Here is a 113625-nt window from a genome sequence, read left to right as displayed (position 1 = left end):
TCCTCGCTGAAGATCTCGGCATTCCGGCTGAAAGTGGCGACACTGCCCAGGGCCACCAGAAGGTCTGCGGAATGGACAGAGCCATTCTCCTCGACCCATGTGCCGGCGGGCACGGGGTGTCCGAACATTTTCGGGCTGATGGCGACGGCTGTGCTGGGCATCGGGCGACCCTTCCGGACAAGTGTTGTCCTTTCATAGGGCGTCAGGGTACCAGCTAGGAATTCGTTCCGAACACTTAAGTCATAGTCCTTAAGTATATTTACGGAGCTCGCCGGGCCGCGTAATGAGAGAACATGATCGCTCGAAAAACAGATGCACAGAATGAAGTGAAAGCACATTGCGCCAGCGCAAGTCTGCCGCGCGTTCTGCCACGTCTGGCACTGGATGGCTTTTATGGCCTCGTGGCCGCGTTGTGCGCATTGCTGGCATGCGTCGTCATCGATGCCCCCCCGCCGGAGACCAATGGCGTCATCGTGCTGCTGCTGGGAATCGTTGCGGCCAGCGCCGGAGGGCTGTTCTCCGGCCTTACCGCAACCCTGTGCGGGCTGGCGGGCGGGCTGACCCTGTATGCCTTCTTTCCCGATCTGGGCTCCGAACAGGCCCCCCGCTCCGCGCTGGACCATGCCGATACGCTCGTCCTGTTCCTGATTGCCGGAGCCAGCATCGCCACCATCGGCGAGCGCCTGCGCGACAGCCGCAAGGCCGCCGCCGCCCGCACCCGCGAGCTTGTCGCGCGTGAGGCGCATCTGCGCTCCATCCTCAATACCGTGCCGGATGCAATGGTCGTGATTGATGAGCACGGCATCATGACCTCCTTCTCCACCACCGCGGAGCGTCTGTTCGGCTATCAGGAGGCCGATGTCCTGGGCTCCAACGTTTCCATGCTCATGCCCTCCCCGCACCGGGAGAACCATGACCAGTACATCTCACGCTATCTCCAGACGGGTGAGCGGCGCATCATCGGCATTGGCCGCGTGGTGGTGGGAGAGCGCAAGGATGGCTCCACCTTTCCCATGGAGCTTTCGGTCGGCGAGATGCACTCCGGCTCGGAACGCTATTTCACCGGCTTCATCCGCGACCTGACGGAACGGCAGAAGACCGAGGCGCGCCTCCAGGAGCTGCAGGCCGAGCTGGTGCACATCTCCCGCCTCACCGCCATGGGCGAGATGGCCTCCGCGCTGGCGCATGAGCTGAACCAGCCCCTGTCCGCCATCGCCAATTACATGAAGGGCTCCCGCCGGCTGCTGGAGACCCAGCCCCCGCGCATGGAGATGCTGCAGGGCGCACTGGAAAAGGCCGGCGACCAGGCGCTGCGGGCGGGGCAGATCATTCGCCGCATCCGCGATTTCGTCTCGCGCGGGGAGAGCGAGCGGCGGGTGGAGCACCTGCCCAAGCTGATCGAGGAAGCCAGCGCCCTGGCGCTGGTGGGCGCGAAGGAGCATGGCATTCAGGTCCGCTTCTACTATGATCCGCGCTGTCAGCTGGTTCTGGCCGACAAGGTGCAGGTGCAACAGGTGCTGCTCAACCTGATACGCAATGCCATCGAGGCCATGATGGGCGCACCGAACCGTCACCTTCTGGTACAGACCGAACCGGTGGAGGACGAGATGGTCATGGTCTCGGTCAGCGATACCGGGCAGGGCATTTCGGAAACTGTCGCCCGCCAGCTTTTCACCCCCTTCATCACCACCAAGAAGCAGGGCATGGGCGTGGGGCTGTCCATCTCACGGACCATCATCGAGGCCCATGGGGGCCATATCTGGGCAGAACCCAACCCGGAAGGCGGCACCATCTTCCGGTTTACATTGCGCGGCATAGAGGAGGAGCTCCCGGCCCATGACTGATAATGAAGCCATCATTGATGTCATCGACGATGACGAGGCCGTGCGCGAATCCCTGTCCTTCCTCCTGATGACGGCAGGATACACGGTGCGCACCCATGCCTCCGCCCATGCCTTCCTTGAGGAGAACACGGATGGGGATGCCCCCGTCTCCTGCATCATCACGGATGTGCGCATGCCCGGCATGAGCGGCATTGAGCTGCTGCGGCTGCTGAAGGAGAAAACCTCCTGCGTTCCGGTGATCGTCGTCACCGGCCATGGCGATGTGCCGCTGGCCGTGGAGGCGATGAAGCTGGGGGCGACGGACTTTCTGGAAAAGCCCTTCGATGATGTCGCCATTCTGGATACGGTGCGCGCCGCGCTCAACCGCCGTCGCAAGTCCCATCAGCAGGACACGCTGCGCGACGAGGTGGCCGAGCGCATCGCCACCCTCTCCCAGCGCGAGCGGCAGGTGCTGGAATGCCTTGTGGCCGGGCAGGCCAACAAGATGATCGCCGGGGATCTCGGCATCAGTCCGCGCACGGTTGAGGTCTATCGCGCCAATGTGATGACCAAGATGAAGGCCCAGAGCCTTTCCGAACTGGTGCGCATGGCCCTTCTGGCGGGCATCACACCCCAGAGCGCATGAGGGGCCGCCACACTCTTCCCCCATGAGTGCTTCCCCCATGAGTGCCCCCCAAGCCCCTTGATCTGTCTCAAGGCCCTGAGGCCCGTTCTGCGCTTAATCTGGTGCAAGTCACCATATGGTCATCATATGCAGCCGCGCCTCGTGGGCCCGTGCCCGTGTCGTGGGAGGTTTCAATGGGTCTGGAGCACCGCGCACCTCAGCCTTGGGTCATCCATGTGGTGGATGATGACCAGGCGGTCTGCTGCTCCCTGAAGTTCACGTTCGAGCTGGATGGCTTTTCCGTGAAAACCTATGCCAGCTCGGGCGAGTTTCTCGCCTCCGAGCGGCCGGAACACGGCTGCATGGTGGTGGACTACAACCTGCCGGACATCAACGGGCTGGACCTGCTGCGGGAACTGGACCAGCGCGATATCCGCCTGCCGGCCTTCCTCATCACCTCCAATCCCTCCCACTCCCTGCGCAACCGCGCCGATGCGCAAGGTGTCGCCATCATCGAGAAGCCCCTGCTCAGCGACCAGCTCAGCGAGGCGGTGCATGAAAGCTTCACCCGGCGCATGACCTGCTGAAGCCGCACGGGTGGAGCCCGCGGGCCATCCCGCCATGGCCCCTTTTCATCCCTTCCTGCCAATGCCACACTGCATCCGTCGGCAATTGCGGTGTGGAGTGCGCAGCCTGCCGCTTTTCTCCCGGTCGGGTATCCGTCGCATTCTTCGGCCATCCTCCCGTTACGTTGATCCCTGTCGGCATTGCCGCTCCGACACGAACGACCCGAGGCCCACATGAGCACCCGCAATCTTGACGCCCTGTTCCACCCCGGCGCCATTGCCCTTGTGGGCGCCAGCAACCAGCCTGGCACCATTGGCGCCGTGCTGGCCCGCAACTTGTTCGAGGCCGGCTTCCAGGGCCCGATCCTGACCGTGAACCCGAAGGAACGGGCCATCCGCTCCTCGCTCAATTATGCGGCGGTGAAGGATCTGCCGATCCCGGTGGATCTGGCTGTCATCGCCACCCCGCCGGACGAGATCCCGCAGGCGCTGGCGGATCTGGGGGCCAAGGGCTGCCGGGCTGCCATCGTCGCCACCAGCCTCACGGCGCGGGGCGACACGCAGACCAATGCCGCCCTGCGCCAGCGCATGCTGGATGCGGCCCGCCCCTATCTGCTGCGGATTCTGGGGCCGGATTCCATCGGCTTCATCTCCACCCGCGCCCAGATCAATGCCAGCTTCGCCCCGCACATGCCGGCAAAGGGCGATGTCGCCTTTCTCAGCCAGTCCCGCACCATGGCGACCGCCGTTCTGGACTGGGCACGCGGGCAGGGCTTCGGCTTCTCCCACGTTCTTTCGCTGGGCGAGAAGCTTGACGTCGATTTCGGCGATCTGCTGGATTATCTCGCGCTGGAGAACACCACCCGCGCCATACTGCTCTATATCGAGAACATCACCGATGCCCGCAAGTTCATGTCCGCCGGGCGGATCGCCGCGCGTTCCAAGCCGGTGATCGTGGTCCGGTCCGGGCGTTCGGAAGCGGGGGCGGAGGCCGCGCGCTCCCATACCGGGGCGCTGGCGGGCGAGGATCTGGTCTATGACGCCGCCTTCCGGCGCGCCGGCATGCTGCGCGTGCAGGAGCTGCGCGAGCTGTTCGAGGCGGTCACCACCCTGTCCTGTGGCATACGCCTGAATGGCGAGCGTCTGGCCATCGTCACCAATAGTGGTGGTGCCGGCGTTCTGGCGGTGGATGCGCTTGACGAGATTGCCGGCCATCTGGGCGCGCTGACCGCCGAAACGGCGGAAAAGCTGAAATCGCTCATACCGAATGGCTGCGGCAGCGCCAATCCGGTGCGTCTGGGTTCGGACGCCACGCCCAAGCTGTATGGCGAGAGCCTTCCCCTTCTTCTGGCCGACAAGGGCTCGGATGCGGTTCTTGTGCTGAACTCCCCCTCCGCTGTCAGCGACAGTTCCGCGGCGGCGGATGCGGTGATCGGCGCGCTGGAAAGCCGCCCGCGCGCGCCGGTGCTGACCTGCTGGCTGGGCGAGGCGAGCGCGGATGCGGTGCGCAAGCGCTTCGCCGCCCGCCGCATTCCCACCTATGAAACGCCGAGCGAGGCGGTGCGCGCCTTTGGCCATCTGGTCTCCTACCAGCGCAACCAGACCCTGCTGATGGAAACCCCGCCCGCCCGCACCTTCGATGAGCCGGACCGGGACAAGGCCCGCACCATCGTGGAACAGGCACTCGCCTCCGGCCGCACCTCGCTGGGCGAGTTCGAGGCCAAGGCGGTGCTGGCGGCCTATGACATTCCGGTCGTCGAGACCCGCATCGCCGCCACCCCGGAAGAGGCCGGGCAGATTGCCGCGCGGATGAATGTGCCGGTGGTGGTGAAGGTGCTCTCGCACGACATCACCCACAAGTCCGATGTCGGCGGGGTCCGGCTGGACCTGCATACCCCCGAGGCCGTGGAATATGCCTGCCGCGACATCATCCGCTCCGTGGGTGAGAAGATGCCCCGGGCCCGCATTGACGGCTTCACCGTCCAGGCCATGATCCGCCGTGCCCATGGGCAGGAGCTGATTGCCGGCATCGCCAATGACGCCACCTTCGGCCCGGTGGTGCTGTTCGGCCAGGGCGGCACGGCGGTCGAGGTGATCGGAGATCGCGCCGTCGCCCTGCCGCCGCTCAATGGCGTACTGGCGCGCGAGATGATCTCGCGCACCCGCATCTCCCGCCTGCTCGCCGGCTATCGCGACCACCCCCCGGCAGATATCGGCGCGATTTCGGACACGCTCATCAAGCTGGGCGAACTGCTGGCGGACCTGCCCCAGATCGCCGAGCTCGACATCAACCCTCTCATTGCCGACGAGAACGGTGTGCTGGCGCTGGACGCCCGCATCGTGGTGCACGATACGCAGGAAACCGGCTCCAAACGCTTCGCCATCCGCCCCTATCCGCCGGAATTCGTGAAGGAGCTGATCCTGACCGATGGCTCGGCCGTCACGCTGCGTCCCATCCGCCCCGAGGATGAGCCCGGACTGGTGGACATGGTGCACCGCTCCGATGCGCAGGATGTGCGCCTGCGCTTCCTCGGCTCGGTGAAGGACTTCCCGCACCTCATGGCCGCCCGCCTCTCGCAGATCGACTATGACCGCGAGATGGCGCTGGTCGCCGAGAGCAATAGCGGGGAGATCACCGGCGTGGTGCGCATCATTGCCGATCCGGACAATGAGGAGGCCGAATATGCCATCATGGTCCGCTCGGACATGAAGGGGCGCGGTCTGGGCTACCGGCTGATGAACGAGATTCTCGACCATGCCCAGCAGCGCGGCCTCAAGCGGGTGTTCGGGGATGTGATGCGCGAGAACGGCCCCATGCTCCATATGGCCGAGGATCTCGGTTTCAGGATCTTCCCCGGCGAGGATGGCCCGACCGTGATGAAGGTCGTCATCGACCTCGCCACCCGCCAGAAGGGCTGACCCCCGCCAACCGGCAAAGAGCCGACATGTATACACCGGGCATCACGCCCGGTGTTTTCGTTTGCGCCGCCCGGTGGCGCGCCCGCACCGGCGGCCTTCTCCCCGGCCCGCTCCCCCGCCTTTCTCACATGTCATGCGCGGCCATGGCCGCATCGCCGATGGGCCTTGTTCACCCCGCCAATAAAGATATATTGTATCGTATACCTCCCCCCTTCATGGGGAGCCGGGTCCGCCCTGCTCCCGCTGAGCGGAACAGATGATGGCTGCGGCGGTTCATCATGCGGCAAGCGAAGGGGCGGCAGATGAACAGGCGACCGGCCATCGCCCCGTCCGTGCCCGCTCCACTCCCGGAGCGCCGCGCACATCTGCGGCGCATCCCGCGCCCGCAGATTTCAATGGAGAAGCATGACATGTCGGACTGCAAACTCCCCCATCATGAAAACCACGACCACAAGCACGGGCCTGATTGCGGGCACACGGCTGTGCGCCATGGCGATCATGTCGACTATCTGCATGACGGACACCTGCATCACCCGCACGGCGACCATGTGGATGAGCATGTGATCGAGGTCAGCGCGACCAATCCGGACCACTGCGCCCCTGTGCAGGATGAAGGGCATGCGCACGGCCACGTCCATGGCCCCGGCTGCGGACATGAGGCCGTGCCGCATGGCGACCATGTGGACTATCTGGTCAATGGCCGCCTCCACCATCCCCATGGTGACCACTGTGATGACCATGGGCCGCTGGAGGTGGTGAAGCCCTGATCACCGGGCCAGAAAGAAGGAAGCCGGCATCCGTGCCGGCTTCCGCTTTGCCCATTCGTGTCCGCTCAGGATACAATCTCCAGCGGGGCCTTCGGATCGCGATTGGCGAGGAAGGCCGGGCGCGGACGCGGCGCGGCATAGGGCGCACCTACGCGGTTCGACCAGGCATTGTAGACAAAGAAGGCGTTCGATCGCGGGAATGGCGTGATATTGCCATTGGAGCCATGCATGGTGTTGCAGTCGAACAGCACCACAGTGCCCGCCTTGCCCGCGGCATAGGTCAGGCCGAAACGCTGCACCAGCCGCATCAGCGTATCATGGCCGGGCACTCCCACCTCCTGCCGGCGCAGCGAGGTCAGGTGATTGTTCTCCGGCGTTTCCCCCGCACAGGCAATGAAGATGCGATGTGAACCGGGCATCAGCATGAGCGGCCCGTTCAGGGCATCATTGTCAGTCAGCAGGATCGACGCGGAAATGGCGCGCATGCGGGGCATGCCATCCTCCGCGTGCCAGGTTTCAAAATCCGAGTGCCAGTAGAACTCCTTGCCGGTGAAGCCCGGCTTGTCATTCAGCCGGCTCTGGTGAAGATAAAGATCATCATCCAGCAGAAAACGGGCCCGGCCGGCGATGCGCACATCGCGCGAGAGGCGATGGAACACCGCGCTTTCCTCATCCAGCCGGAACACGGTGCGCACGGCCTCGCTGTCCGGCTCACGCACCACATTGTCGGCCTGAAGCGTGACATCGCCCCTGCACAGACGCCGCGCTTCCTGCTGGAAGGCGGCCACCTCATCGGCAGAGAACAGATTTTCCAGAATGAGGAAGCCATTCTTCTCGAAACTGTCTGTCTGGGCACGGGTCAGGGGCGCCTGCGGGCTCCATTTGCCCCACACCACCGGATCGCGGCGCTCCATCCATGTCTCGTGCGCAATGCGGGTGGGATAGAGATCGGTTCGGCCTGCATGTCCATCCTGCGGGATCGTTGCAGAGAGCATCATGGCGGTTCTCCCTGTGCTGATGCTGTGTGAAGGGGCCCTATGCGCCCTGGGCATGCGCCGGGGCGGGCGCATAGGAGCCATCGGCCCGGTGCACTTCCGCGCCGGTCACGGGCGGATTGAAGCAGCAGGCCAGCACCAGTTCGCCCCGGGCGCTGAGGCGGTGATGATCATGCTGGTCCAGCGCATACATCACGCCGGGGCGGATCTGGTGGACCTGCCCTGTGGCCAGATCGGTGATCTCGCCCTCACCCGAGATGCAATACACGCTCTCGAAATGGTGCCGATAGTGGAACTCGTGCGAGGTGCCGGCGGCAATGCGGGTAATATGGAACGAGAACCCCATATTGTCGCCCGCCAGCAGCAGGCGGGTGGAATCCCACCCATCCGCCACCACCAGCCGCTCGCCCTTGCGGGCCTCATCCAGATTCCGAACGATCATGATGTCTGGTCCTGTCCTGTCGGTTTCAGCGCCATGCGCTGTTCATTCGGCCGCGGCGCGGGAGAGATGACGGGTGAAGACCGCCTCGAAGGCCGCGCTCATGATGTCCAGCCCGGCATCAAGCTCCGCCTTCTCGATGGTGAGCGGGCACAGCACCTTCACCACCTCATCCTGCCCGCCCGAGGTCTCGATGATGAGACCGGCCTCGAAGCACTGGCGGCAGATTTCAGCGGCCAGCGCGCCATCTTCCGTATTGATGCCCACCATCATGCCCCGCCCCCGCACGGTCAGGTCATAGCGCCCGGCAATGGCCGAGAGGCGCTCTGCAAGATGCTCCGCCTTCTGCTGCACCGCCCGGGCGAAGGCGTCATCACGCCAGAACTTCTCCAGCGCCACGCGCGCCGTCACAAAGGCCAGATTGTTGCCGCGGAAGGTGCCGTTATGTTCGCCCGGGCTCCAGATGTCGTGCTCCGGCCGCAGCAGCAGCAGGGCGAAGGGCAGACCGATGCCGGAGAGGGATTTCGCCTGTGTGATCATGTCCGGGCTGAGACCATGGTCCTCGAAGGAGAAGAAGCTGCCCGTGCGGCCGCAGCCGGCCTGAATGTCATCAATGATGAACAGCGCGCCCTGCTTGCGGGCGATGGCCTCGATCTTCCGCAACCATTCAGGCGAGGCGACATTCAGTCCGCCCTCGCCCTGAACCGTTTCCACCAGAATGGCAGCGGGAGCATCGATACCGCCGGAGGGATCATCCAGCATCCGGTCCAGCAGATCGGCCGTATCCACGTCCGGCCCGAAATAGCCATCATAGGCGGCGCGGTGCACATCATTGAGCGCAACGCCCGCACCACCGCGCTTGCCGGAATTGCCAGTGGTGGCCAGCGCCCCGAGGGACATGCCATGGAAGCCATTGGTGAAGGCGATGACATTGGTGCGGCCCGTCACCTTGCGCGCCAGCTTCAGCGCCGCTTCCACCGCATTGGTGCCGGTGGGGCCGGTGAACATCAGGCGATAGTCCATGTCACGCGGGCTGAGGATGATGTCCTCATAGGCCTGAATGAAACGGGCCTTGGCAGCGGTATACATGTCGAGGCCATGGGTGATGCCGTCACCGGCCACATAGTCCACCATGGCGCGCTTCATGTCCGGGTCATTGTGCCCGTAATTGAGCGAGGAGCAGCCGGAGAGAAAATCGATATAGGCACGACCGTCCCGCCCATGAAGGGTGGCCCCGCGGGCCTTGTCGAACACCACAGGAAAGCTGCGGGAATAGGACCGCACCCGGCTTTCATGGCGCTCGAAGGTTTTCTCGCTGATGCGGGTGGCCAGGGGCGTCACGGTTTTGGGAAGGGGCATGGTGGGGGTCGTCATGGGGCTGTGCCTCCTGTGGGGCGGCAGACCGGGCAAGGCCGGACAAGCCGGAACCTGCACGCCAGATGTGTGGGGATAAGGTGCGACGGGCTCAGGCCACGCGCCGCACGGGCAGAATGGTCCGCCGGAATGGACCGATGGACACCATGTGCTCGGTCTCGTGCCGACCGGCGAAATGGGAATCTCTCTCGAAATGCGGGGCGCGCGCCAGCGTGCTGTCGAGGCTGGCGGCCAGCGCATTGAACAGGGCCCAGGAGGGCGCGTTCTTTTCGGTGATGGTGGATTTCAGCCGGGTCACGCCATCACATGCGGACCGGGTGAGAACAGAGATGATGAGCCGCCGTGCGAGCCCCTGTCCGCGCACCCTTTCGGCGGTGCAGACCTGCCAGACGAAATAGGTATCCGGCTCCTCGGGCGGAATATAGCCGGACACCCAGCCGACAATTTCGCCTTCGTGCTCAGCCAGCGCACATGTGGCTGAAAAGTGCGTGCATTGCAGAAGGTTGCAATAGATCGAGTTGGTGTCGAGGGTCGCGCTGTCCGCGACAAGTTGCCAGACCGCAGCGCCATCTTCCCGCTCCGGCCTGCGAATCGTGACCGGTGGGGGCGTCCCAGCACTGCGGTCATTCGGGCCTGCTGTTGCAAGTCTCATCGAATGCCTCCGCTGCTGCGTCATATTTATTTAGATCATACGAACTAAATGTCAAACGATTCGATCTGAGGAAATCCCATCGAAATCCGGAACAAATCCGATTTTCATTGCCGATTCAGTGTCATATAATAATTTGACACACCTTCCAATATGCCGTGCTTTTTGATTATTCAGATAAATTGATTAATGTTGGCTAACAATATTCCAGCCATGCCTCAACATCGGATTTGAGGTCTGGAAAGGAGGGGGGATAAGACAGGTGAAGGACATGCTTCCAGACACACCCCCCGAACCGAGCCGAGACGTGCAAGCCCCCACCAAGACCGCGCTCTCCGCCCTGCGCAAGATCCTGCGCAAGACCGAAATGAACGCCAAGGCGCTGATGCGTGAAACGGGCCTCACGCCCTCCCAGCTCATCTTCATGCAGATGCTGGATGACGGGGCGGAGCATACCGCAGGCGCTGTCGCCACGCGCATGGGCATCACCCAGGCCACCACCACCGCTCTCATTCACAAGCTGGAAGCCGTGGGCATGGTGGCGCGCCGCAAGGGGGAGACGGACCGGCGCCAGGTGTGGCTCAGCCTGACGGAGAAGGGCCGCAAGGTTCTGGATATCGCTCCGGACGGGGCGCATGCCCGCTTCCATGCCGCTTTCACCAATCTTGCCGAATGGGAGCAGCTCATGCTCATTTCGGCGCTGGAGCGGGTCGCCGCCATGCTGGGCGCGGATGACGATGCCGCCCCGGTACTGACCGCCGATCCGGTGCTTGCCCCCCAGGGCGAAAATCCCCCCGCACCGGCACCGACCCGCGTCCCCTGACACCCCTGCCGGGGACACTGAGACTCCGCCGCGATGATGCCCGACCGACACCGGCCAGACCGGTACCGGTGTCCGGACGGGGCTATATATTACCTCTCCGGAGACGAGCCTGCTCATGGGTCAGCACACCATGATGCCGGATCGCGACATTGCGGCACGAACCTTGCCTGATACCCATTCGCCCCAGCGCGACACATTTATGAGGTGGCAGGCATGTTATTGTAATTACGGTTTCATTTTGGTCAGATTTCTAGATATATCTTGATCATCTCCTCGCCCACTCATGCATCATTGCGCTGGTTGAGTGCTCCATTCTGACGACCATCCGGGCCGCCTGAACGCAAAATGATTCAGATCGACAGAATAAATATTGATTCAAACCGTACTGTGCTTGGAAACAGCGCCCGCCCGGGGGTGGCCGGGTGCGTTCCGGTGCGCAGAATCATGCGACAGGCCCTTTTCGGGCAAGAAGAACTCGGGACCGGCGCACGAAACCTTTTGATGCGGAAGAACGCGAGCGCTCAACGCCTGTGCAGATGCCGTGCGGCACATGCACCAAGACTTGCAAGAACATCATCCAGCCCCCGCCTGCCTGCCGGGTTCCGGCGCGGGTCCTGCCCCTCATCCCGCGTGGAGCATGATCGCCCATGATGCTGTGGCTCATCCCCCTGCTCCCCATGATCGGCGCCATCCTGCCGCCGATGCTCATCCGTTCCGGTCGCGGAAGCTGCGCCATCTCGGCGGCCTTCGTCTCCGTGGTGACGCTGGGTCTGCTGCTCTCGCGCGGCAAGACGGTTTTCCTCGGCGGGGTGGAGCTGTTCTCCGTGCCCTGGGTGCATCAGATCGGGCTGAACTTCTCCTTCCGCCTTGATGCGCTGAGCCTGTTTTTCGCGGCGATGATCCTCATCATCGGCATTCTGGTCATCATCTATGCGCGCTATTATCTCAGCCGCGAAGATCCGATGGGCCGCTTCTACACCTATCTGCTCCTGTTCCAGGGGGCGATGCTGGGTGTGGTGCTTTCAGACAATCTCATCCTGCTGCTGGTCTTCTGGGAGATGACCAGCCTCACCTCCTTCCTGCTCATCGGTTTCTGGCGCAAGAAGAAGGATGCCCGGCGCGGCGCGCGCATGGCGCTGGTGGTCACCGGCGGCGGCGGGCTTGCGCTCATCGGCGGGCTGCTGATGCTGGGGCAGATTGCCGGAACCTATGAAATCTCGCAGATCATGGATCGCGCCGAGATCATCAAGGCCTCTCCCTATTATGTGCCGATGCTGCTGCTGGTGCTGCTTGGCGCCTTCACCAAATCGGCCCAGTTTCCCTTCCATTTCTGGCTGCCGCACGCCATGGCGGCGCCCACCCCGGTTTCTGCCTATCTGCACTCCGCCACCATGGTGAAGGCCGGCATCTTTCTTCTGGCGCGGCTGTGGCCGGCGCTTGCCGGCACCGAGGTCTGGTTCCTCATCGTCGCCCCCGTGGGCCTCGTCACCATGGCGATGGGCGCATGGATCGCGCTGTTCAAGGATGACCTGAAGGCCCTGCTGGCCTATTCCACCATCAGCCATCTCGGCCTTGTCACCATGCTGCTGGGCTTCGGCACGCCCATGGCGGCGGTGGTCGCGGTGTTCCACATTCTCAACCACGCCACCTTCAAGGCCGCCCTGTTCATGAGCGCGGGCATTGTCGACCATGAGGCCGGCACCCGGAACATGAGCCGCCTTGGCGGTCTGCTCAGGCTGATGCCGATCACCGGCACCTTTTCCCTGATTGCCGCGGCCGCAATGGCGGGTGTGCCCTTCTTCAACGGCTTCCTCTCCAAGGAAATGATGCTGGAAGAGGCCGCGCACACGGTCTATCCCGGCCTGCCCTGGCTGTTCCCGGTCTGCGTGACGCTGGCGGCCCTGTTCTCCGTGACCTATGCGGCGCGCTTTGCCATCCTCACCTTCCTCGGCCCGAAGAAGAAGGATTATCCGCGCTCCCGGCCGCATGACCCGCCTGTCGGCATGTGGCTGCCCATGGCGCTGCTGGTGATCCCGGTGGTGGCCATCGGCATCATGCCGCAGGATGTGGTGGGCCGCACGCTCGCCCATATTTCCGGCGCGGTCATCAATGGCCCGCTGCCGGACTATCATCTGGCGCTCTGGCATGGCCTGACCCCCGCCCTCTTCATGAGCCTTGTCGCCTTTGCCGGCGGTGCGGCGCTGTATCCCTATCTCAGGCGGCTGAAGGCGCGCCTGCGGGGCGTGCCCCGGCTGGATGGCCGCGACATCTTCGAGACCACGCTGGATATCAGCGTCAAGACATCCCGCCGCATCATCGGCGTGCTGCATGCCGGCTCGCTCACCCGCTATCTGCGCATCACCTTCGTGGCCATCCTGCTGTTCGGCATCTATGCCATCTGGAGCACGCCGGCCTATGAGCATGAGCGGGCGATGCTGCCGGTCAATGCCCCGGCCCTGACAGCCTGGTTCCTGCTTGCTGTCGTCAGCATCATGGTGGTGATCCGACACAATGAGCGGCTGCTGGCGCTGATCCTCACCAGCGTCATCGGCGTTGTGGTGGCGCTGGCCTTCATCCAGTTCTCCGCACCGGACCTCGCCCTCACCCAGATCAGCGTGGACGTGGTGACCACCATTCTCATGCTGCTGGCGCTCAACCTGCTGCCCAAGCATACCCCGCATGAGGACAGCACCTTCGCCCGCTGGCGCGATGGCATCGTGGCGGTGGCCTGCGGCTTCGGCGTGGCCGCCCTCTCCTATGGCATCATGACCCGCAACGGCGTGACCGACATCGCCCAGTATTACATCGCCACGGCCAAGCCCGGCGGTGGCGGCACCAATGTGGTGAACGTCATCCTCGTGGATTTCCGCGGCTTCGATACCTTCTCCGAGATCATCGTGCTCGGCATCGCCGCGATTTCGATCTTCGCCCTGCTGGACATCAAGCTGAAGGAAGCGGCCGTGCGCCGCCTGCGCGCCCTGCTGCCCAAGGAGGAGGCGAGCGACGCCCATCCCCTGATCCTGGTGGTGGTGACGCGCGTGCTGCTGCCGCTGTCCATGGTGGTGGGCGTCTATATCTTCCTGCGCGGGCATAACGAGCCGGGAGGCGGCTTCGTCGCCGGGCTCGTGGTCGCCATCGCCCTCATCATGCAATATATCGCCTCGGGCTATGCCTGGGGCGCGAACCGCCTGCATCTGAACCCGCAGACGGCCATTGGCGCGGGTGTCGGCATTGCCGGCATCGCCGGGCTCATCCCCATGCTGTTCGATGAACCCTTCCTCACCAGCAACTACACCTATGTGGAACTGCCCATTGTCGGCGAGTTCGAGCTGGCCTCGGCCATGGTGTTCGATCTGGGGGTCTTCCTCACGGTTGTCGGCGTGATGGTGCTCACCCTCGCCCGTCTGGCGCGTGTGGAGCAGCGGGTCGATCCGGCGCTGGAGAGCGGGCAGCCCATGGATATTCCCCTGGAAAAACCAGCATCGCCAGCGGAAGCGGCCCTGGCCGCAACCCCGGCCGGGAAGGAGTGAGCCGATGGAACTTCTCGTTGCAAGCGCCATTGGCATCCTCACCGCTGTCGGCATCTATCTGATGCTGCGCGGGCGCAGTTTCCCGATCATCCTGGGCATCACCTTCCTGTCCTATGCGGTGAACCTGTTCCTGTTCTCCATGGGCCGGCTGGCCATCAACAGCCCCGCCGTCTACAGCCCGGATGCCAATGGCTATGCGGACCCGGTGCCGCAGGCGCTGGTGCTCACCGCCATCGTCATCTCGTTCGGCATGTCGGCCCTGATCGTGGTCATGGCCCTGCGCGGCTATCTGGAAACCGGATCGGACCACACCCGCCTGTCCGCCATGGAAGACGATACCGGCCAGTCCACCAGCCCGGCAGACACGCCCCCGAACCCGCGTGACGGAGAGCGGGCATGAACCATCTGATCATCGCGCCCATCATCCTGCCGGCGCTCACCGCTGCCTTTCTCATTCTGGCGCTGCGCGGCCATGTACGCAGCCAGCGCACGGTCTCCATCGTCGCCACCGTGGTGCTGCTGGCCTTCGATATCGGCCTGCTGGTGCTCACCGCCACCGAGGGGCCGCAGGTCTACCGGCTGGGAGACTGGCCGGTGCCCTATGGCATCGTTCTGGTGCTGGACCAGCTCTCCGCCACCATGCTGGTGCTGACAGGGGCGCTGGCCCTTGCGGTGGTGATCTATGCCTCCGCGGGATCAGACCGGCGCGGGCGCCTGTTCCATCCGCTGTTCCAGTTCCAGCTGCTCGGCATCAATGGCTCCTTCCTCACCGGCGACATCTTCAACCTGTTCGTCTTCTTCGAGGTGATGCTCATCGCCTCCTACGGGCTGATGGTGCATGGCGGCGGGGCGGGACGGCTGAAGGCCGGCTTCCACTATGTGGCGATCAACCTTGTCGCCTCCACCATGTTCCTGATTGCGGTGGGCCTGATCTACGGCTCCACCGGCACGCTGAACATGGCGGATCTGGCGGTGCGGGTGCAGCAGATCGGCTCCACTGATCCGGGCTTCCTGAAGGCCGGCGCGCTGCTGCTGTTCGCGGTGTTCGCCACCAAGGCGGCGCTGGTGCCGCTGCACTGGTGGCTGCCGGCAACCTATGCCTCCACCTCGGCCCCGGCCGCCGCCATCTTCATGATGCTGACCAAGGTGGGCGCCTACGCCATATTGCGCGTCTATGGCATGATCTTCGGCGCGGATGCCGGGGCGCTGGCGCTGGTGGCCTCTCCCTATGTGCTGCCTGCCGCTGTCGTCACGGTGCTGTTCGGCACGCTCGGCGTCATCGGCAGCCGCACGCTGAAGGCCGTGGCCGCCTTTGCGGTGGTGGCGTCCATGGGCACGCTGCTGATCGCGCTTGGCCTGTTCGACAATGTGGGCGTGGCCGCCGCACTCTACTACATGGTGCACAGCACGCTGGCGGGCGCCGCCCTGTTCCTCATCGCCGGCATGGTGGTGGAAGGCCGGCCCCATACGCTGGACCGGCTTGAACCGGACATGGCGATGCGGGCGGAAAAGCTTGTCGCCTCGCTGTTCTTCATCGCCGCGCTGGCCATGGTTGGCCTGCCCCCGCTCTCCGGCTTCATCGGCAAGGTGATGATTCTGGATGCGACCCGCGGCGTGCCGAGCTGGGCTTTGTTGTGGACCGTCATCCTGTGCACCAGCCTCGTGCTGACCTATGGGCTGACACGCGCCGGCACCACGCTGTTCTGGTCCAGCGCCCCGCCGCCCGACAAATGGCCGGAACCGCGCCCCAAGCTGTTCCAGCCGGTTCTGGCGGTCAGCCTGCTTGTCTCGATGATGGTGGCCTGGACACTGGCGGCAGGCCCTGCCACGGCCTGGCTGGAAAGCACCGCGCATCAGGCGCTGGACCGTTCGGGCTATGTGGAAACCGTTCTGGGCCAGAAGCCGATCCGGCCGGCGAAGGAGGACTGAGCCCATGTCGCGCCTCTTTCCCCACCCCCTGCTGAGCATCTGCCTCACCCTTGTCTGGGTGATGCTGACCAATTCCATCAGCCCCGGCCAGATCGTGCTGGGGCTGCTTCTGGGCTTTCTCATCCCGCTCTATGTGGCCAATTTCTGGCCCGGCCGGCCGCGCATCAAGGCGCCGCTCACCATCATCACCTATGTGCTGATCCTGCTCTGGGATGTCATCGTCTCGAACATTCATGTGGCCAAGCTCATCCTGTTCCGGCGGGGGGACAGCCTGCGCTCGGTCTATGTCACCATGCCGCTGGAACTGGAAACGCCGGAAGCCATCGCCGCGCTCACCGGCACCATCGCGCTCACCCCCGGCACGGTGTGCGTGGACATCAGCGCGGACGGCAAGGTCCTGCTCATTCACTGCCTTGATTTCGATGATCCCAACGAGATCATCACCCAGATCAAGGAACGATATGAATGCCGGCTGAAGAGGATATTCGAATGATCACCATCGCCTGCATCATTGCCGGAGTGGCTGTCAGCTGCGCGCTTCTGCTCACCCTCTACCGTCTGGCCGTGGGGCCGGATGCGGTGGACCGGGTGATCGCGCTCGACACGCTGGTCGTCAACACCATCGCCCTCATCGTTCTGGTGGGCATCGTCTATGGCAGCGCCATCTCGTTCGAGGCCGCCCTGCTGTTCGCCATGGTGGGCTTCGTGACCACCGTGTCCTTCTGCAAATATCTGCTGCGCGGCAACGTGATCGAGTGAGGATGTGATGGCACTCTTCTGGGAAATCCTGACATCCGCGCTGATTCTCATCAGCGCCTTCTTTCTGGTGGTCGGCTCGCTCGGGCTTGCCAAGCTGCCGGGCACCATGCGCCGCCTGCACGGCCCCACCAAGGCGACGACGCTGGGCATCGGCGCCATGCTCATCGCCTCCATGGTCTATGCCATCGGCGTGCGCGGGGAATGGTCGGTGCATGAACTGCTCATCACCTTCTTCCTTGTGCTCACCGCGCCGGTGAGCGCCCATATGGTGGCCAAGGCGCATATTCTGCGCGCCAAGGAAGAGCGTGCGGACCTGCCGCCAACCGGCCGCCCCGTGGGCTGGGCCACCATTTCCGGCCTGCGCAAGAGCCAGTGGCGCTAGCGCCGAACATCCTGCCTTCCGGTGGTGGCCCGCCTCACCGGAAGCGCCTCCTGGCGTGGAGGTCAGGACCGGGCGGGGTCGGCCACCTCTTCCCCCAGCATATCGCGCAGCACGGGTGCAACACCGATGCGGAAGCTGCGCACGGCATCGCCAACGATGAGCGTCAGGTCATCGGGGGTCTGCGTGGCATAGACATAGCGGCGGATGGCCAGATAGAAGATGCGCCCGTGAAGCCCCCAGAACAGCTCGGCCTCACGCTCTGAAACCGGCACGTCCTCCGGAGATGGCAGGCCCAGTTCGTGGCGCAGCTCGCCGCAGGCCGGCAGGATGATCCGGTCACGGATGATGGTGAGATAGCGGCTGGTGATGTCGAAGGATTTCAGGCCCGAAAAGGCGAAGATCCGCACCCAGTGATAATCGAACACCCGCTCCACATATTCCAGATAGAACCGGTTGAGCCGCTCTTCCAGCGGCCTTGAGCGATCGATCACCAGGCTGGCCCAGTTGGGATTCCAGCGGCTCAGATACACATGCTCATAGACCCGCTCGATCAGCACTTCCTTGCTGGGAATGTGCCGGTAGATGGCCGAATGGGTGATGCCCATGCGCTTGGCCAGTTCACGGGTCTGCCCCTCAAACCCGTGCTCGGCGAAGAAACGCACCGCTTCCTCGATAATCGCCTGTTCGCGCTCGGCGGCCCGCATGTGCTGGCGGCGGGGGCGCGGAGCATCACCGGTGATGGCGGATGCCGCTTTCCGTCTCCCGGATGAACCGGGCACAGCCTCCGCCCTGCCCCTGTCCGCAGCCCGGCGCGGCGTGGGGTCTTTTTCCGGCGTACCGGCCTGCCCGGCCTTTTCCTCGTCAGAATCCTTCATCGCAAACCTCCCCCCTGATGGCGGCTTTTGGGGTGCGATAGCGCAATCACCGCACATGACCAAGCCAAAAGCCTTTCCGCCTCGCCGGCAACCCTGTCCACCCCAAACGGCGGGACGATTTGTAATGGCTATTGACAGATAGAAAACATCTGTCAATCTTTGTGACCAAGTGGTCACAAAGTCCACATCAAAGACCGGGGAGGATGCCGTGAAGGCGCGCGCTTTTGCTTATGCACGGCCGCAGACCCTTGCGGAGGCACATGCCGCATTTGCGGAGGCCGATGGGGATGCGAGCTATATTTCAGGCGGCCAGAGCCTGGTGCCTGCGCTGGCGATGCGCCTGCAGGCCCCCCGGCAGATCATCGATCTTGCCGGCATCGCGCAGATGCGTGGCATCGGCGTGGAAGACGGGGTGCTGCGCCTTGGGGCGCTGACGCGCCATGTGGATGCGCTGCGCCATCCGCTCATCGCCACCCATGCGCCCCTGCTGGCGCAGGCCGCCCCCTTTGTCGCCCATCCCGCCATCCGCAATCGCGGCACATTGGGGGGCAGCGTCTCTCTGGCCGATCCGGCCTCCGAGTTTCCCGCCATGATGCTCGCCATGGGGGCGAGCATGGAAATCTCCTCGCCCGAGGGGCTGCGCCTCGTGCCCGCGGATGACTATTTCCAGGACCTGTACCAGACGGCGCTGGAGCCGGGCGACATTCTGGTGGCGCTGCACATTCCCTGCGCGCAACCCGGCCATCGCTGCGCCTTTGATGAACTGGCCCGCCGCCGGGGTGATTACGCCATGGTGGGCGCCGGCATCATGGCGCTGATGGATGGCGACATGGTCGCCGACATGCGCATCGCCTGCTTCTCGGTTGCCGCCACCCCGGTGCGGGCGCGGAATGCCGAAGGGGCCCTCATCGGGCAACGGCTGGAGGCGGAGAGCATCGCTGCCGCCCAGCGCGCGCTGGATGAGGATCTGGACCCGCCGGATGACGCCCAGATCTCCCCCTCCATGCGCCGTCATCTGGCGCGTGTCCTGCTCGGCCGCCTGCTGCAGCGTCTGGAGGCCACCCCATGAGCGAGGCCCTGATGCCAAAGCCCCTGCCGCTCACCCTCACGGTGAATGACATCGCCATCAGCCGCATGGTCACGCCACGCACCACGCTGGCCGATTTCCTGCGCACCGACCTTCAGCTCACCGGCACCCATACCGGCTGCGAGATGGGTGCCTGCGGAGCCTGCCTCGTCATGATGGATGGCGCGCCGGTGCATGCCTGCCTCGTCCTTGCCGTGCAGGCTGAAGGCGCGAGCGTGGAAACGGTGGAGGGACTGGCCGAAAGCGGCGCCATCCGCGAGCTGCAACGCGCCTTCCATGAACGCAATGCCCTCCAATGCGGCTTCTGCACCCCCGGCATGCTGGTCACGGCCCATGCCCTTGTCGAGAGCGGCGGCGTGCCGGACAGGGAGGAGATCCGCGATGCGCTGTCCGGCAATTACTGCCGCTGCACCGGATATGAGGCCATTGTCGATGCCATAGAGAAGGTGATGCGCGCCCGCGCCGGCCTGCCGCAGATCTCGCGGGAGATTCATCCATGAATGCCCCCCTGCCCCCGCGCGGCCTGAAGGACAGCCCGCAACCCCATGTCGGCCGGCCCATGTCCCGCCCCAATGCCCTGCGCCTGCTGGCCGGGCGCGGACGTTATGTGACCGACCTTGCCCTGCCGCGCATGCTGCATGCCGCCTTTGTGCGTTCGCCCTATGCCCATGCCCGCATCCTCTCGCTGGATGTGGAGGCCGCGCGCACCGCGCCGGGCGTGCGCCTTGTGGCCACCGGGCAGGATCTGGCCCGGCTCTGCACCCCCTGGGTGGGGACGCTGGCGCATTTCCAGGGCATGACATCCGCCCCCCAGCTTCCTCTGCCTCTGGAAGAGGTGCTGTGGAGCGGGCAGGCCATTGTCGCCATTGTCGCCGACAGCCGGGCCGAGGCGGAAGATGCCGCCGAACTGGTAGAGATGGAGCTTGAGGAGCTGCCCGTCCTCGCCGATCTCGACACCGCGCTGGCCGGGGACGCGCCCCCCGCAACGGCGGACTACAAGGACAATCTGTGCTTCCGCGCCGTGATAGACACCGGCCGGGTGGATGACATCTTCGCGGCCGCCGCCCATGTGGTGGAGCGTGAATTCCGCTTTGGCCGCCATACCGGCGTGACGCTGGAGCCGCGCGCCATCGTCGCCGACTATGATGCCAGCGAGCAGCGCCTCACCGTGCATCACGGCACGCAGACCCCGTTCCAGTTTCAGGACCTGTATGCCCGCCATTATGGCATTCCGGAATCCCGTGTGCGGGTCATCGCCCCGGATGTCGGCGGCTCCTTCGGCGTGAAGCTGCATGTCTATCATGAGGATATGGCGGTTGTCGGCCTGTCCATCCTCACCGGGCGGCCGGTGAAGTTCGTCGCCGACCGCCTTGAGGCTTTCGTTTCCGACATCCATGCCCGCGACCATCGCGTGCGCGCCCGTGCCGCCTTTGATGCGGAAGGGCGGGTGCTGGCCATGGATGTGGAGGATGAAACCGGCATCGGCGCCTTTTCAACCTATCCCCGCACCAGCGTGGTGGAAGGCAACCAGGTCATCCGCCTCATCGGCACGCCTTACGATCTGGAGGCGTATCGCGCCGGGCTGAAGGTGGTGTTCCAGCACAAGACGCAGACCAGCCAGTATCGCGCCGTGGGCCACCCCATTGCCGCCGCCGTCACCGAGCATCTGATGGACGAGGGCGCCCATGCGACGGGGCTTGACCCCTTCGCCATCCGCGCCCTGAACATGCTGCGCGATGATTCCTACCCCCGCACGGCGCTCACCGGCTACAAGTTCGAGGGGCTCTCGCATCAGGCCTGCCTCACCAGGCTGCACCGGCTGATGGATTACGAGCGGTTACGCAGGGAGCAGGCCGAGCTGCGCGAACGCGGCATTCATCGCGGCATCGGCATCGCCACCTATGTCGAGATCACCAACCCCACGCCCGCCTTCTATGGGGTGGGCGGGGCGCGCATCTCGGCGCAGGATGCCGCCGTCATCACCATCACCCCGTCCGGGGAGGTGCGCTGCACCATCTCCGTCACCGAACAGGGACAGGGGACGGAAACCATCATCGGCCAGATCGTCGCCGATCATCTGGGTGTTTCGCGCGAGATCGTGCGGGTGCTCACCGGCGATACCGAGGTGACGCCGCATGGCGGGGCCACATGGGCCTGCCGCGGGGCGGGCATTGGCGGTGAAACGGCGCTTCAGGCCGCCCGCCGGCTCAAGCAGAATGTGCTGTCCCTCGCCGCCACCATCCTGCAGGCGCGCCCCGATGATCTGGATCTCGTCAATGGCGAGGTCATCAATCGCGATGGCGGGGCGGTGCGCATGTCTCTGGCGGAGGTCGCGCGGATTGCCTTTTTCCGCTCCGATACCCTGCCGCCGGACGCAAATGCCCAGCTCACCGTGGCCCACCATTATGCGCCACAGGGTTACCCCTTCGCCTTCACCAATGGCATCCATGGCTGCCATGTGGAGGTGGATACCCAGACCGGCCTCGTGAAGATCCTCAAGCATTTCGTGGTGGAGGACTGCGGGCGCGTCATCAATCCCCTGCTGGTGGAAGAGCAGGTGCGCGGAGGCGTGGTGCAGGGGCTGGGCGCGGCCTTCTTCGAGGAGTGCCTCTATGACGAGAACGGCCAGCTCACCAATGGATCGCTGGCCGACTATCTGGTGCCGATGTCCTGCGAGATGCCGGACATCCTGATCGATCACGTGGAAACGCCAACCCGTGACACGGAACTGGGCGCGAAAGGATGCGGGGAAGCCGGTACGGCCGCCTCGTCCGCCGCCGCGCTCAACGCCGTCAATGATGCCCTGCGCCCCTTCGGCACGCGGCTCACACAAATCCCCATGACCCCGGCCCGCATCCTGCGCGCCCTGGGCGTGGACTGAAAAGACAATAAATCACAACAACATACAGAACACAATCATTCGGGAGGAATGACATGTCCGAGAATACAAGGAAGCCACCACTGGTGATGTCACGCCGCACGCTTCTGGCCGGCATGGGCGCAAGCCTGGGTATCGGGCTGGGGGCGGGATCCCTCGGCATGGTGGCCGCCCCCTCCATCGCCCGCGCGCAGACATCAAGCATCCGCATCGGCTTTCCGGTGCCCCTCACGGGTCCGTTCGCGGCCGAGGCGAAGGATCAGGTGAAAAGCGCCGAACTGGCGGTGAAGCTCTTCAATGACAAGGGCGGCATTGCCGGGCGCAAGGTCGAGCTTCTGGTGCGCGATGACAAGCTCAATGCCGGCGAGGCCGCCACCCGCACGCTCGAACTGATCGAGAAGGACAAGGCGCATGCCATTGTCGGCGCGCTCTCAAGCGCCGTGCAACTGGCCGTGAATGAGGTGACGCGCGCCCGCGGCGTGGTCTATGTGTCCATCAGCCAGTCCGATACCATCAATGAGATCAAGGACTTCTCACGATACACCTTTCATGAGGCGCTCAACCCGCACATGACCACGGCCGCCGTGGCCCGCGCCACCTTCAGGAAAGGCACGCGCGTGGCCTTCCTTGTGGCCGATTATGCCTATGGCCATGAGATGCTGCGCGGCTTCAAGCGCGCCGCCGCCGAGATCGGCGCCGAGGTGGTGGGCGAGATCATGCATCCCTTCGGCACGCCCGATTACTCCACCCTGATGCCGCGCCTGCGCGCCATGAAGCCGGACATTCTCGCCATCTGCAATTTCGGTCGCGATCAGGCCAACGCCATCAAGCAGGCCAATGATTTCGGCATGAAGAAGCAGATGCAGATCGTGGTGCCCGTCCTGCTGCACAACCAGCGTATCGCCGTGGCCCCGGATGTGTTCGAGGGCGTGATCGGCGGCGCCAACTATTACTGGCAACTGCAGGATACCGTGCCCAGCGCCCGCGTCTTCAATGATGCCTACAAGGCCGCCTATGGCAGCCTGCCGACGGATTACGGCGCCTATGGCTTCACCGGCGTCTATTCCACGCTCCTCGCCATAGAGAAGGCCGGCGGAACGGAAACGGACAGGATCGTCAACGCCTTGCAGGAGCTGAAATATGACGTGGCCAAGGGGCCGCAATATTACCGGGCCTGCGATCATCAGTCGGTCCAGTCGGTTCTTGTGCTGCGCTCCAAGGGCAAGGCCGAGATGAAGAGCCCGGATGACCTGTTTGACATCGTCGCCGTTGAACCACCCTCAGAGCTGATGCTGCGCAGCTGCGCGGAACTCGGCTTCCCGACCTGACATCTCAGTGGGCCGGAGGCTCATCATGGACCTTGAACTCATTCTCATGCAGCTCTTTTCCGGCCTGGCGCTGGGGGCGATCCTCGTCATGGTGGCGCTCGGGCTCACCATCATTTTCGGCATGCTCGGCATCGTGAACTTCGCCCATGGCGCACTGTTCATGGTGGGAGCCTATGCCGGGCTGTGGGTCGCTTCGCTGACAGACAGCTTCTGGTGGGCGCTTCTGGTTGCGCCCATCGCCATCGGCGTGTTCGGAATGGCCATAGAGCGCTTCCTCATCCGCCCGCTCTATGGCCGCTCGGTCGATGATCCGCTGCTGCTCACCTTCGGCCTCGGCTATGTGCTGGTGGAAGGCGTGCGCATCACATTCGGCACCGATGGCATTCCCTTCTCGGCCCCCGAGGCGCTCCAGGGCGTGGTGGATCTGGGCATCGGCTATTTCCCCATCTACCGCATGTTCGTCATTCTCGTGGTGGCGCTGGTGCTGGTGGCGCTGTGGCTGGCGCTGGAAAAGACCCGCTTTGGCCTGATCGTGCGGGCCGGTGCGCGTGATCCGCTGATCATGCGCGTGCTCGGGGTCGATATCAGCAAGGTCTGGCTGCTGGTGTTCGGCCTTGGCATCGGCCTCACCGCCCTTGGCGGCGTGCTGGCCGCGCCGATGCGCAATGTGAGCCCGGAAATGGGCACACTGGTTCTGGCAGAGGCGTTCGTTGTCACCGTCATTGGCGGCATGGGCTCGCTGCTGGGGGCTGTCGTCGCCGGGCTTCTGGTGGGCATCGCCATCAGCATGACCGCGCTGTTCGCACCCGAAATGGCCACCATCGTCATGTTCGCCCTGATGGCGCTGGTTCTCCTGCTGCGCCCGCAAGGCCTGTTCGGACGCGCGGCGGCATGAACGGAGATCGCATCATGACCTCATCCACTCCTGCCGCCGGCACCCTGCCCGCGCGTGCATCCGTTCCCTTCAGCCGGCTGGCCGCCCAATGGCGCGTGCCGTTCACCATTGTCGTGCTGTGCCTGCTGCCCTGGATTCTCCCCTCCCAGGCCCTGGCCGTGAATGTGCTGATCTATGGCCTGTTCACGGTCGGCTTCAACCTGCTGTTTGGCTATACGGGCCTGCTCTCTTTCGGCCATGCCGCCTTCTTTGGCGGCGGGGCCTATCTCACCGGCATGGCCATCGCCCATTTCGGGCTGGGATGGTTTCCCGCCATGCTGGTGGGCGTGAGCGGGGCCGGCCTGCTGGCGGCGGTGATCGGCGCCCTCTCCATCCGCACCCGCGGCATCTATTTCTGCATGGTCACGCTGGCCCTCTCGCAGCTTGTCTTCTATGTCGCCCTTCAGGCCTATGGCTGGACCGGCGGAGAAAATGGCCTGCGCGGATTTACTGTTGCACAGGCGGATATACTCGGCCTGTTCACGGTGAACATGCTGGACCCGACCCAGAAATATTACTTCCTCATGGCCTTTACAGCCATCGCCCTGTGGTTCGTCTCCCGCGTGCTGAACTCCCCCTTTGGCGCGGCGATCGAGGCGGTGCGGGAAAATGAGGTGCGCGCCCGCGCCTGCGGCTTCAATGTGGAACGCACCAAGCTGCTCGCCTTCATCCTTTCGGGGGCTGTTTCCGGGCTGGCGGGTACCCTGTCGGCGCTCCATCTGGCCATCGTGCCGCTGGATGCGCTGGGCTATCACACCTCCAGCCTGGTGGTGATGATGACCATGCTGGGTGGCGCGGGCTCCTTCTTCGGGCCGTTCGTGGGTGCGCTGGTGTTCCTGCTGATCGAGGATGTGTTCTCGCTCTGGACATCCCACTGGCAGCTCATTGTCGGCATCATCTTCATCCTCTTCGTTCTGTACATGCCCAAGGGCCTGTGGGGCACGCTGATGGCACGCCTCTCGCGCACGGAAAGGGATGCGCCATGACTGCACTGATGACGGTTGAGAATGTCGGGCGCTCCTTTGGCGGATTTGTCGCCCTGTCGGGGATTTCCACCTCGTTCGAGCGCAACAAGGTCACGGCGGTGATTGGCCCCAACGGCGCCGGAAAGAGCACCTTCTTCAATGTGCTTTCCGGTGCGCTGGCCCCCTCCAGCGGGGCGATCCGCTTCAAGGGGCGCGATGTCACCGGCATGAAGCAGCACCGCTTCGTGCATCTGGGCATCGCGCGTTCCTACCAGATCACCAATCTGTTCTCCTCGCTCTCGGTGGAGGAGAATGTGCGGGTTGCCGCACAGGCGCTCACCACGCGGTATGACCTGTTCTCGCATCGCGCCCGCTATGGGCAGTTGCTGGAAAAGGCCCATGCGGCGCTGGCGCAGGTGGGGCTGTTTGCCAAGCGTAACCGGGTGTCCCGCGAACTCTCGCATGGTGAACAGCGGGCGCTGGAAATCGCCATTTCCCTTGTGGCCGATCCCGAACTGCTGCTGCTGGATGAGCCAACGGCCGGCATGGGCCCGCAGGAAACCAAGGACATGGTGGAGCTGATCGAACGCCTGGCGGGAGATCGCACCATTCTTCTTGTCGAGCACAAGATGAAGATGATCCTGGGTCTGTCAAACCGCATTCTGGTGCTGCATCACGGCCGCCTTCTGGCCGATGGAACACCTGACGAGGTGCGATCGGACCCTGAAGTGCGGCGCGTTTATCTGGGGCAGAACGATGGCTATTCTTGAAGTCGAAAACCTCAATGCCTGGTATGGCGCGAGCCATGTGGTGCACGGCCTGTCCTTCAGGGTGGAGCCGGGCGAGATCGTCGCTCTGGTGGGGCGCAACGGGGCCGGCAAGACCTCGACCCTGCGCGCCATCATGGGGCTGATGCCCCGGGCCGAGGGCCGGCTGAGCTTTGACGGCAAAAACATGCAGGGCCTTGGCGCGCACGCGCGCTACGGCATGGGCCTCGCCTATGTGCCGGAAGAGCGGCGCATCGTCCCCGGCCTCACCGTGCGGGAAAATCTCGAAATCGGGCTGGTCGCAGCCGGCCGGACCAATGTGAACGCCGCCATTGACGAGATCGCGGAAAGTTTTCCGCGCCTCAAGGAAAGGCTGCACCAGCAGGGCACCACCATGTCCGGCGGCGAGCAGCAGATGCTGGCCATTGCCCGCGCCATCATCTCGCGGCCCAAGATGGTGCTTCTGGATGAACCTTCCGAAGGCATCATGCCCGTTCTGGTGGAGGAAATGGGCGTTCTGTTCCGCCGCCTGCGGGATCAGGGCATGACCCTGCTGCTGGTGGAACAGAATGTGGAATGGGCACTCAATCTCGCCAGCCGCGCCATCATCATCGATGAGGGTGAGGTCGTCCATGAATCCAGCGCGGAAGCACTGTTGGCAGACAAGGATATACAGGACCGATATTGCGCCGTTTAGGCCGGAATATCTGTCGGACACCCGCAAAATCCGCCTCTGAACGAAACTGGTGCGGCTGGACCTGACCAGCCTCCACCCACATCGGCCCGCTCAGGCCATCACCCCATCTGCGTCCCGTGCGGCGCGGACATGATGACCTGCGCCCTTTTCAAGCATCACGACAAGCAGAACATCACCACAGGGAGAGAAACCATGGAACTGACAGGCGAATACCGCATCGCCGCGCCGCGCGAAACCGTGTGGGCCGCCATTCTGGACCCGGACATGCTGCGCCAGTGCATTCCCGGCTGCAAGGAACTGGAGAAAAATGAGGACAACAGTTTCGCCGCCAAGGTGCAGCTGAAGATCGGCCCAGTCTCCGCCAATTTCAGCGGAACCGTGGAACTGCTGGACATGAATGCCCCCGAAAGCTGCCGTCTCACTGGCCAGGGCAATGGCGGCATTGCCGGTTTTGCCAAGGGCGAGGCCAGGGTGACCCTTGCCGAGGATAATGGCGAGACGGTCCTGTCCTATGTGGCGGATGCGCAGATTGGCGGAAAGCTCGCGGCCCTTGGCAACCGGCTCCTGCAATCCAGCGCACGCAAGCTGGCGGACCAGTTCTTCTCGGCCCTCGCCACCCGGGTTGGACAGCCGGAGGAGGCGGTTGCGGAAGCCGCCTCCTGAAACCTCAGACCCGACCCATGCGGGCCTGAGGGTCATTTTCCAGAGCATGAAGTGGGCCGGATCAGCGAATGCGGCCCACTCCTCCAGACTTCAGTTGCGTCCCTCATTTGCGATACGGATGAGATACTGCCCGTAATCGCTTTTACCGAGTTTCTGGCCGAGCCCGAGCAGGGCATCGGCATCGATCAGCCCCCTGTTGAAGGCGATCTCCTCCGGAGAGGCGATGCGTAGGCCCTGACGCTTCTCGATGGTGCGCACGAAGGTCGCCGCATCCACAAGGCTGTCATGGGTGCCGGTGTCGAGCCAGGCATAGCCGCGACCCATCATCTCCACATGCAGCTGTCCGCGCTTCAGATAGGCCTTGTTCACATCCGTGATTTCAAGCTCCCCGCGGGCGGAGGGCTTCAGGTTGGCGGCAATGTCCACCACCTGATGGTCATAGAAATACAGCCCCGTCACCGCCCAGTTGGAGCGCGGCGCCTTCGGCTTTTCCTCGATCGAGAGCGCATTGCGGTCCTTGTCGAACTCCACGATGCCGTAACGCTCGGGGTCATTCACATAATATGCGAAGACCGTTGCGCCATCGGTGCGCGCGCGGGCGGCATCCAGAAGCTTGGGCAGGCCGTGGCCGTGATAGATATTGTCCCCCAGAATGAGCGCCGAGGGGCCGCCGGCCACGAAATCCGCGCCGATATGGTAGGCCTGCGCCAGACCATCGGGGCTTGGCTGTTCGGCATAGGAGAACTCAAGCCCCCACTGGCTGCCATCGCCCAGCAGGCGCTGGAACTGCGGCAGGTCATGCGGGGTGGAGATGATGAGGATCTCGGTGATGCCCGCCAGCATCAGCACGCTGAGCGGATAGTAGATCATCGGCTTGTCATAGACCGGCATGAGCTGCTTGGAGGTGACAAGCGTGAGCGGGTGAAGGCGCGTGCCGCTGCCACCCGCCAGAATGATGCCCTTCATTGGTCTTTTCTCCTGCCCCAGCATTTTCAAGTGATGCTGATGATGCCGATACCCGAGCGCGGCCCGCCAGCCGGAAGGCGCGCCGATGCCTCACGCACCCTTTCTGTCCTCAACCAGGCCGAGGCGCTCACCGCCATAGACCTTCGAGCGCAGCGGGCCCCACCACCACTCATTGTCCAGATACCACTGCACCGTCTTCTCAAGGCCGGTATCGAAATTCTCCTGCGCCTTCCAGCCCAGTTCCGTTTCCAGCTTTGTCGCGTCGATGGCGTAGCGGTGGTCATGGCCGGGCCGGTCGGTCACGAAGGTGATGAGCTCGCGCCGGGGCTTTTGCGCCGGGCGCAGCCGGTCCAGCGTATCGCAGATGGTGTGGACCACCTGAAGGTTCGAGCGCTCATTGCGCCCGCCCACATTATAGGTCTCGCCCAGCCGCCCTGTGGTGAGGATGGTGAGCAGCGCGCGGGCGTGGTCTTCCACGAACAGCCAGTCACGCACATTGGAGCCGTCCCCATAGACCGGCAGCGGCTTGCCATCCAGTGCGTTCAGGATCACCAGCGGGATCAGCTTTTCCGGGAAGTGATACGGCCCGTAATTGTTGGAGCAGTTGGAGACCACCACCGGCAGCCCATAGGTGCGGTGCCACGCCACGGCCAGATGATCGGACGCCGCCTTGGAGGCCGAATAGGGCGAGGAGGGATCATAGGGCGTGGTCTCGGTGAACAGCCCATCCGCGCCCAGCGAGCCATAGACCTCATCGGTGGAGACATGGAGGAAGCGGAAACTGTCCTTCGCCGCCCCTTCCAGCGCGTTCCAGCGCGCACGCGCGGCCTCCAGCATCACATGGGTGCCGAGCACATTGGTCTCGATAAAGGCGCGCGAGCCGGAGATGGAGCGGTCCACATGGCTTTCGGCCGCCAGATGCATCACCGCATCCGGCTGCGTTTCCTCGAAGATGGCGCGGATGGCCTCCGCATCGCAGATATCCGCCCTGAAGAAGCGATAGCGCGGATCGTTGTCGATCGCCTTCAGCGAGGCAAGATTGCCCGCATAGGTGAGCTTGTCGACATTGATGACCTCATGGACCGTGTCCCGGATCAGATGCCGGCATACGGCCGAACCGATGAAGCCGGCCCCGCCGGTCACAAGAATACGCATATGGCCTCACATTTCGCAGGAAGGGGCAGCAGAGGAGCCCGCGCCCATGATCAGTCGAACCGGAACAGCACGGGCAGGTCGCGCAAGCGCGGCAGCTCGGCATCCTTGGCCGAAAGCACCGGGCCGTCCGCGCCCACCGGCCATTCAATGCCCAGATCGGGGTCATTCCAGATGACGCCGCCATCATCCTGCGGGCTGTAATAGCCGGTCACCTTGTACAGGAACTCCACATTCTCGGTGAGAGTGCAGAAGCCGTGGAGAAAGCCCTCGGGAATCCAGAGCTGCGCGCCATTGTCCGCGCTCAGCTCCACCGCCACATGCTGGCCGAAGGTGGGGGAGCCGTGGCGGATATCCACCGCCACATCCAGCACCGCGCCGCGCGTCACCCGCACCAGCTTGCCCTGCCCCGATGGCGGCTTCTGGAAATGGAGCCCCCGCAATGTGCCCTTCGCCGCCGACAGGGAGTGATTGTCCTGCACAAAGGTCACATCCGCCACCTGCTCGCGGAAGAGCCGGTCATTCCAGGTCTCGCTGAAAAAGCCGCGATGATCCCCGAAACGCTTCGGCGTCACCAGCTTCACCCCGGGAATCGCAAAGGCATGAACTTCCACGATGAAACTCCAAAATCAAACAGCGGACATGCTCGGAAAATCCGCCTGCGCTTATCCCATTACACCGTATGCGGGGCAACAAGCCATCGGCAAAAGATACATCCTCATATCCTGTCCGCACCATGGCCTGCATCGCCCGCCCAGGGGGCAAGCCTCAAGACCAGTTATACGCCGCCATCTTCCGGAAGAATCCCCCAGGCGGATGCATCCGGCAGGTTTCGGCCAGTATCGGCCTGTTGTCTTTTCCCCTTTCTCAACAGGGCGGACCTGCGTCGAAGGCAGTGCTTGCCGAATTCTGTTGTTCTGCAGCAAAATGGCATGAGACAATCACCCTGACGTAAAATCAGGGTGATATTTGGGACATGTATCCGGTATGATGACAGGACGCCCAGACGCAGGGACCAGGCTCTGGAAGCCGGAGGCGCTGGCCCTTCATGATCCGTTGACAGGTTTGCCCAACCACCTGTTGATGCGGGAGTTCCTGTCTGGCGCACTGGGTGCGGCGCGTCACGGGCTGGGTTCCGTTGCGGTTTGCACGCTCGATATCGATGATTTCAGCAGGCTGAATGACACCTATGGCTTCGCGCTGGGTGACCGGTTGCTGGTGGACATCACCCGCCGCCTGCGCCAGTGCCTGCGCGGCCATGATTTTCTGGCGCGGGTGGGCGTGGATGAATTCGTCATCGTGGCACCCGGCATTGAGGATGGCCTTGTTCTGGAGCGTCTGTGCGCGCGGATTCAGGATGCGATAACCGAACCCTTCGCCAGCACGGCTGAAATCACCCTGCCCGGCGGCGTGCATGGGCACAGCCAGATTTATCCCCAGGCAGCCATGGGCGTGGCCATGTCGCCACGGGATGCCATCGAGGTGGAGGGTCTGCTGGACTGCTCCCGGCTGGCGCTGGCCCAGGCCCGGCACCGGGGGCCCGGCACCCTGTGCTTCTTCGCATCGGACATGGAGCGCGCCCCCGAAAGCTCTTCGCTGGAAGGGGACCTGCGGCATGCCATCCTCTCCGGCCAGTTCATCCTCATGTATCAGCCGCGCTGGGGCACGCAGAACTGCGAGCTGCGCGGCGTGGAAGCGCTGATCCGCTGGAACCACCCCAAACTGGGACGCCTGAGCCCGGATGACTTCATTCCGCTGGCGGAACAGAGCGGCCTGATCATCCCCATCGGCTCATGGGTGCTGCGACAGGCCTGCGAAACCATTGCCCGCCTGCCCGGCCTGAATGTTTCGGTCAATGTTTCCGCGGTTCAGTTCCGCAATGACGATCTGGTCCGGGAAGTGGAAGAGGCCCTCGCCGATAGCGGCCTGCCCCCGCATCGCCTGGAACTGGAGATCACTGAAAGCGTGCTGATCGAGAATATCGAGAAGGCGCGGGACGTGATGGCCCGGCTGAAGAAGCTGGGCGTGCGCCTGGCCATGGATGATTTCGGCTCGGGCTACTCCTCGCTCGGATATCTGCGCCACTTTCCCTTTGATGCCCTGAAGATCGACTATCGTTTCATCGATGATCTGGACCGCACGCCCAACGGACTGGCCATTGTCGAGGCCATTCTGGGGCTGGGCCGGGCGCTGGGCATGCAGGTTGTGGCAGAGGGCGTGGGCAGCGCATCCCAGCTCGAACTGCTGCGCCGGGCCGATTGCGATGAAGTGCAGGGCTTCTACCTCGCCCCGCCCATGCTGATCGGGGAACTGCAAAGCTTCATGTCCCGTGACGATACCCCGCCCGTCCGGCCTGAAGCCTCATGACAGGCCGGCCCGCGGTCAATCCGCTGGGGCCGGGCTGCCTTGTCCTTGCGCTGACCTGCTCCCTCAGAGCCAGGGTGCGGTGCGATCGAGGCCAATGAGCGCATCCACCTCCACACGCGGGCGCACCACCGCCATCTGGTCACCACGCACCAGAACCTCGGGAATGAGCGGGCGGGTATTATAGGTGGAGGCCTGCACCGCGCCATAGGCTCCGGCGGTCATCACGGCGATGAGATCGCCGGCCTTCACCTCCGCCATGGGGCGGGCGAGGGCAAGGAAATCACCCGTTTCACAGACCGGGCCCACCACATCCGCCACCACCACCTGCGCCCCTTCAGGCGCCTGCCGCACGGGCAGAAGATCATGATGGGCTTCATACAGGGTGGGGCGGATCAGGTCATTCATGGCCGCATCGACGATCACGAATGTCTTGCCCTCTCCACGCTTCACATACAGCACCCGGGTGACGAGGATGCCGGCATTGGCCACGATCATCCGGCCCATCTCGAACACCAGCGGCAGCTTCAGGTCTCCCAGCGCCTTGAGCACGACCTGGGCATAGACATCCGGAGCGGGGGGAACGGGGTCACTGGCGGCATAGGGCACGCCCAGCCCGCCACCCAGATCCAGATGATGCAGCCTGTGCCCTGCCCCCGTCAGATCCCGCGCCAGCTGGGCCAGCAGGGTCACCGCATTCTCGAACGGCGCCATGTCGGTGATCTGGCTGCCGATATGCATGTCCACGCCGGTGATGGCGATGCCCGGCAGACGGGCGGCGGCATCATACACCTCCCGCGCACGGGAAATGGGAATGCCGAACTTGGTGGCGGAACGGCCGGTGGAAATCTTCTGGTGGGTGCGCGCATCCACATCCGGGTTCACCCGGACAGAGACAGGGGCGGTGCGCCCCAGGGCGCTGGCCACCTGCGAGAGGGCTTCCAGCTCCGGTTCGCTTTCCACATTGAAGCACAAGATGCCGGCGTTCAGGGCCTCGGCCATCTCGTCACGCGTCTTGCCGACGCCGGAGAACACGATGCGCTCGCCCGGAATGCCGGCAGCCAGAGCGCGGCGCAGCTCACCGGCCGAAACGATATCCGCCCCCGCGCCCATGCGGGCCAGCGTGGCGATGACGGACTGGTTGGAATTCGCCTTCAGCGCATAGCACAGCAATGCCTCGCGGCCGCGAAAGGCCTCCATGAACACCTGATAATGCCGCTCCAGCGTGGCGGAGGAGTAGCAGTAGAAAGGCGTGTGCACAGCCGCGGCCATGGCGGAAAGGTCCACACCTTCCGCATGCAGGCGGCCATCACGATAGCTGAAGTGATGCATGGCGAACTGAATCTCGAACAGTGGGGCGGGCGGATCTGGCGGAAGGGAACAGGCCCGGATCCGCTCACCGGCCCTGATGGGGGAGCGTTCCCGAAACCTGTCTGGACGGGTCTTTCCGGCCCGGCCGTACATGGCCGGACAGATCAGGCCCGCATGGCGGATCGCTCAGAGCAGCCCGTCAAGAATGAAGGGGCGGTCGGGAGAATAGGCACCACGCAGATGGTCCTTCTCCGCTTCACGATCAGACCCGCCCCAGCCGAATGTGGTGCCCGGCGTATTGTTGCCGCTGGGCATGCGCTCCAGAGACTTGGCCTGGTCATTCCAGTTGCTGACACTGGCGCTGCCGGCCTGTGCATTCTGGCCCTGACGGGCATTTGACGACGCATCCGGCGCACCCGGAGGCGGCTCAAGCGGCCCCTTCACACCGCACGCTGCAAGCGTGAGAGCGGAAAGAAGCACCAGGGGAAGAGTAAGGCGGCCCATGGGTATCCGAACTGTCGGGAATGAATTTGGGGGCCAATATAACCTGCATCGCGCCAAAGGCGAGCCCCTCCTGCATGACTCCTTTCGACAGCTTCTGGAGAAAACGGGCAAGCCCTTGTTTTGCATGGGATCTGATCGCCACAGATGCCAAAAGCCATGCCATTTTCACGTGTCTCCCCATCGGAATAATCATTATTCCAGCCTGCTGGCGCGCTATAGCCTGTCACAATTGCCGGGTACGGCCGGACTTCTCTCCCTTTTCTGGTTCTGCCCCATGCTCCACGCCTTGAGCGCCCTGCTCTCCCCTTCCCGCCTGTCCGCGGGCACAGCAATCAGGCTGGCCCTGCTGGCTCTGGCTGTCGCCTCCTTTGGAATTGGCACCACGGAGTTCGTGATTGTCGGCCTGCTGCCGAGCGTGGCGGCGGATCTGGGGGTGAGCATTCCCCGCGCCGGGCTTCTGGTCAGCGGCTATGCGCTGGGCGTGACGTTCGGCTCGCCCTTTCTGGCCATCGCCACGGCGCGGATGGACCGTCGGCAGGCACTGCTGCTGCTGATGGGAGTGTTCATCATCGGCAATCTGGCCTGCGCCATCGCGCCCGATTTCTGGCTGCTGATGGCGGCACGGGTGCTGACCTCCCTGTGCCACGGGGCCTTTTTCGGCCTTGGGGCGGTGGTCGCGGCGCAGATGGTGCAGCCGGGGCGCAAGGCGCAGGCCATCGCCATGATGTTTGCCGGCCTGACCCTGGCAAATGTTCTCGGCGTGCCTCTGGGCACCATGATCGGCGAGACATGGCACTGGCGCACGACCTTTCTGGCCGTGGTGCTGATTGGCCTTCTGGCGGCGCTGGCCCTGTTCCTGTGGCTGCCGCGCGGCCTGCCCATCGCGCCCATGCGCCTCTCCCAGGAGGTGAAGGCGGTGGCCAGGACACAGGTGATTCTGGCCATGAGCATTTCCATTCTGGTCTCGGCCAGCCTGTTCACGGTGTTCACCTATATCACGCCGCTGCTCACCACCCGGATCGGCATTTCCGCCCATGGGGTGACGGTGATGCTGCTGATTTTCGGGGCGGGCCTCACTGTCGGCAATTTTGCCGGGGGCTGGCTGGCGGATCGCCGGCTGATGCTCTCCCTCATCGGCATCATCTGTGTGCTGACCACGCTGCTCCTCCTGCTGCCGGCCACCACCACCGCCATGGTGCCGGCCGCCATCAGCCTGTTCATCTGGGGCGTGCTTGCATTCGCCGTGGTCGCCCCGCTCCAGACCCGTGTGGTGAATGAGGCCACACAGGCGCCCAATCTGGCTTCCACGCTCAATCAGGGCGCTTTCAATCTGGGCAATGCGGCCGGGGCCGGCCTTGGCGGGGCCGCGCTTACCGCCGGCTTCCAGTATGGAGAACTGCCCTGGCTGGCCGCGGGCCTGTGCGTCTTGGCCCTCATGCTCACCCTGTTCTCATGGCTGCTGGAACGCAAGACGGCACACAAGACCGCGGCACATGGCGGCGCCTCGTCCTGAAGTTCGGGAAAAGATGATCCATCACTGCGGTGGTGCCGGTGCGCCCGGCGCACTACACTGATGGCGCACATCCCCGCCCGCCCCGGACACCGGCCTTTCCTTCAGGATCATTTTCATGTCTGACACCGTGACCATCTGGCATAATCCGGCCTGCGGCACATCGCGCAAGACACTGGCGCTGCTGCGCGAGCATGGCATTGAGCCGCATATTGTCGAATATCTGAAGACCCCGCCCGGCCGCGATGAACTCGCCCGCGCCATTGTACAGGCCGGCCTGAAGGTGCGCGATGTGGTGCGGCGCAAGGGTGAGCTTTACGGCAAGCTCGGGCTTGATGACCCCGCCCTTTCGGATGATGCGCTGCTGGATGCGCTCGTCGCCCACCCGGCCCTGATCGAACGCCCTTTCGTGTTCACCGCCAGGGGCGTGCGCCTGTGCCGGCCGATGGAGCGTGTGCAGGAGATCCTTCCCTGACGGGTTTTCCCGACAGGCAACCTTCAGAAGAAACAGGCGAAGCGGCAGGGCCCCCGCCCTGCGCTGGGGACGGGATATGACAGACATCCGCCGGCCACATATCCGCTTTTGAAAATTATATTTCCCTATATAGTTCAAGCAAATTCAACATAAACAGAATATCTTCGCAACAGGAGCCCCATGACCAGCACCCAGCGGCCCGCCCCGTCCATTGCCGTGGATCTCATTGCAGTTCTTGCAGCGGTGACGGATGGCGCGCCACGGGTGATGACGCTGAAATCCGGCTCTGCCCTGCCCAGCGGCCCGTTCGAGCTGGAGCACCGCTCCCTGCAATCGGGCCTGCGTGCGTGGGTGGAGCAGAAAACCCAGCATCCGCTGGGCTATGTGGAGCAGCTCTACACCTTTGCCGACAAGGACCGGACCGGGCTGGAAAGCACCCAGCGCACCATCTCCATCAGCTATCTGGGCCTGACCCGGGCGCTGGATGATGCCGAGGCGGGCTGGCGCAGCTGGTATGAGTATTTCCCCTGGGAAGACCATCGCGAGGGTATGCCGGCGATCATCGGGGCCACCATCGCCCCGGCGCTGGAAGCCTGGGTGAGCGCCACGCGCAGCCCGGCGCAGAGACAGGCGCGGCGGCAGCGGGCGGATGTCACCTTCGGGCTCAATGACCATGCCTGGAACGAGGAGCTGACCCTCCAGCGCTATGAGCTGCTCTATGAGGCGATGCTGGTGCCGGAAAGCCGGCGCGAGATCATCGAGGCGGGGGAGGGCGCTTCATCTCGCACCCGCAACAAGATGCCCGAAGACTGTATCGCCGGACAGGACATGTTTGCCGATCACCGGCGCATTCTGGCCACCGCGATCGCCCGCCTGCGCGCCAAGATCAAGTATCGCCCGGTGGTGTTCGAGCTGATGCCGCCCACCTTCACCCTGCTTCAATTGCAGCGTTGCGTGGAGGCTCTGGCCGGCAGAACGGTCCATAAGCAAAATTTTCGTCGGCTGATGGAGGCCCAGGAACTGGTGGAGGAAACCGGCGAGACCACCTCCGAAACCATTGGCAGGCCAGCAAAACTTTTCCGCTTCCGCCATGCCGTTCTGGCCGAGCGGGCGATGGTGGGTTCAAAATTGCCGCTCGCACGCACTTGACAGATGGAATGCTCAAAATGAGTATATAAAAAAGATATGCTCAATGTGAGTATAAAGATATGTCTGTTGATCTTGCTGAACGACCCTCCGCCGCGTGCACGCCAACACGCCTGCCCGCCTCCCCCTCGGGCCGCACGGGTGATGCTGCACCTGCACACAGCCCGGCGCTGCCGGAAGCCTTTTTCCGCACGGCGGATCTGTATGAGCGGGTACGCCGTGTGGTGCCCGCCGCAGACTGGGCGCTGTTCGCCGATGATGTGGAAGCCATTCTGCGGCTGAAGCGCGAGCGCAATGCCGTTATCCTCGCCCACAATTACCAGACCCCGGAAATCTTCCACTGCGTCTCCGATATTGTCGGGGACAGCCTGGCGCTGGCGCGTGAGACGATGACGGTGGATGCCGATGTCATCGTGCTGGCCGGGGTCTATTTCATGGCCGAAACCGCCAAGCTGCTGAACCCCGGCAAGACGGTGCTCATCCCCGATGCCGCCGCCGGCTGCTCGCTCGCCGATTCCATCACGGCGGCAGATGTGCGCCTCATGCGCGCCGCCAATCCCGGCGTGCCGGTCATCGCCTATGTGAACACCTCGGCGGATGTGAAGGCGGAAGTCGATATCTGCTGCACCTCCGGCAATGCCGTGAAGGTGGTCAACTCCCTCAATGTGCCCAAGGTCATCATGCTGCCGGACCAGTATCTGGCGAAGAATGTGGCCGCAGAAACCGATGTGGAGATTCTGAGCTGGGCCGGCCAGTGCGAGGTGCACGAGCTGTTCACCCCGCAGGATGTGCGGGATCTGCGCGAGGCGCATCCGGGGGTCACCGTTCTGGCGCATCCCGAATGCACGCCGGAAGTGGTGGCGGAAGCGGACTTTTCCGGTTCCACCGCCGCCATCGCCACCTATGTGGGAGAAAAGCGGCCCGCCCGCGTGGTTCTGCTCACCGAATGCTCGATGAGCGACAATATCGCCGTGAAGTATCCTGATCTCGATTTTGTGCGCCCGTGCAATCTGTGCCCGCACATGAAGAAGATCACCCTCGCCAATATTCGCGCCGCGCTGGAAAACAACACCCATGAAGTGGTGCTGGACCCGAACACGGCGGAAAAGGCGCGTCTCTCCGTTGAGCGGATGCTGGCGGTATGAGCCCGGCCCTCGCCGCCCTTCATGGTCAGCCGGTCATCATCGGGGCCGGGCTGGCGGGGCTTTCCGCGGCGCTGTTTCTGGCGCCGCGCCCGGTGGTGCTCATCTCCCGCGCGGCGTTGGAGCTGGATGGCTCCAGCCCGCTGGCGCAGGGCGGCATGGCCGCGGCCCTTGATGACGAGGACAGCGTGGAGCTGCATCTGGCAGACACGCTGAAAGCCGGGGCGGGCCTGTGCGATGCCGACATGGCCCGGCGGATTCTGGCGGCGGCCCCGCAGGCGATCGAGGCCCTGCTGCGGATCGGCACGGCGTTCGATCGTGATGCGACAGGCGCGCTGGCGCTGGGGCTGGAGGCGGCGCACAGCCGCCACCGCATTGCCCATGCCCAGGGTGATGGCACGGGGCGAGAGGCAGTGCGGGCGCTCACCGCTGCGGTGCGGGCGCAGCCTTCCATCACTGTTCTGGAGCATGTGGATGTGCGCCGCCTGCTGGTGGAGGATGGCGCGATCAGCGGCATCATGCTGGCCGGCCATGTGGAAGGCGCGATCCTGCGCACCCGGCAGGTGGTTCTGGCCACGGGCGGGGCAGGGGCGCTGTTTGCCCACACCACCAACCCTCCCGGTTCCTTCGGGGCAGGGCTAGCGCTGGCCGCCCGCGCCGGGGCCGAGCTTGCAGATCTCGAATTCGTGCAGTTCCACCCCACCGCCCTGGCCCTTCCCGGGCGGGAAGGGGGCCGCACGCCCCTCATCAGCGAGGCGGTGCGGGGGGAGGGCGCCATTCTGGTGAATGGGACAGGCACACGCTTCATGGCTGACGTGCCGGGGGCGGAACTCGCGCCGCGTGATGTGGTGGCGCGGGCTGTCTGGGCGCAGATCCAGCAGGGGGAAAGCGTGTTTCTGGATGCGCGCGCCTGTCTTGGGCCGCGCTTTGCCACCCGCTTTCCCACCATTGCGGCGGCCTGCGCGGCGGCGGGCATTGACCCGGCACAGGCTCTCATCCCCATCCGGCCCGCCGCGCATTATCACATGGGCGGCATTGCGGTGGATCCGCATGGGCGCAGCACCGTGCCGGGGCTCTGGGCCTGTGGCGAGGTTGCCTCCACCGGCCTGCACGGGGCAAACCGGCTGGCCAGCAACTCGCTGGTGGAGGCTGTGGTGTGCGGCCGCTGGGTGGCGGAGGATATTGCCGGGCATGAGGCGCCTTCTCCGGCCCGGCGCGTTCTGGGAGAAATGCCGCCCGGAGCCGATGCCGCATTCGCCCGCGCCATTCTGTCCCGCCATCTGGGCGTTCTGCGGGATGGGGCGGGCCTGCATGAGGCCATCTGCGCCCTGCTGCCACGGGCTGAAACGCCCGGCCCGGCCAGTGACCCGGCCCTTGTGGGCCTGATGATGGCCATCAGCGCCCTGCGGCGCGAGGAAAGCCGGGGCGGGCACTGGCGTACGGATTTTCCGGCTCCCGCCCCACCACGGCGCTCACGCCTCAACCTGCAGGCCGCCCTTTCGGCGGCGCGCGCCATTGCCGCCCATGCGGCCCCTCTTGGACACACCAACTGACGGAACCCCGTGCGATGGACCCTTGCCCGCTGCCTGACCTGATGATCGAGCCCATCATCCGTGCCGCCCTGCTGGAAGATCTCGGCCGGGCAGGGGATATCACCTCTGATGCCATCATCCCGCAGGATTACCGGACCCATATGGTCATCACCGCCCGCCAGCATGGCGTGGTGGCGGGGCTGGATTGTGCCCGGCTGGCCTTCCGCCTGATGGACCCCGCCATCCAGTTCCGTCCTGCGGCACGCGATGGGGCCAAGGTGGGGCCGGGTGACATCATCGCCCATGTGGAGGGCCCGGGGCGCGGGGTGCTGACAGGGGAGCGCACGGCGCTGAACCTGCTCTGCCGTCTCTCCGGCATCGCCTCGGCCACGGCCGGGCTGGTGGAGGCCGTCAGCGGCCACAAGGCGCAGATTGTCTGCACCCGCAAGACCACTCCCGGCCTGCGCGCGCTGGAGAAATATGCCGTGCGGGCAGGGGGCGGCTCCAATCACCGCTTCGGGCTGGATGATGCCGTTCTGGTGAAGGACAACCACATCGCCATTGCCGGCTCGGTGCGCGAAGCGGTGGCGCGGGTGCGCAGGCATGCCGGCCATATGGTGAAAATCGAGGTGGAGGTGGACACCCTGACCCAGCTTGAGGAATTGCTGGCGCTGGGCGTGGATGCCGTTCTGCTGGACAATATGTCGCCTGAAACGCTCAAGACCGCTGTAGGAATGGTGGGCGGGCGGATGATCACCGAAGCCTCGGGCCGGGTCACCCGTGAGAGCGCACCGGCCATTGCCGCCGCGGGGGTGGATCTGATCTCGGTCGGCTGGCTCACCCATTCCGCCCCGATCCTCGATCTGGGGCTGGACACGCACTGACGCCCCGCCCGAAAAAGCGAGGCGAAACCTACATCTGGGTGCGGGCGCGTATGGCTGCCGAAAGCGTGCCCTCATCCAGATAATCCAGCTCCCCGCCGACAGGCACGCCCTGCGCCAGACGGGTCACGCGCACATCAAGCTCGCGCAGCAGGTCTGTAATATAGTGCGCGGTGGTCTGACCATCGACTGTCGCGCCCAGGGCAAGCACCACCTCCCGCACGTCCTCGCGCACCACACGCCCTGTCAGGCTGGCGAGATTGAGGTCATCCGGCCCCACGCCATCCAGCGGCGAAAGGACGCCCCCCAGCACATGGTAACGGGCATTCAGCACGCTGGCCCGCTCCAGCGCCCATAGATCCCCCACATCGGCCACCACAACCAGCACGCCCTTTTCGCGCGTGGCGTCCGTGCACACGGTGCAGGGGTTGCAGACATCCACATTGCCGCAGATCTCGCATTCCACGATCTTTTCCAGCGCATCGGCCATGGCGCGGGACAGCGGATCCATCAGCCCCTCGCGCCGCTTGATGAGATGCAAGGCGGCGCGGCGCGCGGAACGCGGCCCAAGGCCCGGCAGGCGGGCAAGCAACTGGATGAGCCGTTCAATCTCCGGCCCGGCAATGGCACGAGGCATGAATGATAAGACCGTTTCCCTGGGGCCGAACAGCCCTGTTGTCTTCCTGTAGCCTGTGCAGGTGGCAACGCCAAGGCGGGAGGTTCCAGATCCTGCCCGCACCTTCCGGCCAACACCGCAGCATGCATGTCATATCGTGTTTAGGAGCCCGGATCACAAAGCTTTGAGATGTGTCATCAGCCGCTGAAACTTGGAAAATGCTTGGATGTGGGCCACAATGGTAACAGAAAACTCCAGGCACCCGGCATGTGTCGCATATCGCGAGAAATATCGCCCTATGGTTGCATGACGAGGCCACCTATATCAGTAAAACGCTAATTTTCAGGCCGCCACAGCTCCGATTATGTCCTTCAGGGCGATATATGAAAGCGCCTGTCCTTGCTGTTCGGCCTTCTAGAGAACAAAGCTTGCTCTGATTACGCCTGCTGTTTTTCATCATTGTGGATTGTCAGCTGAATCTGTTCTGCTATAGGACGGTATTAAGGCCTTGAATGCTTTACACCGAAGTCAAGCTTCAATGCTGGTCCGTCAATCGCGGTAACAATCAAGCGAAAGGATTTTCCGTGAGCGAATCCGCATCCAGCACGCCGCAGTCAAGCCATATTGACTTCACTGCGGATATTGTCGCGGCTTATGTCAGCAACAATAGTGTGGCAGCAAATGATCTGCCTGCACTGATCGAATCCGTCCATCGCGCTCTTGGCCAGCTCGGCACGCCCGCATCCGCCCCGGTGGAAGAGCTCAAGCCCGCCGTTCCGGTCAAGAAGTCGGTGACCCCTGACTTCATCATCTGCCTGGAAGACGGGAAGAAGTTCAAATCGCTGAAGCGCCATTTGCGCACCAGCTATGGCATGACCCCGGAAGCCTATCGCGAGAAGTGGGGCCTGCCGAAGGACTACCCCATGGTTGCCCCGGCCTATGCCGCCGCCCGCTCCGAACTGGCCAAGAATATGGGCCTTGGACAGAGCCGCAAGAAGGCCGCCGCCACTCCGGCGCGCAAGCCGGCCGCACCCCGCCGCAAGGCGCCGACAACTCCGGCATCCTGATCCCGGAGCTGGAATTTCCTTTCCGCCGGCCCGTCCTCCCGGATGAGCCGGATCGCGTGATTGCACGCCGGTCTCGTTACGCTTTCAGATCATCCGCGTAATGAGACCGGTGCAGCCCGCCTGACAGGAGCCGGATGCAAGGCTGCCCCCAGCGTCCAGGCCCCGGGCTCTTTCCATGCCGGCGCTCCGGAAGAACGGTGCGCGCACCGCCCGGCTCAATCAACGCCAAGACGGCGCAATATATCGTCCAGCTGCTCAAGCGAGGCATAGCGCAGGCGCACCTCGCCCGCTTCGCCCCGGCTTTCAATGGACGCATCCACGCCTACAATCTCCGCCAGCCGCCGTTCAAGAGCGAGAATATCGGCGGATTTCGCCACCGGCGTCCTGACCGGACGGGCAGGGGCGGGCGCGCCAGTCACCGGTGCCTTTGCCAGCGCCTCGACATCGCGCACATTCAGCCCCTTCTCGACAACCTCACGGGCCATCTTTTCCGGGTCGTCATGAGCCAGAAGGGCGCGGGCGTGACCGGCCGTGAGGCGACCATCCTCCACATAGGCCTTCACACTGGCTGGCAGCTTCAGCAGACGCAGCGTATTGGCGATATGACTGCGGCTCTTGCCGATCACCTTGGCCAGATCCGCCTGCGTATAGGCGAACTCTTCCATCAGGGCCTCATAGCCCTGCGCTTCCTCAACCGCGTTCAGATCCGAGCGCTGGACATTCTCGATGATGGCGATTTCCAGCGCCTCACGGTCTGTCAGCTCCAGCACCACGACAGGCACATCATGCAGGGCCGCGCGCTGCGCCGCACGCCAGCGCCGTTCACCTGCCACGATCTCGAACATATCCGGCTCCGGCAGGGCGCGGACCACGATGGGCTGGATGATGCCCTTCTCGCGGATGGAAGCCGTCAGATCCTCCAGCCCTTCCTCAACGAAGGCCCGACGCGGATTGCGCGGGCTGGGGCGGACATGCTCGATGGGCAAACGGCGCGGCGCGCCACTGCCCGCCTGCCCGGGGCGCACGGCCGGCTCCGGTGTCTCGCTGATTTCGCCGATCAGTGCGGCAAGGCCCCGGCCGAGCCGGGAACGCGGTTCTTCCGCCATGATACTTCTGTCCTGTTCACGCATCTCGTCAGGTTGCGGCAACCGCGCCGCACGGCTTCAGGCCGGGGCCAGATTTCAGGCCGCGGCGCTGGCCCGCATCGCCCGCTCACGCTGGATGATTTCGGAGGCAAGCCGCAGATATGCCTGTGAGCCGGCGCATTTCAGATCATAAAGAAGAGCTGGCTTACCATAGGATGGGGCCTCGGACACACGCACATTGCGCGGAATCACCGTTTCATACACCTTGGCCCCAAAATGATTGCGCACATCCTGCTCCACCTGCGTGGAGAGATTGTTGCGCCCATCATACATGGTGAGCACGATGCCCTGTATATCCAGAGCCGGATTGAGGCTGGCCTTTACCTGATTGACCGTGCTGATGAGCTGGGAAAGCCCTTCCAGCGCAAAGAACTCGCACTGAAGCGGCACCAGTATGGCATCGGCCGCCACCATCGCATTCAGCGTCAGCAGCGAGAGGGAGGGCGGGCAATCCACCAGCACATAGGAATAGCGTTCGCCTGACTGATCAGGGTTCAGTGAATCGATCGCCTGCCGGAGCCGGAAATTCCTGTCCTTTTCGGCGGCGATCTGCAGCTCGAAACTGGCGAGATCCTGTGTCGCCGGCAGAAGGTTCAGGCGCGGCACGCAGCTCTTGATGATGGCCTCCCGCAGCGGCACATCTCCCATGAGCACATCATAGGAGGTGAGCTTGCGGGCAGGGGGCGGCACGCCCAGACCCGTGGAGGCATTGCCCTGGGGGTCCAGATCGAGCACCAGCACATCCTCACCGATGGCGGCAAGAGCGGTGCCCAGATTGATGGCCGTTGTGGTCTTGCCCACGCCGCCCTTCTGATTCGCCAGAGCCAGAATGCGCGGACGCACCGGCGCACCCGGTTCGCGGGCAGAAGAGGTGGAAGCGGTGTTCGTCATGGTCATGATCCTCGACGCATCGGTTCCCGACCCGTCTCAGCCTGCGGCGACAGACATTCGGCCGCCGGAAAGGTGAACCCCAAGCCTTTGAAAAAGCTGGGAAAGGCCGATGAGGAACATCATCGGCCCCTATATTAAGATGCTCCAGGCCACATCTCAACCTGATCCGAGCGGTCTTGCCTCCCGGATGATCAGGATTCGACCCTCCGGGTCACTCAGGCTGGTGGCTTCATTCACATCCAGTGTCCAGCCTTTGCGGGCCTCGGTCAATTCCCGCGCCGCATCACGCCCCTTGGGAAAAAGAGCCAGAGCCCCCGCCGCAAGGAAAGGCCCGGCCAGATCCAGCAGTCGGGGCAGGGGGGCCAGGGCACGGGCTGAAACCACATCCGTACCCGGGGCAAGGGCCGGCGCAACCGCCTCGATCCGCTGGGGATGGACCTGCACGGGAAGGTTCGCGACACGCCCGGCTTCCCGCAGGAAGGCCGCCTTGCGGGTATCGCTTTCCACAAGATGCATCTGCGCGCCCTCCCGCTCCGCCAGAACGGCAGCCACCACAAGGCCGGGAAACCCGCCGCCCGAACCAAGATCCACCCAGCGCCGGGCATCCTTCGGTGCATGCTCCAGCAGCTGGAGGGAATCGGCGATATGGCGCTGCCACAGATCCGGCAGGCTGGAGGGAGCCACCAGATTGATGGTCTTTTGCCATTTCACCAAAAGCGCGGCGATGGTTTCCAGCCGGGCGAATGTTTCATGTGAAACATTTTGCGCAATGGCCCGCTTGTGCCGGTCCTCATCCATGCCGCTCATATCGTCTTTCCTGCCTTGAGAGAGGGATGAATCATCCCCGCTATCCACATGCCCGCCATATACCCCGATCAGGCATCCTAGCCCGCTGCCCGGACATGCCGGCGGGCATGGGTTGCCAGAAGGGTCAGGGCTGCCGGGGTCATGCCCTCCATCCGCCCCGCCTGGCCAATCGTGCGCGGGCGCACCCGCACAAGGCGCTGCTTCAGTTCGTTTGAAAGGCCGGAAAGCCCCTCATAGTCCAGATCCTCCGGCAGCACGAGATCCTCATCGCGCCGGAGCACGGCAATATCCGCCGCCTGCCGTTCCAGATAGACGGCATATTTCGCATCGATCTCCACCTGCCCGGCAATGGCGGCATCCACAGCGCCCAGCTCCGGCCAGAGGGCGGCGAGGCGGGCCATGTCGATATCGGGATAGGCCAGCAGATCAAAGGCACTTCGCCGCTGTCCATCCTGATTCACACTCAGCCCCGCCCGCGCCGCCTCCGTGGGCGTGATGGTGAGCGTGCGGGCCAGTGCGCGGGCCTGTTCCAGCGCCGCCTTGCGGCGGGCGAAATGAGCGGCCCGCTCCGCACCCACAAGCCCCAAAACCTCCCCGCGGCCTGTCAGGCGCTGGTCTGCATTGTCAGCCCGGAGGGTGAGGCGGTATTCGGCGCGCGAGGTGAACATGCGATAGGGCTCGCTCACCCCCCGCGTGACCAGATCATCCACCATCACACCCAGATAGGCCTCGGCGCGATCAAACACCGCCCCATCCTGCCCGGATGCCCGCCGCGCCGCATTCAGCCCGGCCAGAAGCCCCTGCGCGCCGGCCTCCTCATAACCTGTGGTGCCATTGATCTGCCCGGCAAGGAACAGCCCCTGCACACGGCGTGTCTCAAGAGTGGGGTCCAGCTCGCGCGGGTCCACATGGTCATACTCGATCGCATAGCCGGGGCGGATGATCTCCACCTTTTCCAGACCGGGAATCGAGCGCAGGAATGCGAACTGCACATCCGCCGGCAGGGAAGAGGAGACCCCGTTGGGATAGACGGTGTGATCATCCAGCCCCTCCGGTTCCAGAAAGATCTGGTGGTTGTCCCGGTCCGCAAACCGCACCACCTTGTCCTCGATGGAGGGGCAATAGCGCGGCCCGGTGCTGGCGATGCGTCCGGAATACATGGCCGAACGGCCAAGATTGGCGCGAATGATGTCGTGCGTCTGGGCGGTGGTCCGCGTCACGCCGCATTCCACCTGCGGGTTGGGCAGATGGGTGGTGAGGGCAGAGAAGGGCTCCGGATCCTCATCGCCCGGCTGCATGTCGAGGGATGCCCAGTCAATGGTGCGGCCATCCAGCCGGGCCGGCGTGCCGGTCTTCAGCCGCCCGAGAGAAAGACCCAGACGGGCAAGGGCAGGGGAGAGACCAAGGGCCGGTTTTTCATCTATGCGCCCTGCCGGCCAGCTTTCCTCCCCCAGATGGATGAGCCCATTGAGGAAGGTACCGGTGGTGAGCACCACTGCGCCACACACATATTCCCGCCCATCGGCAAGGCGCAGCCCGCTGACGCGCCTGCCCTGCATCAGCAGGTCATCTGCCTCGCCCTCCACAATGGTCAGGTTTTCCTGCCCGGCGAGAGCGAGCTGCATGGCCTTTGCATAGAGCTTGCGGTCTGCTTGCGCACGCGGCCCGCGCACCGCTGGCCCCTTGCGCCGGTTGAGCATGCGAAACTGGATGCCGCCCTGATCCGCCACCTTGCCCATCAATCCGTCGAGCGCATCAATCTCGCGCACCAGATGGCCCTTGCCGAGACCGCCAATCGCCGGATTGCAGGACATGATCCCGATGGTGGCGGCAGAGTGGGTGACGAGGGCGGTGCGCGCACCGGCGCGGGCAGAGGCGGCGGCGGCCTCACATCCGGCATGGCCGCCACCCACGACAATCACATCGAAGGCGGCAGAAGGGGCAGACTGGTTCATGAAATAAAGCGTCCCGGAAGGGCGGATCAGTTGTCTTTCTGGAAACGCCTTCTTGATGGCTGCGTCAAGGCGTTCGGACGTTTTCGATCTTCAACAGCGCAGGAGCGGATGTTTCACGTGAAACATTCCCCGGTCATTTGCCGATACAGAAGGTGGAGAAGAGGGAATCGAGAATATCCTCCACATCGACACGCCCGATGGTGCGGTCCAGAGCGCGGGCGGCAAGGCGCAGTTCCTCGGCCCGCAATTCCTCCAGACCTGCAAACTCCTGCGCGGCCCGGGCCAGATGAAAAGCCGCGGCTTCCAGCGCCAGCCGCTGCCGCTCGCGGGTCACCAGAGCCGGCTCGCCGCCGGCAAGAGTGGAGGCCCGCTTTTCGATTTCGGCCAGCACCTTTTCCAGCCCCTCACCGGTCTGCACCGAAAGCCCAAGCCAGCCGGCACCGGCCTTTACCCCGCAATCACATTTGCTGCGGATCTTCACGGCATGCTCAAAGCTGGCCGGCGGGGGCTCCTCCTCCGGCGAGAGCCAAAGCACCATATCCGCCGCTTCCGCCCGCGCCAAAGCCCGGCGCACACCTTCAGCCTCCACCACATCCGCCGTTTCACGCAGGCCCGCCGTATCCAGCAAGGTGACCGCCTGTCCGGCCAGTTCCAGATGCACTTCCAGCACATCGCGTGTTGTGCCCGGAAGGTCTGAAACGATTGCCGCCTCGCGTCCGGCAAGACGGTTCAGCAGGGTTGATTTTCCCGCATTGGGGCGCCCGGCAATGGCCACCACCAGCCCGTCACGCACCCTTTCCCCCCGCGCCGCATCAGCAAGGGCGGCCGCGATTTCCTGCTCCAGAGGGGTAATGAAGGCATTGGCCTGACGGGTCAGATCCTGCGGCACATCGCCTTCATCAGAAAAATCGATACTGGCTTCCACCAGGGCCAGAGCCGAAACCAGCGCCTCCCGCCAGCCTTCCACCCGGCGCGAAAGAGCGCCTGATGCCTGCGCCAGAGCCTGCCGCCTTTGCGCCTGCGTTTCGGCGGCAATCAGATCAGCCAGCCCCTCCACTTCGGCCAGATCCATCTTGCCATTGGCATGGGCCCGGCGGGTAAACTCCCCGGCCTCGGCCGGGCGCAGGCCGGGCAGGCGCGCCAGGGCACCCAGCACCCCCGCCACAACAGCACGCCCGCCATGGAGGTGAAGTTCCGCCACATCCTCTCCCGTCACGCTGTTGGGGCCGGAAAAGAACAGGATGAGAGTGCGATCCAGCAATTCGCCATTGTGCGGGTCCCGCACATCGCGATAGCGCGCCGCGCGCGGCGGCGGCAGGGTGCCGGCCATGGCCTCCAGCGCCTGCCCGGCCTGTGGCCCGGACAGGCGCACCACAGCGACGCCGGAGGGCAGGCGACCCGAGGAAAGGGCAAAAATGGTTTCGGCGGGCATTCTTCACCTGTCAGCGGAGGGGCGACTTGCAAGCGCCCGCATTCTTCATGACCATGGCTTATAGCAACAGAAGAATCCTTTTGCTGCGGGCCCCACAATGCCGGAGAGCATGATGACAGAGAACCGCCTTTCCGGGGAAACCAGCCCCTATCTGCTCCAGCACAGGAACAATCCGGTCCACTGGTGGCCCTGGGGGCCGGAAGCGTTTGCGAAGGCGCGCGCCAGCGGCAAGCCGGTTCTGCTCTCCATCGGCTATGCCGCCTGCCACTGGTGTCATGTCATGGCGCATGAGAGCTTCGAGAACGAAGAGATTGCCGCGCTGATGAATGCGCTGTTCATCAATATCAAGGTGGACCGGGAAGAGCGGCCGGATGTCGACCAGATCTACATGTCCGCCCTGCATCATATGGGGCAGCAGGGGGGCTGGCCGCTCACCATGTTTCTGGATGGGGAAGGCCATCCCTTCTGGGGCGGCACCTATTTCCCCCCGCATTCGCGCTATGGCCGCCCGGGCTTCACCGATGTGCTGAAGCAGATTTCAGCGGTCTATCACGAGGATCCGGCAAAGGTGCGCCAGAGCGCCGATGCCCTGCGCGCCCGGCTTGAAAAGGCCGCCCGCCCACCCGGCACCATCACCATTTCGCGCGAGGACCTTTCCTCCCTTGGCGAGCGTCTCACCGCTGTTCTGGACCCGGTGCATGGGGGACTGAAAGGCGCCCCGAAATTTCCCCAGTGCAGCCTGCTGGAATTTCTCTGGCGCAGTGGAACCCACCAGAAGAATGACGCGCTGACACAGCCCGTCATCTTTGCCATCCACCGCATGAGCGAGGGCGGCATTTATGATCATCTGGGCGGCGGCTTTGCCCGCTATGCGGTGGATGATGCCTGGCTGGTGCCGCACTTCGAGAAGATGCTTTACGATAATGCCCAGCTTCTCGAACTGCTCGCACTGGCCGGTTACGAGACGCATGACCCGCTCTATCTCACCCGCGCGCAGGAAACCGTGGAGTGGCTGGAGCGGGAGATGATGAGCCCGGAAGGGGCCTTCACCGCCAGCCTGGATGCCGACAGCGAGGGTGAGGAAGGGCGCTTCTATGTGTGGAGCGCGGAAGAGATCAGCGCGATTCTCGGCCCCGATGACGCCGCCTTTTTTGGTCGCTTTTATGATGTGACCCGTCAGGGCAACTGGGAAGGGCACACCATATTGAACCGCACCAAGGCCGGTTCTGTATCCCTGGAGGACGAAGCCCGGCTGGCCCCGCTGCGCGCGAAACTGCTCAAGGCCCGTGCCCGGCGGGTTCGCCCCGGCCGTGACGACAAGGTTCTGGCAGACTGGAATGGCCTGATGATCGGGGCCCTTGCCCGGACAGCCGTGATGCTCGGGCAGGGGGCGTGGATTGCTCTGGCCCGCCGCGCCTTTGATGCCATCTGCACCCACATGATGCGTGACGGGCGGCTGGGGCACTCCCTGTGCGGAGGCAAGCTCGTGTTTCCCGGTCTGTCCTCAGACCTTGCCGCCATGGCCCGCGCCGCTATCGCCCTGCATGAAGCAACGGGTGAAACCGCGTTTCTGGATCGTGCCCGGCAGTTTCTGGAGTTGCTGGAAGAACACCATCTGGATGCGGCCAGCGGCACATATTTCCTCACGGCTGATGATGCTGAGGCACTGATCATGCGTCCCCTCAGCAGCCATGATGAAGCCCTGCCCAATCCCAATGCGGTGGCGGCCGATGCCCTGTTGCGGCTCAGCGCCCTGCTGGATGATGAGCTGCTGCGCGCCCGGGCAGACCGGATTCTGGCCGGTCTTTCGGGGGCGGCCAACAGGAATGTGCTCGCGCATGGCGCAACACTGAATGCGCTCGATACCCGCTTCACACTGGCCCAGATCACGGTGGTGGGCACGGGAGCGCAGGCCGATGCATTGGCCCAGGCAGCACTGGCCCTGCCATTTCCCCTGCGGGTCGTGCGCCGGGTGATGGACATGGGCAAGGTTGCGCCAGACAGCATCACCGCCGCGCGCATCGCATCCGCCCCGGCAGAAGGCGCGGCCTTCATCTGTGTGGGAGAAAACTGCACCTTGCCGGTGACAGATCCGGAAAAGCTGAAAAGTGCGATCCTGAATATGCAGGCTTGAGGAGCAAGACCCGTCAAAAATGGTGACTGCCTCTAAAATCGCCTGAGAAGGTCACTGGCGGGAATTTTCACCTTCATGACCGAAGGATCAAAAGTGATGTCAAATTCCCGCCAGAACGCCTTATATTCGATCAGTTTTCCAGATCGGTTCATGCATATTTGATAGAAAAAATTTATCAGACACTCTTCCCGGCATCATCCGCATATTTCAGCCAGAGTGCCTTCTCGCCCATGCCGGCGATGAAGGCTGCATGAGCGGCCTCCTCCTCGGGCGTGAGACGCGAGGGCACGGGGGCGGGACGCTGGCGGGCCTGACTGTGCGAGACACTGACATTCACGGTTTCGGCCGTTTGCGTTCGCGTGTCCTCTTCCACAAAACCCATCAGGCTGATCTGCCGACCACCCAGAAGTTCGACATAGACATCCGCCAGCAATTCGGAATCGAGCAAGGCGCCATGCTTCACGCGGCGTGAACCATCGATGCCGTAGCGGCTCATCAGCTGGTCGAGCGTATTGCCATTATTGCCATGCTTGCGGCGGGCCAGATCCAGCGTATCGACCACACGGTCATAAGAAATGAGTGGCTTGGAAACCCGCTCCAGTTCCGCATTCAGGAAGCCGATATCGAACTTGGCATTATGGATGACGAGAGTATCATCCTTGATGAAATCCAGAAACTCATCGGCAATGTCTTCAAAAAGCGGCTTGTCGGAGAGAAACTCCTCCGAAAGGCCGTGCACATTGAAGGCCTCGATCGGCATGTCCCGCTCGGGATTGATATAGACATGATAGACATTGCCGGTGAGCACGCGGTTCACCATTTCCACGCAGCCGATTTCCACCAGCCGGTCACCGGCATTGGCTTTCAGGCCCGTGGTTTCGGTATCGAGCACGATTTCACGCATTTTCTTCTCCTGCCCAATGCCTTCAGCGACGGCCCGGCCCCGCAAGAGAGCGGATGATGCCGGCCACCTGATGCTGCGCGGAGCCAAAGCCCCGGCTGGTATCAATGATGAAATGGGCCCGCTGGCGCTTCAGCGCATCCGGCATCTGGCGGGCCTTGATGGCTTCAAACCGCTCCTGCGTCATGCCCTCACGGCTCATCACCCTTTCAAGCTGCACGGCGTGCGGGGCGGTAACCACGATCACCGCATCCACACGTTCATGTCCACCAGCCTCAAACAGCAGGGGAATGTCGAGAACCACACAGCGTGCCCCGCAAGAGCGCGCCCGCGCCAGAAAGTCCTTTTCCTCCGCTGCAACAAGAGGATGGACAATCTGTTCCAGCCGTTTCATGGCCCCGGCATCATTCAGCACGCGGGCGGAAAGGGTAGGGCGGTCAATCTCGCCATTCCGGCTCACACCGGGAAAAGCGGCCTCGACCGGCGCCACCGCCTTGCCCCGATAGAGCGCATGCACGGCTGCATCCGCATCATGAACCGGCACACCCAGGCTGCGAAACATGCTGGCGGTTGCCGATTTTCCCATGCCGATAGAGCCGGTGAGACCGAGGATCCACATCGGGTTCAGTCCTTCAAATCCGCTGGGCTGCCTGTTTCACGTGAAACAGTGGTTCAGCCTTTATCGGTGCCCATGATGTCGGCCACGAGTGTGGCGCGCAACTCATCCGTCACCTGTGGACGCACGCCGAACCAGCGTTCAAAACCGGGAACGCCCTGATGCAGCAGCATGCCCAGACCATCCACGATCCGCAATCCGCGGGCCTGCGCCCTTTCCAGCAGCGGGGTCAGCAGCGGCACATAGACAATGTCCGTCACCACCGCATGTTCAGGCAGGGCAGACAGGTCAAGATCCAGCGGTTCCGAGCCCTTCATGCCCAGGGAGGTGCAATTCACCAGCACGTCCGCTTCCTGGAGCAAGGCCGGCACATCGGCAAAATCACGCGGCTGGACAATGGCCGGATAGGGTCTGGCCACGGCTTCCGCCCGCGACAAGGTGCGGTTGGCAAGATAGATCCGCCCGAAACCACGGCTCACCAGTGCATGGATGATCGCCCGTGAAGCACCGCCCGCACCCAGAACCAGTACCGTGCCACGCGACTTGTCCCAGTCTTGTGCACATTCATCCAGATTGGCGAGAAACCCATAGCCATCCGTATTGCTGCCATGGAGTTTTCCACCCTCTATCCACAGGGTGTTGGCGGCTCCGAGCGCGGCGGCTGTCTCATCGGCTTCATCAAGGGCTGAAAATGCGATTTCCTTGTTCGGAATGGTGACATTGCAGCCCACATATCCATGCTCCGCGAGATTGCGATAAAATCCCGCGGCCTGTTCAGGAGGAACATCCTCCCGAACATAAACACCTGAAAGACCGATTGTTTTCAGCCAGTAGCCATGCAGCAGCGGAGAGCGCGAATGGGCAACCGGATGTCCGGTGACACAGGCCCGGCGGATCATGGCAGAAAACCCCTTTCCCGGAAGAAGGGCAGGATCTGGAGCAGGGGCAACCCGAGAATGGTGAAATGATCCCCCTGCACACGGGTGAACAGATGCAGCCCCACCGCCTCGAGCTGATAGCCGCCAACGGAATCCATCACCCTGTTTCCGGCTGCCGTCAGATAGGTGTCGAGCATGTCATCCGAAAGATCGCGCATGGTGAGATAGGCGCTGGAAACCGTCTCGAACACCACTTCACCATCTATCACCACCGCCGCGGCGGAATGCAGGGCATGGGTGGCGCCGGAGAGGATCTGCAACTGCTTGCGGGCCAGTTCCATGCTCAGCGGCTTGTGGAACATCTGGCTGCCCAGCGCCAGGGTCTGGTCCGCACCCAGCACGATGCGTCCGCGTGAGGTCTCGGAACCGGCAATCGCCTTTGCGCGCGCGAGTGTGAGGGCGATCTGGTCGGGCTCCAGCTTGCCTTCCACCTCGGCCTGAAGGGCGCGCTCGTCCACATTCAGGGACACGGTTTCCACCGGCACCCCGGCATGCACCAGCAAGGAGAGGCGGGTGGTGCTCTTGGAGGCCAGAACCAGCGGCTGTTCATGACGCCAGAGGATTTTGTTTTCCATGTCAGGCCTCGGATTGGACGCGGCGACGCCGCTCATGCAGCAAAGCCATGATATTGGCAGCGGTTTCCTCGATAGACCGGCGGGTCACATCGATAACAGGCCATCCATTACGGGAACACAGCCGCCGGGCAAAGGTGATTTCCTCCCGCACGGCATCACGATCCGTATATGAACCGGCGGAATCCACCGCGTTCAGCCCCAGAAGGCGGTTCTGGCGGATTTCGACAATCCGCTCGGGACTGGCCACAAGCCCGACGATCAGCGGTTTTTTCAGCATCTCGACATTTGGCGGCACCGGCACTTGCGGCACCAGCGGGATATTCGCGGTCTTGATGCCACGGTTGGCCAGATAGATGGAGGTCGGCGTCTTGGAGGTGCGCGAGACACCAAGCAGCACCACATCCGCCTCTTCAAGATCATCCACAAGCTGCCCGTCATCATGCATGACAGTGTAGTTCAGGGCATCGATACGCTTGAAATAGTCCGTATCCAGCGCATGCTGGCCCCCCACCCGCGGGGTCGGCTCCCCGCCCAGATAGGACTGGAACATCCGCACCACCGGGGCGAGAACGGACAGCACCGGCACCCCCAGTTCGGCGCAGCGCTCCTTCAGGCAGCTGCGCAGCTCCATATCCACGAGCGTATAAAGCACGATGCCGGGATTGCTCTCGATCTCGCTCAGCACCCGTTCAAGCTGCTTCATCGAGCGGATGAGCGGATAGACATGCTCGATGGGACGCACATTGGCATATTGGGCACAGGCGGCCCGGCCCACATTGATGAGGGTTTCTCCCGTGGCGTCTGAAACCAGGTGGAGATGGAAATAGCTTTCCTTGCGCGGTTGTTCAGTGCTCACGATATCCACCGCCCCTGTGGAAGAGTGTTGATGAAGCCATGCCTCCACGGGAGTGGCAGGCGCAGGCTGTTGAAAGGACTCATAACTTTCCACAATTCAACTTGCATGGACTGAATCCGGACCCCTCCTGTGTGTGAATGTGAATATCAGCTTTGCCACAATCGTTAATCCTTTATTAACGCGCCCTTGCGGCCCCTCCAGCCTGCGACAAATGCAGCCGGCAAATGGTGATGACATGTGGAGCGGTTGTCGACAGTCCTGTAAATGGTTAATCAACCGTAAAGACTCTAAAGACTCTCATTTAAAAATATATTCCTTGATTGAAGGCTGGCGATGAATGGCTCTGTGGCGACAAGGTCGCCTTTCCTGCAGGTACTCGATGGAACCCCTCTCAATCCGCCTCCGCTCTGGATGATGCGGCAAGCCGGACGCTATCTGCCGGAATACCGGGAGGTGAGGGCTCAGGCGGGTGACTTCCTCTCGCTGTGCTACAATCCCGAACTTGCATCCGAGGTAACCCTTCAGCCCATCCGCCGGTTTGGGTTTGATGCGGCCATCATTTTCTCGGACATTCTGGTCGTGCCCCATGCGCTGGGCGTTGGCCTGCGGTTCGAGACGGGTGAAGGCCCCCGCCTTGAGGAAGTGAACCAGGCCGAGCGCATCGCCGCTCTTCCCGATACGCTCGATCCGGCGAAGGTACAGCCGGTCTATGAGGCGCTTGCCAGAACCCGTGCGGCCCTGGCCCCGGAAACGGCGCTGATCGGCTTCTGTGGCGCGCCCTGGACCGTGGCGACCTACATGGTGGCTGGCCGGGGCACCCCGGATCAGGCCCCCGCACGCCTTCTGGCCCTGCGGGAACCGGCCCTGTTCCAGCGGCTGATCGATCATCTGACCGATGTTTCCGTCGCGCATCTTTCGGCGCAGATCCGGGCAGGTGCACAGGCGGTGCAGATTTTTGACAGCTGGTCCGGCGTGCTCGACCCGCTTTCCTTCGACCGCTGGTGCGTGGAGCCGGTGCGGCGCATGGTGGAACAGCTGCGGGCCGAGCATCCCGGCGCGCGCATCATCGCCTTCCCCAAGGGCGCCAGCATCGAGGCAATGGAGAAGCTTCAGGCGGTAGGCGTCACCGCGCTGGGGCTGGACTGGACGGCGGACCGCGCCTCTGTCTGCGCCCGGCTGGGCGACAAGGTGGCCCTTCAGGGCAATCTCGATCCGCTGCGGCTGATTGCCGGCGGTGGTGCGCTGGAAGAGGAAATTGCCGGCATCCGGCAGGATTTCGCCGGCTGCCGCCACATTTTCAATCTTGGCCACGGCATCCGCCCCGAAACGCCGATCGCCCATGTGGAAGCACTGGTCGCCGGCGTGCGCCGCGCGCTCTGAGGCGGGAACGAGCTGATGTTGTATTTGTGGATCAAGGCGCTGCACATCATCGCTGTCATTGCATGGATGGCGGGGATGCTCTATCTGCCGCGCCTCATGGTGTACCACACCATGGCGCAGGTGGGTTCGGACAAGTCCGAAACCTTCAAGGTGATGGAACGGCGTCTGCTGAAAGCCATCATCAATCCGGCGATGATCGTGGCCTGGCTGGCGGGGCTGTATCTGGCCTGGGAAGGGGGCTGGTATGCCGAGCCCTGGTTCCATGCCAAGCTCACGCTGGTGATCATCCTTTCCGGCGTGCACGGCATGATGAGCCGCTGGGTGAAGGACTTTGCGGCTGACAGGAACACCCGTTCCACACGATATTACCGTATTGCCAATGAAGTCCCGACAGTTCTGATGATCGGCATCGTGCTGCTGGTGGTGCTGAAGCCATTTTGATTGGGATGAACGCAGATAGGGTCTTGCGCATGCCTGCGTGCCTGCTATCCTGAGCAGGCTTTCCTCAACGCAGGCATTGCGCGTCCTGATGTCCGGCCATCCAACGGGTCGACCGACGCGCCAGCTGGAAGTTCCTTACCCGGCTCTCATCTGTAGATCTGCGATTTCCACCCTTTCCAATGGCCAGCGTGAGTTCTCTCCGCTGGCTCTCTCCTGAGATTCAATCGAGGCTTTCCCATATGCGGGAAGTGAAACTTCAAGACCTTAAAACCAAAACCCCTGTCGAACTCCTCACCTTCGCTGAAGAAAACGAGGTGGAGAACGCCAGCACACTGCGCAAGCAGGAACTGATGTTCGCCATTCTCAAGCAGCTGGCGCTGCGCGATACGGAGATCATCGGCGAAGGGGTCGTGGAAGTGCTGCAGGATGGCTTCGGCTTTCTGCGCTCTCCCGAATCCAATTATCTGCCCGGGCCGGATGATATCTATGTCTCCCCCTCGCAGATCCGCCGCTTTGGCCTGCGTACCGGCGATACGGTGGAAGGCCAGATCCGCTCCCCCAAGGAAGGGGAACGCTATTTCGCCCTTCTCAAGGTCAACACGATCAATTTCGAAGACCCTGAGAAAATCCGCCACAAGATCAATTTCGACAATCTCACCCCGCTTTATCCGGACGAGCGCCTGAAGCTCGAAAATGAGGAAAATGCGGGCAAGAAAGATTTCTCGGCGCGGGTGATCGACATTGTCGCGCCCATCGGCAAGGGCCAGCGCTCCCTGATCGTGGCGCCGCCCCGCACCGGCAAGACGGTGCTGCTGCAGAACATCGCCAAGTCCATCACCGCCAATCATCCCGAGTGCTATCTCATCGTGCTGCTCATCGACGAGCGGCCCGAGGAAGTGACGGATATGCAGCGTTCGGTGAAGGGTGAGGTCATTTCCTCCACCTTCGATGAACCGGCAGCCCGCCACGTGCAGGTGGCCGAGATGGTGATCGAAAAGGCCAAGCGTCTGGTCGAGCATGGCCGTGATGTGGTGATCCTGCTGGATTCCATCACCCGCCTTGGCCGCGCCTACAACACCGTCGTGCCGTCCTCCGGCAAGGTGCTGACCGGTGGTGTGGACGCCAATGCCCTCCAGCGGCCCAAGCGCTTCTTCGGCGCGGCCCGCAATATCGAGGAAGGCGGCTCGCTCACCATCATCGCCACGGCGCTGATCGAGACCGGTTCGCGCATGGATGAGGTCATCTTCGAGGAATTCAAGGGCACCGGTAACTCGGAAGTCATCCTCGACCGCAAGGTGGCGGACAAGCGCGTCTTCCCGGCCATCGACATCACCCGTTCCGGCACCCGCAAGGAAGAGCTGCTGGTTCCGGCCGATACGCTCAAGAAGATGTATGTGCTGCGCCGTATCCTCAACCCGATGGGCACTGTCGATGCCATCGAGTTCCTGCAGGACAAGCTGCGCCAGACCAAGACCAATCAGGACTTCTTCGATTCGATGAACACCTGATTTCGTCTGTCTACATGTATACAGGCATGAAGGCCGGTCCATATGGGCCGGCCTTTTTCATTGCGGGGGCTCTGCGGCCTGTGGCGGCGCGTCGCATCTGCTGTCAATTCCGTAAGAACCACATATGCGCTCTTCCGGTTTGGGTCGCGAGCACCTATCTTTGAACAGACACAAGGTGGATGCACGCTGAGCACAGATCAGGGCATCCGGCCAGGACCGCTCCCCGGAACGGTCTGTTTTCGAGGATTGCCCCCATGTTCATTCAGACCGAAACCACTCCGAACCCGGCGACCCTGAAGTTCCTGCCCGGTCGCACCGTGCTGGCCGAAGGCGTGCTGGACATGCCCGATGCCGATGCCGCGCTGGTTTCCCCGCTGGCGCAACGCCTGTTCGATGTGAAGGGCGTGGAGGGTGTGTTTCTGGGTGATGATTTCATCACCGTCACCAAGGGTGCCGGTGAATGGGCGCAGCTGAAGCCGGCCATTCTGGGCGCCATCATGGAACATTTCATGTCCGGTGCACCGGTGGTGAGCGAGAATGCGGTTCTCGACAGCACGGACGGTGATGAATTCTTCGATCCGAAGGATGCCAGCATCGTTGATACCATCAAGGATCTGCTCGACACGCGCGTGCGCCCGGCGGTGGCCGGTGATGGCGGTGACATCACCTTCCGCGGGTTCAGGAACGGTGTGGTTTATCTCAACATGAAGGGGGCCTGCTCCGGCTGCCCGTCCTCCACCGCCACGCTCAAGCACGGGGTGGAAAACCTGCTGAAGCATTTCGTGCCGGAAGTGCTGGAAGTACAGGCGGCCTGAGACCACAGCCCCGCAGACATGAAAAAGGCTCTGGCCGCATGGGGCCAGAGCCTTGTCTTTTGGAACAGCGGATTGTCAGCTTTGCTCGTGCCGTGGCTTTTCCGCGGCAAGACGGCCGAAGTCCGGCGCATCCGTTTCCTGCCCCATCTCGATGATGGAGCGGCGGATGGCGCGGGTGCGGGTGAAATGATCGAACAGCTTTTCCCCATCGCCATAGCGGATGGCGCGCTGAAGAGCCGTGAGATCTTCCGTGAAGCGGCCCAGCATCTCCAGAACCGCCTCACGGTTATAGAGGAAGATGTCCCGCCACATTGTGGGGTCTGATGCCGCGATACGGGTGAAGTCACGAAAACCGCCGGCCGAGTATTTGATCACCTCGGAGGCCATGTCCTCTTCCAGATCGGCGGCCGTACCCACGATATTGTAGGCGATGAGATGCGGCAGATGGCTGGTGATGGCGAGCACCAGATCATGCCGGCGCAGATCCATCACTTCCACATCCGCACCCATGGCCCGCCACAGGCTGGAGAGACGCTCCACCGCCGTCTCATCGGCCCCCTCGGGCGGGGTGATGATGCACCAGCGGTTCTCGAACAGGGTGGCGAAACCGGCATCCGGCCCCGAACATTCCGTGCCCGCCACAGGATGGGCCGGGATGAGATGGGCATGGGCCGGCACATGGGGCGCCATCACGCTCATGACGGCACCCTTGACGGAGCCCACATCAGACAGGATGGCCCCTGGCTTGAGCTGGGGACCGATCTGGGCGGCAACAGCACCCATCGCACCCACCGGCACACACACGATGATGAGATCGGCCTCACGCGCCGCCTCAGCCGCATTCCCGGTCACCTCATCGGCAAAACCCAGCTCGCGCACGCGGGCGCACACGGCAGGGTCCTGGTCCGCCACCACAAGGGTGCGGACCAGCCTGCGCTCCCGCACCGCGCGGGCAATGGATGAGCCGATGAGACCCGCGCCGATGATGAGCAGCCGTTCAAACAGGACCGGTGTCACGCGCCTTGTCCTTCATTTGCCTTGCCCGCCATGAAATCGGCCAGGGCCGCCACGGCAAGGCGGTTGGCCTCCTCGGAACCCACGGTCATGCGCAGGGCATTGGGCAGGCCATAGGAGGCCACCACCCGCAGGATGAGACCACGGCGGATGAGGAAGGCATCTGCCTCGCGCGCCGTAAGCCCGGGCGTTTCGGGGAAATGGATGAGCAGGAAATTGGCGACCGAGGGGGTCACCTTCAGGCCGATCTTCTCCAGTTCCGCGGTCAGCCAGGAGAGCCAGCGGGCATTGTGGTCCGCCGCCTTCTCCACATGGGCCTGATCGGCAATGGCCGCCGCGCCCGCAGCAATGGCCGGCGTGTTCATGTTGAACGGCCCGCGCACGCGGTTCATGGCATCGATCACATGGTCCGGGCCCACCGCCCAGCCAATGCGCAGGCCGGCAAGGCCGTGGATCTTGGAGAAGGTGCGGGTCATCAGCACATTCGGGGCGGAAAGCGCCAGTTCGAGGCCCACCTCATAATCATTGCGCCGCACATATTCGGCATAGGCGGCATCGAGAACCAGAAGGACATGGGCCGGCAGGCCGGCCTGAAGGCGGCGCACCTCGGCAATCGGCAGATAGGTGCCGGTGGGGTTGTTCGGATTGGCGAGGAAAACCAGCTTCGTGCGTGCGGTCACACGGGCGAGAATGGCGTCCACATCAGCGGTCAGGTCCTTCTCCGGGGCAACCACCGGCGTACCGCCAGCCGAAAGCGTGGCGATGCGGTAGACAAGAAAACCGTGCTCGCAATAGATCGCCTCGTCACCGGGGCCGAGATAGACATGGGCCACCAGATTCAGCAGCTCGTCTGAACCCGCGCCGCAGATGATGCGCGCCGGGTCCAGCCCATAGGCATGGGCAATGGCCTTGCGCAGCACGGAAGCCGTGCCGTCAGGATAATCCTCCAGCCGCGCTCCGGCGCCGGCATAGGCTTCCAGGGCCTTCGGGCTCGGTCCGATCGGTGTTTCATTGGAGGAGAGCTTGTAGACCTTCTCCACTCCCGGCGCATGGCTCTTGCCCGGCACATAGGCACTGATGGCCAGAACGCCGGGGCGCGGCTCGGGCCGCGAGGAGGTGGAAGAGACTGCGGACATTGAAAAACTCCGGAACGACGACAGACCCCGGCTTCAGACATGCGGGGGCCTCACCTGTGGCGACATACACCCGCAAGAGCGCATATTCACCTATATTTACGTGCGTCACGGCATTTACATGATCCATGCTGCAAGCGCCCTTGCGGTTCATCCGCGCAGCCTGCCATCAGGCCTTGCCTGCGCATGGCGCCAGAGGGAGGCGCCGGCAATGGAGCGCTGGAAAAACGCCGGCATCGCAGGGTGATATATCATCTGTTCGATGATACCGGCCATAATATCACTGATGTAGCGATGAAGGAGATTTGCCGTTATATCCAGTTCTGCAATTGTGCGGCGGCTCCCGCGGATGCTGAAACTGTGCGCCTGTTCAAGGACAGGGAGCATATCAACCATATTATCCTGTTGAATCCTGCCGGTCTCATGTTTCCGTGCAGGAAAGTTCAGTACCTGATTACAGGCACAAGCACCATGAGCACACCCGGCAACTGAATCTCAATTGCTTCTCAGGGCAAGGGCTGTCTCCAGCCATGCCGATGAGGACGGATCGACAAACAGGAGAAACAGGATGAAGGTCTTGTCTGAAATTGCCCGCCATCTCTTGCTTCCGACGGCCATGGCCCTTGCCCTTGTCTTCCCCGCCATGGCGCAGGAAGATCCGCTGCCCTCATGGAACGAGGGCCCGCGCAAGGCCGCCATCATCGATTTCGTCAAGGCGGTCACGGACAAGGATGGCGGGGAATATGTGCCGCCATCCGCACGCATCGCGACCTTCGACAATGATGGCACGCTCTGGGTTGAGCATCCCGTCTATACCGAGATCGTCTTCGCTCTCGACCGGGTGAGGGCCCTTGCCCCCCAACATCCTGAATGGAAGACGACCGAGCCGTTCAAGTCCATTCTGGAAGGCAATATGGAGGGCATCAGAAATATCGGGATGGACGGGATCAAGGAGATCATCGCCGTCACCCATGCCGGCATGAGCACCGCGGAATTCGAGAAGATCGTGACGGCATGGATCGCCGAGGCAAGGCATCCGCGCTTCAAGCGGCCCTATACCGAGCTGGTCTATCAGCCGATGCTGGAAGTCATCCGCTATCTGCAGGACAATGACTTCAAGACCTATATCGTTTCCGGCGGCACTGTCGAGTTCATGCGCCCCTGGACCGGGAAGGTCTATAATATTCCCCCGGAGCAGGTGGTGGGCACCGCCATCAAGACCGAGTTCAGGCTCGTGGATGGCAAGCCGGAACTGCTGCGGCTTGCCGATCTGGAGTTCCTGAACGATTTCGGCGGCAAGCCGGTGGGCATCAATTCCCATATCGGCCTGCGTCCCATCGCATCCTTCGGCAATTCAACCGGAGACCAGCAGATGCTGGAATGGACCGCCGCCGGGGATGACCGCCGCCTCATGATGCTGGTGCTTCATGATGATCCGGTGCGCGAATATGCCTATGGCCCGGCCGATGGGCTGCCGGATACCCGGGTTGGCACCTTCACCCAGGCGCTGCTGGATCAGGCCAATAACAGCGGCTGGAATGTCATTCACATGAAGGATGACTGGAAGACCATCTTCCCGAAGGAATGAATGGTCCGGGCCAAGACCCGGTCCTGCTTATGCCGTGCCGCCATTCTCCACCCGGTGGATGGCGGCATGGCTGCCCACATGTTCCAGGCTGCGCAGGCCGGCACCGGCCGCCTTCAGGGCAGCTTCCGCCTCCTGCACCTGACGACCGGGCGGAACGGAGAGCAGAAGAGCTGCCCCATCCAGCGCCACATCGGGGGCCACCAGCACATCCATGCTGGCGGGCAAAGCGTGGGAGACAGCGGCGTTCCAGCCGGAAACCCGCAGGGAGAACAGCTCCACCTCGCGCACGGCCGCATCCCGAATGGGGTGTGAAACCACGAACACCGGCAAGCCGGCGGGGTGGTCCGCCCGTTCCACAAAAGGCAGGCGGGCGATGATCTTGGGCGCGCCTTCCCCTTCCAGCGCGCTCCACCATGGGGCGCCCGTGCCGGCCGTGGCGGGCAGCAGACCCAGATCTCCGGTGGAAGCGGCCACGGCGGCAATCACCGCACCGGCGCTCATATGCGGCACGAAGGGTACGGTGAAGCCGAAATGGAAGCGGGCGCTGTCCCGCATTGCCGGCTCGCCGACCTCAAGGTCCGCATGCACGCTGTAGGGCGCCTGCACATAGGTGAAGGTGGCGATGATGACCCGCCAGATGCTTTCCACCGTATCCAGCGGCAACAGGCCGTGATGGCGCTCCACCAGACGGCGCATCATGTCCGCCTCGCGGGCGGGGCGAAAGGCCGAGCCTTCCGATGCGCCGCGCTTCACCGCAACCAGCCGGTCGATGATCTCGCTGCGCTCCATCAGGAGATGGTGCATGGTCTCGTCGATGCGATCGATCTCGGCGCGAAGATCGGCGAGGGAGATGGAAGTTGTATCTTTGGTCATGGCCGTTCACCGGGTGAAGCGCGAGGCTTAACGGGAATGGGCGCGAAGATCAAAGAGAAGATCAGGGAAATGTCGCGGGATCACCCGTCATGGGTGCATCACGGGGCGGTCTCCGCCTGTTCCCGCAGTGTGCCGGAATGGGACCAAAGATCCGGCTTGGCGTACCGGATGCATGTGCGATGACATCACTGTGCCGGCAAAATACAATAGTTAGCCAGCTATTATTTCCTCGGAATGCTTATCCCTCCGGGCGGTCTTCCTTACGCGGGGACTGTTCCTGCGGTGGGGCAGGGGGGTGAGATGGAGTGCGGCGGGCTTCGGCCGCCATGCGTGCAGAACGCAGGACAGGCTTGTAAAAGCCGGCGCTTGAACCGGCAACCAGCCAGTAGACCAGCCCGCCCGCCAATCCCGCGGCAATCACATAAAGCGGATTGCCAACCACGGCGGCCGGATCAACCTGCCCGTTCACCAACACCTCACCGGGAAGCTGTGCGCCGATCCATGCCGAAACCACACCATTGGCGGCATGGAAAATCCACGAGCGCACAGCGAACAGTTCCGCAAACAGAATGCCCACCGCCGCCACCAGCCACATGGAGGACAGCAGAACCACCAGCAGGCCAACCGAGGTGACGGTGGCCAGCATGATGCCCATCATCAGCTCATCGGGCATCTGGGTCTGGAAGAGGCTGCCCACCTGCCATTCACCGATGACGATGACAGCCGCACCCGCCAGCACCGCCAGAAAATAGCCGACCGGCACCAGAAAGAAGCGCAGCAGCAGTCGCAGCAGCGAGTCTATGGGGTCGGGGCCTGTGCGCTGTCTCACACCCTTATCCTTCGGGAGGGGCGCAAGCCCGCTCTCATTCACCCGCGGCAGCCATGGCGCGAAAGGCGAGGCGCTCACGGGCGGAAAGCTTCTCGCTCTCGCTCTTGAGCTGCCCGCAGGCGGCCAGAATATCGCGCCCGCGCGGGGTGCGCACGGGGCTGGCATAGCCGGCACGGAACACGATGTCCGAGAAGCGCTCGATGGTGTCCCAGTCCGAGCATTCATACTGCGTGCCGGGCCAGGGGTTGAAGGGGATGAGGTTGATCTTCGCCGGCACCCCTTCCAGCAGCTTCACCAGCGCGCGGGCATCGGCGGGGGAATCGTTCACCCCCTTCAGCATCACATACTCAAAGGTGATGCGCTTGGCGTTGGAGGCCGCCGGATAGGTGCGGCAGGCATCCATGAGCGCCTTGATGGGATACTTCTTGTTGATCGGCACCAGCACATCGCGCAGGTCATCGCGCACCGCATGCAGCGAGATGGCGAGCATGGGCCCGACCTCGCGGCCAAGCTGCTCGATCTGCGGCACCACGCCGGAGGTGGAAACGGTGATGCGGCGCTTGCCGAGACCCAGCCCGTCGCCGTCGGAAAGGATCTCGATAGCCTCGGCCACGCTGTCATAGGCATAGAGCGGCTCGCCCATGCCCATGAACACGATGTTCGTCACCAGCCGGTCACCCTCGGTGGGCAGGCCGGGGCCGACGGCGCGCTGCTGGCCGGGATAATCGCCCAGCCTGTCCCGCGCCACCATCACCTGCGCCACGATCTCGGCGGCGGTGAGGTTGCGCACAAGGCGCTGGGTGCCGGTGTGGCAGAAGGAGCAGTTGAGCGTGCAGCCCACCTGGCTGGAGACGCACAGCGTGCCGCGATCGCTCTCGGGGATATAGACCGCCTCGATATCGTGCGGCCGCTCGCCGGGATGGTCGGCCGGGAAGCGCAGCAGCCATTTGCGGGTGCCATCCTGCGAGACCTGCTCCATCACGATCTGCGGCCGCGCCAGTGTGTAATGCTCGGCCAGCTTCGCGCGCAGATGCTTGGAGACGTTGGTCATCTCCGCAAAATCGGTGGCCCCGCGCAGATAGATCCAGTGCCAGAGCTGGTTCACGCGCATGCGCGTTTCACGCTCGCTCACGCCAATGGCGGCCATCGCCTCGGCAAGCCGCGCGCGGCTGAGGCCAGCCAGGGAAGGCAGTTCAGCCTGCGGGGCGGGCTGGGGAACGGTTTCAGTCATGGCAAGGCCAGCGGTGGCAAGGTCAGGGGCAGCGCTCATGGCTGCATACATACTGCCGATTGCGGCATCTTTCCATGCCAAGCATGCACAAGGGTGCAGATTGGCGCGCAGATGCCTGATCCAGCCTCTGCGCCATGGTTTCGCGGCGGCATGAGGCAAAGGCCGGCCCCGCAAAAGGCTGGAGCGTTTCGCTGCCCCGTTGAGACGGCGAAACGCTCCGGATGCCTTGTCTTGCCGTCAGGCCGGGCTCCGACAGCCAGGCCTGCAAGCGGGTTTCAGCCGGTCAGCGGCACTCACGCGTTGCCCGGTCCAGAGCGGCGGAGACGCCGTTCAGGGAGTAGGTATCGGTGGTGACATTGCCACGGCCGGATGTGCCGCTGAAGACCAGATCCCTGCCACCACGCATGGCCGCCACCAGCCGCCCTTCGTCAGACACATTGCGCACCCACGCGCCACGGTCCTTCGTATAGAGCTGAAGGCTGAAGGAGCCGACCTTCACGGTCGCCTCGCTATTGGCCCGCATCGGATAGCCGACCGTGAAGCTGACCTCATCCTTCACCTTCTCACCCGGGCGGGTGGAAACGAAGAGATAGGCCGGGTCCCGGTTGAGGCCGGCAGGTGCGCGCGTCTTGGGCTGCGTGATGGCGTAGCAAACCTTCGGGCTGCCGGTGGAAACATACACGCTCCAGTCACCAAACTGGGCGACGGGCTTGGATTGCCCCTGGGCCATGGCGGGAGCCGCAGCAAGGAAAGCAAGACAAATACCCAGGAGCGTCGGACGGACATGACGAGGTGCCATGGCTTCTCCTTTTCGCCGGACCCGCATGGACGGGTGACCGGAATTGAGGTTCAGAGCCTGTGCGCCGCGTTTTAGCGATCGAGGCGGACGAAAATTAAGGGCGGGCGCGCCTTGGGCTTTTCTTAGACCAAGGCTTCCGTCCACCTCAATCCGTGAACCACTGCGAAATAAGCGATTCTCGGAGTGAAGACCCCTTCGACCATCATCGCCCGCAACAGCGCGAGTGAGCACTCGCAAGACTTTGCGGCGAAATTGGACAAGAGGCTGGACGACCTTCCCGGGACTGCACAATCTACCCGTTGGGTTAACCATTGGTCACCAGACGGAGGGGTCTGGGCAGGGGGAGGAACAGGCGTATGAAAGCAGTGATGTGTGAGCAGCATGGCCCGGCCGAACAGTTGCGGATCGTGGAGCTGCCCGATCCCCGGCCGGGGGCGGGAGAGGTGCGCGTGAAGGTGCGCGCCGTGGGCCTCAACTTCTTCGATACGCTCATCATTCGCGACAAGTATCAGGTGAAGCCGGAGCTGCCCTTTTCCCCCGGCGCGGAGTTTTCCGGCGAGGTGGAGGAGCTGGGGCCGGGGGTCAGCGATTTCGCGCTTGGGGACCGGGTCTGCGGCTATGTGACCTATGGGGCCGCCCGGGAAAAGATCATCGCCGCCACCAGCCTGCTGGCCCGCATGCCGGATGATCTGGATTTCGTGACCGCCGCCGGATTGACCGTGACCTATGGCACCTCCCTTTATGCGCTGCGTGAAAGGGGGGAGCTGAAGGCGGGGGAGACGCTGGCGGTGCTGGGGGCATCGGGCGGTGTGGGGCTGGCCGCGGTGGAGCTGGGCAAGGCGATGGGCGCGCGGGTCATCGCCTGCGCCTCCTCGCAGGAGAAGCTGGACTTTGCCCGTGCCCACGGGGCTGATGAGGGCCTCAATTACAGCACGCAGGACCTGAAGGCCGGCCTGAAGGCATTTGGCGGCGGCAAGGGGCTGGACATGGTGTTCGATCCGGTGGGCGGCCCCTATGCCGAGCCGGCCTTGCGGGCGCTTGGCTCGCTCGGGCGCTATCTGGTGGTGGGTTTCGCCGCCGGGGAGATTCCCCGCATTCCGCTCAATCTGCTGCTGCTGAAGAACTGCGATGCACGCGGTGTCGTCTTTGGCCCGCAGGCCCGCAACAATCCGCTCTGGCTGAAGGAGACCGCGGAGCTGCTCATGGCCTATGCGCGGGAGAAGAAGATTTCCGCCCATGTGGATTCCACCTTCCCGCTGGAAGAGTGTGCCGCCGCATTGGGCGAGATCGCCGGCCGCCGGGTGAAGGGCAAGGTGGTGCTCACCGTGTGAGCTTTCCGGGCCGCGATGAAACATGAAAAAAGCCGGCGCGTGAGGCGTGCCGGCTTTCGAATTCCTGAACGGGTCATCAGGCCGGAAGGCCCGGACCTGCATGCCCTGTGCGGGTGCGGATCACAGATCGGCCCGGCGCAGTCCCTCCAGCGCATCCTGCGCGGCGGAATGGTGGAGCGGGTTGATATGATCGGTCAGCATGCGCAGCGTGCCCAGCAGCAGGGCCGCGTCATCGCTGTAGCCGACGATCGGCAGAACGTCGGGAATGGCGTCCACCGGCATGATGAAATAGGCCAGCGTGCCGAGCAGGGCCGCGCGCACCTTCAGGGGTGTGCTCTTGTCGAAGGCGGCGTAATAGGCGGCAATGGCATCCTGCGCGAACGGCACATGGGTGGCGGAGCGCTGCAGCTTCTTCCAGAAGCCGCGACGCACCTTCTTCTCATTGTCCGAAGCGCGTTTTCCGTCGTCTCCGGCCAGGCTCTTCCATTCCAGCGCATTGATCGAAGCGGTATTCAGATTGCTCATGGTCCACACCATCGCGCCAGATATGGGGGCGGCACAGGCGCTGTCCTGATCTGGCTGACTTCTGCAACCTAGAGAAAGGAATTTGAGCGCCCTGCGTCAAGAGACGGGCTGCAATTAATAGCCATTCTAAAAAACTCCGGCAGGCGAAAGCCCCTTCATCCCAGCGGATAAACCGCCTCCACCAGATAGGGGCCACCCCCCACGGAATTGCGGGACGAGAACAGGACAAAGCGTGGAACGGTAAAGGGCATGCTGTGGTAAGGCCCTCGCATGGCAAGATAATCCGCCACCTGCCGGGGCGATGTCTCCCGCAGCCGGGCAAGGGTGACATGGGGTTTGAAATTGCGGCCCTCGGCTTCCAGACCCATGCGCTGGAGGCGGCGTTCCTGCTCGGCCTGCAATTCCAGCAAGGCAGGGTTGTTGCGCACGGCGGCAAAGAGTGATCGCGGCTTGCGCCCGCCAAACTGGTCCAGCCCGGCCAGCTCCAGATCGAAGGCCGGCCGGCGAACGGCGCCCAGCTCGTCCATCACATCGCGGGCGGTGGCATCATCCACATCGCCGATGAAGCGCAGGGTGACATGGTAGTTTTCCGGATCGATCCAGCGTGCGCCGGAAAGGCCGCCCCGCAGGAAGGAAAGCCCCTGTCCCACCGGGGGCGGGATTTCGATGGCGGTAAACAGGCGTGGCATGCTGACCTCCGCAAGACGCATCCGGCAGATGGCCCGGCCCGTTCCGCCCTCGGGCGGCTGCGGGCCAGCCTCCATGCCGGCACCTTTGGCCATCAAAGCCCATTCATGTGAGGGTTGAAAGACTGTTCGCCCATCATCCCCGGTTCTTGTGCCCGGGGCCATGCCTCTCAGGGGGCGGGAACAATCACCTCTATTTCCAGCGCCTCGGGGCGGCTGGTGACAAGATCTGTGCGGTAGCGCTCCAGATACAGGTCCTTGGCCTCGACATTCTTCTCGTCGAGATAGTTGGCGATCAGCTCATAGGTGTTGTCCATATCGGCGAAGGAGCCGTTATGGCGGAAGATGAACACCTTTCCGGCATGGGATGCGCCAAGGCGGATATTGCCGGACGGCTTGCCGGTGGTCGCGCCGGAAAAGGGCAGCTGGGCCTCGAACTCGAATCCGTTCTCATCGCTGGACTGGTAGACGACGATCTGCTCCCCCGCGCGCTTGAGGCCGAGCTTCTCGCGCTCCTCATCCAGGGTGCGAAAGGCCTTGACCAGCGAATCATAGGCATCGTCCCAGCTTGCGGTGCCGCTCAGGACCAGAACGGGCAGGGGGTCGAGCGTGGTCTCAACCGGGCGGAAGGCATGGGGGTCGGAAGGGGCGAGAGGCTGGGTCTCCACCGTTCTGGGGTCCACCATGGGCGGGGCGGTGAAGCCCTCGTTTTCCGGCAGGGTCGAGACAGCCGCAAGCTGAATTGCATCCATATGCATCATGGGGTTGTGCGGAATGGCCGGCGCCGCCGCCAGCGCCGGGCAGGCCAGGGCGCCAAGTAGAAGACCCGCCATGAGAGGCCGGGTCTGCCGGCGCAGGAAAGGGCCCGCCACTTTATGCCGCCTCAGATCCGTCATGCTGAGCCCCTCCAGGCCACGCTCTCCTTGCCGTCCTGCACACGCAGCTTGACCCACCGGCATCCTGACAGGCTTTAGAGCATTTTCGAACAGGGTGGCTAGCTCATGCTGTGAAGAATGTGGGGCTGTGGCGAATGCGTCTCAAGGGTGGCGTGTTGCCTCTGGCGGGTCCATATAGGGCGGGAACGCGGGCGCTCGCGAGAGCGCCCTTTTGCCCATGGCTGCCAGCCGCTTGCAGGACATGCCCGATGGACCCGCTTGCCCATCGCCCCTTTGTGAAGATGAATGGTCTCGGCAACGAGATTCTCGTGCTGGATCTGCGCGAGAATCCGGTGGAGATGACACCCGCCGCCGCCCGCGCGCTGGCCCGCCGGCATGTGCTGCCTTTCGATCAGGCGATGGTGCTTTATCCTCCGAAGCGGGCGGATACGGTCGCCTTTGTGCGCATCCTGAACAATGACGGCTCGCAATCCTCCGCCTGCGGCAATGGAACGCGCTGCATCGCCGCCTATGAGGCCGGGCGCACCGGCCTCTCCCATATGGTGTTTGAAAGCGCGGCGGGGCTGCTGGACTGCACCGTTCATCCGGACGGGCTGGTGAGCGTGGACATGGGCGCCCCCCGCCTGGACTGGGCCGACATCCCCCTCTCCCATGATGTGGGCGATACAAGTGCTGTTCCGGTGCCCGGCTTCGAGGCCCTGGGCCCGGCGGCGATGGCCAGCATGGGCAATCCGCACGCCACCTTCTTCGTGCCTGACGCCGGCAAGGTGGATGTGGACGGGCTGGGAGCCGCGCTGGAGCATCACCCGCTGTTTCCCGAGCGGGCCAATATCGCCTTCGCCAGTTTCCCCGCGCCGGATCATGTCCTGCTCCATGTGTGGGAGCGCGGTGCGGGGCGGACACGGGCCTGCGGCACCGCCGCCTGCGCCGCCGCGGTGAATGCCGTGCGCACCGGCCGTGCCGGAAGGCAAACGCGGATCACCCTGCCGGGAGGTGATCTCCACATCCACTGGCGTGAGCATGATCGCCATGTGCTCATGACCGGCCCGGTGGAGCATGAGTTCGACGGCATCCTTTCGCCCGGAATGCTGGACGAGACCTGCTGAGATGACCGCTCCGGTTTCCGCCGCGCGGGATGCGCGCCTCCGGCCGCAGGTGGAAACCTTCGGCTGCCGGCTGAATGCGCTGGAAAGCGACGGCGTGCGGCTGGCCGCACAGGCTGCGGGGCTGGACAATATTCTGGTCATCAACAGTTGCGCCGTCACCAGCGAGGCGGTGCGGCAGGCGCGGCAGGCCATCCGCCGGGCCAAGCGCGCCAATCCGCATCTGCGGGTGGTGGTCACAGGCTGCGCCGCCCAGACCGAGCCGGAAACCTTCGCCGCCATGGACGAGGTGGATCTGGTCATCGGCAACGGGGCCAAGACTTCGAATGATACCTGGCATGAGGTGCGCCGCAGCCTCGATTTCGGCATCAGCGATGAATTGCGCGTGCGGGTGCAGGATATGGCCGAGGTGCGTGAGGCGACCCCGCATCTGGCCGGGCGGTTCGAGGGCCATACCCGCGCATTCGTGGAAGTGCAGAATGGCTGCGACCATCGCTGCACCTTCTGCATCATTCCCTATGGTCGCGGTCCCTCGCGCTCGGTGCCCATGGGGGCGGTGGTGGATCATGTGCGGCGGCTGGTGGAGGCCGGCCACCGCGAGGTGGTGCTCACGGGGGTGGACCTGACCTCCTATGGCGAGGGCCTGCCCGGCGCGCCCACACTGGGCCGGCTGGTGCGCGCGGTGCTGCGCCATGTGCCGGAGCTGGAGCGCCTGCGCCTCTCCTCCATCGATGCCATAGAGGCGGATACGGACCTGCTGGCGGCGCTGGCGGAGGAAGAGCGGCTGATGCCGCATCTCCATCTTTCCCTGCAGGCGGGGGATGATCTGGTGCTCAAGCGGATGAAGCGCCGCCATTCACGCGCACAGGCGCTGGATTTCATTGCCGGCCTGAGAGCGCGCCGGCCCGATCTCGTTCTGGGGGCGGACATCATTGCCGGTTTTCCCACCGAGACGGAGGCCCAGTTCCGCAATACGCTCGCCTTTGTGGAAGAGGCGGGGCTGGCCTTCCTGCATGTCTTTCCCTATTCGCCCCGTTCCGGCACCCCGGCCGCGCGCATGCCGCAGGTGCATCCCGCCGAGGTGAATGCCCGGGCAAGGCGTCTGCGCGAGGTGGGGCAGAGCCTGCTCTTGCGCCATCTGGCCATGCAGATGGGGTGCGAGCGCACCATTCTGGTGGAGGCCGGCGGGCGGGGCCATACGGAGCATTTCACGCCGGTGCGTCTTGCGCGGCCTCTGGCGCAGGGAACACTGGCCCGCCTGCGCATCAGCGGGCATGATGGCGCACGGCTGATTGCGGCCTGAGCATGCCTTGCATGCCACGGGCCGATATTTTTCCGGTTGCGGCACACCCGCAGCCTTCGGCATGACAGATCAGGGATGACATGAGCGAACAGGATACCAGCAAGAAACCGGGCTTCTGGAAGCGCCTCACTTCCGGGCTGGCGCGCACCGCGACCAGCCTGACCCAGGGCATCACCGACCTTGTGACCAAGCGCAAGCTGGATGATGAAACGCTGGAGGATCTGGAAGACATCCTCATCCGTGCGGATCTGGGGACCGATACCGCCGTGCGCATCGTCGCCGCTGTGGCCAAGGGGCGATATGACCAGGCGATCGACCCTGAAGAGGTGAAGGCGCTCATTGCCGCCGAGGTGGAGCAGATTCTCCAGCCCGTGGCCCAGCCGCTGGTCGTGGATGGCAGCAAACGGCCCTATATCGTGCTGATGGTGGGCGTGAACGGTTCGGGCAAGACCACCACCATCGGCAAGCTGGCCGCCCAGTGGCGGGCGGAAGGCAAGAAGGTGGTTCTGGCCGCCGGTGACACCTTCCGCGCCGCCGCCATCGAACAGCTCAAGGTCTGGGGTGAACGCACCGGGGCAACCGTCATCGCGCGTGAGCCGGGGGCCGATGCGGCGGGTGTGGCGCATGATGCCATCGTCACCGCGCGCGAGCAGGGTGCCGATGTGCTGCTGATCGACACCGCCGGCCGCCTGCAGAACCGCACCGAACTGATGGCGGAGCTGGAAAAGGTGGTCCGTGTCATCAGGAAGCTGGAGCCGGAAGCCCCGCACAGCACGCTTCTGGTGCTGGATGCAACCGTTGGCCAGAACGCCCTGTCCCAGGTGGAGGTGTTCACCCGCGTGGCGGGTGTGACCGGGTTGGTGATGACCAAGCTGGATGGCACGGCGCGTGGCGGCATTCTGGTGGCCATCGCCAGCAAGCATCATCTGCCGGTGCATCTGGTGGGGGTTGGCGAGGGGGCGGAGGACATGCAGCCCTTTACGGCGCGGGATTTCTCCCGGGCGCTGGTCGGCCTGTCCTGATCAGGGCCGGGATGCCGGTACGGGCCGGCCCGTGAAAACAGAACAAGGCGCGCTGACCGGAGACGGGCGCGCCTTTTTTCTTGCCGGGCAGGGGCTGGCGGGGGCGCCAGATGGGAGATGTCCCAATTCAGTATAATTGTATACGCCGAGTGTTCCCAACGCTCCGCGCAAGATTCAGCGCGGCATGCAGCCTTTTGATTCCGGAAAAGGGGGCGTGCGCCGGGTCGGTCAGTTCCCGCGCCCGGCAAGGGTGCCGGAAAGCTGCTGGCGCACGATCTGCTCGCTCTGGCGGGTCACGCTCTTGCGGTCATGGTCCGCATCCAGCACCAGCGGCGGGCCGAATGTCATCGTCACATCTATCGCGCCATGCCGCAGCACTTCCAGCAGATGCGGGGCAAGATCCATATCGCCATACCATGCGGCGGTGGCGCGATGCTGACGGCCCATCGGCAGGCCCTGAAGACGGGTATAGGCGATGGAAAGCGGCTGCACGCGCACCTGGTCCACATCCTCGAAGGCATCACGCACGGCGCCGACAAGGGCAGTGCGGAAGGGCAGAACACGGTTGCCATCAGAGGAGGTGCCCTCGGCGAACAGCACCACCGGGTCGCCTTCCTTCAGGCGTTCGGCAATCTCGCGATTCACCGTTCCGGTGGCCTGCCGGCGCTGGCGATCGACGAAGACGGTGCGCTGGAAACGGGCGAGCAGCCCCACCAGCGGCCAGTCCGATACCTCGCTCTTGGCGACGAAGAACAGCGGCATGCGCGAGCCGAGAACCGGAATATCCAGCCAGGAGGAATGGTTGGAAAGAATGAGCAGGGGCCGTCCGGTTTCCGGCGTGCCCTCCACCTTCACCCGCACGCCCAGACAGGCCAGCAGGATGCGGTGATAGAGCATCGGTATGGTGCGCCGGAAAGGCAGTTTCAGTTTGAGCGCCAGCCATTGCAGCGGAATGCCCAGCGCGGTCGCGCCCAGAATGACCACCGCGACCAGCGCCACGCGGAAGGACTCCAGCAGGCGCGCGGCAAGGCGTTTCTCCCCCACCAGTTCGTCCAGAATATTCCGGCCGGATGGGGTGTCATATGGCGATCTCATGGCGTCATCGCCCTTGTGCCGTTTGGGAGGCCCGCCCCGATAGGATCAGGATTGCTCGTCCTGATCCAGCGGCACGGCATAGAGCTCCAGCCGGTGGTCGCACAGGCGGTAACCCAGCTTGCGGGCGATCTCCACCTGCAGGCGCTCGATTTCCTCATTCTGGAACTCGATGACCTTGCCGGTGCTGATATCGATGAGATGATCATGATGCTGGTCGGAGACCTGCTCATAGCGCGCCCGTCCGTCACCAAACTCGTGACGCTCCACAATGCCGGCATCTTCCAGCATCTTCATGGTGCGATACACGGTGGAAATGGAGATGTTGTCGTCGATCGCGACAGCGCGGCGGTGGAGCTCCTCCACATCCGGATGATCTTCAGCCTCGGAGAGAACGCGCGCGATCACACGGCGTTGCTCCGTCATGCGCATGCCTTTTGCAAGGCACGCCTCTTCGATGAAACTGGGCTGCTCGCTCAATGCCACCTCCCACGAAGAGGACCAGAACCGGGTGTCTTATCGCCCCCCGGAGCGTGTGTCGCAAGGGGGCGCGACATTTAATTGCACTCTGGAGGCATTCGAACCTGTGGGAGATGTTCAGAAGTCACGGCGCAGCATCAGTGCATCCGCCCCTGCGCCATAATAGCCCTTGCGCCGGCCAACCTGTTCATAACCAAAGCGTTCATAAAGCCGGAGAGCGGCCTTGTTGCCTTCCTCGACCTCAAGAAAGGAGGTGGCGACACCCTCGGCGGCCAGCCGGTGCAGATGATGCCTGAGAAGTTGCGCGCCCAGCCCCTGCCGTCGCACCTGTGTGGAAATGGTGATGGACAGGATCTCCGCCTCGGGCGGGACGAGGCTGGACAGCACAAATCCGGCAATCCCGCCTTGGCAGCCGGAGCGGATCACATGGCCGCGCACAGCCGGGGCGCACAGAAGGCGCTCGAATTCCTCCGCATCCCATCCCCGCGCGAAGGCATGGGCGTGAAGGCGGGCGAGCGCGGCCGCATCATCCGGCCGGGCATCGCGCATGCTGGGCGTGCTCATGGGTGTTGGCCACCAGAACAGGAATGGGAAGATCATTTGCGGGCGATTCGCGCCTTGTCCTGCGGCTTGGCGTCCGGTGCGCGCAGATAGAGGGGCTTGGGCTCTGCCGTATCGGGATCAGCCACGGCGCCGAGCCGCGCCACCCATGCCACATCCGGCGCCGGGCTGGTGTCGATCGAAACGGGGGGCTTCTCGCCCGGCGGCCATGAATCGGCCAGCAGTTGCGCGCCTGAACCCACAAGACGCGCCGGCCCCACGGCAACCGCCCGCGCCGCCTCCCGGATAGAGGTGATGCGCGGGGCGATCAGGGTGCGCCCGCCGGGGCCGAACATCTGGAGATAGACATGGTTGTGGCGCGCATCGATGGCGCTGACCACCGGTACCGCATCATCAAAGGCAAGATAGGGCGCGGCCAGGGCGGAGAGGGTGGTGACCCCGACCACCGGACGGTTCACGGTAAGACCGAGCCCCCGCGCGGCGGAGAGCCCGACACGCAAGCCGGTGAAGCTGCCCGGGCCAACCGTGACGCTGATGCGCGACAGGCTTTCGAAGCTGATTCCGGCATGGGTCATCACCTGCTCGACCAGCGGAATCAGCGCCTCTGCATGTCCGCGCTCCATCAGCAGGGAATCGCCGGCCAGAATGCTGTCCTTCTCGACATCGAGAACAGCAACGGAACAGGCGGCCAGCGCGGTATCGAGGGCGAGAATGTACATGAGGGCAAATTCCTTTGCCCTCACGATTGACCGAAACGCCGCGGAACGGAAGAGGGCCGGCCCATGACCTTTACAGAAGGTTAATGCGGCCCCGGCGTCATCAGCGGATATTGAGCCTGTTTCAGCCCGCCACCATGAGGCCGACCAGCCCCAGCGTGCCGACGATGATGCGCCACCAGCCGAAGGGCGCATAACCATGGCGGCTCACGAAATCCAGCAGCGCGCGCACCACCACCACGGCGGCGCAGAAGGCGGCCACGAAGCCGATCGCGATCTGGATGCCGTCATCGGCGGTGAGGTTGGCGTAGTTCTTGTAGAGGTCATAGGTGAAGGCGCCCAGCATGGTGGGCAGGGCGAGGAAGAAGGAGAATTCGGCCGCCGCCCGCTTGTCCACCCCCAGCAGCATGGCCCCCACAATGGTGGAGCCGGAGCGCGACACGCCCGGGATCATCGCCACGCACTGGCAGAAGCCGATCTTCAGCGCCAGTGGCAAGGGCAGGCCCATGGCATTGTTGAAGCGCGGGGCAGAGACCAGCCGGTCAATGAACAGCAGCACGATGCCGCCCAGAATGAGCATCACGCAGATGAGCACCGGGGTCTGGAACAGCACGCTCTTGATGAAGCCATGGGCGAATGCGCCGATGAAGGCGGCCGGCAGAAAGGCCACCACCACGCTGAGCACGAAGCGGCGTGCGCCCGGATTGGTCGGCAGCTGTTTCGCCACCCGCATGAAGCGCTCGAAATAGACGGTGATGATGGCCAGCACCGCGCCCAGCTGAACCAGCACCTCAAAGGTGTGGCCATTGTTTTCGATGCCGAGGAAATGGCCGGCAAGCAGGATATGGGCGGTGGAGGACACCGGAATGAACTCGGTAAAGCCTTCCAGCAAGCCGAGGAAGAGGGCGCCGAGCAGATCACCAATGGTCATGGGGACAGTTTTCCGAAATGATCGGGTTCAGGGAGGGGAAGGGCGCAGCGGGGCGCGATTCCTCGTAAGCTGCGGGCATGATGCCCACCGGCCATGTCCGTATCGTTAATGCGGCGCACTTGCCCCCTTTTTCCGTGCACATTCCCGCAAGACCCGCTCGCCCGCTGCCGGGAAGGGCATCACGCCCTGTCGCGGATGGCGCTGTTGATGTCGGGGATGAAAGGACTATGGTGCCCTTCCTGCCCCCGATGGCCGGCAGGGAACCAAACAGAAAGGATACGCCTCTATGGATGGCGGCAACGGGGTGCGCACCATCCCTATCCTTATCCCCGCGGGTTCATATGCCCCCGCTGAAGATGTCTGAATTTGCCCCATGTATCTGCATCATCATCCTTTCTGCCCCCATTCGCGTTTCGTGCGCCTGCTCCTGTCCGAGTACGGGCTTGAGCCGGAGCTGGTGGAAGAGCGGGTCTGGGAGCGTCGTCCCGAGTTTCTCGCCCTGAATCCGGCTGGTGAAACGCCGGTGATCGTGGAGGAGCAGGTGGATGCTGTTCCCGGCGCCACCATCATTGCCGAATATCTGGATGAAACGCGGGGTCTGGCGCTCAGCCCCCATCGCCTGCTGCCGGAAAATCCGGGCGAGCGGGTGGAGGTGCGCCGCCTCACCAGCTGGTTTCACGAGAAGATGTTCGTGGAGGCGACCGAGCCGCTGGTGCGCGAGCGCATCTACAAGCGCTACATGAACCGCAACCAGGGCGGTGGTGCGCCCGATACGCAGGCCCTGCGCGTGGCCAAGAGCAATCTGCGCCATCACCTCAAATATATCGGCTGGCTGGCGCGTGGCCGCAAATGGCTGGCGGGCGAGAAGATGACCCAGGCGGACCTTGCCGCGGCAGCGCATCTGTCCGTGGCGGATTATCTGGGGGATGTGCCCTGGGATGAGGACGAGCACGCGCGCGACTGGTATGCTCGCATGAAGTCGCGCCCCTCCTTCCGGCCCCTGCTGGCGGAAAGCATTGCGGGCATGCCTCCTTCCAGCACCTATGCGGATCTCGATTTCTGAAGAAACACACCGCTCCCCTTTCCGGCCCGGAACTGGCGGCGCATATCGGCGAACTGGCGCGTTCCGAAGGCTTTGACGTGATGGTGATCGCGGATCCGCGCGCAATAGCGGTGGCGGGCGCGCGCCTGCGCGGCTGGGTGGCGAGCGGAGCCCATGGCGATATGGGCTGGATGCAGGAGACGCTGGACCGGCGATCCGATCCGCTCACCCTGTGGGGGCAGATGCGTTCGGTCATCATGCTGGGGTTCAATTATGGCCCGCATTCAGACCCGCGCGCCGTGCTGGAGCAGCGCGAAAAGGGGGCCATCTCCGTTTATGCGCGGGGGGATGACTATCACGAGCTGATCAAGGCGCGGCTGAAGCGTGTGGCCCGGGGCCTGCTGGCCGCCGCCGGGCAGGGTGATGTGAAGGTGTTTGTGGATACCGCCCCGCTGATGGAAAAGCCGCTGGCGCAGGCGGGCGGCATGGGCTGGCAGGGCAAGCACACCAATCTTGTCTCGCGCGAGTTCGGTTCCTGGTTGTTTCTGGGGGCGGTTTCCACCACGCTGGAACTGCCCTATGGCACGCGGGAGAAGGACCGGTGCGGCTCATGCCGGGCCTGCCTCGATGCCTGCCCGACAGATGCCTTTCCCGCGCCCTACCGCATCGATGCACGCCGCTGCGTTTCCTATCTCACCATCGAGCTGAAGGGGCAGATCCCGCGCCAGATGCGCCCGCTGCTCGGCAACCGCATCTATGGGTGCGATGATTGTCTGGCCGCCTGCCCCTGGAACAAGTTTGCCCAGGCCGGGCAGGAAATGAAGCTGGCCGCGCGCGCCGAGAATGAGGCCCCGGACCTGCGTGAGCTGGCCGCGCTGGATGATGCCGCTTTCCGCGCCCGCTTCACCAAGAGCCCGGTGAAGCGCATCGGGCGCGGCCGTTTCCTGCGCAATGTCCTGATCGCCATGGGCAATAGTGATGATGCCGCGATGGTGGATGCGGTGGAAACGCATCTGACTGATCCGGAGCCGCTTGTGCGGGGCGCTGCGGTATGGGCGCTTTCCCGGCTTTTGCCGCGGACGGAGTTCGAGGCGCGCGCTCATGTGGCCGCGCAGGTGGAGCCGGAGCCCGAGGTGCGCGAGGAGTGGATGGCGGGCCTTTGGCCCGATGCCGGCTAGGCCGGACATCCCCGGCTTCACCTACGGGTCCACCGACGAGGATAAGGCGGGCCGGGCAGAGTGTCGCCTTGCTCATCCGCGCCGTGAACGGCATGGTGGGGGCATGACTGCTCCTGCCCCCAACTCCCCCCTTTCCCTCACCGCGCTTGGCCTTGGCTATTGTGCCCGGTATCTGGTGAACACCCGGCCCGGTCTTTTCTCTCCCGTCACGGGCACCGCCCGCACAGCCGAAGGGCTGGCCCGCATGCCGGAAGGCGTGCGCCCGCTGCTGTTCGATGGTGAAAGCCTTCCGGACGAGCTGGCCGCCATTCTGGAAAAGACCGATATCGTGCTGGCTTCCGCCCCGCCCGACATGCGGGGCGACCCGGTCCTGCGCTGCGCCGGGGATGTGCTGGCGCGCGGGAGGGTGAAGCAGGTGGTCTATCTCACCACCCTTGGCGTCTATGGGGATCATCAGTCCGGCTGGGTGGATGAAACCTCCCCCACCCATGGAGAAAGCCCGCGTCTCCAGCGCCGTCTGGATGCCGAGGCGCAGTGGGCAGCCTTTGGCAAGGCGCATGGCATTCCAGTCGCCATTCTGCGGCTGGCGGGCATTTATGGGCCGGGCCGGAATGCGCTGCGTCAGTTGCGGACGGGTGATGCACGCATCATCGACAAGCCGGGGCAGGTGTTCAACCGCATCCATGTGGAAGACATTGCCCGCGCGATCGAGGCCGTGGTGGCCCAGCGCTTTGATGGTCTGCTCAATGTGACGGATGATCGCCCGGCGCCGCCCGGAGACCCGATCGCCTTTGGCGCGCGGCTGCTGAATCTGCCGTCACCCCCGGTCATCCCCTTCGAGGAGGCCGCCCGGACCATGAACCCGATGGCGCTGAGCTTCTGGGCCTCCAGCAAGAAGGTCTCGAATGCCCGGCTGCGACAGGTTCTGGGGGTGGAACTGGCCTATCCGGATTATGAGGCGGGCCTGTCCGCGCTGGCACAGGCCGGAGAGGGGCGCTAGGGCCGGGGCCATGTCCCGATGTTTCACATGAAACTTTTTGTAAACCACAAGGGGCGGCGCACGCCCCTTGTGTCATTCAGCGCCGGATGAAGGTGAGATAGGAGGGGATGCGCCCTTCGCGCAGGGCCTTGGCCTCATAACGGGTGCCGGGCCAGTGGGGATAGGGCGTGGTCCAGTCGGCCGCGGTCTGGGCAGTCCACTCAAATGCCCCATGGGCGCGGATTTCCGCCAGGGTCCAGCCGACATAATGCGGCACATCCGATGCAAAATGGAAAATGCCGCCGGGGCGGATCACCCGGGCCAGCCGGTCCAGATTCTCCGGCCGCACGAAGCGGCGCTTCCAGTGGCGCTTCTTGGGCCATGGATCGGGATAGAGCAGGTCAGCCCCGTCCAGGCAGCCATCCGGCAACCGGTCGAGCAGCAACCCGGCATCATGGTTGAACAGGCGGATATTGCTGAGGCCGCATGGCTCCAGATCCACCGCCATGCGGGCCATGCCATTGAGGAAGGGCTCCACGCCGAAAAAGCCGGTCTGCGGTTCGCGGGCGGCATGGGCCAGCAGATGTTCGCCGCCTCCAAAGCCGATTTCCAGCCACAAGGCATCCGGCGCCTGCGGAAACAGGTCGCGCGGGTCGGCAATGTCATCCAGCGAGAGAAGAAAGCGCGACAGGACCCGTTCGAGGGCAGCCTGCTGGGCGGAACGCAAGGGCTTGCCCACGCGCCGGCCATAAAACGCGCCGTGAGTTTCAGGGTCGTAGCTCATCGGCGAATCAGAACATCCAGACGGTGCAACCTGTACGTGTTTCGGGCCCCGCGGGGCAGAACGGGGCCCGAAAGCACATCACATTTTCCATATGGCGGAACAAGCCCGCCGGGAATGCCGTCCGATCAGGCCAGCGCGCTCTTCAGCGCATCCACCAGATCGGTCTTTTCCCAGGAGAAGCCGCCATCGGCATCCGGCGCCCGGCCGAAATGGCCATAGGCGGCGGTGCGCGCATAGATCGGCTTGGTCAGGCCGAGATGTTCGCGGATGCCGCGCGGACGCAGGTTCATCACCTCGCGCAACACCTTCTCCAGCTTGGCCTCTTCCACCTGTCCGGTCCCGTGCAGGTCGACATAGACCGCCAGCGGATCGGACACGCCGATCGCATAGGCGAGCTGGATCGTGGCGCGATCGGCAAGGCCGGCCGCGACAACGTTCTTGGCCAGATAGCGGGCGGCGTAGGCGGCCGAGCGGTCGACCTTTGTGGGGTCCTTGCCGGAGAATGCGCCACCGCCATGGGGGGCCGCGCCACCATAGGTATCCACAATGATCTTGCGACCGGTCAGGCCGCAGTCACCATCCGGGCCGCCAATGACGAACTTGCCCGTGGGGTTCACGTGCCAGGCCGTTTCGGGCGAGATCCAGCCTTCCGGCAGGGTCTTGCGGATATAGGGCTCGACGATGGACTGCACGTCACGGGACGAGAGGTTCTCATCGAGATGCTGGGTGGACAGCACGATCTGCGTGACGCCGACCGGCTTGCCATCCTCGTAGCGCACGGTCACCTGGCTCTTGGCATCGGGGCCGAGAACCTTGGTGGCGCCGGAATGGCGCGCATCCGCAAGGGTCTTGAGGATGTTGTGGGCATAATAGATGGGGGCAGGCATCAGCTCCGGGGTCTCACGCACGGCATAGCCGAACATGATGCCCTGGTCGCCCGCGCCTTCATCCTTGTTGCCGGCAATGTCCACGCCCTGGGCAATATCGGCGGACTGCGAGTGAAGCAGAACCTCGATATCCGCATATTCCCAGTGGAAACCTTCCTGCTCATAGCCGATATCGCGAATGGCGAGACGGGCCACATGGGCCAGCAGCTCATGCGTGATGGAGGAAGGGCCGCGTGTTTCACCCGCAATCACCAGACGATTGGTGGTGGCGAGCGTTTCACACGCGACGCGAACCTGGCTCGGGTCCCATCCCTCGGCTTCCGCCGTACGGAAAAACGTATCCACGACTTCATCGGAGATGCGGTCGCAAACCTTGTCAGGATGCCCTTCAGAGACAGATTCACTCGTGAACAGGTAGGATTGACGCGCCATTTCTGGACCCTTTTTGCACCGTTCCACGTCGCGGTTCGTCATCTCGTGCAACGTGGGGAGGATGCCGCATGATCGCGGAAGCGGAAACGTTCGTCAAATCGAACGTCAGGCGTCCGGCTCTCCTGCAATGGACATGACCAGATCGACGATCCTGCGCCGGACCTTCGGATCTGGAATCCGCATGAAGTTGCGGGTGAGGGTGAGCCCCTCGGAGGTTGCCAGAAAGTCCGAGACATAGGCCGGGGAGGCCGCTTCCTCGACGCCCTCAACCTCGGGTCCGACGATGGGGGCACCTTCAAAGAAGAAAGCGACAGGAACGCCCAGCACGATGGAAATCTGCTGCAGGCGGCTGGCGCCGATACGATTCGTACCCTTCTCGTATTTCTGGATCTGTTGAAATGTGATGCCGAGGCTTTCTCCGAGTTTCTCCTGGCTCATGCCGACCATCATGCGGCGCATGCGCACGCGTGATCCGACATGTTTGTCGATAGGGTTTGGCGCCTTCTTGGTCATGGTCTCTCCGGCTGTGTCGGAAAAGAATCTTAAAAAACTTCGCAACGCGAAGGCCGCCCTGATTGCCCGCGAACATATGCATACAATCAGTGGGCGTCGATCAACTTTTGCGTGTAACGTGAGCCGAAAGTCGAAGGCGGGACAGAATGAGACCGAATAGCAGAAGTGCGACTGCAATCTTGTACATATGCGCAGCAGCAAAGGGTTGTGTTTTCAAAGCCTCTGGAAGGGGGCCATCCACAAGAGTGCGCGCGCCGAGGGGAGCGAGTGCGACAATTCGCCCCAGGGGGTCGATAATTGCGGAAATCCCCGAATTCGCGGCGCGGATCAGGGGCAACCCCTCCTCGATGGCGCGCATGCGGGCCTGGGCGAAATGCTGATAGGGGCCGGGCGTTTCTCCAAACCAGGCGTCATTGGTCAGGTTCAGCATCAGTTGCGGACGCGGTCCTTGCGGGACAACCGTACCGGGAAAGATGACCTCGTAACAGACAAGGGGGGCAACCGGCGGCAGGCCGGGCACATCCAGAACACGCAGCGCGCTGCCTGAGGAAAACCCGCCGCGCACACGGGTGAGTTGTTCCAGCCCAAGGCTTTCCAGCATGTTCTGAAACGGCAGATACTCGCCAAACGGCACAAGATGCACCTTGTCCGTGCTGACCAGAACATGCCCCTTGTGATCAATCACGCGGATGGAGTTGAAATAGGGGGAGCGCTGGCCCGCGGGCGGTTCTCCATAGCGGATCGCCCCGGTCACGAGAGTGACGTTTTCAGGCAGGTCCTGCGCAATCATCTCGGCGGCCCAGCTTTCCCGCTCATAGATGAAGGGAAAGGCGGATTCGGGCCAGATGAGCACATTCACATCCGCCAGCCCCTGCGGATAGGTGGCGGTGGGCATGGTGCTGAGGGCCAGATAATCCTGCAGGATCTTGCGGCTGCGGCCATAATTGAACTTCTGGTCCTGCGCGAGGGCCGGCTGCATCAGGCGCAGATGCACGCCGGGCACGAAATGCGTCGGCGTGGCCTGAAGACGGAACGCCCCCCAGCCCGCCGCCGTGGCCAGAAGGAGCAGCGCCAGAACCGGCCCGCCCCAGCGGATGAGGCCGCGTTCCCCGTCCAGCAGCAGAACCGGGGTGGAGAATACCAGCAGCGCCAGAAAACTCAGCCCATGCACACCAAGAAGGGCCGCGCCTTGCATCAGCAGGCCGGACTGGGCGAAGGCATAGCCGAAACTGTTCCACGGAAAACCGGTCAGCACCGTTCCGCGCACCAGTTCCAGCAGGGTGAAGGCGAAGGTGAAGGCGAAGAGGCGTTGCCAGCTGGCAGACCACAGCAGGGCTGCCAGCGCGCCGCCGCAGGCGGTGAAAAGTGCCAGCCCGGCCGGCATGGCCACCACGGCAAAGGGCAGCAGCCAGCCAAAGGCCGCTGCATCCACCAGAAATGCCGAGCCGATCCACCAGAGGGAGGCGAGAAAATAACCGAAGCCATATCCCCAGCCTATGGCGGCTGCGGCCCTGAGCCGGGAGGGCAGGGCACCTTGTGCGCATGCGCCATCCAGCAGCAGGATGAGGGCCGGAAAGCTGAGCGCCAGCACGGGCCACAGGCCGAAGGGCGGCATGGCCGCCGCTGCCAGCGCCCCCGCGACCATGGCGGCCAGCAGGCGCCGCCATCCCGGCCGCGCCCCAAGGGCCCGCATCCGGGCCGCAAGGCCCGGTGCCCGGCCGCGATGGAGAGGGGCAACCGGCTCCGGCCCGCCGGGGTGCGAGACGGATGTGGTCACGCAGCCTCCGTCAGGCGGATTCATCCATGCCGGGAGTGCCGGGCAGGGATGGGGGAATAAGGCGCAGCTTGCGCACCCGGCGCGGATCGGCCTCCAGCACTTCAAGCTGATAGTGGCCGGGCAGGGCGATCACCTCTCCGGCCTGCGGCACGCGCGCCGCCTCCAGCACGGCGAGCCCTCCCAGGCTGTCCACCTCCTCGGCCGCCGCCTCGGAGACAAAATCCGAGCCGAGCAGTTCGGTCACGGTGTCGATCGGGGTGCGGGCATCGGCGATCCATGATCCATCCGGCTGGCGGGCGATCAGGTCATCGGCGGAATTGTCATGCTCGTCCTCGATCTCGCCGACGATTTCCTCCACCACATCCTCGATGGAGACGAGACCATCGGTGCCGCCATATTCATCGATGACGAGGGCGAGATGGGTGCGCGCCGCCTGCATCGAGACCAGCAGATCCACCGCCGGCATGGACGGGGGCACATAAAGGAGACGGCGCACCAGTGCGGCCTGTTCGATGGAGATGCCCAGATCCACCGTGCCCAGATCCAGCTTGGTGCCATCGGCCGAGATCGCGGCATTGCCGGTCATGAAAGCCACCAGATCGCGGATGTGAATCATCCCGACCGGATCATCCAGCGTGTCATCATAGACGACGAGACGGGAGTGGCCGGCGGAAACGAACACCTTGAGCAGTTCGCCCAGGGAGGTTTCCTTGCTGACAGCGATGATCTCGGCCCGCGGCACCATGATGTCGCCGATGCCGACATCCTTCAGATGCAGGATGCTGCTGAGCATCTTGCGTTCGGAAGGGGTGAACTCGCTTTCCTCGCCCGATGTGCCGGCAGCCTCCAGCACCTCCACAAGGTCGCTGCGCAGCGAGCCGGAAGGACGGAATGTGCCGAGCAGGGCACGCACCCGGTCCAGAAAACTCTGGGGCTCCGTTGAGCCGCTTTCGCCCGTCTGGTCGTTGTTGGACATGGTCTCCTTCTTGGCCTTGCGGTTCAGTCATCCAGCGGCAGGGTGTAGGGATCGTCGATCCCCAGCCCGTCGAGGATCTGGCGCTCCAGCCCCTCCATTTCTTCTGCTTCGTCGTTTTCGATGTGATCGTAACCCAGAAGATGCAGCGTGCCATGCACCACCAGATGGGTGAGATGGTGCTCCACCTTCTTGTCCTCGGCGCGGGCCTCCGCCTCCAGCGTTTCCAGCGCGATGATGATATCGCCCAGCGGCTGCGCGATGCCTTGCGCGAGCGCGGCCTCGGGCAGGTCGGCGGCGGGGAAGGACAGGACATTGGTCGGCTTGTCCATTTCGCGCCACTGCCGGTTCAGCGTGCGGATATGGGCATTGTCGGTGAAGGTGATGGCGATTTCGGCCCGCCGGGGAATATCGGCATCGGCCGCCTCCAGCGCGGCAAGGGCCGCGCGCCCGGCAAGGGTGGCGGCTTCGGGAATGCGTGACCAGTCGCCGGCCTCGACAAGGGTGTCGATCTCGATTTCAGGTGCGCTCATGTTTTCGCTCTGCCGCAATGCGCTCTGCATCCAACCGATCATAGGCGGCGACGATGCGCCCCACCAGTTCGTGGCGCACCACATCCTCCGCGCGGAAGCGGCTGATATGGATGCCCTCCACCCCTTCCAGCAGATTCACCGCCTCGGCAAGTCCGGATTTCTGCGCACCGGGAAGGTCGGTCTGGCTGGGATCGCCGGTGATGATCATGTGGGAGTTCTCGCCCAGACGGGTGAGGAACATCTTCATCTGCATGGAGGTGGCGTTCTGCGCCTCGTCCAGAATGACCACGGCGTTTGAAAGCGTGCGCCCGCGCATGAAGGCCAGCGGGGCAATCTCGATCTCCCCGCCCTGAAAGGCCCGCTCGACGAATGCGCGGTCCATCAGGTCATAGAGCGCGTCATAGATGGGGCGCAGATAGGGGTCCACCTTGTCCTTCATGTCGCCGGGCAGGAAGCCGAGCCGTTCGCCCGCCTCCACCGCCGGACGGGTGAGGATGATGCGGTCCACCATGCGCCGTTCCAGCAGGTGCACGGCATAGGCCACGGCAAGCCAGGTCTTGCCGGTGCCCGCCGGGCCCATGCCGAACACCATGGTGTAGTGCTTGAGGGCGCGCACATAGGCATCCTGCGCCGCGGTGCGGGCGCGCACGGCGCGACGGCGCAACTGGATCTCGGCGAAATTCCGGCGCTGGACCGCGGGGTCGAACTCGAACAGCTCCCCCTGCGAGGTCACTTCGCGAATCATGCCATCGACATCACCCTGCGAAAGCTCGCCCCCCTTTTCGAGGGCCTCGTACAGGCGGTTGAGCACGTCCAGCGCCTGCTCGCAGGCCCGGCGCTGGCCTTCTATCGTCACATGGTTGCCGCGCGAATCCGCCTTGACGCCGAGCTTCTTCTCGATCCGCGCCAGATTGCGCCCATAGAGGCCGAAAAGCTGCGAGACACGCTCATTGTCCTCGAACACATGTTCGATCTGCATGGCGCCGGCTTCGGTGCCGGCCCATGGGGCGCGCGTGGCCGCATCCGCCATCGCGCCAGAAGAAGCAGCCCCGGACGGGACAGGCGGGGGACGGTCACGATCGCTGCCGGGTTTGCGCAAGCTCAGGCCTCCATGCGGGCGGGCTGATATAGGCGGATGGGCTCGGCGGCGGCAACCGCGCGCCCGGCCAGACTGTTGGGCCCCACATCGGTGATGGTCACCGTGAGCAGTTCGCCAATGCCGGCGGGCGGATCATTCACCACCACGCTTTGCAGATAGGGGGAGCGGCCGATGAGCTGGCCACTCTGGCGGCCCGGCTTCTCCAGCAGAATATCGAAGGTGCGGCCCCGGCAGGAGGCGTCAAAGGCGGCCTTGGAGGCCTCCAGCGCCTTTTGCAGTTCCGCCAGACGCGCGGTCTTCACCTCTTCCGGTACCTGCTGGTCATGCTCGGCGGCCGGGGTGCCGGGGCGCGGGCTGTATTTGAAGGAATAGGCGCTGGCAAAGCCGATGCGCCGCACGAGATCCATCGTATCCTCGAAATCGGCATCGGTTTCACCGGGGAAGCCGACGATGAAGTCCGAGGAGAGGGCAATATCGGGCCGGGCCTCGCGCATGCGGGCGATGATGTCGAAGAACATCTCGCGCCCGTGCTTGCGGTTCATCGCCCTGAGAATGCGGTCGGAACCGGACTGCACCGGCAGATGCAGATAGGGCATGAGCTGAGGCAGGTCGCGATGGGCGCGGATGAGGTCATCATCCATGTCACGCGGGTGGGAGGTGGTGTAGCGCAGGCGCTCCAGCCCATCCAGCTCCGCCAGTGCCTCCAGCATGCGGGCAAGGCCCCAGACCTTTCCATCCGGCCCCAGACCATGGAAGCCGTTCACATTCTGGCCGATGAGGGTGATCTCGCGCACGCCCTGCGCCAGAAGCTGGCGGGTTTCCGAGAGGATCTTGGCCACATCGCGGGAGACCTCGGCCCCGCGCGTATAGGGCACCACGCAGAAGGTGCAGAACTTGTCGCAGCCTTCCTGGACGGTCACGAACGCGGCCGGGCCGCGCTTGCGGGTGGCCCGGGCGCTGGGGGCGGGCAGGTGGTCGAACTTGTCTTCGGTGGGAAATTCCGTGTCCACCACCCGTTCGCCGGCGCGGGCCTGGCGCAGCAGTTCGGGCAGGCGGTGATAGCTCTGCGGGCCGACCACAAGATCCACCACCGGGGCGCGACGCATGATTTCCGCACCTTCCGCCTGCGCCACGCAGCCGGCGACCGCGATCATGGTGTCGGACCCCTGCTCCTGCTTGGATTTGCGCAGGCGTCCAAGCTCCGAATAGACCTTTTCGGCGGCCTTCTCGCGGATATGGCAGGTGTTGAGAATGACGAGATCCGCGTCGGCCGGGTCCTGCGTCTCGATGAAGCCTTCCTTCGCCAGCGTGTCCGCCATGCGCTGGGAATCATAGACATTCATCTGGCAGCCGAAGGATTTCACATACAGCTTGCGCGGCGCAGGCTGCTGGGAAGGGGACGAAATGTTCTGTCTGGGCTCTGTCTGGGGCTCTTGCATCATCGCATCTTTATACCGGGGTCACATGTCTCATACGGACACGACGTTCAGGTGACGCCGGATGTTCTGCCCCTCCTGTTTCAAGATGTCCTGATCCTAATGTCTTTGCCAGGCTTTGGAAACAGGTGTGCAGGGGTGGAATGCCGGTGGTTGGGCGCAGCTCATGCACCAGTTTATGCCAGCTTTGAGGCGGCAAAAGGATTAATCCTTGATTAACAGGGCGCCGAGGGCCTACAGACCGCGCCGGTCGCCGGCGTGCCGGGGGCTTTGGATCATGCGTCATCCTTTCAGGATCGCACCGGCATGTCACCGGCCCTGCGGGGCATTGCGCATGCGGGTATCGCCGTCACGCGCCGGATGGAGCGCCGACGGCATGGAGGTTTCATGAAGAAGTATTTTGCCGAATTCATCGGTACGGCCGTTCTGGTGCTGTTTGGTTGCGGCTCCGCAGTCCTCACCGGCTATGGCTCCGCGCCGATTGGCATGCTGGCGATCGCGCTCGCCTTTGGTCTTGCGGTGGTGTCCATGGCCTATGCCATCGGCCATGTTTCGGGCTGCCACATCAATCCGGCCGTGACCATCGGCTCCTGGGCTGCCGGGCGCACGCCACTGGCGGAAGTGCCGCTGTACTGGGTTTCGCAGATTCTCGGTGGCATCGCCGGTGCGGCGATCCTTTATTTCATCGCCTCCGGCAAGCTGTCCGGGTTCGATGCGGCCACGGCCGGCCTCGGCCAGAATGGCTGGGGCGAGAATTATGGCGGCGGCTTTGGCCTTGGTGCCGCTCTTGTGGCGGAACTGGTTGGCACCTTCGTGTTCCTGATCGTGATCCTCGGCTCCACCTCCAAGGCGGGCATCACCCAGGCTGCCGGTCTCGCCATTGGCCTGTCCCTGGCGATGATCCATATCGTCTTCATTCCGGTGACCGGTGTTTCCGTGAACCCGGCCCGCTCCATCGGCCCGGCCCTGTTCGTGGGTGGCCAGGCGATTGCCCAGCTCTGGCTTTTCATCGTCGTCCCGCTGGTGGGCGCGGCGATCGCCGGCTTCCTGTTCCGCGCCAAGCTGCTGGAAGACTGATCCACCGCCCCGCGGGGCAATGTGTGGAGAAACAGGAAAGGCGCGTCCCTCGCAGGACGCGCCTTTTTGATTCGGGTGGGTGGCACGGGCGGGAACAGCCCCCCAGTTCGTCGCTGTGCCAGCGGGATCCCCGCACTCCCGCCTCCGGTGCCGGCCTGAAGCAAAACCAGTGGGCCGGCAGGAGCCCTGAACGCGGCGGACGAAAGGTCAGCCGGCGGCCAGCCTGGCCCGCGCCGCCCGCACACCCGCCCCATATTCGGGATGGACCTGCGTGAAAAGGGCGATCTGGCGCTCGGCGATCTCCTCGGGAATGCCGTTCATCGCTTCCGCCAGATTGGAGAACAGGCGCGCGCGCTGGTCCGCGTCGAACAGCTCGAACAGGGCCCGCGGCTGGCTGAAGTCCTCATTGCCATCGCGATGGTTGAAGCGGTCGGCATCGCCCGAAATCTTCAGCGCGGGCTCGCGATAGGAGGGATCCTCCACCGCGCCGCCGAAGGAGTTCGGCTCATAATAGGCATCCACATTGCCGGTCTGCTGGCCGAAGAAGCGCATCGACCCGTCCTTGTGGTAGTGATGCACCGGGCACTTGGGGGCGTTCACCGGCAGGTGCTCATAGTGGGTGCCGAGGCGGTAGCGATGGGCATCCGCATAGGAGAAGACGCGCGCCTGCAGCATCTTGTCCGGCGAGAAGTCGATGCCGGGCACCTTGTTGGAGGGCGAGAAGGCGGCCTGCTCGATCTCGGCGAAATAGTTCTCCGGGTTCCGGTTCAGCTCCAGAATGCCGACATCGATCACCGGATAATCGCCATGCGGCCATACCTTGGTGAGGTCGAAGGGATTGTAGGGGGTCTTGTCCGCATCCGCCTCGGGCATGATCTGCACCTGCATCAGCCAGCGCGGATAATCCCCGCGCTCGATGGCGTTGAACAGGTCTTCCTGTGCCGACTCACGCGTCTTGCCCACCACCGCCGCGGCTTCCGCATTGGTCCAGTGCTTGTGGCCCTGCTGGGTCTTGAAGTGGAACTTCACCCAGAAACGCTCGTTCGCCTCATTGATGAAGCTGTAGGTGTGCGAGCCATAGCCGTTCATGTTGCGCATGCCCACCGGCAGGCCGCGATCCGAGAACAGGATGGTCACCTGATGCAGGCTCTCGGGCGAGAGCGACCAGAAATCCCACATGGCGGTGGGGGAGCGCAGATTGGTCTTGGGGTGGCGCTTCTGGGTGTGGATGAAATCCGGGAACTTGTAGGGGTCACGCACGAAGAAGACCGGCGTGTTGTTGCCCACCAGATCCCAGTTGCCCTCAGGCGTATAGAATTTCAGGGCAAAGCCGCGCACGTCACGCTCGGCATCGGCCGCGCCCATCTCGCCGGCCACGGTGGAGAAGCGGGCGATCATGTCCGTCTTCGCGCCGGGCTGGAGCGCCTTGGCCTTGGTGTAGCGGGAGATGTCGCCGGTGATGGTCAGCGTGCCATGGGCGCCCACGCCCTTGGCATGCACCGTGCGCTCAGGGATTCGCTCGCGGTTCTGGTGCGCCAGCTTTTCCAGCAGCTGGTAATCCTGCATCAGCGCCGGGCCGCGCGGGCCGGCGGTCTGGGTGTTCTGGTTGTCCGCGATCGGCGCGCCGGCGGTGGTGGTCAGGGTCGGGCGGCTCATGCTCATGCTCCAACAGCTTGGGTGGTCACATTTCCATCTTGCGAACCGGTTTTCATTTCGCCTGAAAATGTGCGGAAGCCCGCCGGGAGGCGGGGTGGTATGGTCGGGAGCATGACCCCACATTGGAATAATATCAAATCAGATTGCGTCACCCGGTCGATCAGATAATCTTATCTCATGCTTACTCTGCGTCAGCTCCGCTATCTTGAGGCCCTCTCCCGTCACCTGCATTTCGGCAAGGCGGCGGAGGAGTGCGCCGTGACACAACCCGCCCTCTCCATGCAGATCCGCGAAATGGAGGACACCCATGGGGTGAAGCTGGTGGAGCGCGGGAGGCAGGGGGTGCGTCTGACCCCTGTGGGCATGGAGGCGGCGGTGCGCGCGCGGGCCGTTCTGGCGGCCATGGTCGATCTGGAGCGCACCTTGCGTGACAAGGGCCGGCTGCTGGATGGCCAGTTGCGGCTCGGCATCATCCCCACCATCGCGCCCTATCTTCTGCCCCGGCTGCTCACGGCGCTGGAGGCGAATCATCCCGGGCTGGAGGTCTCCCTGCGCGAAAGCATGACGGCGCAGCTCGTGGATGCTCTGGCCGATGGCGAGCTGGATCTGGTCATCATGAGCCTGCCGGTCGAGCATCCCGAGCTGGAGAGTGCCGCCCTGTTCGAGGATCCCTTCTTTCTGGCGGTCGCGCCCGATTGCGAATCAGTGCCGGATGCGCCGGTGACGCCGGATGACGTGCATGTGGAGGATCTTCTTCTGCTGGAGGACGGGCATTGCCTGCGCGATCAGGCGATCCAGCTCTGTCAGCGGGTCGATGCCCGGCAGTTGCGGCGCTTCGGCGCCTCCAGCCTGGCCACGCTGGTGGAGATGGTGGCGAGCGGGCAGGGCAGTACCCTGCTGCCGGGCCTGTTTGTGGAGGCCGAGCCCAATGTGGCGCAGCGCCTGCATCTTCTGCCCTTCCGCGCGCCCGCGCCCAGCCGGGAAATCGGTCTGGTGTGGCGGCGCACCCTGCCTTTTGTCGAGGATGTGCGGCTGATGGTCGACCTGGTGCGCAGCTGTGCGCCGGAAAACCTTCCGGGCGCCGGCAGAATGGAGGTTGCACCCCCGCGGCCATGACAGACCCGGAAAACGGCCGGTGAGTGCGCACTTGCATATGTGCCATGCGCAAGTGCAACCCTGCTCCAGAAGGGGGTTGCGACAGGGCGAAAAGCCTTGTGCTGCAAGGCCTGCGTGCTGCACAATGGGGGCTGGCCGGATGGACGGGAGGGGGAAGCGATCCGCAATCGGGCGGAAGTGACAAATCTTTCTGTCGGTGTTTCCAATTTCGACACGTTTCAGGGCTAACACCAAGAGCATGATGTTGCGCCAACCTTTCCTTCTTGCTGCCTTCGGGGCTTCACTTCTTTCCGCGCCTGCCTTTGCGCAGGGCGCCAACACTTCCGGCTATGGCACTGTACCGCCTGGCTATATCGACCCCTATGGCAATCAGGGGGCCGGTGGGCAGCAGGGCGGGTATGATGCGGGCCTCCAGAGTTCGGAGCTGCCGCCGCCAGACGGCTATCAGCAGGCCCCGGACTATCAGGGCATGGCAGGCGGGCAGGCCCAGCCGCAGGGCTACCAGCAACAGGTTACCTATCCGCAGTCCGGCGATGCTTATCAGCCGCAGGCCGCCAATGGGCAGACGCCTGCCTATGATGATGTGCAGCGCATGTATGGCCAGCACTATGACCAGCCCTATGAGGCGCAGCAGCAGCAGGCGGCCTATGGCCAGCCGCAGGCCTCCGCGACCCAGTCCTATGCCGCGCCGCCCGCCGGGGTCTATGCCACCGATGCCGCGATCGTTCCCGGAACGGATCAGGCGCCTTCCGGTCCGCGCATCGAGTCCGTCGATCCGTCCTCGCCGGTTGACGAGCGCTTCCGCCGTCAGGAGGTTGATTATGTCACCTCCCACCCGGCCGGCACCCTCATTGTCGATACGCCCAATACCTATCTCTATTATGTGCTGGGTAACGGTCGCGCCGTGCGCTACGGCATCGGGGTGGGCCGTGAAGGCTTCACCTGGAATGGCGTCGAGAAGGTGTCCCGCAAGGCGGAATGGCCCGACTGGCGTCCGCCGAACGACATGATCGCCCGCCAGCCCTATCTGCCGCGCTTCATGGCCGGTGGCCCGGGCAACCCGATGGGCGCGCGCGCGCTCTATCTCGGCAGCACCATCTACCGCATTCATGGCACCAACGAGCCGCAGACCATTGGCAAGTTCGTGTCTTCCGGCTGCATCCGCATGCTGAACAATGATGCCGAAGATCTGTATGAGCGGGTGAAGGTGGGCGCGAAGGTCGTGATTCTGCCTGTTCCGAAGAATACGCAGACCTCTTCCATCGATGCACCGGCAACAACCGGCTCCATTCCTGTCGCACAGCGCTGAGCATTGTGCGCAGACCGGATATTTTGAAAGGCGCGCCCATGTGGCGCGCCTTTCCGCTTTTCTGTCCTGGGCCGGAAGGCTTGTTCAGGACCGGCTGATGACGGGTTTTCAGCAAAGGGACGGCTATCTGCCGGGCGGAAGGCCAGATTCTGGCCGGTCGTCCATATGATCTCTTCCTTCTGCGGTGCAGCCGGAGTACCGATCATACTGGAACTGGCAGGTTCGGCTCCGAAACCGACCGGCCCTCACATGACTGGAGATGGTATCCATGACCATGCCAAGCAATTTCGCCCAGGACAAACTACAGAATGTGCGCGCCAAATGGGGCTGGTTTGTCGCGCTGGGTATTGTGTTTGTTCTGTTGGGTTTCTTCGCGCTCGGCCATGTGCTGATCTCGTCGATTGCCACTGCGCTTTATGTCGGCGCATTCATTCTTGTGGCCGGCGCGGCGCAGGTCATCCATGCCTTCCGCGTTCAGGGCTGGAGCAGCTTCCTGTTCTGGCTGCTGTGCGGCGTGCTCTATATCATCGCCGGTGGCCTGATCCTCTATCAGCCGCTGATGGGCGCGACGATCATCACCATCTTCATTGGCGCCGCCCTTGCCGTTGAAGGCGTTTTCCGCATCTTCGCCGCCTTTGCCTCGCGCGGGGGCTCCGGCTGGGGCTGGGTGTTTTTGTCGGGCCTCATCACCCTTGCGCTGGGGTGCATGATCATTGCCCGCTGGCCGGTGGATTCGGTTTATGTCCTTGGCATTTTCCTGGGCGTGGATCTGGTGTTCGCCGGTGTCAGCACCTTCTTCTTCGGCCTGTCCCTGCGCGAGAATCAGCGCTGATTCCCCCATTCGGGGAAGGGATCTGGACGGGTGAAGCTGGAACAGGAAGGGCCGGCCGGGGTGGAAACCCTGCCGGCCCTTTTTCCATGTGCATGATGCCCCCAAGCCACGAAACCCTGAAAAATCCGGCTTTAGCGGCGTCTTTCGCCCTGTCATGTCATCCGGGTGAGTTGCCCGTCATGCAAAATGGCGGCAGAACTCACCGCATGGATAAACGCGGTGTTCTCATGATGTCTGCCCTTCGTGTCACTGTGGCGCTGTTCGCAGCGCTGGTCCTGATTGTCATGGCCCAGCCGGCGGCGGCACAGGCCAGCAAGGGACATGTCTATCTCTTCCGTGGCCTTGGCGGCGTGTTTTCGCTCGGCATGGATGATCTGGCCAAGAAGCTTCAGGAGCGCGGGATTGATGCCACGGTCTATGGCCATGGCTCCTGGCCGTCCGTCACCGAGCAAGCCTTTCAGGAAAGCCGCCGCAACCGCAATGCGCCGATCATGATTGTCGGCCATTCACTGGGGGCGGATGCCGCCATCCAGATGGCCGAGCGGCTGACCGCTCTTGGCACGCCGCCCCGTCTGGTGGTGACCTTCGATCCTGTGGGCGTGACCTCCGTGGGCCCGGCCCGCGGACAGTTCATCAACTATTTCCAGTCGAACAATGGCTATGGCAAGCGCCTGACCCGGGAAAAGGGCTTCCGTGGCTCGCTCAGCAATCGTGATCTGGCCGCGGATACGAGCATCGGTCACTTCAGCATCGAGAAGTCGCCCCAGCTTCATGCCGAGGTGATCAACCGGGTGCGGGCGATCACGGCGCCCAGGCGACCCAAGCCCCGTCCGGCTCCCCGCACCGTTGCCCGGCCCAAGCCGCCGGCGGAAGCGCCAGAGGCCCGGGCGAGCGCTCCGGCAGCGGCGGTGGAACAGCCGGCCCCGGCTGCCGCGCCCATGTGATCCAGCTCCTGGCCCGGCCAATCCGGCTTGGCCCCGTGAACCGCTTCAGGGCGGTTTCAGATGTGAAAAAACAAGAACCCCGCAGCCTGTTCCGAGGCTGCGGGGGTTTTCATGGGGCGTTCAGCCCTGTCGCGTTGTGTGGACCCAGCCGGCAAGTTCCTGCCGCACCACCGCCTCCAGCACATCCATGCCGGCGGGTGTATCATTGAGGCAGGGAATGGCGGCGAACTGCTCCCCGCCATGCTCCAGGAAATATTCGCGGTTCTCCCCGCCAATCTCCTCCAGCGTTTCCAGACAATCGGCCACGAAGCCGGGGGTGAGCACAGCCAGACGTTTCACGCCGCTGTCGCCCAGCGCCTTCACGGTTTCGTCCGTATAGGGGGTGAGCCACTCCTCCTTGCCGAAGCGGGACTGGAAGGTGAGCCGCAGGCGCTGCTCATCCATGCCCATGCGGGCCCGCAGAAGCTCCATGGTCTGGCGGCAATGCTCGGGATAGGGATCGCCCCTGTCGACATAGGATTTGGGGATGCCGTGGAAGGAGGCGAGAATCACCTCCGGCTCGAAATCCAGAGCGGCCAGATGATGTTCCAGCTCCTGCGCCAGCGCCTCGATATAGACGGGATGATCCTGCCATGGCGGGGCGATGCGGATGGCGGGCTGGCGGCGCATGGTCTTGAGCGCATCAAAGACGGCATCACCCACAGTGGCTGTCGTGGCCGCGGCATATTGCGGATAGAGCGGCACCACCAGAATGCGGGCGCATCCCTCCGCTTCCAGCGCCTTGATGCGCGAGGCGATGGAAGGATTGCCATAGCGCATGGCGAAATCCACCCGGATGCGCGGGTCCAGCCCGGCCATGCGGGGGCTGAGCTTTTCAGCCTGCGCGCGGGTGATGGTCAGCAATGGCCCTTCATTGCGTTCCTTGTTCCAGATGCTCTCATAATCGCGCCCCTTCGGGCCGGGCCGCACGGTGAGGATGATGGCATTGAGAATGAACCACCACAGCACGCGGTTGGTCTCGATCACCCGCCTGTCGGAGAGGAACTCCTTCAGATAGCGGCGCATGGACCAGTAATCGGTCGCATCGGGGGTGCCGAGATTGACCAGCAGGACGCCGATTCGCGTGGTGCTGTCGCCCCATATGCCTTTTGCGGCGCGGGATGAGGCAGGCGGAGGGGAGGTGGGGGGCTGGGGCGTGCTCATGCTGCGCAGCATAGCGCATTCTTGGCGCTGGCGCAGATGGGCAGATGCGTGACGAAATCGCGCGATTCCCGGCAGGAGCACCCTCCTCGCAACTGTGCGGCGTGCCGCGCATTGGCCTTGTGGCGGAGGGGCGCGGCCCGGCAGAGATGGCGGAAAACCGCCGCGCGAAATCCGTATCCGGCGGTTTTCCGCCATTTCCGGGTGCCGCCATGCCCGGGGAAGGCGGGTTCCAGTGGCGGAATATCAATTCATTGATGGAGTTTCCCGCCCTCTCAGGTATCTGGCATGAGATGTGCAAAGCCCTTGTCGTCATTTCAGACGCCGGCCCAAAGAGCCGGGACGAAAAGGGAGAGAGGCCGTGTTCAAGACATTCCGTGCCGCCGCCATCATCGTTGCTGCCGCCGCCACCGGGCTGGCAGCCCTTCCGGCCCATGCGCAGGATGTGATCCGCGTCGGGAATCTCAAGCTCGCCCATTTTGCCGGCGTCTCCTACATCAAGGAGATCGAGAAAGAGTGCGGCATCAAGGTGGATCTGAAGATCTTCGCCAAGGGGCCGGACGTGCTTCAGGCCATTCTGGCGGGTGAGCTGGATGTGGGCGCCACCGCCTCCGAGGCGGCGATTTCCGGCAAGGGCAATGGAGCGCCCATTTATATCGTGGGCGGCTTTGCCCGTGGCGGCGCGCGGCTTCTGGCCACGCCCGATTCGGGTATCACCTCTGTGGCCGACCTGAAGGGCAAGAAGGTGGGCGTGACCCGCGGCTCCATCCAGGAAGTGCTGCTGGCCGCCGAGATGGGCAAGAACAACCTGACGCCGAAGGATCTGCGGATCGTCTATCTGGGGTATCCGGACCTGAACCAGGCGCTGATGCAGAAGCAGGTGGATGCCATCATGCAGACTGAACCCCAGTCCGCACAGGCGCTGGCGCGCGGGTTCGGGGTGGAGGTCATCAAGCCCTATGACACGCCGGTCGGCTCGCCCATCCGCACCATGGTGATGACGGAGAAGTTCTACAAGGAACAGCCCGAGGCCGCGAAGAAGTTCATGGCCTGCTTCGTGAAGGCGCAGGATACCTTCATCAAGAACCCGGAAGTTGCGGAAAAGTTTGTCACGCAGGATGTGTTCAAGGGCCAGCTGACGCCGGAAGAGTTCCGCGACGCGCTCGCCAACTCGCCCTACACCATCGAGATGAGCGCCGACCACATCCAGAAGACCACGGACGTGATGGAAAAATACGGCATCGGCAAGATGTCCGTTCCGGCCAAGGCCGATGAGTGGGTGAAGACCGACCTGCTGGATCAGGCCAAGGCCGACGCCGGTCTCAACTGAGGGTTTGAGCGATGAAGAACATCCGCCTGAAATCCGTGGCGGAGGGCCTCGCCGTCCCCGTCGCCGTGGTGGTGCTGTGGCAGCTTGCATGCTCGTTCGGGCTTGTGAACCCCATGGTGCTGCCCTCTCCCGCAGCGGTGCTCGAACGCTGGTGGGCCTATCTGGCTCCCATGGAGGCGTTTGATCCGGCCGAGCATACCCGCATCGGCTGGCTGCTGTCCGGTGAGCTGCTGCACGATGCGCTGGGCTCGCTCCAGCGGGTCGTGTTCGGCTTCATCGTGGGGGCGGGGCTGGCGCTGCCGCTGGGCCTGTTCATGGGGTCGAGCGATGCCGTGTACCGGCATATCAATCCCCTGATGCAGGTGCTGCGGCCCATTCCGCCGATTGCCTATATCCCGCTCTCCATCCTGTGGTTCGGGCTGGGCGATGCTCCGGCGGTGTTCCTCATCGCCATCGGTGCCTTCTTCCCGGTGCTGATGAACACCATTGCGGGCGTGCGCCATGTGGATGGCATCTATATCCGCGCCGCCCGCAGCCTCGGGGCCAGCCGCCTCACCATCTTCCGCAGGGTCATCCTGCCGGCGGCCACGCCCTATATTCTTTCGGGCGCGCGCATCGGCATCGGCACGGCCTTCATCGTGGTGATCGTGGCCGAGATGATCGCGGTGGATAATGGCCTCGGCTTCCGCATTCTGGAGGCCCGGGAATATTTCTGGTCCGACAAGATCATCGCCGGCATGCTCACCATCGGCATTCTCGGCCTGCTGATCGACATGGCGGTGAGCCGCCTCAACAATCATCTGCTGCGCTGGCATCGCGGCCTGGAATCGTGAGGAACGCCATGCAGACCGCAACAGCCGCCACCACCGCCACCGTGCTTCCCCTCAACCCGCCCGGCGGGGCAGGCTCCATCGCCGGTGCCGCCACCCCGGCCCATATCGTGGTGGAAGGGGTGGAGAAGCGCTTCCCGGTTCCGGAGGGCGAGGTCATCGCCCTTCAGGACATCAATCTCACCATCAATCAGGGAGAGTTCGTGTGTCTGCTTGGGCCTTCGGGCTGTGGCAAATCCACCCTCCTGAATGCCATCGCCGGCTTTTCCGCCCCCACGTCCGGCTCCATAAGGGTGGATGGCGCCATGGTGCAGGATCCCGGCCCGGACCGGGGCATGGTGTTTCAGGAATATGCCCTGTTTCCCTGGATGACAGTGCGGGAGAATGTCGCCTTCGGGCTGGAGATCAAGGGCATGAGCCGCGCGCAGATCGAGCCGCGCGTGGAAGAATTGCTGGCCATGCTGAAGCTGTCGGATTTCCGCAACCGCTTCCCCAAGGACCTGTCCGGCGGCATGCGCCAGCGCGTGGCCATTGCCCGCGTTCTGGCGCTCGACAGCCCGGTGATGCTGATGGACGAGCCCTTCGGCGCGCTGGATGCGCTCACCCGCCGCTCCCTCCAGGATGAGCTGCTGCGCATCTGGGCGGCGATGGGCAAGACCATCGTTTTCGTCACCCACTCCATCGAGGAGTCGATCTATCTGGCGGATCGGATCGTGGTGCTCACCTATCGGCCCGGCACCATCAAGCGGGATATCCATGTGGACCTGCCGCGCCCGCGTGACAGTTCCTCTTCCGAATTCAATGAGCTGAAGCGTGAGCTGGGGGCGCTTGTCACCGCCGAGCAGCATCGCTTCGAGGAAGTGGAACTCAAGGGCCTCACGACAGACTGAGCCGCTGCGCCGCCCCCGTTCCGTCCCCTTCGGGTGGAATGGGGCGGTGCATTCCGGCGTCACCCGCATTCAGGCCGCATGCGGGTGAGCTTTCGCGCCGGTGCTTGAAAAAGAGATCCCCCGGCGCGAGCATTGTGCGCTGCCGGCCCCGCCTGCGGCACGGTGGCCGATGCACCCGGAACAGCATGGAAAGGCGCCGGGAACGGGCGCTATCAGGAGAGATATCGGGCGCCATGGGCATCAGGCCTTCCAGAGCGTTTATCGGCAGATTGCCGCGTCCGGCCACGCTGCTGCGGGCAGGCGCGCTTCTGCTGGGCCTTGCGGCGGTGCTGCTGGCCGTGGTGAAGGCCGGCGAGATTGCGCAGGCCAGCGTGGCCGAGCGGCTGGCCAGTGATGCCCGTCACCGCTCGCAGATCTATGCCCAGAGTCTGGAAGTGGCGATCGAGCGCTTCGGTTACATGCCGGCGGCCGCCGCGCTGGACCCCAATGTGCGCCGCCTGCTGCGCCATCCGCGTGATGCCGCCCTCGTGGCCACGGTGAATGACTATCTCCAGACCCTGAACCGGGCCGCGGGAGCCGCGGTGGTTTATGTGATCGCCACGGATGGCCTCACCATCGCCTCCTCCAACTGGGATACGCCGCAGACCTATGTGGGCGAGAATTTCGCCTATCGGCCCTATTTCACCGAGGCGCTGGCCGGCCGGCAGGGGCGTTTCTATGCCATCGGCTCCTTTACCGGTGTTCCGGGCTATTTCATCAGCGCGCCGGTGGTGGAGGACGGGCATGTGCTCGGGGTTGTCGTCACCAAGGTCTCGCTCGACCGGCTGGAGGCGGTGTGGCAGGAGGCGGCGGACAAGGTGCTGGTGGCCGACAGGCACGGCATCATCTTCCTCTCCTCGGACCCGGACCTGAAGTTTCGCACCACCCGCCCGGTTGACGCGCAGGCGATGGCGGAGATGGAGCGCACCCGCCAGTATGGCGTCCAGCACTATCCTCTCCTGAATCTGGGGCAGGTGGTGATGATGGGCGGCGTGCCCCTTTCCAGCGGCTCCGATCTTGCGCCGCATGGGCGGGTGATCGCCGGCGGCAAGGAATTGCCGGATTATGGCTGGAGCCTGCTGCTCTTTGCCGATGCCGCCACGGCCGAACTGGCGGGGCGCAGCGCGCGGCTGGGCATGGTTCTGGCCTGCTGCATGCTGGCGCTGGGCGGGCTCTACTGGCGCCAGCGCCTGCGCCGCGCGCGGGAAAGCCGCATGGCCCGCACGGTTCTGGAGGCAGCCCACCGCGAGCTGGAGGCCAAGGTGGAGGCGCGCACCGCGGCCCTGAGCGCGGCCAATGCCAAGCTGGCCGAGGAAATCGATGAACGTCGCCGTGCCGTGACAGACCTGCGCGCCGCGCAGGAGGAGCTGATGCAGGCCGCCAAGATGGCCACTCTGGGCCAGATGGCCGCCGGCATCACCCATGAGCTGAACCAGCCGCTCACCGCCATGCGCGGACTTGCGGAAAATACCGTGAAGCTCCTGCAGGCCGGGCGCGAGGAGGCGGTGGAGGCCAATCTGGTCCGCATCACCGCGCTGGTGGACCGGCTGGGCAAGATTACCGGCCAGCTGCGCGGTTTTTCGCGCCGCGCCACCAGCGAGAAAACCCCCGTCGACCTGCCGGCCACCCTGTCCGAAAGCCTGGCCATTCTGGCCCCGCGCATCCGCGCCACCGGCACGGCGGTGGTGACGGATCTGGACCCGGCCGCACGCCTTGCGGTGTTTGAACCCATCCGCCTCTCCCAGGTGCTGGTGAATCTCGTCGGCAATGCGCTGGATGCCGTGAAGGGGCGGCCGGACCCCTGGGTGCGGGTGCGCTCCCGGCGGCATGGCGCGCGCATTCTGGTGAGCGTGGAAGACAATGGCCCCGGCCTGCCGCCCGAAACTCTGGCGCATATTTTCGACCCCTTCTTCACCACCAAGCCGCCCGGCGAGGGTTTGGGGCTGGGCCTGCCGATCTCCTTGGCCATTGCGCGGGAATTCGGGGCCTCCCTGGCTGTGCGCCCGCGTGCAGAGGGGGGCCTGACCTTTGATCTGGTGCTGGAAACAGCAGAAGATGACGCGGAAAGGACATGCGATGTCGCTTCCTCTGTCTGAAGTCTTGTCACCGGCGGCCAGCCCCCGCGCCATGGGGGCGAATCGCCTGCCCCCGCCCGGCGCCCCGCGCCCGCGCGTGCTGCTGGTGGATGATGAGGAGATGATCCGCATCACCATCGAGCAGACGCTCGATCTGGCCGGTATCGAGGTGGAGTCCTTTGGCGATGCCGAAAGCGCGCTGGCGGCACTTGAGCGGGGCCATCCCGGCGTGGTGGTGAGCGATGTGCGCCTGCCGGGCCGCGATGGTCTCCGGTTTCTGGCGGATGTGCGCCGGCTGGACCCGGAGCTGCCGGTGGTGCTGATCACCGGCCATGGCGATATTGCCATGGCGGTTCTGGCGATTCGCGAGGGGGCCTACGATTTCATCGAGAAGCCGTTCGTCAATGACGCCTTTGTGGAGGTGGTGCGGCGCGCGCTGGAGAAGCGGGCGCTGGTGATGGAAAACCGTCGCCTGCGCACGGCACTCGACCGGGGAGATGCCATCGCGCACCATCTGGTGGGCCAGTCGGCTGCCATGCGCCGCCTGCGCGAGGATGTGGCGGCGCTGGCCTCCACCGGTGCCGACATTCTCGTGCTGGGGGAGACCGGCGCGGGCAAGGAACAGGTGGCGCGCGCCCTGCACGAGGGCGGTAACCGGCGCGACAGGCCTTTTGTTGCGGTCAATTGCGGCGCCATTCCCGAAAGCATGTTCGAGAGCGAGATGTTCGGCCATGAGGCCGGAGCCTTCACCGGCGCGGGCAAGCGGCGCATCGGCAAGATCGAGCATGCCAGTGGCGGCACGCTGTTTCTCGATGAAGTGGAGAGCATGCCGCTGGCGATGCAGGTGAAACTGCTGCGGGTGTTGCAGGACAGGCGGATCGAGCGGCTGGGCTCCAACACGCCGGTGCCGGTGGATCTGCGGATCGTGGCGGCCACCAAGGAGAATCTGGGCACGCTGGCGGAGAGCGGCCAGTTCCGCAAGGATCTGTGGTTCCGCCTCGATGTTGTAAAGCTGGCGCTGCCGCCCCTGCGCGAGCGGCGGGAGGATATTCCCCAGCTCTTCGAGCTGTTTCTGGTTCAGGCCGCGGTCAAGTATCAGCGCCCGGTGGTGGATGTGCCGCCATCCCTGCGGCGCGCCCTGATGCTGGCGGACTGGCCGGGCAATGTCCGTGAACTGAAAAATGCCGCCGAGCGCCATATGCTCGGCTTTCTGGCGCCCGATCTCGCCGGTCGGACAGGGCCGGGGCTGAACGTATTGCTGGATCGGGTGGAGCGTTTGATCATCGAAGATGCGCTGCGCGAATCCGGCCAGCGCATTTCGGCTGCGGCGCTGGCGCTGGATATTCCCCGCAAGACACTGTCCGACCGCATGAAGCGGCTCGGCCTGACTGCAACCGACTGAAACGGGTCTTCATGAACGCTCACTCCCCGCCCCTCTGGACCCCGCTCATCATCTCGAATGCGCCCAATGGCGCCTCGCGCACCAGGGCGGACCATCCCGCCCTGCCGATGACCGCAGCCGAGCTCGCACGCAACGCCGCCGAGGTGCTGGAGGCCGGCTGTGCTCTGGTGCACATCCATGTGCGTGATGCCGAGGGCCGCCATCTGCTGGATGCCGCGGCCTATCAGGACGCGATTGCCGCCATTCGCGCCGAGGTGGGGCAGAAGCTGGTGGTGCAGATCACCTCGGAAGCCGCCGGGCGCTACAAGACGCCGGAACAGATGGCGGTGGTGCGAGCGGTGCGGCCGGAAGCCGTTTCACTGGCGCTGCGCGAGATCGTTCCCGATGACGCCGCCGAGACGGAAGCCGCGGCTTTCTTCGCATGGCTGCGGCAGGAGAGGATTTTTGCGCAGATCATTCTCTACAGCGCACAGGATGTGACCCGCTATCTCGCCCTCAAGGCCCGTGGCGTGCTGGGCGAAGGGCAGGACTTCCCGCTCTTCGTGCTGGGGCGCTACACGCAAGGGCAGGTTTCACACCCCGCCGATCTGTTGCCCTTCAAGGCCGAGGCAGAAGATGCCATCGGGCTGTGGTCCATGTGCGCCTTCGGCCCGCGTGAAAATGCCTGCGCCCTTGTTGTGGCGGGCCTTGGCGGGCATGTGCGTGTGGGCTTCGAGAACAACCTTCTCACGCCGGAGGGCGCGCTGGCCGCCAATAATGCCGTGCAGGTGCGCCGGGTGGCGGAAGGCGCGGCGCTGATCGGACGCCCTCTTGCCGATGCCGATGCCGCCCGCGCCATGATGGCACGCGTGAGCTGACATGATCCGGGCCCGGCCGGGAGGCGATGGCCCGCAATGATGGACGGAAATCCGGGCGAATCATGCCGTCCCGGATTTTCCACTGTGCGGATCGGTGTGGTGCGGCCTGAACCGCTCCGGCAAAATTGCCGGAGAGAGGGCATCTATGGCCGCACGGGCATCCGTTCAGCTTCAGCGAAACCGGAAAGCGGCTTCCCCATGAGGGGAGGAATGTCTTTATTTTCAGGAAGGTGGGATGGTGGGCGCGACAGGGATCGAACCTGTGACCCCTACGATGTCAACGTAGTGCTCTCCCGCTGAGCTACGCGCCCATCCCCGGGAAGCGCCTCTATAGAGGCTCTCTTTCCCGGAAGCAAGCAGGGATTTTTGAAATCACGCTGCCGCGAGCATCTTGTCCACTTCCGCCACCAGATCGCGCAGGTGGAAAGGCTTGGAAAGCACCTTCGCTTCGGAAGGGGCCTCATTGTCGGCATTGAGCGCGACGGCTGCAAAACCGGTGATGAACATGACCTTCAGGTCCGGATCGAGCTCGGTGGCGCGGCGCGCCAGCTCGATTCCATCCATCTCCGGCATCACGATATCGGTCAGCAGCAGCTCGAAGGGCTCTTCGCGCATCCGCTCATAGGCGGATTTGCCATTGTCGAAGGATGCCACCGCATAGCCGGCATTCTGCAACGCCCGCACAAGGAAGCGTCGCATGTCGTTATCATCTTCGGCGAGCAGGATTTTGGACACGCCATTTCCCCTGTTGTCAGAATCACATGTTGTCGACTTGCGTCATCATGGCCATGGCGACACTGCGCCGGAACCACCTCTGACCTGTCTGCCCCAATCAGGTAAATTCGAGGTGAAGGCGCGCGTGGCCCTTTCCAGAGCCGCCGAACAAGGTCATCATATGGAGAGAACAGGGCTTTTTTGAATTCCTCCGGAGTTTGCGGCGCGCAATGACGGCCAGCCTCGCTGATAAAATTGATCCAGCCTTCGAGATTCGCGGCGTGCATGCGGGGATGGGACCGTTTGTTTTCAATTCCCCCCATTCAGGCCGTCTCTATCCGCGCAGCTTCGTGGAGCAGGCGCGGCTGGATTTCGCCACGCTGCGCCGCTCCGAGGACAGTTTCGTGGATGAGCTGTTCGAGGATGTGGTCGAAACCGGCGCGCCCTTCATGCGGGCGCTCTTTCCCCGGGCTTTTCTGGACCTGAACCGCGAGCCCTACGAGCTGGACCCGCGCATGTTCGAGGGGCGCTTGCCCGCCTATGCCAACACACGCTCGCTGCGGGTGGCCTGCGGCCTTGGCACCATTGCCCGCGTGGTGGGAGAGGCGAAGGAGATCTATGCCCGGCGCCTGCCGCTGGATGAGGGGCTCCAGCGCATCGAGACCTATTACAAGCCCTACCACCAGGCCCTGCGGGAGCTGCTGGCCCAGGTGCGCCGGCATTGGGGAATGGTGGTGCTGGTGGATTGCCATTCCATGCCCTCCACCTCCATCCGTGATCCCAATGCGCCGGCGGACATGGTGATCGGCGACCGGTTCGGCACCAGTTGCAGCGCCGTGGTGACCCATGCCCTGGAGCGCGAGCTGTCCGCGGCAGGTTACCGTGTGGTGCTCAACCGCCCCTATGCCGGCGGCTATATTACCGAGCACTATGGCAACCCCGGAAACGGCGTGCATGCGGTGCAGATTGAAATCAACCGCGCCCTCTATATGGATGAGGGGGCCTATGCGCGCACGGGGAACTTCGACCGGCTGCGCGAGGACCTGCACAGCGCCATGCAGCGCGTGCGCGAGACTGTTGAAAACGGGCTGGGACATGTGCGCCCGCCGGCCGGAAACGTGCGGACTGCGGCGGAGTAAGGCTCTGGAATTTCTCGATTTTAACCGAAATTCCCGCCAATTGTGACCAAAATTAAAACGTGCCTTGCGTTTTTCGTATAGCAGGTATACGTATTTCGACATGCCGGTGCGGGCATAGCTGTCCCGTGAGCCAGAACATATTGCGTTTCAGGGCCACGATACCGGATGCTTTTGAAGGCTTGGCCAGAGGGCTGCTCCCCGTTTCCCGGGATCGGCATCCTGAAGCAGGGCCGAAAAAAGAAAGGGGCCGTTCGCGTTGGCAAACGGCCCAAGTCTAGGGAGGAAACGCCCAAGGAGGGCAGCGACAGAGCGACGCCAATCGCCATGTCGCAATGCAAAAATGCCTCTTGCGGTGCCAGAAATCAAGTGCTGCTTTGTCGCATGGCGGAATTTCTGAAGAAAAACATATAATTCATTGATTTAAATCATGTTTTATCCCGCTTCCCGCGCGTTTCGCAGTTGGGTGGAGCGGGCGGTGCGGCATCAATCGTGTCAATATCGTGGCAAGGGGCGGCGAATCTCTCTCATCAAAATGAAAACACGAGAGATTTGCGTGGATTGATTCGAGGCGTTTGGCTGGATTTCTGTAAAGAAAGGGGCCGTTTGCGTTGGCAAACGGCCCAAGTCCAGGGAGGAAACGCCCAAGGAGGGCAGCGGCATGCTGCAATGCAATGCCGCGCTCCATCACTATGCGGTTTTGTGCAGGGCACAACAAGATGATCGCGCGCGGATAGTTTGGGCAGTCACGCCCTCGATAACATACTGTTTTTGCGGCGTGATTTCATTTCTGCCTGATTTTTCACCGCACCCGTGCCACACCTGCCCGAAAAGCAGTCGATTCGTCTCTCTCCCGAATGTTTCTGCCCCGGCCCCTTGATCGGCCGGGATGGGCGCGGCATGAGAATGCATGCCATGTGCGGGCCTTTGGCGAGAACGGGGGCTCCATGCGCAATGCTGTCAATGGAGCGGTCTATGAGTGCTGTGGCGTTTGATGATTTCGTGCACAATCTGGCCACGCGTTCCGGCGAGGCGATCCTGCCGTTCTTCCGCACTGCAATAGGCGTTGATGACAAGGGCGGCGTTTGCGGCTTCGATCCGGTGACGGAGGCGGACCGCGCCGCGGAACATGTGATGCGCCGCCTCATCCGCGAGACGTTTCCCAGCCATGGCATCATTGGCGAGGAGTTCGACAATCAGGATACGGACGCCCCCTTCGTCTGGGCGCTGGACCCGATAGATGGCACGAAGTCCTTCATTTCCGGCATGCCGGCCTGGGGCACCCTGATTGGCCTGCTGAAGGATGGCGCGCCGGTCTATGGCATGATGCACCAGCCCTTCATCGGTGAACGCTTCTTTGGAGACCGCGATGGCGCGCGCTATCGCGGGCCGGCGGGGGAACGGGTTCTGGCCACCCGGGCCTGCAACCGCCTGGAAGATGCGATCCTGTTCACCACCAGCCCCCGCCTGATGGATGATGCGGACCGCGCCATCTTCGGCACCGTGGAGGAGAAGGTGCGCCTCTCCCGTTACGGGGGCGATTGCTATGCCTATTGCATGATCGCCGCCGGGCTGGTCGATCTCGTCATCGAGACCGGGCTGAAGGATCATGACATCGTGGCGCTTGTGCCCATCATCGAGGGGGCAGGGGGAATTGTCACCACCTGGGAGGGCGGCTCGCCGGCCAAAGGCGGGCGCATTATCGCCGCCGGCAGCCGCGCGGTGCATGAACAGGCCTTGCGGATGCTTAATCCGTAAACCGTCTTGCCATTCTTTTGCTCCATGTTCAGGCTCATGTGAGAGCCTCTTCCTTCCTGCCTCATGGATGGGGAGCAGGGCTGATATGGGCGCGCAGGCGCTTATGCATGGAGATGGATGAATGGTGCAGGGTGTGTGTCCGCTCTCCCGGGCCGGTGAGGCCGGGAGCCGGACAAGGGCATATGGCGTGCTGGCGCTGTCGCTTCTGGCGCTGCTTTTCATGATGCCTGCCGCCTGGGCAGGTCCGTCCACGGTGTGGATGGAACGCGATTCCGGTGCGGGCTTCTCCTCTCCGCTGCGTTCCTCTTCCGCAGGTTCGGCCCTTTCCCGCCCCGCGCGCACGGCCCCTTTCAAGGTGCTGGCGGAACGCGCCCCTGATGGCGCGGTGATGTTGGGCTGGTCGATCCGGCCGGACACCTATCTCTATCGCAACAGCATCACGGCCACGCTCGATGGCAAGCCGGTGGAACTGGTCCTGCCTGCGGGCGAGGAGAAGGACGATCCGAATTTCGGGCTGGTCCATATTTTCCGTCACGCCATGGATGCGCGTCTGGCCCTTGCCGATATGCAGGCTGCCGGAACGCTGAAGGTGACATGGCAGGGCTGTTCCGATCAGGGCATCTGCTATCCGCCGGAAAGCGGAACGGTGGATCTGGCGGCCCTGGAGGGCGGGGCGCAACCGCTGGTCGCGTCCACCATGGGGCTGCCTGACCGTCTCTCCGCGCCCTCGCCGGCCGAAAGGGCGGAACAGGTCGCGGTTGCGCCGGCCTCCATTCCGGCGCCGGCCGCTTCCGAAACCGGGGCGGAATCCTCATGGTCTCCGGCGGCGGTGCTGAAGGGGGATCTGGGCTGGATGCTGGTGGCCTTTCTCGGCTTTGGCCTGCTGCTCTCGCTGACGCCCTGCATTTTCCCGATGATCCCGATCCTCGGCGGTGTTCTGGCCCGCTCCGGGCAGCAGGGGGTCGGGCGCGGGGTGGCGCTGTCATCGGTCTATGTGCTGGCCATGGCCTGCGCCTATGGGGTGCTGGGGCTGGCGGCCGGCTGGTCGGGCGCGAATCTGCAGGCCGCTCTCCAGACCCCCTGGGCGCTGGGGGGCATGGCCGCGGTTTTCATCGTGCTGGCCCTGTCCATGTTCGGCCTGTTTGATCTTCAGGTGCCATCCGCTCTGGCCTCGCGCCTGTCCGGCGCCCTGCCGGGAGCGGGCGGCGCATCCACGCGCCGTTCCCTCGGCAGCGCGGCCATGCTGGGTTTTGGCTCCGCGCTCATTGTCGGGCCCTGTGTCACCCCGCCTCTGGCCGCCGCCATGCTGGCTGCGGCGCAGACGGGCGATGCGGCGCGCGGCGCGGCGGCCCTGTTCATGCTGGGGCTGGGCATGGGCCTGCCGCTCATCGCCTTCGGCGCTTTCGGGGCGCGTGTGCTGCCGCGTTCCGGCCCCTGGCTGATGCGGGTGAAGGTAGCCTTCGGTTTCGTGTTCCTCGCTGTCGCCATCTTCCTTGTGGGCCGGTTGATGGACGGGCCGACCATGCTGGCCATATGGGGGCTGTTTGCCCTTGGCGTGGCGGTGTTCATTGGCGGGTTCGACCGTATCGAGACCGGCGCGGGCTGGGAGCGCAAGCTGGGCAAGGCATCCGGCCTTGCGCTGGCGCTTTATGGCGCCCTGCTGATTACCGGCTTTGCCGGCGGCGCGAGTGACCCGATGCGGCCGCTGGGTTTTTTCTCCGGCAGGGATGCATCACCCATGCAGGCCGGGGTGAAGCCGCAGGTGGTGACCTCCATGGCCGCCTTCGAGACAGCGCTGGCCCGCGCCCGGACCGAGGGACGTCCGGCGCTGGTGTCCTTCACGGCGGACTGGTGCACGGTCTGCAAATCCAATGAAAAGGTGCTGGGCACGCCGGATGTCGCCTCCGCGCTGGAGCAGGCGGTGTTCATCGCCGCCGATGTGACCGATTACGGGCCGGACAGCCGCGCCCTGATGGAGCGCTTCGATATTGTCGGCCCGCCCACCATGTTCGTTGTGGATACGGCAGGGCGCGAGGTTCCCGGCTCGCGCTCCATCGGCGCCATCACGGCGCAGGATGTGTCCCGCAAGCTGGAGGCAGCCTCGCCCGGCGGCTAGGGTTGGGGGACAGGAGAGAGGCGCACATGAAAAGGTGCGCCCTTTCGCAAACGCGCCTATCCTGCCGCAGCGGCAGAACCGGCGGATATGCCGGGATGCCCTGTCTTGAATATGGTCTGGCCCGTCAGCACCGGCCGGCCTGTGGCGGGAAGGTGATGGGATGCGGGGATTCAACAGCAGCACCGTGATGCGGGGTCGCCGGGCTGGAGCGATCTGCACGCTGGCGCTGGCCTCAACCCTTGCCGTTCTCTGCCCGGCCACCGCTGCCGCGCCGACAGGGGCGCAGGTGGAGGAAAGGCACACGCCACCGCCGGTGAATGAGGACATGATCCTGCGTGATCCGGCCTCGCCCGTGAGCGGCAATCCGCAGGGCGATGTCACCATCGTGGCCTTCTTCGATTACAACTGCCCCTATTGCAAGAAGACTGATCCGGTGATCGAGCGCCTGTCGAAAAAGGACGGGAAGATCCGCATCGTCTACAAGGATCTGCCGATTCTCGCCGAATCATCGGTCTATGGGGCGCATCTTGCGCTCGGGGCGAAATATCAGGGCAAATATGCGCAGGCCCGCCAGGCCCTGATGGCCATTCCCGGCGGTCATTCCGATGTCGCAACCATGCGCCGGGCCGTGAGCCGCGCCGGGGTGGACATGAAGCGGCTGGACAGGGACCTGAAAGCCCACGCTTCGGAAATCAACGCCTATCTGCTGCGCAATCTGGACCATGCCCGCGCGCTCGGGCTTCAGGGGGTGCCGGTCTATCTCATCGGGCCGTTCAAGGTGGCGGCGGCGCTGGATGAGGCTGGCTATGCCGAAGTGGTGGAGGATGCCCGGGCCCGGGCGCAATAGCGCGCCTTTCTGTTTGGGGCAGGCGGTCCTTTCCGGGCAGGGCGGTGGCCTCTCATGCCATGAAGCTGTCGAAGGCGTTCCAGAACCGAGCGCGATAGATGTCATCCTCGATCATGATCTCGTGCCGGGCATCGAGGATTTCCAGATGGCGGGCATTGCCCAGCCGCCCGGCCATGCGGCAGATGGCCGATCTGGACACCAGCCTGTCGCAGCTTCCTGAAATGAACAGCATGGGCGTGGGCAGGCGGGCGGCCATTTCGGGCTGCGCCAGTTCACCCATGGCCTGAAAGGCGGCATGCACCCAGCCCCAGCTGGGCGGGCCGAGACCAAGAACGGGATGGGCCTGCACAACCTCCGCGATTCGCGCATAACGCCGCGGGTCCGAGGTGGACAGGTTCATGGAAAAGGGAATCTCCGTGATTGGCCGTTCCAGTGCGCCGGGCGGAAGGGTGCCGGCAAGGCCGCAGCGCACCAGCAGCGCGGCCAGCGGGCGGATGAGCGGCTGAAAGGGAATGATGGCGATGCCAAGCATCGGCGTTTCCAGCACCATGCGTTCAAACCGGATGCGCTGTTCGGCAACGCATTTCAGCAGGATCGGACCGCCCATGGAGTGGCTCAGCGCATAATGGGGGCGCGGGCATTGGGGCAGGATCTGTTCCGCAAAGGCGGCGACATCACGCTGATAGCTCTCGAATGAATCGACATGCCCCCGCAGGGGGGCCGCCAGCAGGCGCTGCGAGCCGCCTTGCCCGCGCCAGTCCAGTGTGGCGACAGCGAATCCGCGCGCCCGCAGCTCTTCCACCACCTCGAAATATTTCTCGATGAACTCGCAGCGGCCCTGAAACACCATCACCGTGCCGCGGCAGGCGGTGCCTTCGCGCGCGGGCCAGCGGGCATGGCGCAGGCGCACACCATCCACCGTCTGGATCTCGCCCGCGATCGCATTCTGCGGCACGCGGTTGTCAGGCGTGCCATGGAGAAGCGTGGATGCATCGGGCATATCGTGTGTCGGCATAAAAAAGGGGCGACGCCTGAAAGGTCGCCGCCCGTGGAGGTCTGAACACAGAATGGACCAGCCGGCTCCATTTCAGCAACACATAATGCGGTGATGTGCCTGAAAGGATCGCCCGGCGCTGCAAGGCGCGCCCATGGCGGCGGGCCGGCTGGCCCGCCTTGGATCAATGGGTGCTGGCGCCCGCGCCTTCCAGAACCTGCGGCGCGGAAGCCGTGGTGATGGGAATGAGGCGGGGCTTCTTCGCCTCGGGAATGTTGCGCACGAGATCGACGTGCAGCAGGCCATTCTCAAGGACCGCACCCTGCACTTCCATATGATCGGCGAGCTGGAAGCGACGCTCGAACGTGCGCGCCGCGATGCCGCGATAGAGCATCTGGGCGTTCTCGCCCTCCTCGCCGGCCTTCTTCTCGCCGCGCAGGGAGAGGGTGTTTTCCTTCACCTCGATATTGAGGTCGGCATCCGTGAAGCCGGCGACGGCCACCGTGATGCGATAGGTGTTCTCACCCGTGCGCTCGATATTGTAGGGCGGATAGCTGGGGGCTGAATCCACGCTGCCCACGCCATCGAGAAGCGAAAACAGACGGTCGAAACCCACAGTGTTGCGGTACAGGGGAGACAGATCAAAACTGCGCATGGCATATCCTCCTTAAAGCGACATGCGGAGCCCGCCGAAGCCGGGCTCACCTTGCGGCGCTGTCACATTGACCAGCGCCAGAACGGATGTGGGAATGGCATCGGGCAGCGTCAAGAGCCCCGGTGCAGGTGTTGCGACATGCAGCGGATGAAGAAGGAACGGGCAGGATGTTTCACAAATGGGCCGAACTCTCCTCGCCGGCGCTGGCTGCGCTGGACAAGGAAAAGCTGATCGCCATCGTGCCTGTTGCCGCAGTGGAGCAGCATGGCCCGCATCTGCCCCTGGGAACGGATCTGCATATTGCGGAAGGCTATCTCCAGCGCATTGCCGGCCGGGTGCCGGAAGATCTCGCCGTACTGGCCCTGCCGGTCCAGGCGATCGGCAAGTCTGACGAGCACCAGAATTTTCCGGGAACACTCACGCTGACACCGCAGACCGCCATCACGGCATGGGTGGAGATTGGCGCGTGTCTCGCGCGCGCGGGCGTGCGGCGCGTGATCTTCATGAACACGCATGGGGGAAATGTGCCGGTCATCGATCTTGTGGCGCGCACCCTGCGGGCGCAGCACGGCATGCTGGCGGTGTGCTGTTCCATGCACCGCTTCGGCTATCCGCCGGGTCTTTTCGCGGATCATGAGCGGGCGCACGGCATTCATGGCGGTGATGTGGAGACATCCCTCATGCTCTCCTTCCGGCCGGAGCTGGTGGATATGAGTCGGGCCGCGAACTTCGAGCCCTATAGTGTGGGCATGGAGGAGGAGTTCGAGCGTCTGCGCGCCAATCATCCGGTGGGCTTTGCATGGATGAGTGAGGATCTGCAGGAAACCGGTGCCATGGGCGATGCGCGCGGCGCAAGCGCGGAAAAGGGAAATGCGGCAGCAGATTATGGTGTTGCTGCCTTTATCGAGCTGCTGCGCGATGTGACTCGCTTCGATATTTCCGGATTCGCGAGGACGGAATGAAGGAGGAGGGGCCGGAAACAGGGTGGCGGCAGGTGAACGGGGATTTTCTCCACAGTCAATCAAGTTGTTGTTTTTATTGATATAAATGGAAATATATCGGGATTTTATCCCCAGTGTGATGGTTGTGTTTTAGATTTGTGACTTTTGGGAGTTGACGGTTTTGGCTGGGTGGTTCTATAAAGCGCTCACCAACGACGAGCCAGCGCCGCTCACCGCAAGGGAACGGCGCGCTGGGTCGTCTCTGAAGCTTCCCAGCTTGACTGAGTTCGGGTTTTCCGGTTAGTTAGCCGGGCGAGGAAGTTTCTG

At 63.9% G+C, this 113625-nt stretch carries 108 protein-coding genes and 1 tRNA gene (1 of these 109 only partly in view); 58 read left to right on the top strand and 51 right to left on the bottom strand.

The genetic code is table 11. The features are described from left to right. On the bottom strand, positions 1-161 hold the start of the coding sequence (locus tag ACT6QG_RS03210; protein ID WP_444976155.1) for a helix-turn-helix domain-containing protein. 553 nt of this gene lie to the left of the window's left edge; only the first 161 of its 714 coding nucleotides appear in the window; it begins with the start codon at positions 159-161; its stop codon lies off the left edge, out of view. 132 nt (positions 162-293) lie between these two features. Here ACT6QG_RS03210 and ACT6QG_RS03205 point away from each other — a divergent pair, with 132 nt between their 5' ends. The 5 genes from ACT6QG_RS03205 (at position 294) to ACT6QG_RS03185 (ending at position 6700) form a co-directional block, all read left to right on the top strand. Next, positions 294-1844 carry a PAS domain S-box protein gene (locus ACT6QG_RS03205; protein WP_444976154.1) on the top strand — a complete coding sequence of 517 codons (1551 nt, stop codon included), beginning with the start codon at positions 294-296 and terminating at the stop codon, positions 1842-1844. Further along, positions 1837-2469 carry a response regulator FixJ gene (gene fixJ / locus ACT6QG_RS03200; protein WP_444976153.1) on the top strand — a complete coding sequence of 211 codons (633 nt, stop codon included), beginning with the start codon at positions 1837-1839 and terminating at the stop codon, positions 2467-2469. The genes ACT6QG_RS03205 and fixJ overlap by 8 nt, the downstream gene beginning before the upstream one ends. 173 nt (positions 2470-2642) lie before the next feature. Next, positions 2643-3035: a response regulator transcription factor gene (locus ACT6QG_RS03195; protein ID WP_444976152.1), complete on the top strand. Its 393-nt coding sequence runs from the start codon at positions 2643-2645 to the stop codon at positions 3033-3035. A 213-nt stretch (positions 3036-3248) separates the two neighbouring features. After that, a complete protein-coding gene (locus tag ACT6QG_RS03190; RefSeq protein ID WP_444976151.1) occupies positions 3249-5933 on the top strand; it encodes a bifunctional acetate--CoA ligase family protein/GNAT family N-acetyltransferase in 2685 nt (894 codons plus the stop codon). Between the two features lie 410 nt (positions 5934-6343). Beyond that, on the top strand, positions 6344-6700 hold the full coding sequence (locus ACT6QG_RS03185) for a hypothetical protein (RefSeq protein WP_444976150.1): 357 nt from the start codon (positions 6344-6346) through the stop codon (positions 6698-6700). Positions 6701-6765: 65 nt separating this feature from the next. Here the strand turns inward: ACT6QG_RS03185 and thpD are convergent, their stop codons facing one another. The 4 genes from thpD to ectA form a co-directional block, all read right to left on the bottom strand. Then, complete coding sequence (gene thpD / locus ACT6QG_RS03180; protein WP_444976149.1) at positions 6766-7698, bottom strand: ectoine hydroxylase; 933 nt, start codon at positions 7696-7698, stop codon at positions 6766-6768. Between the two features lie 37 nt (positions 7699-7735). Then, on the bottom strand, positions 7736-8137 hold the full coding sequence (locus tag ACT6QG_RS03175; protein WP_444976148.1) for an ectoine synthase: 402 nt from the start codon (positions 8135-8137) through the stop codon (positions 7736-7738). Between the two features lie 42 nt (positions 8138-8179). Beyond that, positions 8180-9508 carry a diaminobutyrate--2-oxoglutarate transaminase gene (ectB, locus tag ACT6QG_RS03170; RefSeq protein ID WP_444976147.1) on the bottom strand — a complete coding sequence of 443 codons (1329 nt, stop codon included), beginning with the start codon at positions 9506-9508 and terminating at the stop codon, positions 8180-8182. A 91-nt stretch (positions 9509-9599) separates the two neighbouring features. Further along, the gene (gene ectA / locus ACT6QG_RS03165) at positions 9600-10160 is read right to left on the bottom strand and encodes a diaminobutyrate acetyltransferase (RefSeq protein WP_444976146.1); all 561 of its coding nucleotides are present in this window, start codon (positions 10158-10160) and stop codon (positions 9600-9602) included. Between the two features lie 304 nt (positions 10161-10464). Here ectA and ACT6QG_RS03160 point away from each other — a divergent pair, with 304 nt between their 5' ends. The 7 genes from ACT6QG_RS03160 (at position 10465) to ACT6QG_RS03130 (ending at position 17580) form a co-directional block, all read left to right on the top strand. Then, on the top strand, positions 10465-10980 hold the full coding sequence (locus ACT6QG_RS03160; RefSeq protein WP_444976145.1) for a MarR family winged helix-turn-helix transcriptional regulator: 516 nt from the start codon (positions 10465-10467) through the stop codon (positions 10978-10980). A gap of 647 nt (positions 10981-11627) precedes the next feature. Beyond that, a complete protein-coding gene (locus ACT6QG_RS03155) occupies positions 11628-14510 on the top strand; it encodes a monovalent cation/H+ antiporter subunit A (RefSeq protein WP_444976144.1) in 2883 nt (960 codons plus the stop codon). A 4-nt stretch (positions 14511-14514) separates the two neighbouring features. Further along, positions 14515-14910, top strand: a complete 396-nt coding sequence (locus ACT6QG_RS03150) for a Na+/H+ antiporter subunit C (protein WP_444976143.1) — start codon at positions 14515-14517, stop codon at positions 14908-14910. Continuing rightward, positions 14907-16439, top strand: a complete 1533-nt coding sequence (locus tag ACT6QG_RS03145) for a monovalent cation/H+ antiporter subunit D (RefSeq protein WP_444976142.1) — start codon at positions 14907-14909, stop codon at positions 16437-16439. Before ACT6QG_RS03150 ends, ACT6QG_RS03145 begins: the two co-directional genes overlap by 4 nt. A 4-nt stretch (positions 16440-16443) precedes the next feature. Further along, on the top strand, positions 16444-16932 hold the full coding sequence (locus ACT6QG_RS03140; RefSeq protein ID WP_444976141.1) for a Na+/H+ antiporter subunit E: 489 nt from the start codon (positions 16444-16446) through the stop codon (positions 16930-16932). Beyond that, positions 16929-17198, top strand: coding sequence for a K+/H+ antiporter subunit F (locus ACT6QG_RS03135; RefSeq protein ID WP_444976140.1), 270 nt, complete (start codon positions 16929-16931; stop codon positions 17196-17198). Before ACT6QG_RS03140 ends, ACT6QG_RS03135 begins: the two co-directional genes overlap by 4 nt. A 7-nt stretch (positions 17199-17205) precedes the next feature. Then, positions 17206-17580, top strand: a complete 375-nt coding sequence (locus ACT6QG_RS03130) for a Na+/H+ antiporter subunit G (RefSeq protein ID WP_444976139.1) — start codon at positions 17206-17208, stop codon at positions 17578-17580. A gap of 62 nt (positions 17581-17642) precedes the next feature. Here ACT6QG_RS03130 and ACT6QG_RS03125 read toward each other — a convergent pair whose 3' ends face one another. After that, positions 17643-18455 carry a TetR/AcrR family transcriptional regulator gene (locus tag ACT6QG_RS03125; protein WP_444976138.1) on the bottom strand — a complete coding sequence of 271 codons (813 nt, stop codon included), beginning with the start codon at positions 18453-18455 and terminating at the stop codon, positions 17643-17645. 208 nt (positions 18456-18663) lie between these two features. Here ACT6QG_RS03125 and ACT6QG_RS03120 point away from each other — a divergent pair, with 208 nt between their 5' ends. From ACT6QG_RS03120 to ACT6QG_RS03080, 9 genes are all read left to right on the top strand, one after another. After that, positions 18664-19524 (top strand): FAD binding domain-containing protein, encoded by an 861-nt coding sequence (locus ACT6QG_RS03120; protein ID WP_444976137.1) that lies wholly within the window; start codon positions 18664-18666, stop codon positions 19522-19524. An 11-nt stretch (positions 19525-19535) separates the two neighbouring features. Continuing rightward, positions 19536-20042 carry a (2Fe-2S)-binding protein gene (locus tag ACT6QG_RS03115; protein WP_444976229.1) on the top strand — a complete coding sequence of 169 codons (507 nt, stop codon included), beginning with the start codon at positions 19536-19538 and terminating at the stop codon, positions 20040-20042. Beyond that, entirely contained in the window at positions 20039-22423 is a 2385-nt protein-coding gene (locus ACT6QG_RS03110; RefSeq protein WP_444976136.1) for a xanthine dehydrogenase family protein molybdopterin-binding subunit, read from the top strand. Before ACT6QG_RS03115 ends, ACT6QG_RS03110 begins: the two co-directional genes overlap by 4 nt. Before the next feature lie 53 nt (positions 22424-22476). Next, the gene (locus ACT6QG_RS03105) at positions 22477-23748 is read left to right on the top strand and encodes an ABC transporter substrate-binding protein (RefSeq protein ID WP_444976135.1); all 1272 of its coding nucleotides are present in this window, start codon (positions 22477-22479) and stop codon (positions 23746-23748) included. Positions 23749-23773: 25 nt separating this feature from the next. Beyond that, positions 23774-24643 (top strand): branched-chain amino acid ABC transporter permease, encoded by an 870-nt coding sequence (locus ACT6QG_RS03100; protein WP_444976134.1) that lies wholly within the window; start codon positions 23774-23776, stop codon positions 24641-24643. 14 nt (positions 24644-24657) lie between these two features. Beyond that, entirely contained in the window at positions 24658-25668 is a 1011-nt protein-coding gene (locus ACT6QG_RS03095) for a branched-chain amino acid ABC transporter permease (protein ID WP_444976133.1), read from the top strand. Beyond that, on the top strand, positions 25665-26417 hold the full coding sequence (locus tag ACT6QG_RS03090) for an ABC transporter ATP-binding protein (RefSeq protein WP_444976132.1): 753 nt from the start codon (positions 25665-25667) through the stop codon (positions 26415-26417). Before ACT6QG_RS03095 ends, ACT6QG_RS03090 begins: the two co-directional genes overlap by 4 nt. Next, entirely contained in the window at positions 26404-27111 is a 708-nt protein-coding gene (locus ACT6QG_RS03085) for an ABC transporter ATP-binding protein (protein ID WP_444976131.1), read from the top strand. The genes ACT6QG_RS03090 and ACT6QG_RS03085 overlap by 14 nt, the downstream gene beginning before the upstream one ends. Positions 27112-27303: 192 nt before the next feature. Then, entirely contained in the window at positions 27304-27774 is a 471-nt protein-coding gene (locus ACT6QG_RS03080) for an SRPBCC family protein (protein ID WP_444976130.1), read from the top strand. A 90-nt stretch (positions 27775-27864) separates the two neighbouring features. On the opposite strand, the gene rfbA is transcribed toward ACT6QG_RS03080, so the two are convergent. From rfbA to rfbC, 3 genes are all read right to left on the bottom strand, one after another. After that, the gene (gene rfbA, locus ACT6QG_RS03075; RefSeq protein ID WP_444976129.1) at positions 27865-28740 is read right to left on the bottom strand and encodes a glucose-1-phosphate thymidylyltransferase RfbA; all 876 of its coding nucleotides are present in this window, start codon (positions 28738-28740) and stop codon (positions 27865-27867) included. 90 nt (positions 28741-28830) lie between these two features. Continuing rightward, positions 28831-29895, bottom strand: coding sequence for a dTDP-glucose 4,6-dehydratase (gene rfbB, locus ACT6QG_RS03070; protein ID WP_444976128.1), 1065 nt, complete (start codon positions 29893-29895; stop codon positions 28831-28833). 50 nt (positions 29896-29945) lie between these two features. Then, on the bottom strand, positions 29946-30506 hold the full coding sequence (rfbC, locus tag ACT6QG_RS03065) for a dTDP-4-dehydrorhamnose 3,5-epimerase (RefSeq protein WP_444976127.1): 561 nt from the start codon (positions 30504-30506) through the stop codon (positions 29946-29948). Between the two features lie 373 nt (positions 30507-30879). Here rfbC and ACT6QG_RS03060 point away from each other — a divergent pair, with 373 nt between their 5' ends. Then, a complete protein-coding gene (locus ACT6QG_RS03060) occupies positions 30880-32259 on the top strand; it encodes a putative bifunctional diguanylate cyclase/phosphodiesterase (protein WP_444976126.1) in 1380 nt (459 codons plus the stop codon). 63 nt (positions 32260-32322) lie between these two features. Here ACT6QG_RS03060 and lysA read toward each other — a convergent pair whose 3' ends face one another. Further along, positions 32323-33588 carry a diaminopimelate decarboxylase gene (gene lysA / locus ACT6QG_RS03055; protein ID WP_444976125.1) on the bottom strand — a complete coding sequence of 422 codons (1266 nt, stop codon included), beginning with the start codon at positions 33586-33588 and terminating at the stop codon, positions 32323-32325. A gap of 165 nt (positions 33589-33753) precedes the next feature. Further along, positions 33754-34071 (bottom strand): LPS translocon maturation chaperone LptM, encoded by a 318-nt coding sequence (gene lptM / locus ACT6QG_RS03050; protein ID WP_444976124.1) that lies wholly within the window; start codon positions 34069-34071, stop codon positions 33754-33756. A 274-nt stretch (positions 34072-34345) separates the two neighbouring features. Here lptM and ACT6QG_RS03045 point away from each other — a divergent pair, with 274 nt between their 5' ends. The 6 genes from ACT6QG_RS03045 to nadC all read left to right on the top strand — a co-directional run bounded on the left by ACT6QG_RS03045 (position 34346) and on the right by nadC (position 40760). Continuing rightward, complete coding sequence (locus ACT6QG_RS03045) at positions 34346-35584, top strand: MFS transporter (RefSeq protein WP_444976123.1); 1239 nt, start codon at positions 34346-34348, stop codon at positions 35582-35584. Positions 35585-35699: 115 nt separating this feature from the next. Continuing rightward, positions 35700-36056 carry an arsenate reductase (glutaredoxin) gene (gene arsC / locus ACT6QG_RS03040; protein WP_444976122.1) on the top strand — a complete coding sequence of 119 codons (357 nt, stop codon included), beginning with the start codon at positions 35700-35702 and terminating at the stop codon, positions 36054-36056. Positions 36057-36236: 180 nt separating this feature from the next. Beyond that, positions 36237-37205 (top strand): NUDIX hydrolase, encoded by a 969-nt coding sequence (locus ACT6QG_RS03035; protein ID WP_444976121.1) that lies wholly within the window; start codon positions 36237-36239, stop codon positions 37203-37205. Positions 37206-37264: 59 nt separating this feature from the next. Further along, entirely contained in the window at positions 37265-38347 is a 1083-nt protein-coding gene (gene nadA, locus ACT6QG_RS03030) for a quinolinate synthase NadA (protein ID WP_444976120.1), read from the top strand. Next, positions 38344-39897 carry an L-aspartate oxidase gene (locus ACT6QG_RS03025; protein ID WP_444976119.1) on the top strand — a complete coding sequence of 518 codons (1554 nt, stop codon included), beginning with the start codon at positions 38344-38346 and terminating at the stop codon, positions 39895-39897. Before nadA ends, ACT6QG_RS03025 begins: the two co-directional genes overlap by 4 nt. A 14-nt stretch (positions 39898-39911) precedes the next feature. After that, positions 39912-40760, top strand: coding sequence for a carboxylating nicotinate-nucleotide diphosphorylase (nadC, locus tag ACT6QG_RS03020; protein WP_444976118.1), 849 nt, complete (start codon positions 39912-39914; stop codon positions 40758-40760). 28 nt (positions 40761-40788) lie between these two features. Here nadC and recR read toward each other — a convergent pair whose 3' ends face one another. After that, on the bottom strand, positions 40789-41394 hold the full coding sequence (recR, locus tag ACT6QG_RS03015) for a recombination mediator RecR (protein ID WP_444976117.1): 606 nt from the start codon (positions 41392-41394) through the stop codon (positions 40789-40791). Positions 41395-41957: 563 nt separating this feature from the next. Here recR and ACT6QG_RS03010 point away from each other — a divergent pair. Continuing rightward, positions 41958-42440 carry a Ros/MucR family transcriptional regulator gene (locus ACT6QG_RS03010; RefSeq protein WP_444976116.1) on the top strand — a complete coding sequence of 161 codons (483 nt, stop codon included), beginning with the start codon at positions 41958-41960 and terminating at the stop codon, positions 42438-42440. A 215-nt stretch (positions 42441-42655) separates the two neighbouring features. On the opposite strand, the gene ACT6QG_RS03005 is transcribed toward ACT6QG_RS03010, so the two are convergent. From ACT6QG_RS03005 to mnmE, 5 genes are all read right to left on the bottom strand, one after another. After that, positions 42656-43546: a ParB/RepB/Spo0J family partition protein gene (locus ACT6QG_RS03005; RefSeq protein ID WP_444976115.1), complete on the bottom strand. Its 891-nt coding sequence runs from the start codon at positions 43544-43546 to the stop codon at positions 42656-42658. 75 nt (positions 43547-43621) lie between these two features. Then, a complete protein-coding gene (locus ACT6QG_RS03000) occupies positions 43622-44482 on the bottom strand; it encodes a ParA family protein (protein WP_444976114.1) in 861 nt (286 codons plus the stop codon). A gap of 150 nt (positions 44483-44632) precedes the next feature. After that, positions 44633-45283: a 16S rRNA (guanine(527)-N(7))-methyltransferase RsmG gene (gene rsmG / locus ACT6QG_RS02995; protein ID WP_444976113.1), complete on the bottom strand. Its 651-nt coding sequence runs from the start codon at positions 45281-45283 to the stop codon at positions 44633-44635. Between the two features lie 77 nt (positions 45284-45360). Continuing rightward, entirely contained in the window at positions 45361-47238 is a 1878-nt protein-coding gene (mnmG, locus tag ACT6QG_RS02990; RefSeq protein ID WP_444976112.1) for a tRNA uridine-5-carboxymethylaminomethyl(34) synthesis enzyme MnmG, read from the bottom strand. A gap of 133 nt (positions 47239-47371) precedes the next feature. Then, the gene (mnmE, locus tag ACT6QG_RS02985) at positions 47372-48670 is read right to left on the bottom strand and encodes a tRNA uridine-5-carboxymethylaminomethyl(34) synthesis GTPase MnmE (RefSeq protein WP_444976111.1); all 1299 of its coding nucleotides are present in this window, start codon (positions 48668-48670) and stop codon (positions 47372-47374) included. 109 nt (positions 48671-48779) lie between these two features. Between mnmE and ACT6QG_RS02980 the strand changes: the two genes are divergently transcribed. Next, a complete protein-coding gene (locus ACT6QG_RS02980) occupies positions 48780-50804 on the top strand; it encodes a thioredoxin domain-containing protein (protein ID WP_444976110.1) in 2025 nt (674 codons plus the stop codon). A 175-nt stretch (positions 50805-50979) separates the two neighbouring features. On the opposite strand, the gene dnaQ is transcribed toward ACT6QG_RS02980, so the two are convergent. Genes dnaQ through ACT6QG_RS02955 form a run of 5 tightly spaced genes read right to left on the bottom strand, consistent with a single transcriptional unit; the run spans position 50980 to position 54690 of the window. After that, complete coding sequence (dnaQ, locus tag ACT6QG_RS02975) at positions 50980-51708, bottom strand: DNA polymerase III subunit epsilon (protein ID WP_444976109.1); 729 nt, start codon at positions 51706-51708, stop codon at positions 50980-50982. A 22-nt stretch (positions 51709-51730) separates the two neighbouring features. Continuing rightward, a complete protein-coding gene (coaE, locus tag ACT6QG_RS02970) occupies positions 51731-52324 on the bottom strand; it encodes a dephospho-CoA kinase (protein WP_444976108.1) in 594 nt (197 codons plus the stop codon). 53 nt (positions 52325-52377) lie between these two features. Then, positions 52378-53220 (bottom strand): shikimate dehydrogenase, encoded by an 843-nt coding sequence (locus ACT6QG_RS02965; protein WP_444976107.1) that lies wholly within the window; start codon positions 53218-53220, stop codon positions 52378-52380. Then, positions 53217-53834, bottom strand: coding sequence for a Maf family protein (locus ACT6QG_RS02960; RefSeq protein WP_444976106.1), 618 nt, complete (start codon positions 53832-53834; stop codon positions 53217-53219). The genes ACT6QG_RS02965 and ACT6QG_RS02960 overlap by 4 nt, the downstream gene beginning before the upstream one ends. Before the next feature lies 1 nt (position 53835). Then, a complete protein-coding gene (locus ACT6QG_RS02955) occupies positions 53836-54690 on the bottom strand; it encodes a pyruvate, water dikinase regulatory protein (RefSeq protein WP_444976105.1) in 855 nt (284 codons plus the stop codon). Between the two features lie 333 nt (positions 54691-55023). Between ACT6QG_RS02955 and hemE the strand changes: the two genes are divergently transcribed. From hemE to ACT6QG_RS02935, 4 genes are all read left to right on the top strand, one after another. Then, the gene (hemE, locus tag ACT6QG_RS02950) at positions 55024-56070 is read left to right on the top strand and encodes a uroporphyrinogen decarboxylase (protein ID WP_444976104.1); all 1047 of its coding nucleotides are present in this window, start codon (positions 55024-55026) and stop codon (positions 56068-56070) included. 15 nt (positions 56071-56085) lie between these two features. Next, complete coding sequence (gene hemJ / locus ACT6QG_RS02945) at positions 56086-56511, top strand: protoporphyrinogen oxidase HemJ (RefSeq protein WP_444976103.1); 426 nt, start codon at positions 56086-56088, stop codon at positions 56509-56511. A gap of 239 nt (positions 56512-56750) precedes the next feature. Further along, entirely contained in the window at positions 56751-58019 is a 1269-nt protein-coding gene (gene rho, locus ACT6QG_RS02940) for a transcription termination factor Rho (protein ID WP_444976102.1), read from the top strand. A 254-nt stretch (positions 58020-58273) separates the two neighbouring features. Then, positions 58274-58834, top strand: a complete 561-nt coding sequence (locus ACT6QG_RS02935) for a NifU family protein (protein WP_444976101.1) — start codon at positions 58274-58276, stop codon at positions 58832-58834. Positions 58835-58909: 75 nt separating this feature from the next. On the opposite strand, the gene ACT6QG_RS02930 is transcribed toward ACT6QG_RS02935, so the two are convergent. The 3 genes from ACT6QG_RS02930 to ACT6QG_RS02920 all read right to left on the bottom strand — a co-directional run bounded on the left by ACT6QG_RS02930 (position 58910) and on the right by ACT6QG_RS02920 (position 61377). Next, positions 58910-59851, bottom strand: coding sequence for a prephenate/arogenate dehydrogenase family protein (locus ACT6QG_RS02930; RefSeq protein WP_444976100.1), 942 nt, complete (start codon positions 59849-59851; stop codon positions 58910-58912). Then, positions 59848-60984, bottom strand: a complete 1137-nt coding sequence (hisC, locus tag ACT6QG_RS02925; RefSeq protein WP_444976099.1) for a histidinol-phosphate transaminase — start codon at positions 60982-60984, stop codon at positions 59848-59850. The genes ACT6QG_RS02930 and hisC overlap by 4 nt, the downstream gene beginning before the upstream one ends. 147 nt (positions 60985-61131) lie before the next feature. After that, positions 61132-61377, bottom strand: a complete 246-nt coding sequence (locus tag ACT6QG_RS02920; protein ID WP_444976098.1) for a hypothetical protein — start codon at positions 61375-61377, stop codon at positions 61132-61134. 172 nt (positions 61378-61549) lie between these two features. Here ACT6QG_RS02920 and ACT6QG_RS02915 point away from each other — a divergent pair, with 172 nt between their 5' ends. Beyond that, positions 61550-62569, top strand: a complete 1020-nt coding sequence (locus ACT6QG_RS02915; RefSeq protein WP_444976097.1) for an HAD family hydrolase — start codon at positions 61550-61552, stop codon at positions 62567-62569. 27 nt (positions 62570-62596) lie between these two features. Here ACT6QG_RS02915 and ACT6QG_RS02910 read toward each other — a convergent pair whose 3' ends face one another. The 4 genes from ACT6QG_RS02910 to ACT6QG_RS02895 form a co-directional block, all read right to left on the bottom strand. Beyond that, positions 62597-63442 (bottom strand): chorismate mutase, encoded by an 846-nt coding sequence (locus tag ACT6QG_RS02910; protein ID WP_444976096.1) that lies wholly within the window; start codon positions 63440-63442, stop codon positions 62597-62599. Positions 63443-63680: 238 nt separating this feature from the next. After that, positions 63681-64271 carry a hypothetical protein gene (locus tag ACT6QG_RS02905; protein ID WP_444976095.1) on the bottom strand — a complete coding sequence of 197 codons (591 nt, stop codon included), beginning with the start codon at positions 64269-64271 and terminating at the stop codon, positions 63681-63683. 34 nt (positions 64272-64305) lie between these two features. Next, positions 64306-65541, bottom strand: a complete 1236-nt coding sequence (gene rlmN, locus ACT6QG_RS02900) for a dual-specificity RNA methyltransferase RlmN (RefSeq protein WP_444976094.1) — start codon at positions 65539-65541, stop codon at positions 64306-64308. Between the two features lie 244 nt (positions 65542-65785). After that, entirely contained in the window at positions 65786-66301 is a 516-nt protein-coding gene (locus ACT6QG_RS02895; RefSeq protein WP_444976093.1) for an invasion associated locus B family protein, read from the bottom strand. Between the two features lie 356 nt (positions 66302-66657). Here ACT6QG_RS02895 and ACT6QG_RS02890 point away from each other — a divergent pair, with 356 nt between their 5' ends. Next, a complete protein-coding gene (locus ACT6QG_RS02890; RefSeq protein WP_444976092.1) occupies positions 66658-67632 on the top strand; it encodes an NADPH:quinone oxidoreductase family protein in 975 nt (324 codons plus the stop codon). Positions 67633-67752: 120 nt separating this feature from the next. Here ACT6QG_RS02890 and ACT6QG_RS02885 read toward each other — a convergent pair whose 3' ends face one another. The 3 genes from ACT6QG_RS02885 to ACT6QG_RS02875 all read right to left on the bottom strand — a co-directional run bounded on the left by ACT6QG_RS02885 (position 67753) and on the right by ACT6QG_RS02875 (position 69676). Continuing rightward, a complete protein-coding gene (locus tag ACT6QG_RS02885) occupies positions 67753-68157 on the bottom strand; it encodes a YkvA family protein (protein ID WP_444976091.1) in 405 nt (134 codons plus the stop codon). A 155-nt stretch (positions 68158-68312) separates the two neighbouring features. Continuing rightward, the gene (thpR, locus tag ACT6QG_RS02880; protein WP_444976228.1) at positions 68313-68846 is read right to left on the bottom strand and encodes an RNA 2',3'-cyclic phosphodiesterase; all 534 of its coding nucleotides are present in this window, start codon (positions 68844-68846) and stop codon (positions 68313-68315) included. 167 nt (positions 68847-69013) lie between these two features. Beyond that, a complete protein-coding gene (locus tag ACT6QG_RS02875; protein ID WP_444976090.1) occupies positions 69014-69676 on the bottom strand; it encodes a GyrI-like domain-containing protein in 663 nt (220 codons plus the stop codon). Positions 69677-69987: 311 nt separating this feature from the next. On the opposite strand from ACT6QG_RS02875, the gene dapF reads away from it, so the two are divergent. The 3 genes from dapF (at position 69988) to ftsY (ending at position 73167) form a co-directional block, all read left to right on the top strand. Continuing rightward, positions 69988-70845, top strand: coding sequence for a diaminopimelate epimerase (gene dapF, locus ACT6QG_RS02870; protein ID WP_444976089.1), 858 nt, complete (start codon positions 69988-69990; stop codon positions 70843-70845). 1 nt (position 70846) lies between these two features. Next, positions 70847-72145, top strand: coding sequence for a tRNA (N(6)-L-threonylcarbamoyladenosine(37)-C(2))-methylthiotransferase MtaB (gene mtaB, locus ACT6QG_RS02865; RefSeq protein ID WP_444976088.1), 1299 nt, complete (start codon positions 70847-70849; stop codon positions 72143-72145). An 80-nt stretch (positions 72146-72225) separates the two neighbouring features. Then, positions 72226-73167, top strand: coding sequence for a signal recognition particle-docking protein FtsY (gene ftsY / locus ACT6QG_RS02860; RefSeq protein WP_444976087.1), 942 nt, complete (start codon positions 72226-72228; stop codon positions 73165-73167). Positions 73168-73395: 228 nt separating this feature from the next. Here the strand turns inward: ftsY and olsA are convergent, their stop codons facing one another. The 5 genes from olsA to ACT6QG_RS02835 form a co-directional block, all read right to left on the bottom strand. Beyond that, positions 73396-74262 (bottom strand): lyso-ornithine lipid O-acyltransferase, encoded by an 867-nt coding sequence (olsA, locus tag ACT6QG_RS02855; RefSeq protein ID WP_444976086.1) that lies wholly within the window; start codon positions 74260-74262, stop codon positions 73396-73398. Between the two features lie 45 nt (positions 74263-74307). Then, complete coding sequence (locus tag ACT6QG_RS02850; protein ID WP_444976227.1) at positions 74308-74691, bottom strand: Fur family transcriptional regulator; 384 nt, start codon at positions 74689-74691, stop codon at positions 74308-74310. A 165-nt stretch (positions 74692-74856) separates the two neighbouring features. Continuing rightward, positions 74857-75303 (bottom strand): GNAT family N-acetyltransferase, encoded by a 447-nt coding sequence (locus tag ACT6QG_RS02845; RefSeq protein WP_444976085.1) that lies wholly within the window; start codon positions 75301-75303, stop codon positions 74857-74859. A gap of 32 nt (positions 75304-75335) precedes the next feature. Further along, on the bottom strand, positions 75336-76019 hold the full coding sequence (tsaB, locus tag ACT6QG_RS02840; RefSeq protein ID WP_444976084.1) for a tRNA (adenosine(37)-N6)-threonylcarbamoyltransferase complex dimerization subunit type 1 TsaB: 684 nt from the start codon (positions 76017-76019) through the stop codon (positions 75336-75338). Positions 76020-76140: 121 nt separating this feature from the next. Then, complete coding sequence (locus ACT6QG_RS02835) at positions 76141-76947, bottom strand: undecaprenyl-diphosphate phosphatase (RefSeq protein ID WP_444976083.1); 807 nt, start codon at positions 76945-76947, stop codon at positions 76141-76143. Positions 76948-77320: 373 nt separating this feature from the next. On the opposite strand from ACT6QG_RS02835, the gene ACT6QG_RS02830 reads away from it, so the two are divergent. From ACT6QG_RS02830 to ACT6QG_RS02820, 3 genes are all read left to right on the top strand, one after another. After that, complete coding sequence (locus ACT6QG_RS02830) at positions 77321-78010, top strand: glutathione S-transferase family protein (RefSeq protein WP_444976082.1); 690 nt, start codon at positions 77321-77323, stop codon at positions 78008-78010. After that, on the top strand, positions 78007-79167 hold the full coding sequence (queG, locus tag ACT6QG_RS02825) for a tRNA epoxyqueuosine(34) reductase QueG (protein ID WP_444976226.1): 1161 nt from the start codon (positions 78007-78009) through the stop codon (positions 79165-79167). The genes ACT6QG_RS02830 and queG overlap by 4 nt, the downstream gene beginning before the upstream one ends. 103 nt (positions 79168-79270) lie before the next feature. Beyond that, complete coding sequence (locus ACT6QG_RS02820; RefSeq protein ID WP_444976081.1) at positions 79271-80167, top strand: SDR family oxidoreductase; 897 nt, start codon at positions 79271-79273, stop codon at positions 80165-80167. Between the two features lie 76 nt (positions 80168-80243). Here ACT6QG_RS02820 and trmB read toward each other — a convergent pair whose 3' ends face one another. The 8 genes from trmB to miaB all read right to left on the bottom strand — a co-directional run bounded on the left by trmB (position 80244) and on the right by miaB (position 88586). After that, positions 80244-80930, bottom strand: coding sequence for a tRNA (guanine(46)-N(7))-methyltransferase TrmB (gene trmB, locus ACT6QG_RS02815; RefSeq protein WP_444976080.1), 687 nt, complete (start codon positions 80928-80930; stop codon positions 80244-80246). A 125-nt stretch (positions 80931-81055) separates the two neighbouring features. Next, entirely contained in the window at positions 81056-82249 is a 1194-nt protein-coding gene (gene metK, locus ACT6QG_RS02810; protein ID WP_444976079.1) for a methionine adenosyltransferase, read from the bottom strand. A 105-nt stretch (positions 82250-82354) separates the two neighbouring features. Next, entirely contained in the window at positions 82355-82762 is a 408-nt protein-coding gene (locus tag ACT6QG_RS02805; RefSeq protein WP_444976078.1) for a helix-turn-helix domain-containing protein, read from the bottom strand. Positions 82763-82862: 100 nt separating this feature from the next. Then, the gene (gene lnt / locus ACT6QG_RS02800; RefSeq protein WP_444976077.1) at positions 82863-84539 is read right to left on the bottom strand and encodes an apolipoprotein N-acyltransferase; all 1677 of its coding nucleotides are present in this window, start codon (positions 84537-84539) and stop codon (positions 82863-82865) included. A 10-nt stretch (positions 84540-84549) separates the two neighbouring features. Next, positions 84550-85515, bottom strand: a complete 966-nt coding sequence (locus tag ACT6QG_RS02795) for a hemolysin family protein (RefSeq protein WP_444976076.1) — start codon at positions 85513-85515, stop codon at positions 84550-84552. Between the two features lie 23 nt (positions 85516-85538). Further along, positions 85539-86045, bottom strand: a complete 507-nt coding sequence (gene ybeY, locus ACT6QG_RS02790; RefSeq protein ID WP_444976075.1) for an rRNA maturation RNase YbeY — start codon at positions 86043-86045, stop codon at positions 85539-85541. Continuing rightward, positions 86032-87075, bottom strand: a complete 1044-nt coding sequence (locus ACT6QG_RS02785; RefSeq protein ID WP_444976225.1) for a PhoH family protein — start codon at positions 87073-87075, stop codon at positions 86032-86034. The genes ybeY and ACT6QG_RS02785 overlap by 14 nt, the downstream gene beginning before the upstream one ends. A gap of 71 nt (positions 87076-87146) precedes the next feature. Further along, positions 87147-88586 carry a tRNA (N6-isopentenyl adenosine(37)-C2)-methylthiotransferase MiaB gene (miaB, locus tag ACT6QG_RS02780; RefSeq protein ID WP_444976074.1) on the bottom strand — a complete coding sequence of 480 codons (1440 nt, stop codon included), beginning with the start codon at positions 88584-88586 and terminating at the stop codon, positions 87147-87149. Between the two features lie 381 nt (positions 88587-88967). On the opposite strand from miaB, the gene aqpZ reads away from it, so the two are divergent. Further along, on the top strand, positions 88968-89657 hold the full coding sequence (gene aqpZ, locus ACT6QG_RS02775; protein WP_444976073.1) for an aquaporin Z: 690 nt from the start codon (positions 88968-88970) through the stop codon (positions 89655-89657). A gap of 207 nt (positions 89658-89864) precedes the next feature. Here the strand turns inward: aqpZ and ACT6QG_RS02770 are convergent, their stop codons facing one another. Then, a complete protein-coding gene (locus ACT6QG_RS02770; RefSeq protein ID WP_444976072.1) occupies positions 89865-91313 on the bottom strand; it encodes a catalase in 1449 nt (482 codons plus the stop codon). 177 nt (positions 91314-91490) lie between these two features. On the opposite strand from ACT6QG_RS02770, the gene ACT6QG_RS02765 reads away from it, so the two are divergent. The 4 genes from ACT6QG_RS02765 (at position 91491) to ACT6QG_RS02750 (ending at position 95514) form a co-directional block, all read left to right on the top strand. Continuing rightward, positions 91491-92429: a hydrogen peroxide-inducible genes activator gene (locus tag ACT6QG_RS02765; RefSeq protein WP_444976071.1), complete on the top strand. Its 939-nt coding sequence runs from the start codon at positions 91491-91493 to the stop codon at positions 92427-92429. 238 nt (positions 92430-92667) lie between these two features. Next, the gene (locus ACT6QG_RS02760) at positions 92668-93738 is read left to right on the top strand and encodes a L,D-transpeptidase (protein ID WP_444976070.1); all 1071 of its coding nucleotides are present in this window, start codon (positions 92668-92670) and stop codon (positions 93736-93738) included. A gap of 268 nt (positions 93739-94006) precedes the next feature. Continuing rightward, positions 94007-94570, top strand: coding sequence for an HdeD family acid-resistance protein (locus ACT6QG_RS02755; RefSeq protein WP_444976069.1), 564 nt, complete (start codon positions 94007-94009; stop codon positions 94568-94570). A 227-nt stretch (positions 94571-94797) separates the two neighbouring features. Further along, positions 94798-95514, top strand: coding sequence for a hypothetical protein (locus tag ACT6QG_RS02750; RefSeq protein ID WP_444976068.1), 717 nt, complete (start codon positions 94798-94800; stop codon positions 95512-95514). Positions 95515-95634: 120 nt separating this feature from the next. Here ACT6QG_RS02750 and hemH read toward each other — a convergent pair whose 3' ends face one another. Further along, a complete protein-coding gene (gene hemH, locus ACT6QG_RS02745; protein WP_444976224.1) occupies positions 95635-96753 on the bottom strand; it encodes a ferrochelatase in 1119 nt (372 codons plus the stop codon). Between the two features lie 322 nt (positions 96754-97075). Between hemH and ACT6QG_RS02740 the strand changes: the two genes are divergently transcribed. From ACT6QG_RS02740 to ACT6QG_RS02715, 6 genes are all read left to right on the top strand, one after another. Then, complete coding sequence (locus ACT6QG_RS02740) at positions 97076-98044, top strand: ABC transporter substrate-binding protein (protein ID WP_444976067.1); 969 nt, start codon at positions 97076-97078, stop codon at positions 98042-98044. Positions 98045-98055: 11 nt separating this feature from the next. After that, a complete protein-coding gene (locus ACT6QG_RS02735; RefSeq protein ID WP_444976066.1) occupies positions 98056-98877 on the top strand; it encodes an ABC transporter permease in 822 nt (273 codons plus the stop codon). 8 nt (positions 98878-98885) lie between these two features. Continuing rightward, on the top strand, positions 98886-99764 hold the full coding sequence (locus ACT6QG_RS02730; RefSeq protein ID WP_444976065.1) for an ABC transporter ATP-binding protein: 879 nt from the start codon (positions 98886-98888) through the stop codon (positions 99762-99764). A gap of 233 nt (positions 99765-99997) precedes the next feature. Beyond that, the gene (locus ACT6QG_RS02725) at positions 99998-101899 is read left to right on the top strand and encodes a sensor histidine kinase (RefSeq protein WP_444976064.1); all 1902 of its coding nucleotides are present in this window, start codon (positions 99998-100000) and stop codon (positions 101897-101899) included. A gap of 31 nt (positions 101900-101930) precedes the next feature. Continuing rightward, the gene (locus ACT6QG_RS02720; protein ID WP_444976223.1) at positions 101931-103280 is read left to right on the top strand and encodes a sigma-54-dependent transcriptional regulator; all 1350 of its coding nucleotides are present in this window, start codon (positions 101931-101933) and stop codon (positions 103278-103280) included. A gap of 11 nt (positions 103281-103291) precedes the next feature. Continuing rightward, complete coding sequence (locus ACT6QG_RS02715) at positions 103292-104137, top strand: beta-keto acid cleavage family enzyme (RefSeq protein ID WP_444976063.1); 846 nt, start codon at positions 103292-103294, stop codon at positions 104135-104137. Positions 104138-104373: 236 nt separating this feature from the next. On the opposite strand, the gene ACT6QG_RS02710 is transcribed toward ACT6QG_RS02715, so the two are convergent. Together ACT6QG_RS02710 and cpdR are read right to left on the bottom strand one after the other, a co-directional pair. Further along, positions 104374-104448, bottom strand: a tRNA-Val gene (locus tag ACT6QG_RS02710). A 61-nt stretch (positions 104449-104509) separates the two neighbouring features. Further along, entirely contained in the window at positions 104510-104872 is a 363-nt protein-coding gene (cpdR, locus tag ACT6QG_RS02705; RefSeq protein ID WP_444976062.1) for a cell cycle two-component system response regulator CpdR, read from the bottom strand. A gap of 209 nt (positions 104873-105081) precedes the next feature. Here cpdR and ACT6QG_RS02700 point away from each other — a divergent pair, with 209 nt between their 5' ends. The 4 genes from ACT6QG_RS02700 to ACT6QG_RS02685 all read left to right on the top strand — a co-directional run bounded on the left by ACT6QG_RS02700 (position 105082) and on the right by ACT6QG_RS02685 (position 110708). Further along, positions 105082-105990: an N-formylglutamate amidohydrolase gene (locus ACT6QG_RS02700; RefSeq protein WP_444976061.1), complete on the top strand. Its 909-nt coding sequence runs from the start codon at positions 105082-105084 to the stop codon at positions 105988-105990. 972 nt (positions 105991-106962) lie between these two features. Continuing rightward, on the top strand, positions 106963-107745 hold the full coding sequence (gene hisN, locus ACT6QG_RS02695) for a histidinol-phosphatase (protein ID WP_444976060.1): 783 nt from the start codon (positions 106963-106965) through the stop codon (positions 107743-107745). A 121-nt stretch (positions 107746-107866) separates the two neighbouring features. Continuing rightward, positions 107867-109861 carry a protein-disulfide reductase DsbD gene (gene dsbD, locus ACT6QG_RS02690; RefSeq protein ID WP_444976059.1) on the top strand — a complete coding sequence of 665 codons (1995 nt, stop codon included), beginning with the start codon at positions 107867-107869 and terminating at the stop codon, positions 109859-109861. Positions 109862-110048: 187 nt separating this feature from the next. Continuing rightward, positions 110049-110708, top strand: a complete 660-nt coding sequence (locus ACT6QG_RS02685; RefSeq protein ID WP_444976058.1) for a DsbA family protein — start codon at positions 110049-110051, stop codon at positions 110706-110708. 52 nt (positions 110709-110760) lie between these two features. Here the strand turns inward: ACT6QG_RS02685 and ACT6QG_RS02680 are convergent, their stop codons facing one another. Continuing rightward, on the bottom strand, positions 110761-111708 hold the full coding sequence (locus ACT6QG_RS02680) for an alpha/beta fold hydrolase (protein WP_444976057.1): 948 nt from the start codon (positions 111706-111708) through the stop codon (positions 110761-110763). A 178-nt stretch (positions 111709-111886) separates the two neighbouring features. Next, the gene (locus tag ACT6QG_RS02675) at positions 111887-112357 is read right to left on the bottom strand and encodes an Hsp20 family protein (protein ID WP_444976056.1); all 471 of its coding nucleotides are present in this window, start codon (positions 112355-112357) and stop codon (positions 111887-111889) included. A 167-nt stretch (positions 112358-112524) separates the two neighbouring features. On the opposite strand from ACT6QG_RS02675, the gene ACT6QG_RS02670 reads away from it, so the two are divergent. Beyond that, positions 112525-113319 carry a creatininase family protein gene (locus tag ACT6QG_RS02670; protein ID WP_444976055.1) on the top strand — a complete coding sequence of 265 codons (795 nt, stop codon included), beginning with the start codon at positions 112525-112527 and terminating at the stop codon, positions 113317-113319. Positions 113320-113625 lie beyond the last annotated feature (306 nt).

The organism is Haloleucobacter ellipsoideus (genome assembly GCF_052491725.1).
Note: the sequence above shows the minus strand (reverse complement) of the source record. Positions and strands in the feature narration are given on the sequence as shown.

Coding starts and splice junctions, on each gene's coding strand:
- ACT6QG_RS03205 (WP_444976154.1), top strand. CDS start 294: ATGATCGCTCGAAAAACAGATGCACAGAATGAAGTGAAAGCACATTGC.
- fixJ (WP_444976153.1), top strand. CDS start 1,837: ATGACTGATAATGAAGCCATCATTGATGTCATCGACGATGACGAGGCC.
- ACT6QG_RS03195 (WP_444976152.1), top strand. CDS start 2,643: ATGGGTCTGGAGCACCGCGCACCTCAGCCTTGGGTCATCCATGTGGTG.
- ACT6QG_RS03190 (WP_444976151.1), top strand. CDS start 3,249: ATGAGCACCCGCAATCTTGACGCCCTGTTCCACCCCGGCGCCATTGCC.
- ACT6QG_RS03185 (WP_444976150.1), top strand. CDS start 6,344: ATGTCGGACTGCAAACTCCCCCATCATGAAAACCACGACCACAAGCAC.
- thpD (WP_444976149.1), bottom strand. CDS start 7,698: ATGATGCTCTCTGCAACGATCCCGCAGGATGGACATGCAGGCCGAACC.
- ACT6QG_RS03175 (WP_444976148.1), bottom strand. CDS start 8,137: ATGATCGTTCGGAATCTGGATGAGGCCCGCAAGGGCGAGCGGCTGGTG.
- ectB (WP_444976147.1), bottom strand. CDS start 9,508: ATGACGACCCCCACCATGCCCCTTCCCAAAACCGTGACGCCCCTGGCC.
- ectA (WP_444976146.1), bottom strand. CDS start 10,160: ATGAGACTTGCAACAGCAGGCCCGAATGACCGCAGTGCTGGGACGCCC.
- ACT6QG_RS03155 (WP_444976144.1), top strand. CDS start 11,628: ATGATGCTGTGGCTCATCCCCCTGCTCCCCATGATCGGCGCCATCCTG.
- ACT6QG_RS03150 (WP_444976143.1), top strand. CDS start 14,515: ATGGAACTTCTCGTTGCAAGCGCCATTGGCATCCTCACCGCTGTCGGC.
- ACT6QG_RS03145 (WP_444976142.1), top strand. CDS start 14,907: ATGAACCATCTGATCATCGCGCCCATCATCCTGCCGGCGCTCACCGCT.
- ACT6QG_RS03140 (WP_444976141.1), top strand. CDS start 16,444: ATGTCGCGCCTCTTTCCCCACCCCCTGCTGAGCATCTGCCTCACCCTT.
- ACT6QG_RS03135 (WP_444976140.1), top strand. CDS start 16,929: ATGATCACCATCGCCTGCATCATTGCCGGAGTGGCTGTCAGCTGCGCG.
- ACT6QG_RS03130 (WP_444976139.1), top strand. CDS start 17,206: ATGGCACTCTTCTGGGAAATCCTGACATCCGCGCTGATTCTCATCAGC.
- ACT6QG_RS03125 (WP_444976138.1), bottom strand. CDS start 18,455: ATGAAGGATTCTGACGAGGAAAAGGCCGGGCAGGCCGGTACGCCGGAA.
- ACT6QG_RS03115 (WP_444976229.1), top strand. CDS start 19,536: ATGCCAAAGCCCCTGCCGCTCACCCTCACGGTGAATGACATCGCCATC.
- ACT6QG_RS03110 (WP_444976136.1), top strand. CDS start 20,039: ATGAATGCCCCCCTGCCCCCGCGCGGCCTGAAGGACAGCCCGCAACCC.
- ACT6QG_RS03105 (WP_444976135.1), top strand. CDS start 22,477: ATGTCCGAGAATACAAGGAAGCCACCACTGGTGATGTCACGCCGCACG.
- ACT6QG_RS03100 (WP_444976134.1), top strand. CDS start 23,774: ATGGACCTTGAACTCATTCTCATGCAGCTCTTTTCCGGCCTGGCGCTG.
- ACT6QG_RS03095 (WP_444976133.1), top strand. CDS start 24,658: ATGACCTCATCCACTCCTGCCGCCGGCACCCTGCCCGCGCGTGCATCC.
- ACT6QG_RS03090 (WP_444976132.1), top strand. CDS start 25,665: ATGACTGCACTGATGACGGTTGAGAATGTCGGGCGCTCCTTTGGCGGA.
- ACT6QG_RS03085 (WP_444976131.1), top strand. CDS start 26,404: ATGGCTATTCTTGAAGTCGAAAACCTCAATGCCTGGTATGGCGCGAGC.
- ACT6QG_RS03080 (WP_444976130.1), top strand. CDS start 27,304: ATGGAACTGACAGGCGAATACCGCATCGCCGCGCCGCGCGAAACCGTG.
- rfbA (WP_444976129.1), bottom strand. CDS start 28,740: ATGAAGGGCATCATTCTGGCGGGTGGCAGCGGCACGCGCCTTCACCCG.
- rfbB (WP_444976128.1), bottom strand. CDS start 29,895: ATGCGTATTCTTGTGACCGGCGGGGCCGGCTTCATCGGTTCGGCCGTA.
- ACT6QG_RS03060 (WP_444976126.1), top strand. CDS start 30,880: ATGATGACAGGACGCCCAGACGCAGGGACCAGGCTCTGGAAGCCGGAG.
- lysA (WP_444976125.1), bottom strand. CDS start 33,588: ATGCATCACTTCAGCTATCGTGATGGCCGCCTGCATGCGGAAGGTGTG.
- lptM (WP_444976124.1), bottom strand. CDS start 34,071: ATGGGCCGCCTTACTCTTCCCCTGGTGCTTCTTTCCGCTCTCACGCTT.
- ACT6QG_RS03045 (WP_444976123.1), top strand. CDS start 34,346: ATGCTCCACGCCTTGAGCGCCCTGCTCTCCCCTTCCCGCCTGTCCGCG.
- arsC (WP_444976122.1), top strand. CDS start 35,700: ATGTCTGACACCGTGACCATCTGGCATAATCCGGCCTGCGGCACATCG.
- ACT6QG_RS03035 (WP_444976121.1), top strand. CDS start 36,237: ATGACCAGCACCCAGCGGCCCGCCCCGTCCATTGCCGTGGATCTCATT.
- nadA (WP_444976120.1), top strand. CDS start 37,265: ATGTCTGTTGATCTTGCTGAACGACCCTCCGCCGCGTGCACGCCAACA.
- ACT6QG_RS03025 (WP_444976119.1), top strand. CDS start 38,344: ATGAGCCCGGCCCTCGCCGCCCTTCATGGTCAGCCGGTCATCATCGGG.
- nadC (WP_444976118.1), top strand. CDS start 39,912: ATGGACCCTTGCCCGCTGCCTGACCTGATGATCGAGCCCATCATCCGT.
- recR (WP_444976117.1), bottom strand. CDS start 41,394: ATGCCTCGTGCCATTGCCGGGCCGGAGATTGAACGGCTCATCCAGTTG.
- ACT6QG_RS03005 (WP_444976115.1), bottom strand. CDS start 43,546: ATGGCGGAAGAACCGCGTTCCCGGCTCGGCCGGGGCCTTGCCGCACTG.
- ACT6QG_RS03000 (WP_444976114.1), bottom strand. CDS start 44,482: ATGACCATGACGAACACCGCTTCCACCTCTTCTGCCCGCGAACCGGGT.
- rsmG (WP_444976113.1), bottom strand. CDS start 45,283: ATGAGCGGCATGGATGAGGACCGGCACAAGCGGGCCATTGCGCAAAAT.
- mnmG (WP_444976112.1), bottom strand. CDS start 47,238: ATGAACCAGTCTGCCCCTTCTGCCGCCTTCGATGTGATTGTCGTGGGT.
- mnmE (WP_444976111.1), bottom strand. CDS start 48,670: ATGCCCGCCGAAACCATTTTTGCCCTTTCCTCGGGTCGCCTGCCCTCC.
- ACT6QG_RS02980 (WP_444976110.1), top strand. CDS start 48,780: ATGATGACAGAGAACCGCCTTTCCGGGGAAACCAGCCCCTATCTGCTC.
- dnaQ (WP_444976109.1), bottom strand. CDS start 51,708: ATGCGTGAAATCGTGCTCGATACCGAAACCACGGGCCTGAAAGCCAAT.
- coaE (WP_444976108.1), bottom strand. CDS start 52,324: ATGTGGATCCTCGGTCTCACCGGCTCTATCGGCATGGGAAAATCGGCA.
- ACT6QG_RS02965 (WP_444976107.1), bottom strand. CDS start 53,220: ATGATCCGCCGGGCCTGTGTCACCGGACATCCGGTTGCCCATTCGCGC.
- ACT6QG_RS02960 (WP_444976106.1), bottom strand. CDS start 53,834: ATGGAAAACAAAATCCTCTGGCGTCATGAACAGCCGCTGGTTCTGGCC.
- hemE (WP_444976104.1), top strand. CDS start 55,024: ATGAATGGCTCTGTGGCGACAAGGTCGCCTTTCCTGCAGGTACTCGAT.
- hemJ (WP_444976103.1), top strand. CDS start 56,086: ATGTTGTATTTGTGGATCAAGGCGCTGCACATCATCGCTGTCATTGCA.
- rho (WP_444976102.1), top strand. CDS start 56,751: ATGCGGGAAGTGAAACTTCAAGACCTTAAAACCAAAACCCCTGTCGAA.
- ACT6QG_RS02935 (WP_444976101.1), top strand. CDS start 58,274: ATGTTCATTCAGACCGAAACCACTCCGAACCCGGCGACCCTGAAGTTC.
- hisC (WP_444976099.1), bottom strand. CDS start 60,984: ATGTCCGCAGTCTCTTCCACCTCCTCGCGGCCCGAGCCGCGCCCCGGC.
- ACT6QG_RS02920 (WP_444976098.1), bottom strand. CDS start 61,377: ATGGTTGATATGCTCCCTGTCCTTGAACAGGCGCACAGTTTCAGCATC.
- ACT6QG_RS02915 (WP_444976097.1), top strand. CDS start 61,550: ATGAAGGTCTTGTCTGAAATTGCCCGCCATCTCTTGCTTCCGACGGCC.
- ACT6QG_RS02910 (WP_444976096.1), bottom strand. CDS start 63,442: ATGACCAAAGATACAACTTCCATCTCCCTCGCCGATCTTCGCGCCGAG.
- rlmN (WP_444976094.1), bottom strand. CDS start 65,541: ATGAGCGCTGCCCCTGACCTTGCCACCGCTGGCCTTGCCATGACTGAA.
- ACT6QG_RS02895 (WP_444976093.1), bottom strand. CDS start 66,301: ATGGCACCTCGTCATGTCCGTCCGACGCTCCTGGGTATTTGTCTTGCT.
- ACT6QG_RS02890 (WP_444976092.1), top strand. CDS start 66,658: ATGAAAGCAGTGATGTGTGAGCAGCATGGCCCGGCCGAACAGTTGCGG.
- ACT6QG_RS02885 (WP_444976091.1), bottom strand. CDS start 68,157: ATGAGCAATCTGAATACCGCTTCGATCAATGCGCTGGAATGGAAGAGC.
- thpR (WP_444976228.1), bottom strand. CDS start 68,846: ATGCCACGCCTGTTTACCGCCATCGAAATCCCGCCCCCGGTGGGACAG.
- ACT6QG_RS02875 (WP_444976090.1), bottom strand. CDS start 69,676: ATGGCGGGTCTTCTACTTGGCGCCCTGGCCTGCCCGGCGCTGGCGGCG.
- dapF (WP_444976089.1), top strand. CDS start 69,988: ATGGACCCGCTTGCCCATCGCCCCTTTGTGAAGATGAATGGTCTCGGC.
- mtaB (WP_444976088.1), top strand. CDS start 70,847: ATGACCGCTCCGGTTTCCGCCGCGCGGGATGCGCGCCTCCGGCCGCAG.
- ftsY (WP_444976087.1), top strand. CDS start 72,226: ATGAGCGAACAGGATACCAGCAAGAAACCGGGCTTCTGGAAGCGCCTC.
- olsA (WP_444976086.1), bottom strand. CDS start 74,262: ATGAGATCGCCATATGACACCCCATCCGGCCGGAATATTCTGGACGAA.
- ACT6QG_RS02850 (WP_444976227.1), bottom strand. CDS start 74,691: ATGCGCATGACGGAGCAACGCCGTGTGATCGCGCGCGTTCTCTCCGAG.
- ACT6QG_RS02845 (WP_444976085.1), bottom strand. CDS start 75,303: ATGAGCACGCCCAGCATGCGCGATGCCCGGCCGGATGATGCGGCCGCG.
- tsaB (WP_444976084.1), bottom strand. CDS start 76,019: ATGTACATTCTCGCCCTCGATACCGCGCTGGCCGCCTGTTCCGTTGCT.
- ACT6QG_RS02835 (WP_444976083.1), bottom strand. CDS start 76,947: ATGACCATTGGTGATCTGCTCGGCGCCCTCTTCCTCGGCTTGCTGGAA.
- ACT6QG_RS02830 (WP_444976082.1), top strand. CDS start 77,321: ATGTATCTGCATCATCATCCTTTCTGCCCCCATTCGCGTTTCGTGCGC.
- ACT6QG_RS02820 (WP_444976081.1), top strand. CDS start 79,271: ATGACTGCTCCTGCCCCCAACTCCCCCCTTTCCCTCACCGCGCTTGGC.
- trmB (WP_444976080.1), bottom strand. CDS start 80,930: ATGAGCTACGACCCTGAAACTCACGGCGCGTTTTATGGCCGGCGCGTG.
- metK (WP_444976079.1), bottom strand. CDS start 82,249: ATGGCGCGTCAATCCTACCTGTTCACGAGTGAATCTGTCTCTGAAGGG.
- ACT6QG_RS02805 (WP_444976078.1), bottom strand. CDS start 82,762: ATGACCAAGAAGGCGCCAAACCCTATCGACAAACATGTCGGATCACGC.
- ACT6QG_RS02795 (WP_444976076.1), bottom strand. CDS start 85,515: ATGTCCAACAACGACCAGACGGGCGAAAGCGGCTCAACGGAGCCCCAG.
- ybeY (WP_444976075.1), bottom strand. CDS start 86,045: ATGAGCGCACCTGAAATCGAGATCGACACCCTTGTCGAGGCCGGCGAC.
- ACT6QG_RS02785 (WP_444976225.1), bottom strand. CDS start 87,075: ATGGCGGATGCGGCCACGCGCGCCCCATGGGCCGGCACCGAAGCCGGC.
- miaB (WP_444976074.1), bottom strand. CDS start 88,586: ATGATGCAAGAGCCCCAGACAGAGCCCAGACAGAACATTTCGTCCCCT.
- aqpZ (WP_444976073.1), top strand. CDS start 88,968: ATGAAGAAGTATTTTGCCGAATTCATCGGTACGGCCGTTCTGGTGCTG.
- ACT6QG_RS02770 (WP_444976072.1), bottom strand. CDS start 91,313: ATGAGCCGCCCGACCCTGACCACCACCGCCGGCGCGCCGATCGCGGAC.
- ACT6QG_RS02765 (WP_444976071.1), top strand. CDS start 91,491: ATGCTTACTCTGCGTCAGCTCCGCTATCTTGAGGCCCTCTCCCGTCAC.
- ACT6QG_RS02760 (WP_444976070.1), top strand. CDS start 92,668: ATGATGTTGCGCCAACCTTTCCTTCTTGCTGCCTTCGGGGCTTCACTT.
- ACT6QG_RS02755 (WP_444976069.1), top strand. CDS start 94,007: ATGACCATGCCAAGCAATTTCGCCCAGGACAAACTACAGAATGTGCGC.
- ACT6QG_RS02750 (WP_444976068.1), top strand. CDS start 94,798: ATGATGTCTGCCCTTCGTGTCACTGTGGCGCTGTTCGCAGCGCTGGTC.
- ACT6QG_RS02735 (WP_444976066.1), top strand. CDS start 98,056: ATGAAGAACATCCGCCTGAAATCCGTGGCGGAGGGCCTCGCCGTCCCC.
- ACT6QG_RS02730 (WP_444976065.1), top strand. CDS start 98,886: ATGCAGACCGCAACAGCCGCCACCACCGCCACCGTGCTTCCCCTCAAC.
- ACT6QG_RS02725 (WP_444976064.1), top strand. CDS start 99,998: ATGGGCATCAGGCCTTCCAGAGCGTTTATCGGCAGATTGCCGCGTCCG.
- ACT6QG_RS02720 (WP_444976223.1), top strand. CDS start 101,931: ATGGGGGCGAATCGCCTGCCCCCGCCCGGCGCCCCGCGCCCGCGCGTG.
- ACT6QG_RS02715 (WP_444976063.1), top strand. CDS start 103,292: ATGAACGCTCACTCCCCGCCCCTCTGGACCCCGCTCATCATCTCGAAT.
- ACT6QG_RS02700 (WP_444976061.1), top strand. CDS start 105,082: ATGACGGCCAGCCTCGCTGATAAAATTGATCCAGCCTTCGAGATTCGC.
- hisN (WP_444976060.1), top strand. CDS start 106,963: ATGAGTGCTGTGGCGTTTGATGATTTCGTGCACAATCTGGCCACGCGT.
- dsbD (WP_444976059.1), top strand. CDS start 107,867: ATGGTGCAGGGTGTGTGTCCGCTCTCCCGGGCCGGTGAGGCCGGGAGC.
- ACT6QG_RS02685 (WP_444976058.1), top strand. CDS start 110,049: ATGCGGGGTCGCCGGGCTGGAGCGATCTGCACGCTGGCGCTGGCCTCA.
- ACT6QG_RS02680 (WP_444976057.1), bottom strand. CDS start 111,708: ATGCCCGATGCATCCACGCTTCTCCATGGCACGCCTGACAACCGCGTG.
- ACT6QG_RS02675 (WP_444976056.1), bottom strand. CDS start 112,357: ATGCGCAGTTTTGATCTGTCTCCCCTGTACCGCAACACTGTGGGTTTC.
- ACT6QG_RS02670 (WP_444976055.1), top strand. CDS start 112,525: ATGTTTCACAAATGGGCCGAACTCTCCTCGCCGGCGCTGGCTGCGCTG.